Consider the following 112,266-nt stretch of genomic DNA (forward strand, 5'->3'; position numbering starts at 1 on the left):
GTATACCTTTCCAAACACCCAAAACGAAGCGGCCCCCGGCTCTGTACAGGCAGAGACAGGGGCCGCTTTTGACACAAAAACCCCCGGCCTTCTCGCTGGGAGAAAGCCGGGGGCGTTCTGGATGCGGGGACAGACTTAGTAGGTGATGCCCTGGGCCAGCATGGCGGCAGCCACCTTCAGGAAGCCGGCGCAGTTGGCGCCCACCATCAGGTTGCCCTCCTGGCCCACTTCCTTGGAAGCGTCGTAGCTGGCGTGGAAGATGCCCTCCATGATGCCCTTCAGCTTGGCGTCCACTTCCTCAAAGGACCAGCTCAGACGCTCGCTGTTCTGGCTCATCTCCAGACCGGAGGTGGTCACGCCGCCGGCGTTGGTGGCCTTGGCGGGTCCGTACAGCACGCCGTTGGACAGATAGACCTCGATGGCCTCGGGGGTGCTGGGCATATTGGCGCCCTCGCACACCACGGTGCAGCCGTTCTTCACCAGGATCTCAGCGGATGCCTTGTTGATCTCGTTCTGGGTGGCGCAGGGCAGCGCGATGTCGCAGGGGGTCTCCCAGATGCGGGTGCAGTCGGCCACATAGGTGGCGCCGGGGTGGGTCTCGGCGTACTCCTTGATGCGGCCGCGGCGGACCTCCTTCAGATCCTTGACGTAAGCCAGGTCGATGCCGTTGGGGTCGTAGACGTAGCCGTTGGAGTCGCTCATGGTGACCACCTTGCCGCCCAGCTGGGTGGCCTTTTCGCAGGCGTAGATGGCCACGTTGCCCGAGCCGGAGATGACCACCGTCTTGCCGGCAAAGCTGTCGTTGCGCATGCACTTGAGGGCCTCGGCGGTGAAGTAGCACAGGCCGTAGCCGGTGGCCTCGGTGCGCACCAGGCTGCCGCCGAAGGTCAGGCCCTTGCCGGTGATCATGCCGCCCTGGAAGCTGTTGGTCAGGCGCTTGTACTGGCCGAACATATAGCCGACCTCGCGGCCGCCTACGCCGATGTCGCCGGCGGGGCAGTCGGTGAACTGGCCGATGTGGCGGTACAGCTCGGTCATGAAGCTCTGGCAGAACCGCATGACTTCCATATCGCTCTTGCCCTTGGGGTCAAAGTCGGAACCGCCCTTGCCGCCGCCCATGGGCAGGGTGGTCAGGCTGTTCTTGAAGATCTGCTCAAAGCCCAGGAATTTCAGGATGCTCTGGTTGACCGAGGGATGGAACCGCAGGCCGCCCTTGTAGGGGCCGATGGCGCTGTTGAACTGCACGCGGTAACCGCGGTTGACCTGCACCTTGCCCTGGTCGTCCACCCAGGGCACACGGAAGGTGATGATCCGCTCGGGCTCCACCAGCCGCTCAATCAGGCCGGCCTTCTCGTATTCGGGGTGCTTTTCCACCAGGGGCTGGATGCTCTCCAGCACCTCGATGACCGCCTGCAAAAACTCAGGCTCGTGGGCGTTGCGCTGTGCCAGGCCCTCATAGACCCGCTTCAGGTATTCATTCGTCAGCATTGCATTTGCTCTCCTTTCCCAGATGCAGGGCATACAAAACGCAGCTCCTGTGCACTTGACAGAAGCTGCCCTGTGCACGTCCTTGTGCGTTGCATCCCCGATTCTTACACCAGACTTTGCGTGAAAGCTGGCCGTTCCCTCTTGCAAGGTACTTTATTATTATAAAGCATTTGGAAAAAGTTTTCAATAGAAAATCTGCCTCCCGGATTAAAAAAACAGAATAAAATGCAAAAGCACTTCACAAAAGCAAAAATGGAACCCAAAAAGAAAAGTCTGCTTCACAATGTAAAGCAGACTGGAGCGTGTCGCGAAAGCGACACGCTCCAGGGGGAACCCATTTCTGCCCGCAGCCGCGGGTCAGAAATTCCTTCCCCCTGGTATCCCCCTGGGGACAAAATTTAGCGCTGAACCGCGCACTCGCCGCAAAGCGGCTCGCACACTCTCAGCGCTAAATTTCCCTGTATGTGTCCTGTCCATCCGCACATGTCGGCTGGACAGGACTTTTTTGGCAGTCTGACAGCTTCTTCACAATGTAAAGAAGACGGGAAGTTGGAAAGCCGGCGCGGTCACAGGGGCTTGACGGCCCGCACGGCGATGAAACAGGGGATGCCCATTTCATGCAGGCGGCCGGCGCCGTTGGTGTCCTCGTAGAGGGCGGCAAGGCAGAAGCCCGCGGCCAGCTGGCCGCCCAGCTGCTCCTCCATGGTGTGGGAGAACTGGACGCCGCCGTCGTTTTCCTGCAGCTCACGCATCTGGTCGGGGTTTTTCAGGGGATTGAAGGGGAGGCTGTTGACCACCCGCTCCTCGGCCTCGTCCACCGTGTAGCCGAAACCGTTGTCGTAGCCCCCCAGCAGCGCCCCGCCGGGCTTGAGCACCCGGTAGCACTCCCGGAAAATGGGCTCCACCTTCTCCACATAGCAGTTGGAGACGGGATGGAAGATCAGATCGAAGCTGTCATCCGGAAAGGGGAGGGGCTTTGTCATATCGGCCCGCACGATTTGGACCGCATAGCCCTCCCGCCGGGCCACCATCCGCTCGCTTTCCAGCTGCTTTTCGGAGTAGTCCAGTACGGTGCACTCGGCCCCCAGCGCCGTCAGAATGGGGATCTGCTGGCCTCCGCCGCTGGCAAGGCCCAGCACCTTTTTGCCCCGCAGGTCGCCGAACCAGTCGTGAGGGACCGGTTTGGTGGGGGTCAAAAGCAGGTCCCAACGGCCTTCCAGCGCGTCGGCGAACTGCTGGTGGGTGATGGGGATGCCCCATTCCCAGCCGGTCTCCACCCAGCGGTCAACAGCCCGGGCGTTTATGCTTTGGTAGTCCATAGGGACCCTCCTTTCCGTGAGGCGGCTTTACTTGAGCAGGCTTTCCACTGCGTCGGCGGCGCCTTCCAGGACCTGGCCGCCGTAGGCCTCGATCCGGCCTGCGTCCGCCAGCTGGGCCAGCTGGGGATCGATGGGCATTTTGGACAGGACCTTCAGGCCATGCTTGGCGGCGATCTCATCCACATGGCTGTCCCCGAACAGGGAGATGTGTTTGCCGCAGTCGGGGCAGACCAGGTAGCTCATGTTTTCCACGATGCCCAGAATGGGAATGTTCATCATCTGGGCCATGTTGACCGCCTTGGCCACGATCATGCTGACCAGTTCCTGGGGGCTGGCCACCACGATGATGCCGTCCACCGGCAGGCTCTGGAAAACGGTCAGGGGCACGTCGCCGGTGCCCGGGGGCATATCCACAAAGAGGAAATCGACGTCCTTCCAGACCACGTCGGTCCAGAACTGCTTGACCGCCCCGGCAATGACCGGGCCGCGCCAGACCACAGGGTCTTCCTCGTTCTCGACCAGCAGGTTGATGCTCATGACGTCGATGCCCATCCGGCTCTGGATGGGCCAGCAGCCCTGGCTGTCGGCCATGGCCCGGCCATGGATGCCAAACAGCTTGGGGATGGACGGGCCGGTGATGTCGGCGTCCAGGATACCGCAGCGGTAGCCGCGGCGGCGCATGGCGCAGGCCAGCAGGGCACTGGTCATGCTCTTGCCGACGCCGCCCTTGCCGGACACCACGCCGATGACCTTTTTGACGCTGCTGTTGGGGTTGGGCGCCTCATGCTGGGGCGCCTGCTGCCGGGAAGGGCAGTCCGCCCCGCAGCTGGAACAATCATGGGTGCATTCTTGGCTCATTCTCTCATGCGCCCGCAGATGGTGGGCGCTACCTCCTGTTCAATTTGGTATGATGGCTTGCCACATTATAATAGCACAAACCCGGGCGAGATACAAGGCGGGGCATACCCGGGCCGGAGCGGGCATACGTTATCGGGAAGGAGGGATGCGCCGTGCGGCAGAGTTATCTCAAAAATGCGGCCCTGCTGACCGTGTCCGACGTGGCCTTGCGGCTGGCGGGCATGGGGCTGCGGATCTATCTGGCCAACGCCCTGGGAGGCGAGGGGATGGGGCTGTACCAGCTGGTGCTGGCGGTCTATTCGCTGTTCGTCACCCTGGCTACGTCGGGCGTGTCGGTGGCCTCCACCCGGCTGATGGCCGAGGAGCTGGCCTGCAGCCGCCCCCGGGCCCGCGGGATGCTGGCCCGGCTGTGCGGTGTGGCCCTGGCGCTGGGACTGGCGGCCATGGCGGGGCAGTGGTGCCTGGCCGGCCCGGCGGCCCGGTGGTGGCTGGGGGATGTGCGCGGGGCCCGGGCCCTGCGTGCGGCCGCCCTGGGGATGCCCTTTATGGCGGTGGCGTCGGTGCTGCGCGGCTTTTTTATCGCCCGTGGGCAGGTAGGACCCAACGTCGCCAGCCAGCTGGCCGAACAGGCGTTCCGCATCGGGGTGATGGTGGCCGCCCTGGAGGCCACCGAAGGGCTGGACGTGGGGACCCGGTGCGCGGTGGTGCTGGGGGCCACGGCGGCAGGGGAGGCCCTGTCGGCCGCCCTGATGGCCGTATTCTGCCGGCGCGCCGCCCCGGAAGCCTTTGGCCATGACCGGGCGCAGCCTCCACAGGCCGCAGCCCGCCGCATCTGGGAGATCCTCTGGCCGGTGGAGGGAGGCCGGTGCCTGGCCAGCGCCCTGCACACCGCCGAGAATATGCTGGTGCCCGCCTGCCTGGCGGTCTACCTGGGACAGCGCAGCACAGCCCTGGCCCAGTACGGCACCCTGAAAGGGATGGCCCTGCCGCTGGTCAACTTCCCCTTTGGGCTGCTGGGCAGCCTGGGGGTGTTGCTGATGCCCGAGATCACCCGGGCCCATATCCGGGCAAACCGGTCCCGCCTGACAAGCCTGCTGCGGAGGATGCTGCGTCTGACCGTCTATTTTTCGGCCTTTGTGGGGATGGTGTTCTGGGTGTGGGGACAGCCTTTGGGCCTTGTGCTGTACGGCAGCCGGGAGGCGGGGGCCTATTTGGAGATCCTGGCCCCGGCCCTGCCCCTGCTCTACCTGGAAAGCATGGTGGACAACGCCATGAAGGGGATCGGGGAGCAGCGGGCGGCTTTCCGGTACAGCGTGTGGGACTCGATGCTGCGGATCGGGGCGGTGGTCCTGCTGCTGCCCCGGCAGGGGATGCGGGGGTTCCTGCTGGTGATCCTGCTGTCCAGCCTGTTCACCTGCGCGGCCAACACCCGGCGGCTGCTGGCTGCGGCGGGCATCCGGGTGGACCTGGCCCGCTGGCTGGCAGGGCCTCTTGGGGCGGCGGCCGCCGCCGGGGCCGCGGGCTGGGGGCTGCGCCGGGCGCTGGCCCCCCTTCTGTCCGCCGGGCAGGGGATGCAGCTGCTGGCTTTGGCCCTGGGCGGGGCGGGCATGGGGGCGGTGTGTCTGGCCGCCGGCTGGCCCTTCGGACTGGGGGCCGAGATACGGGCGGCCTGCCGCGGCGGAAGAAACGCTAAAAGTCAATAGAAATTTGCATAAGTCAAGAAAAAACGGCAATCAGCACAAATAAAAAGCACCATTATTGGGCGATTTCACAACAAAACAACATGGCAAGCCAGCCGGATGGGGTCAAGCCCATTCGGCTGGCTTGCTTTATGCGCCGTCAAGCGGACAGGAGCTCTTTCTCAAAGAGCATGGCCGCCGATTTCCACCCCAGCAGCTTGCGGGGGTAGTTGTTCACCCACCTCTCTGCCGCTCTCACCTCCTCCGGCTTTACGGTGTCAAAGCTGGTGCCCTTGGGGAAAAACCGTCTAATCAGTCTGTTCATGTTCTCATTGGACCCCCGCTCAAAGGCGCTGTATGGGTGGCAGAAAAACACAATGGTCCGCTTGCCCTTGCGCCGGTGGGCGGCCTCGATGCCCTCGAAGTCTTGAAACTCACAGCCATTGTCCACCGTGATGCTCTTGAACAGCTTATAGAACAGCTTGCCAAAACGGCGCTCCAGGCTGTTGATGGCCTTGACTACGCTGGCCGCCGTGTGGTCCTCCAGCAGCATCACAATGCCCATACGGGTCCGGCGCTCGGTGAGGACCAGGAGGGCCTTTTTGGAGCCCTTGCACCCCATGATACTGTCCATTTCCCAATGCCCAAAACTGCCCCGGCCCTTGACCTCCTGGGGGCGGTTTTCAATGCTCTTGCCGTTGGAGCTCCGGGCGGCCTGCCGCTTGCTCTTGGCGGCGTAGTGGCGGCGGCCCTTGTTGTGCAGGTGCTCCGGGGTGAGGTGGAGGAACACATCCCCACGGTAGATGTAATTATAGAGCGTGTTCTCACATATCACGGTGTCATAGACTTCCCCGTTGTTTCGGATTTCCGCAAGGGCGGCTCCGGGGGCAAAGCCCTGGACCATGACCAGCTCCTCCAGCCGCCGGGCCAGGGCGTGGTCCTTGCCAATCTTGAGGTCCCGGCCCTTGTCCTTGAGAAAGTCCTTGTATTTCCGCTCCGCCACCTCCGGGCAGTAAACCTCAATAAACTCATATTCGGAGGTCTGCTGGACACAGAGGCCCCGGTTGATTTCATAGTAGATGGACCGCTCACATTTGCCCAGAGCGCTGGCAATGGCGGCCTTGGTAAATCCTTTTTTGAGCATCCGCTCCAGGGTCAAGCGTTGGTCCCAGGTGAAATGCTTGGCGTCCTTGTGGTTCATGCTGCACCTCCAGAAATAAGAAAAGCGGGGCGTTTCCGCCCCGCTCCGATCTGCCGTTTATGCCGCCGTGTACTGCTCCAGCAGCTTGACCGTTTCCTCATCCGTCAAGATGTCCCCCAGCTTGCAGTCAAGGGCAAGACAGAGTTTCAAGAGCGTGGCCAGCTTGGCTCCGTTGAGGTCCTTGGCCCCCTGCTCATAGCATTGGAGCGTCCGCACATTTAGGCCGGTAGCGCTGGCCAGTTGGGATTGAGAGAGCCCGGCGTCCAGGCGGGCATTTTGCAGTTTGCTGTTTTTCTTGGTGTCCATCACGCTCACCTCCGTTGTGCCCTCATTATACTACTTTAGTTGTATAGTGTCAAGAAAAAATTTGAGGCCCGGATTGTTCCGGGCCCCTGTTTATTCATCGGCCTTGTGTTGCCTCAGCCGGTCTGCCAGCTCCGCAAGGATGGCCACATCCCGCTCATCCAGGCCGGTCACATTCACAGTGTTCAAGGGCTCCACGCCCAGCAGGTAGTCCGTGGACACAGAGAACAGCCGGGCCAGGTCCACCAGGGATGCCGGGGACGGTGTAGAAAGTCCCTGCTCCCAGGAGTTGACGCCGTTCCTGGTTATACTCAGCCGCCGGGCAAGGTCTGCTTGGGTCCAGCCCCGTGCCTGCCGGAGTTCTTTTATTCGTTCTGCTATCACCAGCATCACCTCCACAATGTAAATTATAGTGTGCTCGTTTGACTTGTCATTGTCACTTTAGGCTCCAATACTTGACACAGTGGCGGTGAAACCGTACAATGGAAGTGCAAAGGAGGCGGTGCCATTGTTCACGGAGGATGAAAAGCGTTTCCTTGATGCGCTTGAGGCCGCCCTGGTGGCGGCCAGAAAGAGCCCGGCGGTGAATATCACCCGCATGGCAGACAAGGCGCTTTCCGTGCGTTCTCGACACGGCTATTTAGGTAAAATCAAGTTGCAGGGCCGGAAAACATGGATGCAGTACATGACCAGCCTTTACAACGCAGAGGTGGCGGAAAACCGCCCACTTGAGGAATACATCCAGCTCCTCAAGTATTGGGTGCGGGCCGCTTGAACAGGAGGGCATTGAGATGTTTGGCAGAAAGAAAAAGGACCTCCCGGCGGGGGCCCGCATGATGCACTATGAGGGCTTGCGGGGCTTTTCCCAGGACGGCCCCTGTTTCATGGAGCGGACGGAGGCGGGGCTGGTGTTCCGGCAGACAAACGGCCCGGCGGCCACCCTCCCGCTGGAAAAGGTGACAGGCCTGGAGATGATGCCGGAGCGCAATTTCATGGCCCGGTATCACGGCACGACGGCCACCACGGCCTATGGCAAGGCGGTCAAGTGGTTTGCCGTGTTCCACTACACCACCCAGGAGGGGGAGCGGATGCTGGCGCTCTGGTACACAGAGCCCAAAACCGGCAGCGTCCTCCGGGAGCTGGCCGCCCAGATCGGAGCGGCCACCCAGGACTACACCCTGTAAAAGAGCATAAAAAAAGAGCCGGAGAGGTGTGACCCTCTCCGGCTCTCTTGCGTCATTCGGTCTTTTTCTGGTCAAGCTGGGCAATGGCCTCTTTCAGTTTATCAAAGCCAAACATTGCGGCATAGGCCACGAAAAAGCCCAGGACCACAGCGCCCACCACCGTGTACCAGACAATGGCCACGCCCTTGATTTCACAGTAGGCGAAAAAGGCCGCCAGGGTGAGGGCCATGGCGATGAGCACCGCCAGGATGTTGGTGGGCAGCTTGTCCCAGGTGAGCTTTTTGAGCACCTGCACCACAATGTTGGTGACAATCACCAGGACGCCCACGATGCTGAGAATAACGGACCAGTCAAAAATGCTTTCCATGATTTTATCCTCCCTTTTCTATGTTACCCCACCAGGGTGAGGTCCTTGCTGTTGACGGCGGCAGTCACCACGCCATTCTGGCCGATGACCACCCGGTCACCGTCCACCTGGATGACGGTGTAGGTGTTGGTGTAGACGAAAGAGGCCAGGCCGCCGCCGGTGTAGGTCTTGGCCCCCTTGTTGACCTTGACCTTGGAGCCCACGGTGATGCCGCCCTCCACCTGGATGTCAGCGGCGTCCACCCAGCCGTAGACGGTGGAGCCGCCGCCGGGCACCTTGATGAGGTGGTAGGGGTGCTTGGCGTTCCCGGCCATGGCGGTGACCTTGGCCTTGCCAGGCTTGCAGGCGGAGCCGTTGAGGGCGTTGGAGCTCACATAATGCTTGTTGCCGGTAAAGGTCACAGTGTCGCCCACACAGGCCCCCACGGTGCCCTCAGAGGGCTTGCTGGGCTGGGTGGTGCCCTGGGACCCGCCGCCGGTAGAGGCCCCGGTGTAGTCCACATAGGGCAGCTTGCCGTGCTTGGTCCATCGGCGGGTATTGTAGCCCGCCTTGGAGCCGATGTTGCCCACGGCGGTGATTTGCACCTTGTTCTCCCACTTGGGGCTGCACTCCACCGCCAGGCCGTCCCCGATGTAGATGCCGATGTGCCCGGACATCCAGACGGCCTCACCGATGACCATATCATCCCAGCCGGTGGTGCTCACCCCGGTGCATTTGGTAATCATGGTATCAGCGCCGATGTCCGGCACCCCGTTGATGGCGTAGCCCGCCCCGCCGTAGGTCCGGGAGGCGTCCCCGTCCCAGCCCCAGAGGATGCCCTTGATGAGGCACACGCAGTCAAAGCCGAAAACGGGCGGGCTCTGGTTGGCCGCCGCCTTAATCATGGCGGTGCGGGTGGCGTTCTTGTTGTAGGAGTGGTTGTTGCAGTAGCGGCTCACATTGGAGCCGGTGAGGGGGGCCCCAAAGCACCCCATCACATACAAGGTCTTGTAGTTCTTGGCGATGTCCACGGCCTTGTCCACAAAGGCCTTGGCGGTCATTTTACTCATTGAAAACGCTCCTTTACTCAGTCTTTCAGCACGATTTCCGCCACACGGACAGCGACATCCGCCCCGTACTTGTCCGCAAACTGCTTGAGAAACCGCTGGGCATATTTGGCCCGGTTTTCGTTTTTGGCTTTCCAGAAATAGAAACCGCCCCAGGCCCCGTTGGTCAAAAGGGAGGCCCCGGCCAGGCCTGCCAGGGCCGTGACATCAAAGCCCAGGTAGTTGGTGACGATGGTGGCCACGCAAAGCAGGACAGAAATAGTCACATGGGCCCAGAGCAGCTTTTTTGAGGTGTCTATTTTTCATGCCCTCCTCTCCAGTCCCGCCAGAGGATTTCCACCATGCCCAGCAGGGCAAGGAAAAACAGCCGCATGGCGGGCCTCAATAAATGGCCTTGACGCCTTGCTCGGTCAAAAAATCCTTTTGGGCATGTTTGACTTTGCGGGCGTATTCAAGGGCGGCGTGCATGTCCCCGTTGCAATGTGCATCCGGGATGCGCTGGACGGCCACGGCGGTGGCCTCAGCCAGCGCCAGGGCCGCCCTGGTGTTCTGTATCAGCAGGACCTCATTTTTCTCACGGGCGGCCTCCCGCTTATCTCGGATTTCCTCCCGCTTGGCCATTTTGCGCTGGAGTATCCAGAGCCCCAGGGAGGTGATGGCCGTGGGGATGCCCAGCAAAGTGAGCAGGCCGCCCAAAGAAAGTTCAATAACCATGTAGGCTTTCTCCTTTACAAAATGGAAAAGGGGCTGTTTTGCAACAGCCCCTTTTCGCTTGGTTTGGAGGACTTAGACCTCCACCTCCAGAGCCACCAGGATTTCCTCCACCTGGCTCTTGATGAGGCTGGGCACCTGCTCAATAGTCTTGAGCCCCTTAACGATGAGGGTAGCGTACACAACGGCCATACATTCCACCTCCTTTCTCAACAGGATATATAGCAATAACTCACGGAGCTTACACATGGCTGTTCTCCGCAAGCAAAGCCTCCACATCATCCCGGAGCTGAGCCGGGACATCATCCAGGGTCTTGAGGCCCTTTTTGATTAGATCGGCATAGACCTTTGCCATGTCTTACACACCTCCCAAAATCAGCTCATAGACTTCACAGAGCGCAAGCTGGGTGTCAGTCAGCTGAGTTTCCGCCGCTGTCACCTTTTGCCGCAGCTCCTCATTTTCTTGGGTCAGCTCCTCAATGGATTTCTGCCGGTTGTGCAGGTCCTTGAGGCTCACCTTGTTCACTTTCACGCCCATTACTGAAAAGCACCTCCGATGTTAGTGATGTAGCCGCCGGTGTTGCTGCTCCCCCGGCTCACGGTCAACTTAAAGTTAAACGCAAAGCCGTTGGTGGCGGTCTTGTTGGTGAAAATGTGGTTGTTGCCGTTCTTAATGTCGGCGGTGGCGTCCTCCCAGACCGGCTCATCATCCAGGGCGTTGTTGGTCACCAGGACCTCCAGGTCTGCATCACCGGGGATGGAGCCCAGGATGTTGAGCACCATGACGGTGATGGTGTCATCGGCGTCAATGGGCTCTGCCATCGTGATGGAGGCCTCATAGACCGCCTTGGTAAAGGTCACGGTGTAGGGGGTGCTGTCCGCCTTGCCGTCATTGGCCACCACCTTGATGGTGTGGGCACCGTTGAGGACTTTCTGCCAGTTGGCGGCGGTGACACACTGGACCGTGTTGCTCTGCCCCAGGGTGGCGGTGTAGGTCCGCTTGAGCACATTGTCCAGGTATTCTTTCACCGTCACGGTGTCGCTGTCAGCGTCCGTCACCGTGTAGGTCAGGTCAAAGCCGTCCTCCTTGGTCCCCAGATCGGTGCCGGAGGTCGTGGAGCTGGTGATGACCGGGATGGCGTTGTTGTCCACCGTCCGGGTTTCGCTGGTCACATAGGTGCTGGTGGCGTTGTAGCTGTCATAGGAGCGTACACGGTAGGCCACAGTGTTCCACCCGGCGGTGATGGTGTCGGTGTAGGCCAGGGCGGAGCCCTTATAGATTTGTGTCCAGGAGCCGCCGTCCACCTGCCGCTCCAGTTCATAGCCGCTGAGGTTGCCGTCACTGTCAGAGGCCGCCGTCCAGGAGATGGCCAGGTTACTGCCGCCACGGACAACAGCGGGGACGGTCAGACTGCCGGGAGCGCCGGGGGCCCGGTTGTTGGTCACCGTCACCGTGCTGCTGGTTTTCCAGCCGCTCTCAAGTCCGGCGGCGTCATAGGCCTTGACCCGGTAGGCCACGGTGTTGGTGCCAAAGGCCACGGAGTTGGTGGTGCTGGTGGCGGTGCCCTGATAGATTTGGGACCAGGAGCCGCCGTCCGTCTGGCGCTCGACAATGTAGCCCTCAAGGTTGCCCTCTGCATCCGTGGAGGTGCCCCAGCTCACGGTGATGGTGCTGCCGCCGTCAATACTGCTGGGGACGGAGATGCTGGCGGGCGTAGAGGGGGCGGTGTTCTGAAACACAGAGCCGTCATCGCTCACATAGAGGGAGGAGGGGAGAGTGAAAGCGGGGCGGGACCCGTAGGAGTCGTTGCAGCTGCCGCCGTTGACATCGCCATCGGAGCCCAGCACCCAGGCGACGCCGGCGTTGCCCGTGCTCGGGGAGCGGGTCCATTGGGTGGTGGCGCTCCCGTTGCGGTAGGCAATCCGCAGGGTGGACGCAATGGGCAGGGCGGAGCCCTCCGTGTTGGCATAGGTGTGGGATTGCCCCAGCTCAGTGAGGGACAGGGCAAAGATGGCCCGCTCCAGGGTGCCCACCGTCCAGTTGCCGTTGCCGGGGGTGTAGCGGATTTTGGTGGTGCCGATGAGGGAGCGGATGTCGGCGTCCAGCATGTTTTTGTAGGTGCTGTTAAACCAGCTATCCAGGTCGCTGCTGGCGTAGGCGTTCACATTGCCGCTGTCCCACACTCGGTCATCATAGGTGTCCTTGCGGACCACCAGCGTCCTCCCGGCCCCGTTGAGGCCGCTTTCATAGTCGTGCTTGGCAGCATAGAAGTCCACCAGCGTGCCGTTTTCTTTCAGCTTGATAATGCTGCCGGTGGACTTGTTGCCCAGGGTAGTTGTGGCCATTAGATTTCCTCCTTTAGAATGTTTTGCACACGGTCCCGCACCTGCTGGCGCAGGGACCAGGTGTTGCCGTGAGCGGCGTGGGCGTTCCAGGCCTGCCAGCTTTGCAGGATTTTCTCACGGGTCACAAGGCCCGCCGGATAGTCCTGCTCCCACCGGCGGAGCTTGGAGCGCATACGCTTGATACTGCTGTGCCGCAGCTTGCGGATGACCTTGCCCTCCTCGGTCAGATAGGTGTGAAAGCCCAGAAAATCAATCCCGTTACGGATGGGGAAAATCTGGGTTTTCTCATTGAGCTCCAGCCCCAGGCTGGCCATAAAGGCCCGGATTTCCTTGAGGCAGAATTGCAAATAGTCCTTGTCTGGGTGGATGAGGAAAAAGTCATCCATGTACCTGCCATACCAGCGGATGCGGAGCTTTTCCTTGACGAAGTGGTCAAACTCATCCAGGAACAGCATGGCAAAAAGCTGGCTGGTCTGGTAGCCCAGCGGCAGGCCGTCCGTGCTGTCTATGTAGGTACACAGCAGGTCAAAAACGATGGGCTCAAGGTCCAGCTTTTTGAGCTTTTCCTTGAGCTTGTCGTGGTCGATGGACGCAAAGAAATGCCGCACATCTGCCTTGAGGACCCAGCCCTCCGCCGTGCGGTATTTGTTCCAGTATTCCGTGAAAAATCCACGCAGCCGGTCCAGACCGAAGTGGAGCCCTTTGCCTTTCTGCGATGCGTAGTTATCCAGAATGAAACTGTTGGTGATGCGCTCATAGATGAGGTTGTCCACCAATGCGTGCTGGACCACTTTGTCAACAAAGGCCGGGGCCTGCACCAATCTCTTTTTGGGCTCGTAGACATAGAACACACGGAACAGTCCGGGCCGGTAGATTTTGGTTTGCAGGATGTAGACAAGGTTGACGATGTTGGCCAGCAGGTGGACCTCATAGTTGGCGGTGGCGGCCCTGGAGCGCTTGCCCCGTCTGGCCGCCAGGTAGGCTTTGTAGAGCACCGAAAAGGTGCATATCTCAGAGAATTTCAGCACGGGTCTTTGCACCCCTGTAAACATGCGGGCGGCCCCCTGTCATCCCGGCGGCGGGCCTCCCTCTCCTTGTGCGCCGTGTAGGTGCCGCAGGGACAGGACCAGCAGCACCCCGCCGCCTCGGTGTGCGGTGGGGTGCATCAGCGCAATGTATTTGCCTTGGTGTCAAGGCTGGATGTGACCTCCTTTGATGTGATGGATGGCGCTGCTTTCGGCTTTGGGCCTACTCGGTCGGACCTTACCATCAGAGCGGGGCGGGACCCGTTGGAGTTGTTGCAGTTGTTGTTGTTGATATTGCCATTGGAGTTCAGCCTCCAGGCGTTGTTGGTGTTGTTCGTGTTCGGGGAGGTAGAGGTAAATAAACAGGTCACACCCAAATACACGGCCTTGGTGGCCGTTGTATCCGTTTACTGAGGCCGCAGGGCCTCCGCAATTTGCAGGGCCATTTGCCCCATCTTGGCAAGCTCCTGGGCCGCCTTGGCCTCCCGGAGGGCGGCGGCACGGTTGCCGTCTGATTTCCTCCAGTTGAAAGCCTTTTGACGGACCGGGCGCACCAGCTCCGCCCAATAGTGGCATTGGTCGCCGGTGATGTACTTGCGGCCATAGCTGAGGTTGATGAGCTGCTCCATGGTCTGGCACTCGATGAGCACGCCGTCCAGGTCCTTGAGCCGCTCCTCATACTCGGTTTCAAAATAGCGGCCATTGGCGGCCTCACAGCCCTTGAGGATGCGGACGGCGCAGTCCTGGAGCTCGGCGCACAGGTGGAAAGTTTGGCTTTTGGGAAAGTGAGGCTTTCCGTCATCTTTCACCTTGTCATAGAGGAGCTTTTCCACAAGCTGGTCACCCACCATGATGTAGGCCTTGACCGGCTTGTATTCTGCCTCTTTCTGCTTGACCCGCTGGATGGTGTAGTCCAGCAGATCGGAGGCAAGAGGGATGATGTCATAGCTTGGCATTAAAACTCAATCCTCGCATAGGTTTCATTCCAGACGCCGGTGACCACCACGCCGGTGAGGGTCCCAAAGGTCACCTCAAAGCTGTTGCCGGTGACATTGGTGCCATATTTCAGCTCCAGCACGGAGAGGCGGCTGTCCAGGCCGCTGAGGTCCACACGGATGTCCGGGTGGGAGGTTTCATCGGTGTTGTGGTCATCCACGGCGTCCGTGATGTCCTGCCGGATGTCCGGGTGGCTGGCCGGGTCCGTGTTGTGTTCGGCAATGGCCTCCTCCAGGTCCTCCGGGCTCACCGTGTCCAGGGACGGGGTGATGGTAAACTCCAGCACGGAGCTGTCCACCACAACAATGTGCATGAGCATGGTGAGCCGCCCGTCCACGCCGGTGGAGATGGCCACCTTTTCCGTGTCCGGGGTGTTGCAGATGGCAATGAGGGTGCCGTCCTCATCAAAGAGGCCCATTTCACGGACAATGAAGTTGCCCACACTGTCATCAATGATGATTTTCACATCCATCATGTTGGGGACAGAGGCGTTTTGCTCGGCGGACACGATGGGCCCCCGCCACAGCTCCCTCACAAGCTCCGTCTGTTCCGTGCTGGGCAGGTAGTAGCTGCCCCCGCCGTCACCGGCGGCGGCCTGGGTGATTTTCAGCTTGGTCCCCGCCAAAATGCAGTTGGTGATGAGGGTGGACCCCGCCGTGGTTATCCTGGTGCCGTACTTTCTTTCCTGGTCAGGCATTTCCGCTTTCCTCCTGTTCGTATGGATAAATTTCAAGGGTTGCACGATACTCCAGAGGCCCGGCTCCGATGACGCCGCCGGTGCTCTCCAGCTCATTGGTCAGCAGGGGCCACAGGTCCATGTGCAGGGAGCGCTCCGTGTAGGCCCCCAGCCGGACGCCGCCGGTAGACTGCAAAAGGGCGGTCATCAAAATGTGGATGTTCTCCGGGCGGACCGTCAGCAGCATGTCAAGGATTTCCCCCGCCAGCCGGTCCGCCTCCGGCAGGACCGTGTAGTCGAGCTGGATGTCCAGGGTGTAGTCCTGGAGAGAAACAGAGTGGCCGTCCGGGCCGCACAGGCCCGCCAGCCAGTTTTTCAGCCAGCGCAGGGTGTAGGGCAATTCCAAATTCCACTTGGCCTTGATGCGGGCCTTGCGGGCCTCCAGGGTGTCCGTGTCCTTTGGAAAGAGCCGCAGCTCTTGCTCCCACACGGCCACGCCGTCCTCATCGGCGTCCTCAAGGAATTGATTGGCCAGCACCAGGGCCATGGCATCCCAGGCCAGGGAGATTTCCGGCTCATTAGCTCCGTTGATGGTCTGAAACTCCAGCACCTCCCGGAGCACCGGGGGGAGATAGTCTAAAAGGCGTCTATCCATCGGTGACCTCCCCTCTGGCCGGGATGCTGTCCGGGCCCAGGGCCAGGTTGCTCTCCTGGCCGTTGATTTTGGTGCCGCCGATGTCTGTCACCATGTTGGAGCACTCGGAGAGGATGCGGCTTTCAATCTGCGAAATGCGGACGGTCAAAAAATCGGAGCTGGCCCAATCCTGGGACAGCTCCACAAAATAGGCGTCAATGACGGCCTCCACATAGCTTTTGACGGCCTCCCAATCCCACCCGGAGGCATAGGTCAGGTGGAGCTCAATGTCCACCTCCTCCGGCGTCACGCCGGTCACATGGACCACATGGCCGATGGGGGCCAGCCCCAGGCCCTCCCCGGCGTTCTGCTCCGGGTCAATGGCGGTCTGGATTTCCTCCAGCAGCGTGGGCGTGGGGGCTTTGTAGTCGGAGGCCATGATGACCAGCTTGACCGTGCCGCCCACCGTGAGCTTTTTCTCTTTGGCCGCCGTGTAGACAGCCGTGAGCCAGGCGGCCACCGTGCCGCTCACCGTGGAGATGGTGCTGGTGTACCAGGTGTCAACGGCCTCATCCGGGATGAGGCTGGCCGGGGCTATATCGCCATTCCAGACAGGGTGGATTTTGAGGTCCCCCACGCCGTTCATGGCCAGCACCTTTTCCCGGTAGTCTGCCTGGTTGCCGCCAAAGGCCTGGGATTGAAAGCTATCCAGCACACGTTGGCGGAAAGCCTCCGTTTCCTCCTCATCATCGCCAGGGATGAGGAGCTCCACCAGTTCTGCACGGGTGAGCCCCTGCACATATTCCACCGGGATGAGGGTGCCGCCGTAGTTATTGGCCGCCGCTCCGGGGGTTTCACAGGTGACCTGGTGGCTGAGGCCGGTTTCCGTGTCCTCCTCCGGGTCCATGCGGGCGGTGACCACAAAGTTGAGGTCCTCGCAGGAGAAACGGGTCCCCACCGGGACCTCAATGTTAAACTCCGCCCGATAGACGGCGGGGCTGGCCGGGTAGGGGTCCATGTTGCGGTCATGGGCCCGCTTGATGAGGTATTCACGGGGAGCCGTGGCAATGTAGGTGGCCTGGAAAACAAAGTCCGCCGCAATGTAGAGCTGGGCCAGCTCCGCCATGGACGGGGCCACGCCGTTCATCACCATGGAGCCCTCACGCTTGTCCACCGGGGAGGTCACCCTGGAGAGCGCCCTGGCCAGCAGCGCCTCATAGGTCATGTTCTCAAACATTCAGATGTCAACCTCCTTTTCGGCGCTCACATCGCCATAGATTGTGTGGACGGTAAACCGGGCCGTGACCCAATTTCTGCCCGTTTCAAATTCCCAGCCGTCCAGGGAGGTGATGCGGTCATCCTGGAGCAGGGCCTCCGTGATGCGCCGCTTTATCTCGCTCATGGCGTAGTCTTTGGGCTTGCCTATCAGATCGGACAGCTCGGAGCCGTAGTTGCGGGAATAAATGGGGAAAGCGTAGCGCTCCACATTCAGAATGAGGTAAACGGCCTGGAGGACGGCATCCCGCTCATCCGTCATGCCTCTCACCCGGTTGCGGTCAATGTTCAGCTTGTGGGTGTAGCTGGGCTGGGTTTCCACCGCAAAGGTGATGAGGTCCAGATCATCGCCGGTGGTCGGTAGTGTGGCCATTATGTCCTCGCCTCCCATCTGCCCAGGACAATGTACTGCTGCCCCCCATCGCACCGTATCAGGATGACTTTCTCACCCATCTGGAGGGCGTTGTGGACTTTCCACTTTTTCTTGCCCTGGTATCGGTGCTTGTGGGGGGCAAAGGCGGCGTCCCCGGCCCCGCCGCTGGTTTCCTCGGTTTCGTGATACTCCGGCAAGGTGGTCATCTCCACGGTGTAATCCCTCACGGCGTCCGTGAGGATGAGCTGGGCCTCGGTCAATATCTTCTTTTGGTCAACGGTGATTTCAAGCGGAGAGGTGGAGGTCACATAGCCATAGCCCCCGCTCATGGGAGCGCCTGCCTGGACGGCCTCCACGGCGGCCTGCTTGACCAGTTTGACCAGTTGGTTAATATCAAGTGACAAAAGTACCACCTCGCATGTTTAGGTCCATCAAATGCTGCTCATTGTTGAAAGAGTGCTTGACCTGCTCCACCATGAGATAGCTGGACACATTGATGTCACCCAGCCCCAGCATGACCACCAGCAGGGTCCCGGCCCTCACCCGGATGTCCCCCAGCACATCCCGCAGCTTGAGCGTGCGGGTTTTGGTGTTGTAGAGGTCCAGCAGGGCGTCTGCCATGGCCTTGGCGTTGGTGGTGCTGTCCAGCTTTTCATAGTATTGCAGGACGCCCCATTGGTTGATGTTGGAGCTGTCCTGGGCCACAAAAATCTCCCTCGCCCCGGTGTCCTTGTTCTCATAGGAGAGCTTGATTTTGTCATAGGTCTGGGAGGCGATGGAGCTTTTATAGTCAAAGTCCCCAGCCGTGTCCTCATCTATGAGCAGGCCCAGTTTCATGCTGCCAATGTTTTTGAGGGTCAGCTTGCCCACATCGTCATACAGCACATACATCTGAGAGGTGGCCTTGAGGGTTTCGTCCAATGCGGTCTGGATGATGTCAAAGAGGGTCTGGTTGTCCTCCACCCGGCTCCCGATGGTGTAGCCGGTGTCCTCCAGGTCCCCCACATTGAGCTGGAAGTCCTCCGCAATCATGCGTATCACATCGGCGGCGGTCTTGTTGGTGTAGACATAGGTGTCCTTGTTCTTGAGGTAGTAGAGCTGGTCATAAACGGTGATTTGGATGATTTCATCCGTGCTGCCCTTGCGGGATTTCTCAAACACAAAGCCATAAAAGACGGGGGTGCCGTCCACGGAAAAACGGCACGGGTCCCCCTCTTGGAAACTCAGGCCGGGGGTCTTGACCACCTCCGCCGTGAGCTTGCCGGGCTGTCCTTGGCGTTCCCACTCAATGCTCACATTCTCCACCACGGGGGGCAGCATGATGGTCCCCTGGTGCTGTATCAGCAGCTCATAGGTCATGGGAGAGTGAGCACCTGCCCCGGATAGATGAGGTTGGGATTGCTGATTTTATCCGTGTTTGCGTTGAAAATTTTGTTGTAGTCGGCCCCGTTGCCGTAATATTTGGCGGCGATGGCCCAGAGGCTGTCACCGGCCTTGACGGTGTAGGTCTTGGCCGTGGGGGCCGTGCTGGCGTCCCGTTCCTTTTCCACCGTCACGGTGGGGGTGGTGCTCTCATCCTTGGGCTCCTCCACGGTCACCGTCTTGGTGCCGTAGTCCCGCCATTGCTTGAGGTTGACATCCACGGCCACATCCAGGCCCTTTTTGCCGTCCTCGGTGATGTTGTAGTCCTCCACACTCACCTTGATGCTGGTGTCAAAAAGCATCCCCCCGGAGGGGGCCACCCGCACCAGCATGAATTGGGTGGTTTCCTTGTTGGTTTTCATGCGCTCCAGCAGCCCCAGGTAGTAGTCCGGGGACCGGGTGCCGGTGAGCATGGGCAGGTCAAAGGGGACGGTGAGCTCCGTGAGGCCAGGGGCCCGCAGGAAATTGACCTCCCCCTCATTCAATAGGACCAGGGTTTTGTTTTTCCCCTTGATTTTCACCTGGAGCTTTTCCGGGGTGGGCCAAAGGGCCCCGCCCAGATAGCAGGTGTAGCTCATCTCAAAGCCCTCCTTTTTTTTTCCATTGGAAAAAACTCCGTGTTTCTTGCGGCGGGTAGTATTTACGCATGGACACCCTCCGCCGCCGTCAGCAGGGCCTCTGTAAAGCCGTCTGTGAGGGTGGAGATAACGCCGTCCAGATCGGCACCGCCCTCAATGCGGTTGGTCATGCCGGTCATATCAATGCGGACCTCCGCCGTGGTGAAACGGTTGATGGCGTCCCGCTCCGCAATGTCCCGCAAATACTCCAGCTCCTCCGTGGAGGTGCTGAGGGCGTCGGCGGCGGCCCCGGTGTTGGCGGCGGTCTGCCCGGTGTTGCCCAAAAGGTCATCCATGGCAAAGTCACCATATCCGCCGGTGCCCAGGCCGCTTGCTCCGTAGTCCGTAGCAGCGCCCAGGTCCATATCAAACAGGCCGCCCACGGCGTCAGAGATGCCGCTGGCCACGCCGTCACCCCAGTTGGCTCCAGCGTTGAAAGCGTCCCCCACCCAGCCGTCCTGCCAGGTGTCAAAGGTGCTCATGCCCTCATTGAAAGCGTCCCCGATGCTCACAAAGTCCTGGATGTTGCCGGAGGCCTCCGCCGCCTTGGCGGCGTAGTCGCTGGCCGCATTGGTGATGCCGGAATAGTCAAACTCCACAAAGGGCAACTTGTTCAGCGCCTCACAGATACCGGCCACCACGGTGAGCGCCGTGGAGAGCAGGTTGTAAAACCAGGCCTGCACGCCGGAGATGACATTGCTGAACGCAATGCCGATGTTTTGAGCACAGGCCCCCAGGGCGTTCCAGATGCCCAGGGCAATGTTGGCGATGGTCAAGCCCAGGTTGACAAAGAATTGCACCACCACATTGATGCCGCCGCAGATGACGCCAAAGCCGCTGTTGGCGATGCCGGTAAACTTGGCGATGGCCGAACAGGCGGCGTAGATGGCCGCCACAAGGGCGATGACCAGCACCACAATCCAGGTGATGGGACAGGCCAGCAGGGCCGCATTGAGCCCGTACTGAGCCGCAGTCTGGGCAAAGGTGGCCCCGGTGCTCATCATCAATGCCGCCGCTTTTACACCCTCGGCCAGCGCCATGGCGGCGTTGATGCCATTGGTGATGAGGGCCACGGCATTGTAGGCGATAAAGGCGGCCACCAGGCCGTAGACGATGGGGCTTATCCAGCTCCAGTTGTCCACCACAAAGGCGGCTCCGTTGATGAGGAGGTCCAGCACGCCGGTGGCCACCGTGGCCAGCATGGCCAGCCCATTGATGGTCCCGTTGATGACCGTGTTAAACTGAGCGCTGTTTGCCACCTGGTTGAGCCGTGTGAGCACAGGGTCAAAGGCCGCCAGGGCCGTGTTTTGCATCTTGGTGGCAATCTGGCCCCAGGTTAGGGGCATACTTTCAAACTTGGCATTGATTTCATCCGCAGAGGCAAACATGGCGTTTTTGACCACCTCAGCGGTGATGAGGCCCTGCTCCGCATATTGCTTGATGGAGCCCTCCGCAATGCCCATGTAGCTCTCAATGGCACGGGCAATGCCGGGGGCGTTCTCCAGGATGGAGTTGAGCTCCTCGCCCCGGAGGGCACCGGCGGCCATGGCCTGGGTGAGCTGGAGCATGGCGGCGGCCTGGCCCTCCGCCGTAGCGCCGCCAATGACAAAGCTCTTATTGATGAGCTCCATAAAGCCGATGAGCTCATCATTGCTTTCAAAAGCCCGGCCAGCGTTTGCGCCCATGCTGGCAATGGCGGAGGCGGTGTCCAGGTAGGCCGCCCTGGAGCGCTGGGCAGATGCCATGATTTTCTGCTCCAGCTTATCCACAGAGCCCCCGTCATCCACAAGGAAACTGAGGCGGGCCGTGGTGCTGGTCAGCTTATCAGACAGCCCCAGGAGCGCTTTTGCGCCCGCTCCGGCGGCCAGCGTGGCCACAATGCCTTTGACCTTGCCCAGCAGCCCATCCGCAGCGCTCGTGCCGTTGCGGAGGCCCTTGTTGAGCACTTCCTCCTGTTGAGCCGCCCGGCGGTAGCCCTCCGCCATGTCATCAACCTCACGGTTGGCCTCCACAAGCGCAGCTCTGGCCGCCTGGATTTGAGCCGTGTCCACAGCCCGCCCGGAGGCACGCTGGACCTGCTCAAAGGCATTGAGGGTGGTGTTGAGCGCCGTGTTGATTTTTCTGAGCACACCGCTGATGCCGTCATTTAGGACCATCTGGGACCTGATTGTTGCCACGGTTTCACCCCCTTTTTAAGAATTAGGCCCCCGCCATACAGCGGGGGCCCCGGTTCACTTCCGTTTTGATTTGCCTTTTCTCATCTTGCTTTTCAGTTCTGCCTCCCGTTTCTTTTCGTCCTCGCCCCGCACCTGGATGGATGCGATGACAAAGGCCCGCTCCTTGACAGGCAGGTCTAAAAACTTGGACGGCTCCCAGCCAAACTTTTGCAGGCAAAAATGGGCAAAATTGGCCTCCGGGTCACCGTCCAAAATTAGTTTTTTGCCTCGGCCACCACGTCATCATCGGTCTTGAAACCGTTGACCTGGAAAACCTCCGTGACATAATCGTCAAACTCGCCGCCGATGAGCAGCTTGCCAATCAGCTCCTCCGGCTTGGCCACGCCCCAATCATTCTGGAGCGCCGCATTGTTGAGGTCCGGGAACACGGTGCAGCGGGCGGCCACCTTGGCCTGGAAAGTGTAGGTGTCAAGCTGCTGGGTGTACTGGCCCTTTTTGCCGGGCACGGGGACCTGGCGGATGCAGCCGGAGCGGATGCGGGCATACTCATCGGCAGAGATGCAGCAGATTTCCCACTCCATGGGCTTGCCGTCCTCCCCCTTGATACGGGGGGAGGCGGCATATTTGTGGTTCTCAATCTGCTCAACATTGGCACGCATGAAAGCGGACAGGTTACTCATGGATGATTTCCTCCTTTTGTGTTATGCGGCCTTACATGTAGGCCGGGTTGGTGTACTGTTCGGGACGGGTAAAGCTGTCACAATAGCCCTCAATAGACTGCTCGACAAAATCACCCTCTGCATTGAACATGGACAGCAGCACATCACCGTCCAGGATGCAGTTGTTGTAAATCTTGGTGCTCCGGCCCACAGTGGTGGCGGGGTCATCATTGGAGGTCTGGATGTCAAAGGTGGGCATCACGCCGGTCTTGATGAAGTTCTCCACCACCAGGTCAAAAATCTCCGTGCATTTGTAGATGGTCATGGAGAAAGACAAGGCAACGGTCTGAGCCTTGTGGCCCACCACCACGCTGCCCAGCTTGTAGACCTCGGCGGTGTTGACAGAGGCCGTGCCCTCAAACTCCTTGGCCATAAGCATGGAGTAGCGGGTGCCGTCCAGGGTGACAAAACACTCCGCAAAATTGGCGCTCACAGCGTCCTGGGTGTTCATAATCGGTCCAGGCATTTCTCATTCCCTCCTTTACTGGATGATAACGCTCATGTAGAGCTGGGCCATGGCGTTGACCACGTTGAGCCCATTGACCACGCAGAGGACGGCCTTTTTGCTGTCACCCTGCTCACAGGTCACAATCTCCGGGTCAAAATTCTCCACGGCACGGATGTCATCAAGCTGCTGGATGAGCTTGGTGATGTCCCCCCAGAGGGAGGCACGGCCAGAGGCGTCATTGGGCACGGTGCCCAGATACTTTTGGCCGAACAGCACCGCCGCGTCATTGGCAATCTGGTCACACACCCGGATGGTCTGGTTGCTCTGGAAAATTTCCCCCTTGGTGTCGGACAGGGTGAGCAGGGTGTTGATGTCCTCAAGCACTCTGGTGTCCCCGTTGACGTTGTGGAAGATAAACTTGCCAGCCTTGAGGGCCGCCTCCAGCTCTGCCTGGGTGTAGTCCGTGTCAATGGTCAGCTCCCCGTCATACTTGAAGTTGGTGAGGGATTTATTGACCGCACAGCCCGCCTGGGCACCAGCCACCCAATACACCAGGGAGTGGGTGGGCACATCGGCAATGGTGGAGTGGGTCACAGTGTTCCACACGCCAATGATGCCCTCATAGTCCGCCGTGGACGGCTGCCAGGCCACAAGCTGGAATTTGCTGCCCACCTCATCACGGACCCGGCTGCAAAACTGCTGGTAAAGCCGCACGGTGGTGGCATCAGACGCAGGGCAGCACAGGGCGTTGTAGGCATAGGGCTCAATCTTGTCCAAAAAGGCCTGGTGAGCCTCGCCGTTGATGGTGGTGGCATCCGCCCCGTTGGTCAGAGGCATCCCGGCAGATGCGGACAGGGTGGCCTCCGTCTTGAAGTCCACCCAATCATTGCTCACCAGGGCCTCAGCATCCTCAACGGTCTGGGTGTCAACGGCCACGCCGTCAACATAGGTGGTCACGTCCCACAGGTCCGGCTCATCCACGTTGGCAGCCACCACAATGGTGATGTCGTTGCCTCTCACGCCGCCATACTTAGCCGTGGCCAGGGTGTTGGATGCCTTGACGGCTCCAGAGCCCAGGCGGTAGCAGTAGACGGTGATGGCGTGGGTGAAAATCTCCCGCAGGGGGAGCATCTTGGGGTGGTCATAGCCATAGCCAAAAATGGTTTTGCTGTTTTTCTGAAACTCCCCGGAGGTGACAGGGAAAACCGTGCCCTCCGGGCCCCAGCTCAGCTCAAAAGGCGCTGCCGCATAGCCTCTGTCAGAGAGGGCCGCAGACGCCCTGGGCACACTGGAAAAATTGACATAGTAACCGGGCAGGACCTTGTTTTGGACCTGCCAGGTGCCGCCGCCCAGCGCCATATTAGTTCACCTTTCCTTTCATGTACTTCTCAATCAGCCCGTCCACCTCATTCAAGGTGTAGGCCTTGCCGTCCTCCAGCAGAGCCCGGATGAGGTCCCGCCGGTTGGCATATCGCTTGGAGGCCACAAGCTGCTCCTTTTTGTAGGTAGCGGCCTCGGTGACCTTTTCGGCGTTTGTGGTCTTGGCTTGCGCCATGCTTATCCCTCCATTTCAATATCAAGGGTTTCCATGAGGACCGGCTCCTGGGGGATGTAGGCGTGGTGGTCATAGCTCACCAGCACATGCAGGACGCCCTCCTCAATGGTCCATTCGCAGTTGGTGCAATGGATGAGGTCCCCCTCCGGGGTGGTGATGTCCCGCAGGAGCATGGTGAGCTGATCTGCCACCTCGCAGCACTCCGCCACCCCCACCTTGGGGTAGTAGATGACATCCAGGGTAGGGGTGCGGAGAAACCGCTCTCCCACCTGTTTGCTCTGCCCGGCGGAGGGCATGACCACATTGAGGTCCCCAGGGTTGAGGCCCTGCTTGACATTCCCGCCGTGTACCTGCACAGCAGGAAAAGCGGCGTGCAGCGCAAGGCTCACGCCGTCATAAATACTGCTAAAACTGATTTCAGACATTGAAAGCCTCCCTCAGCAGCGCCTCCAGCTTTTTCTCAATCACGCTGGGGGCCACCCGCTCCAGGTCCCGCTCAGATAGGGTCAGGAAATATTGACCCGCCACCCAGCCGCCTCCGCCAGCCGTGCGGTGCCCAAACTCCACATAACTTGCATAGTGGACCGGGTTGATGACCTCAATGTAAAAGGTCCGCCCCCGTTTGAACACCGGCAGGGCGTTGGCGTAGGCCGTGGGGTCCACCTTGCCGCCGCCGGAGGCCTCCGCCTCCGTTTTTGCGGTCCAGCCCCGGCGCAGGGTGCCGCCCTTTTTCCCGCTGCTCCGTGGGTATTGCCCCACGGGTGTGCGGGGGATGACCAGGGCCAGCAGCCGGGCCGCCAGCTCTTTGGACACGTCCTCACAGAATTTGTCCAGGTCCATGTCCTGGAGCTTTTGCAGGTTGTCCCGGAGCCGCTGGAGCTGCTTATAATCAACATTGCCCCAGCGCATTAGGCCCACTCCTTGAAAAGCTCCAGGGGGACCTCCTGGTGGCAGGTGTAAACGGCAGGTTTGCCGCTCCGCTCATAGTCACGGGTGACGCCGTTCTGGGTCACCGTGATTTTAGAGCCCTCCGGGATGTCCACGGACGGGTCAATGTAGAGCGTCACCGTCTGGGCCACCAGGGCCGCCTCCTCGGTGGGTTCGGTGCTCTTGACGGTCTGGTGGGAAATGCGGCAGGGTAGGCCGGAGGCCGTCACTTTCTCCACCGGCTCCGTGCGGCCATTGGCAGGGTTGAGCACACCCTGCCGCACGGTGATGGTGGCCAGGCCGGTCCAGAGGCTCTGGATGGCCTTTTTGTAGGCGGCGGGGACTACCATCTCAGCCTCCGAAAAGCCGCCAGGGTGCTCTCTGCCGGGTGCATGAGCTGGGCCAGCATGGCGTCAAAGCGGCTTTCCGCATTGCTTGCACCATCGCTGGCCCCGGCAAAGGTCACGGAGATGTCCCCCTCCGTGATACTCTTGGCGGGGGCGTTGAAGTCAAAGCCCTCCAGCCCGTCAAGCCCTCCGGCGGCTTTCTTATCAAACAGGAAATGACCGGCCACCATGTCCACAAGGGTGTAAAAAAGAGGAGGCGGGAGCTTTCGGTGGTTGATGTTCGCCAAAAGCTCCGCCTCACACTTGCGGATGGTGTATTTAAGGCCGGTTTCGTCATCGTCCGTGACAGTGTAGCCCAGCATGGCCAGCCGGTCCACCACGGCCTCATACACGCCCTCCATGTCCTTAGCCTCTGGAGAGGATGCGGGCAATGGGGATGGCCTTGTGGGCGATGTAGGAACGGTCGTTTTCCTCCTCCTCGCCGGAGTGGACCAGGCACCAGTTGGCACCGTTGGCCAGCTCTGCATCCGTGGGGGAGAGAGTGGTCTGGCTTTTCTTTTCGTAGGAGATGCCAAAGGGAGAGAACACCTTGCGCTGGCGGGTGTAGAGGGTGTCCACACCGCCGTCCGTCTTGGGGTCACGGGCCATTTCATAGGGGACCTTGGCACCGATGTCCTCAAAGCTGATAGCGCCCTCGCCCAGCACATAGGTGGTGTAGCGGGTGCCGGGGACCACATAGCTGTCCGCCGCAGGGGTGCCCTCGCCAAAGTAGGGGGTGACCTCCGCCTGGTTGATCTGGCCGTCAGTAGCGCCGGAGGCCTTGACCTGGAGCGCCCCCTCATCGGTGGAGGCGGCGGGGAAATAGCCCTCCTCGGCGGGCATCCCGTCATCCACCACAACGGTCTTGCCGTTCCAGGTGTAGAGGGTCAGGTCACGGGTCACACCGTCCTTGTCGGTGTACTTGAGGGCGGTGAGCAGGTTGAGGTTTTCCAGGTTGGTGGCGGGGACAGAGTGCATGAACACAAGAGAAAACTTCTTCTTGCGGTCACCGCAGGCCTGGGCGGTGGCGCTGTTCATGGTGGTGGCCTCCATGTTGCCCGCCACCTCATAGGTGTGCTTGGTCACAAACTCAGCGCTCTGGCCGCTGGTCATGGCAAAGACGCCCTTGAGGATGGCCAGGATGGTGTCCTGGTCAATGTCCTGCCAATACTCGGAAACCTGCTGGGCTACATTGTCCATCCAGTCAATGCCGCCGGTGATGTCAAAGGAAAAGTCCTTTTCAGTCCAGGCCTTGGCACGGCCAATGACCACCACGCCCTGCTCAAAGGTCTTGGTGGAGGTGGCGGTGATGTCGGTCTGGCCGTCATAGTTGACGGCATCGCCGTCCAGCAGGCCCCGCATGGCGATGCGGGCATAGCCGGTGCCGCCCTGGGTGCTGAACACATCCCGGATGTCGGGGTTGCCCGCCAGCGCTCTGGACTTCCGCATTTCATTGAGGCGGGTGCGGGGGATGCGGTCCACCGCATACTTGAAAGCCTGGGGATTGAAAGACTTGGCGTCAAACTTGGTGTTAGGCATAGTTCAATCTTCCTTTCTGCAAATTAGTTGGTGTTGGGCTTGCGCTTGCGGCCCCTGGGGGCCTCTTTGGTGCCGGTGGTATCATCACCCTCCGGCTCATCCTCCGGGCCGTCCTGGGCCGCCCCCGTGCCCGCAGGGGCCAGACGGTCCATGACTTCCTGGACAATGGCCTCCGCAAGCTCCTGGGTCAGCCGGATGGCCAGCTCTTTGGCCAGGGCGTCCGTCAGCTCTTTCACGGAGGAGATGTTGTCCGCAATGTACTGCACCACGGCCTCCTGGGTGCGGGGCAGGGATGCGGCGGGCTTGCCGGTCAGCTTGGCCGCCAGATTTCTCAAGGCGTCCTCAAAAGACACGGCTTTGGCAGGGGTTGTGATGTTTCGCATGTTGTCACCTCATTCCAGCTTGGCGTCCGGGTTTTCGGCCAGGAAAGCCGCCAGCTCGGAATAGGACATCTCAGAGGGCTTTTTCCCCTCGCCGGGTTTCCGCCCGGTGTCGGGGTCGCCGGGTTTCCAGCCGGTCAGCTTGGCCCCGGTGCTCCCAAAGAGAAAGTCCGTGTTGGCGTCCTTTTTCATGGCCTCGATTTTGGCGGCCAGGGTGATGCTCTCATTGTTCACCTTGGCCACCACCTTGCCGTCCTCAATCTTGGCGTCCTTGAGGTAGTCGGCCAGGAGAGCCCGGACAGCGGTGTTGTTCTTGGCTCCGGCGGCGGTGAGTTCGGCGTCCACGGCGGCAGTCAGCCGGATAGTGGCCAGCTCTTTCTCATAAGCGGCCTTGTCCGCCTTGTTCTGCTGCTCCAGTTCGCCAATCTTGCGGGTCAGCTCCTCGTTGTCGCCAGCGGACTTTTTCAGCTCCTCAAGCTGCTTGGCGTGTCCCTTGGCGGCCTCCTCAAGCTGGCCCACCTGGGCCTCCAGCTCCTTGACACGGGTGTTTTTGGCGTTGAAGTCCGCACGGGCAACAAAGTCCTTGCCAATCGCCTGGCAGGCGGCGGCGTCCATGTCCTCCGTGTAGGCATCGCCAATGATTTCCTTGAGCCATAAAAGTTTCATGTTGCGTTACCTCCTGTTATCTGCTTTCCTTGTGTCCGGCCAGTCCCGGTATGGCAGCGCCCCTGTTGGTTTCCGCCGGGGCCCGGCGGTATTTGGGTATGAAAAAAGCACCGTGCTTTTCAGCACGATGCTTTTATCATCGGGTCAGTAAAGGATGTCTGGGTCAATATCCAGCCCATCCAAATTGGTCCAGATAGAGGGGAGGGTGTCCTTGCCCCCCTCCAGAGCCGTGAGCAGGTCCTCTTTGGTGTAGCCGTCCGGGGGGCCGTAGGAGGTCCCGTTGGCGTCCAGATACACCAGGCCGGGGCCCGGCTCATCCCCCACAAAGCGGCCTCCAAAGGCCTGCTCATAGGCGGTGACGGCCTCCTGGAGCTCCTGGTTGGTTGTCACATCGGAATACTTAATCATGGCGTTGTCACCCCTTTCAGCAGTTTCTCAAACTCCGCCAAAGCGGTGGGAAAGTATTTCTGCATCAAAGCGTAGCGGTCAGCATCGAATTGAGCGGCAAACATGTGGGCAAAGGCCTCTTTCTCCAGCATCCCGGAGTAGGTCCAGTAGCGTGTGTTCCAATGGCCGTATGTGCCAGCGCACTTGTTGCGGGACATTCCGCCGAACAGATCGGAGATTGCATTGGGCAGCGCCCCACGGAGCTCCTGAGAGATGATTGCATAGGCATCCGTCTTTCTCTTTGTGCCGTGGGCTTTCATGGTAGCCCTGACATAGGCCTCAAAGTCCTTTTTCAAGGCGTCGCCAAAGTCTGGCGTCTGCATGGATGTGTAGCCGCTCCCGGCGCACGACATAAAATCAATATAATGGCCGTGTTCATGGAAAAAGGTTGTTGCTGGGCCTCTGGGGTCCGTCATGTCGTTGGCAAAATTCATTTTAACCTTTTGGATGCGGCTGTCAAAATGCGGCGTGCCGGAGAAAGCCCCGTCCGCCACGGAGCCGGGCTGGACATAGCGCTCAAAGGCGGCCTGGGCCGTCTGATTGCCGGACGCATAGTGTTGCTCCAGGGCGTCCGTGTAGCCGCTGGGAGATGCGGGCAAGCCCTGCACAACACTCTGGAAATGCGTGGTTGCCTTTGCGGCCATTGTACCACTCCCGGAGGCCACCTGTAAACCAGGAGTAGGTCCCTGCACAAAGCTCTGCCGCCATTGGGCAAAGGTGGTGTTTGCCGGGACCTTTGTGGTGGTGCCGTCCGGGTTGCGGGTCCAGCGCTCCCCCAGGCCCTCCATGTCCTCAAAGTAGGGGGCGGTGCAGCAGCGGCACCAGGGATGGAACGGCGGAGCGGTGAGCCCCACCTGGTAGTCCGACATCTTGAACACCTTGCCGTCCAGCGCCGAACACAGGCCGCAGGTGTCCCGGTCAAAAGAGGCCACAATCCTGTATTTCTCTACGCCCAGGGCGTTGAAACAGTCCTTTTGAGCGGCGCTGGAGAAATAGGCGCTTTCCGTCATCACCAGGCGGCCCGCCTTGGAGCGGGACACCTCAAACTGCTTGGAGATGGCGGAGATGGCCCGGTCTGGAGCCTCTCCCCGTATAATCATCTGGGTGAGCTGGGTGTTGACGCTGTTCACAAGGCTCTGCTTGTTGGTCCAGCAGCGGTCCCGGAAAGTCTGGCCGTCCGTGGTCCATGGCCGGGAGAGGACCTTGGTGATGGTCCCCTCATTGATGGCCTGCATGGTCCAGCCCACGCCCAGGCCCTTTTGGACCTCATAGGCCGTGTGGTAGTAGCTCCCGGCGTAGGATTGCCGGGCGGCCCGGTCTATGTAGTCAAGCTGGTTGGAATAGAGGAGCTCCGCCTGCTGCTGGAGCTGGATTTTGAGGGCATCCAGCCGGGAGATGTGGACCCTGGCGCTGGCGTTCTCCAGCTCTTTCATCCAGGCCCCGGTGAGGGCGTTTTCCTCGCCATGCTTGATGTAGTCCTCAACCGTCCAGCGAAACTCCGCCAGCTCACCACTGTTGAGCAGCCGCTTGGCGTCTGCCAGAGTGATGTCATTGTTGGCGGCAAAGCGCCTGTACCATACGGACATCTGGCGCTCAATCTCAGCCTCAGCGGCCCGGAATTGAGCATCCAGATTTTCCACATAGGAGTATGACTGGTCCAGCAGGGCGTCCTCCATGTTTTTCATGCGCTGGGCCCAATAGTCCGCATTGCGCTGGAGGTTATTCCTGGGCATTGCCGTCACCGCCGTCCTGGCCGGTCACGGGGTTGCCGGAGCCGTCCCCGCCGTTCTGCCGGTTTTTCATAAAGGCGGCCTGGTAGGGGTCGGCCATGGCCTCCTCCTTTTCGTCCTTGATGCGCTGGAGCTCCTGCTCCGGGTCGCTCACCCAGGGGTGCATTTTCACAATGGTTTCATCAGAGAGGATGCCCACGGAGTTCTTGCAGTTGTTGATGACCTCAGTTTCATTGATGAGGACATCCCGGTCAAAGATGACCTTGACCTCCGTGCCCTCAAAATTCCCCCGTCCCGTGTTGGCCAGGTGTTGGTTGACAAACCAGAGCAGCTCCTCCATGGAGGCTTGAAACTCCATTTCAATGCCGTTGGCGTCCAGGTCAATATCAGAGTACATGCTCTGTATATTCATCTGGTTGGGGTTGCCGCTCATGCGGTCATCCTTGGCGTCATAGCCCCTGGCGTTCTCAATGATGGCATCCTTGAGCAGGGAGAGCAGGACCTTGTAGTTTTCGGCGTTGACCTCAATCTGGAGGGTGTCCACGCCGCCCTCAGAGCCCTCATAGGAGCGGACCTTGATGATGCCGTAGGTGGCCAGGTTGGCCCGGAGCCGCCCCAGGTCCTCCCCGTCATAGTTCTTGATGACCAGGATGGTGGAGTGGATGTCCTCCTCCATCTGGTTGGCAAAGTTGGAGATGATGTTGTTGTAGGCGTCTTGCAGGCATTTCACCCTGGACAGGAGAGGGATTTCATGGTGGGAGCTCTTAAAGCACACCAGGGGGATGCGCTCCCAATTATAGCTGGTTTCCTTGCCCGTCTGGGGGTCCGTGGTGGTGATGTAGGGCCCGGACCGGGCAAAATCGTCCGGCTCAAGGGTCCCGTCATCCCGGCGGACAAAACAGTCCACGCCGCCGCCGTGCATGACCTCCACCTTGACCACATCCTTGGTCTGTTCGGTTTCATCGTACTCCAGCACCACATAGACATGGACGGCGGCATCCAGGATGGTGTGGTCTGCATCCGCCCAGAACGGCAGGACCTCATCCGCCGGAAAGCGCTGGAAAGCCAGCTCCCCGTTTTGGTCATAATAGGGGTACACCCAGCTCTTGCCGCCTATCCAGGCCCCCTCACCAATGTTGTGCATGGTCCGGCGGAAACGGGAGCCGAACACAGTAGAGAGGGCCGCCGCATAGGCTTTGTTTTCGGTGTCAAAGGAAAAGGGCCGCCCAAAGGAATAATTGGTTTTCTGGTCCACCATTTTGGAGTAGATGTTGTTGACCAGCCGGTTGTTGGGCAGATGCTCCAGCACAATGGGCTTGCCGTCATCATCCAGTGCCAGGCGCTTGCGGCGGAGCACGGCTTGGTCCCCGTCATAGTAGGCCTCACCCTCAAGCTGCCGTTTTCGCTCTTTGGAGCCCAGCCAGGCCGTGATTTCAAGCTCCAAAAAGCGCTTGTCCGTCATGCCCCGGCGGAAATTGGTGGCCGTTCTGGCCACGCAATCATCCCGCAAATTAAGCACCACCACCGTGCATCACCTCCAGACAAGCCGCCTGATGCCAGGCGGCATAAATTTTGGGCCCCTGTATGGCAATCCAGTCCACAATCTCCTCACAGGACGCCCAGGCCTCGACATTGGCGGAGTTTACCGTCAATCCGCTCTCATGTAAAAACGCATGGACAATTTCATGGCGCATACATTTGCGCTTGTAGGCATCCAGGTTGGCCAGTGCCATGGGCTCCCGGCGGTCATCATCCGTGTAGTCCTTTACAACAATGCGCCGGATAGAGCTGTCACAGTAGCCGTCACACTTAGTCAATGCCTTGTCCTGCTCAGGGAGCTTATATTCACATTCATATACGGCCCCCAAAATGTTTACCTGCATAAAAGTACACCTCAAAAGCTGAAAATCTCGGGCGCAAAGACCTTGTGGACAAAATAGCGCACATCATCCATGGCATGGTCATTCTCCTTGATAGGCCGGTCCATGGGAGCCTTTTCGTCCCAGCGGTAAAGCCCAAACTCCCGGATGCAGTCCGTACAGCAGGAGCAGATGAAGATGTCCCCGCTCTGGAGCCTGGTGGCCACATCCCGGATGCCCGCCAACACAGAGTTGGAGGCCTTTTCAGCATAAAAGCGCCCGTGCCGCCGGATGGCCTCAATAAAGCTGGCCGCTGAGGGGTCAACGATGACCGCCCGGATGGGCAGATCACCAGCCAGCTTTTCCAGCTCTGCATAATATTCCTCATCGGTGAGCTGGCGGCCCACCTTGCGGCTGTTGTAGTAATACTCCCGGATGCGATACCATTTCCCGCTTGCCCGGCCCCAGAGCCCCATGCTGGTGGGATTTGCGGTGCCGTAGTCGATAGAAATGTAATAGCGGTCATAGGGCCGTGGAACATCCGGCACCACATGAAAGTCCTTGTTGAACATGGTATAAATCAGCCCCTCCGCCACCACCCAGAGGCCCCGGATGAAGCGGTCATAAAACACGCCGGAGTAAAGGCTCTCATACCTGGCCTTGACGGCGGCGGAGAGGCTGAGGTTGTCATCCATGGTGAAATGGAGGTGCAGCATGTTCCGCTTGGCGGCCTCCAGCACCCAGGTGAGATAAAACCAATGGGAGGGTCCCTCTGGGTTGCAATTAAACCAGAGCTTTGAGCCATCCACGGAGCAGCGGGCACAGGCCTGCTCCACAAAGGAGCGGGGCATGAGGGCCACCTCATCCAGCAGAACGCCCGCCAGGGTGATGCCCTGGATGAGAGAGGCGCTGCTTTCATCCCGCCCGCCGAACAGGTAAAAGTTGTTGCTCCGCCCGGCGGCGGTCACCACAATCTTGTTTTCCGTGCGGTACTCCCGGAAAGAAAACACCCCGGCCAGCCAGTTGGGCAGGTTGGAGGTCACATTGCGCCGCAAGCTCTCAATGGTCTTGCCGCACAGTGCAAAGTTTTGGCCTTGAAAGCGGCTCATGGCCCACATGATAAAGCCCACGGTCATGGCCACGGTCTTGCCAGATCGGATGGAGCCGTCACAGATGATGCCGTCATAGCCCTCAAAGCCCGGCCTATTCCACCAGGTCATGGCCAGATTTTGCCGGGGGCTCAATTTCTGGTATCTCATCCGTGTCTATCTCCTCTCTGGTGCTCTGGTCAATGACCTCAAAGATGTTGTTTTCCTGGGGGATGCCATTGGTGCGGGCCTCATCGGCGGTGTACTTGTCCACCAATATGCCCAGAGCGGTGGCCAGTTGTGGCAGGGTGGAGCAGTCCATCTTTACCGGGTCATCCATGGCATCAATCAGCCGGTCCAGCAGTCCACACACCTTGTCTTTTTGGCGGCTCATATGCTCCAAAACTGCCACCGTATTCTCTGCTTTTTTAAGGCGGCATTTTTCGGCAGTTTCTTTGTCCGCCAGCACGATGGCTTTAACCGTGTTTCGGGTCACACCATGAAGCCTTGCCACTGCGCTGTAATTCTCAAGCTGCACATAGTCAGCTATGATTTTCTTGCGCTGCCGGTCAGTGATTTTGGCCACAAAATCACCCGCCCCTCGCAAGCATCATGTGATAGGCAGGAGAAAAGCGGTGCTCCTCCGTGTGGCATTTATGGCACAGGCAAAGCCCATTGCTCACATCAGTGCGGCCTTGCGGCCATTCTGCCCACCCAATGATGTGGTGAGCCTCCAGGTCTTTTTCTGCACCGCAAAAGGCGCAGCGGCCCGGTGCAATCACGGCTCTTTTCCATGCCGTCACCCGGTGGTCATTCCGTTCAAACGGATAGACGGCCCCCCCACTCAAAATTGCCTTGTAGACTTTAGGCGGCAACAGCGCCCTCAAAATCAGCGTGGCCGCCTTTTTTCTGTAAATGTTGTAATCTCCAATCAGAACGGCCAGCGCATTGACCGCCATTTCTTTCTTTTCCAAAAGGCTCACCACCCCAAAACATAATAAAAAGCCGCTTTTCTATGAGAAAAGCAGCCAAAAAGACATAGTGAATGGCGGCGGGGGTCTGGTGCCTGCTCCGTCACCCCGCCGCCACCCTACAAAGGAGGTAAAACCATGATGAGGCTATACCCGCTATGTCAGTGTAACATAAGAACACCGGACAAAACGGACAACTTGCTTTAGTTCCGTTCCAGATACCGTTGCACAGCTTTTCTGCATCCGTCCTCGGTATTCCCCCCGCCGATGCAGGCGGCCACCTGCCGCCAGGGGAGTCCATTGATAAACCGATAGGTGAAAATCTGCCGGAGGAGGCTGTCATCAATGCTGGAGATGTAGCGCTCCAGGCGGCTCCGCTCATAGAGGCATTGCTGGTGCTTGGCCTCAATAATGCCTCTCAGATCGGCAATCTCCGCCGCATACTCACCCACCTTGTCCTTGACGCCGGGAGTGTGAGGCATCCCGGTGAGGACCTGGGAGCCCGGCAGGGCCTTGACCTCCAGCTCTTGGAGGCGGCGCTTGTCCATCTCAATCTCCCGGTTGAGGTAGTAAAGCTGGGACAGTTCTTTTAGGGTCATGTGCTCAGTCCTCCGTTTTCTCTCCGGTCCACACCGGCTGGCAGTTGCCCTCACCCATCATGCACACCTTGGCGCACACCTTGCACGGGTCACCACCGGCCATGACAAAGTGCAGGTCCTTGATGGCCTTGTCCACCGTGCGCCGCAGGTCGGCCAGCTCCTCCAGGTCCTCCCGTGCGTAGGAATGGGCCTCAAGGCTGGTGATGTTCGCCGCCTGGTCCTCAATCTGCCGCTCCAGGGCCTCCATTTTCTGCCGGTCCACCTCATGCTGGATGGTCAGCCGGGCGTTTTCCCGGATGAGCTCATCACAATACACCTGGTCACCGTTCAAAATCACAGTTGGGTTATTCATGCCACACTCTCCTTTACCTTGCGTATTCTGGCCTTGAGGGCCCGCATGACAGCCTCATGGGTGTCTGCCCGGTCCCGTATGGTGGCCATGACATCCTCATCCTCACAGCCCTGCACAATGAGATAATGCACAAACACCTTTTCGTAGGGGGAGCCCTGCCGGTACAGGCGGCAGTTGCCCTGGTCGTTCAGCTCGAAACTCCAGTTTAAGCCATACCATACCACATGGCGGCCACCGGCCTGGAGGTTGAGCCCGTAGGCGCAAGAGGCCGGATGCACCAGCAACACATCCACCTCTCCGGCGTTCCAGGCCTCCTCATCCTCCACGCCCTTATACACCCGGACCCGCAGCTTGTCCGCCCGGCCCCGGTTGTACTTCTCCAGGCGCTCCAGGATGCGGTCCTTGTCGTGCTGGTAGCCGTAGAATGTGAGGCAATGCTCCCCATTGAGTTGCTCCAGCAGCTCCGTGTAGGCCTCCAGCTTGCAGTCATGCACCGGGACCACCTTGCCGTCATTGCCATACACGGCCCCATTGCAGAATTGCAGCAGCTTGCCCACCAGGACCCCGGCGGTGCCCGCCGTGATGATGTCCTCATCCACCTCCAGCAGCAGGTCCCGCTCAAACTGGTCATAGGCCTTTTTGGCCTTGGGGTCCAGCATGACGGGGATTTCATGCTGGATGAAGTCCGGCAGTTGCAGGTAGTCCTCCGCTTTCATGGAGATGCAGATGTCGGAGATGGCACCCAGCACGGCGCTCTCCGCTCCGTCCTTGGCCTTGTAGGAAAAAATCTGGGTCCGGCTCCGCTGGTCCGGGTCAAAGTATCTCTCCCGGTAGGCGGAAAGCGTGGGCCCCAGACGGGCCCCGCCGTCCAGGAGGTACACCTGGGCCCATAAGTCAATCAGCCCCTTGGAGGACGGTGTGCCGGTCAGCAGCACCACTTTCTTAATAAACCGGCGGATGCGCTTGGCCGCCTTAAACCGCTTGCTCTGGGGGTTTTTGAAACTGGTGCTTTCATCGAAAACCACCATGTCAAACGGCCAGGCCTGCTGGTAGTAGTCCACCAGCCACTCAAAATTTTCACGGTTGATGACATAGACATCCGCCGGAGTGTTGAGGGCCTTGATGCGCTTGCTGGCGCTCCCCAGAACGGTGGACACCCGGAGATGCTGGAGGTGGTCCCACTTAGCTGCCTCCTTGCTCCAGGTGGCCTCCGCCACCTTTTTGGGGGCCACCACCAGGACCTTGGCCACCTGCCAGCGGAAATATTTGAGGATATTGACCGCAGACAGGGTGATGACCGTTTTGCCCAGCCCTGGCCGGAGAAACAGCCCCACCGTGGGGTCCTCCACCACCCGCTGGATGCAGTAGGCCTGGTAGTCATGCGGTATGTACTGCATCACCAAAAACCTCCCTCAGAAACTCTTTCACGGCGTCCATCCCATAAAGCACCCGGACATCCGCCCCCCGTTTCTCCAGCTCACTCCTCTGCCATTTCTGCATCTTGGCCAGCCTCCCAATCTCTGTTTTCAGCTCAACATAGACAGTCTTGCCGGTGGGTGTTATGACGATGCGGTCAGGGACGCCCGGATTTCCGGGAGAAACAAACTTATAGCACAGGCCGCCGTGCTCTTTCACCTTGCGGACAAGGTAACTCTCAATACTGCTTTCCCTCAATTTCCTCAGCCTCCTTTGCTTTGTGCAATATGCTATTTGAGGCGGTCACCCTTGGAACATTCACCCTATATATTGCGTAAACAGAGGATTTAGAGGGTTTATATATTCTCTAATTTCTCTAAATTCTCTATTTTCGTATTTAATAGAAATTAAATGTTCCAATGTTCCACCCTCTAAAAAATCCAGTGTTTACAAGGGTTTAGCCCGGAACATTTGCCGGAACATTGCCCGGAACATGTTCCGACTGGCAATTTGCATAAATGTTCCACTGTTCCGGCCAATGTTCCACCCCAATGTTCCGGGGTTATAGAGCTCTCCGGCGGAGAAAGCCCCGCTGTTTGCCGCAGTAGCCAAAGCGCATGGAGCCTTTGCTTTTCTCCCAATTCGGGCAAGCCTCAATGATGCTGTTGATTTCCGCCGTGTCGGAGTAGCGGATGTCCCGCTGCTTGCCGTCCAGGGCCTCACACCAGACCTCCAGGGCACACACCCGGTCACGGTCCACCAGCTTGACATCACCCTGCACGGCCCCGGCCCAGAACATGCGGCGGCGGTCCAGCGGCCAGCTGGGCCAGTCCTCCGGCACCTGGCGCTCCAGAAAGTCCGTGATTATGCCCTCCCGAGTGCTCACCTCACGGTGCTCCTCCTGCTTGGCCTTGGCGGCCTCCTCCAGATCGCCTTTGAGGAAAAGGGCCTCTCCGGTCCTCCAGCGGACCACGGCCTCCGCCCACAGCTGGTCAATCTCTCCCGGCAGATCAGCCCACACATTCTTTGTGACAGGGCTCAGGCCCACATCCACGGGCCAGAAACGGCGGTTGCCGGTCCTGTCCTGGAGATAGGCGCTCACATTCGTGGTGCCGAAAAAGACACAGCAGCGGGGCAGCTCCTTGACATGGCGGCCATAAGCGGCCCGGAAACGGTCAGCCCGTAGGGAGAGAAACTGCTTGATGCGGGCAATGTCTGTGCGCCGGAAAGCGTCCAGCTCCGCAATCTCCACCAGCCAGACGCCCTGGAGCAGCTCAGAGGCCTCCTTGCCCTCAAAGGTGCGGATGCTGTCATTGAACCAGCCCCGGCTCATCTTATCCAACAGGGTGCTTTTGCCCAGGCCTTGCGCCCCAGACAGGATGAGCATGGTGTCATACTTGGTGCCCGGGACCATGGCACGGGCCACGGCGGCGGTGAATGACTTGCGGGTGACGGCTCGGGTGTAGGGGCTGTCAGCGGCTCCCAGGTAGTCCACAAAGAGCGTGTCCAGGCGGGGCGTCCCGTCCCAGACAAGGCCCTTGAGATAGTCCTGGATGTCGTTGAAAGCATGGGCGGTGGAGTGCAGGGAGAGGGCCCCGTCAATCTTGCCGTTGCCGGTGATGTGGTGGTAGCGCTCCATGTACCAGTAGAGGCCCTGGTTGTCGTTGTCATCCCAAAAGCGGCGCTCTGTGCGGTTGTCCCACGGCAGGGGCCCCAGGACCTCACCACGGCCAGCAAATTGGTTGAGTGCAAACTTGCCTTTTAGGAGTGGGTCATGCTCCAGGATAATCCACACATTGTCAATGGTGGCCTTGGGGAGCCCCGTCTGGGTGTTCACAGCCAGCTTGGCCATCCAGTTGGCGGGGTCCTCCTCGTTGGTGGGCTCCACGCCCTCAAAGTCCCGGATGGCCTCCTGGTAGCGCTCCTGGCTCATCAGGGCGGCCACATCGGCGTCCTGGACCGCCAGCTCACACATAGCCTTGTAGGACGGCAGGCGGTTTGTGGGGGTCCCTGGCTGGGCCTCATCGTCCTTGTCCCCAAAGCGGTGGAGGCGTACCATGTCAAAGGCATTGACCAGCCGCCCGCTGCACGGGTCGGTGGCGTGGTGGCTGTAAAGGAATTTGCCGTTGTCGTAGATCACAGCGCCGCCGGTGGTGGAGCCGCCCAGGTAGGTGTAGCGGCCAGGCATATTGTCCACGGCCTCATACATGCCGGGGATGAGCTCATCCATGGCCCGGTAGATGTCATAGGTGCGGCAGAAAGCGCCCACCACGCCGGTCTTGGCCTCCGGGTCACCTTGCTTGACGGCCAGCTTGGGGAGGCTCAGAGCGCCCGGCACCTGGGGCCAGGTGGTGCAGTCCTGCCAGTCGGCATACTGGGCCAGCAGGCCGTTGACGGAGAGGAGCGGCTTGTCCTGCCAGCGGTAGACATACTGGCTATCAGAGCAGCAGGACGGCCAATACATGAGCCGGGACACCTCAAAGGTTGTGGGGTCCATAAGCTCCAGGCCTATGTATTCCGCCATCTTCCGGGCGGCGGGCTCATACTCATCCGCCGTCATGGTCCGGTCAGTAGGCAGCAGAACACGCAAGCGGGGCGCTGCCGGGCTGTGCTTTCTGGTGCTGTAAATGCAATAGCCACACCCCAGAGCATCCACCCGGCGCAGGACATCCTCCGTGCCACCGGAGGGGATGTTGTCCAGGTCCAGGGTAATGACATCACGCCCGGTCACATTGTTGGCCTTGCGCCGGGGCCCGGACAGTGTGCCGGCCATAAAGCCGCCCACATCCTTGAGGTCATCCTGCTGGGCCTTTTTCATATTCAGATATTCAGCCAGGGTTTCCGTGCCTCTGGCCGGGGTCTGGAGCCTGGCCCAAAGCTCAGAGATGAGCATGGTTTGCTGTTGCCAGGTCATGGCCCGCCGGTTACTTCCGGCTGATATTGTTATTTTGCGGTCATATTGCATGGGCGGGCACCTCTTACTCTGGGTTTTTCTGTTCTTGGGTTATTCGTTCCAGCCAGCGCCGGAGCTTTTCCGCCTCCACGGCGGTGGTGTTATATCCGCCCATAGCGACATCCAGGACCTTGAGGCACAAGCGGACATCCCCCAGCTCCTCATGCAGATGCTCTGCCGCCTGGGCGTGGGTCACCGGCGTGGGGTTTTCACCCCGGAGCTTTCTGGCCATTTTGAGAGAGGCCTGGGTCAGTTCTGCCAGCTCCTCAGCGCATTGCTCCAGCACGGCGGGCAGGCCGATGGCCTCAATGACCTGGAGCACCCCTCTGGTGCTTTCGGTGTCAGCAGCTTTCATCTGAAACACCTCCCGGTCTTTTTGTCCTTGATTTCAATACGGGCCAGCAGCTCAAAGCCGCTTTCCGCTATGATGAATTTGAGCACCTTGATGAGAAAATTGACCTTTCCCTCCAGGGCGGCGTCCTCCTGCATGATGGGCCGCAGGGCGTTGTAGGCGGTGGGGTCAGAGTAGCCCTCACCGTTTTCCCAGGGTTTAGGGGTCATTGTTCAGCACCTCCTCTTGCCATTTTTCCAGGTCAATGCCCTTTTCCTTGAGTTTGTAGCGCTCGGGGTAAAGGTCATCCATTTCATAAAACTCACGCATCCGGCGGTGTTCCTTGGCCATCGCCAGATAGAAGTCATGGAGGCGCTTTTCCCTCCATCCATAGCACTGGTACAGGGTCCAGATGACCATGGTGTCCAGGTCAAGGGAAAAGCGCTTGTCCGCCTCCAGACATTGTTGGTTGATTTCGTGCATCATGGCGCTCTCCATGGTTGGGGTCATAATGTCCCGGCCCAGATCAGAGAGCTTGATGTTGATGCTGGGGTCCTTGGGCACCTGGACGCCCTGCTTTTGTAGCTTGCGCCGCTCCCGCCTATTCATGGCGGGCCTCACGGCGGCACTGGAGGAAATGCTCAGTGGGCTCCCAATCCTCCATTACAAAGACAGTTTCCTCCGGCCCCAGGCCGTGGAGGTCACACACAAAGTCACCCTCACCCAGATACATGCAATGGTCACACATGTTGGGGTCACAGGTCTTGGGCAGCGGGCGGCGGCGTTTCTTGTTCTTGTCCATGGTCAAAGCCTCCTATCTCTTTTCGATTTCCTCAAACACAATGCGCTCCGGGAGTATGTTGTGGCATATATACACGCTACTAAAAGGAGGATTGAGTGAGGGTTTCTGTTCGGCGTAGTCCTTGAAATAGGCTACACGGCGGTTTAAGTACATGATTTCAAAGGGGTTGTCCCGAAACATCTCAAAGCGTTCTTGGCTTTCAAAGAGGCCCACCACGCCCACCAGCATGGCAAAAGGCTTGTCAATCTGGAAAAGCCGCTGGAGCACAGGGCCCTTTATGGAATAGGGTGGGTTGCTTATGATGTAGTCACATCGGGGGGGGGTCTATACTGAAAAAGTCCCCGCCTGTTTCAATGTGGGTGTGGACCACCGACACGCCGCAGGCAGCATAGCGCTGGAGCATCTTGACAAAGTTGCTTTCCGCAGTATCAAAGGGGCACCACACCACGCAGGGCATTTTGAGATATTTGAGAATGGGCTTGATGGCATATTCCGGGGTGTAAAACTCATCGTTTTGAGATGAGGCCACCTGGTCCATTTTCATGGTGTCTACACCTCCTTGGTGGCAATCTCGCCAGCACATGCCGCATAACCGGCCAGGTCCACAAAGCTGTCCGCTTTGTTTCCGGTGGCAATCCGGGCCACTTTGAGCAGCCCCATCATGGCGGCCACATCCTTGGCAGTGATGTGGTTGACGGCCATGACCCTGGCCAGCTCCGGGTGAGCTGCCCGCAGGTAGACACCCCACAGCAGGCCGATGGTTTCAAAGTTATTTTCCGGGGTGCCATAGTCCTGCTCACGCTCTCCGCAGACGCAGACCCGGGCAGCCTCCAGGATTTCAGCTCTTTTCATGGGGCACCTCCAGATCATCAAATACAACGGGGATGAGCTCCTGCATCCGGTGGAGCAGCGGGATGGCCACCTCTCTCATCTGGGGATGAGCTGCCGGAGCCGTGCGGAGCTTGAAGAAATGCCGCCATTCCCGCAGGTTGGCGGTCATCACCACCTCTGTCTTGAGGCTGTTGGGCAGCACAGACCGGGCCTCCTGGGGCGTGCAGCCAAAGGTGAGCATATCAAAATAGGCATCCTCAGCGCAGCGGCAGGCGTCCCTCCAGATGTCCCATCTTGGCGTCCCCTCCACCAAAAAGATGGGCTTGATGATGGTGATTTCCCCGCCAAAGCCGTCCTTGGAGTAGTTGCAGTAGCGGGTGCTCTCCTGGCAGTAGGATGCCAGACGGTGCCGGACCAGCTCATGGGACACGCCCCGGTCACAGATAAACTTGACGGTGATGTCATAGTGCTCCAGCACGGCCTCATGGCCCCGCTTGATGATGCCAGCCACAAAGGTGGCGGCGCTGGTGTCGGTGATTTTGTCCTCGGACTTATAGCACACCCGGCCACACAGCTCAATGTGCTTGAGGATGGTTTTGCCGTCCAGGGGCGTGAGGATTTCAAAACTGGGAGAGATGATTTTCATGTTGATGCCTCCTTAAAATATCCGGCCATTTAGTCAAAAACTGGATGTATGGCCGGTAGTCGTTGACCGTTTGGCAAGAGGCCCAGAGGGCCCGGTTGGATGTCCAGCGTTGGAGATGTTGGCACAGCTTAAAATGGAAAATCTGCTCCGGTGTGTATCTATCCCACACATCGGGGAGGAGCCGCCCCCTGGCGTCTACAAATTTCTGCTTGTCGTAGATCATCACATAGGGGCAGTAGCCCAATATGCGGAGCTTGTAGATGCGGAGCAGGTCCTCCTCATGGCTTGACCAATAATTGGTCAGAACATAGACGCCGATTTTCCGGGCTGGGAAAAGGCCGCTTGAGGCCACCTTTGAAAACTGGGGGAAAAGGTCCTCTTTGGGGTCGTCCCATGCAAAGTGATAATCTTTGACCCGAACATGGCGCAGCTCCTCAATGACCTCATCCGTCATAAATCGGACATCCATGCCCCCGCCAAACTCCACCTCTGCTTTGGATGCCGCCAGTTGTCGTATCAGGTCTATGCGGTCATCTTTGCAGGCCAGGAGGTTTTGGTCCAATAGGTAAATCTGCTTTTGCCCGGTCCAAAATTCGCTCAGGTCAGCCGTTTTGATTGACCTGCACCCATCCTTTTCAGGGGTGATGCAAAAGCCGTGGTTTGCTCTTGGGCACCCTCTGGTGAGCCATCCCAAAGCAAATTTGAATTGAGGATAAAGGGAGTAGTCCGGGGTGGTGTGTTCGATTTCATAAGGGAGCTTGTTTTTGAGGTCTATGCCTGAGCCTCCAATGTGTACGGTGTCGGCGTTGGTGATAGCAGGCAGCACACTTTCCGTGAAAACCTTTGAAGCGTAAACAATGGAATAGCGGCCATCACCGGGGTCCCACCATTCAACGGTATCTCCACGGCTCTTGTGCCAGGCGGAAAGTTTCATCAAAGGCAGGTTGGGGAAATTGTGGCTGTCCACATCAAAAAGTCCTATTCTCATGTGGGCCTCCCGGCCCCGCCTCCGCTGAGTGGCGGCGGGGGCTAAAAAATAATTTAGATAGTGCTGTATGAGAGGGTTTTTCCGCCGGAAAAAACGGCGGTCAATCGGCCCGGAAACCATGCCGGGCAAGGTAGCGCTCAGCCTGCTGCTCCTGGGTGAAATGGCGGCTCTTGCGGCGCTCACGGTCCCGCCCATAGACAACGGTGGAGCCAATGCCCTTAACCACCCAGTAGTCCTTGTTGTTCTTGCGGACATAGTTGAAATAGACGGCCTCGCCTTTGTTGTTTACCATGTGCATGGTCCTGGCCTCCTTTATCAGTCTTTGGTGAAGTAATAGCCCACCCAGCCAGCGGCTTTGAGGGGCAGATCAGGTGCCCAGGGCACCGGCTCCCCCATGATGGAGCAGACGGTGGAGAGCATGGTGTCATCATCTGCAAAGGGGGCCACATCAATGACCACCTCATCATGCACATGGAACACCACAGGGAGCTTGGCGGCCTCCAGCCGGTCAATGGATGCGGCCAGACAGTCACGGGCGATGGCCTGCACGCAGTTCTCCACCAGCTTTCCGCCGTAGGTTTCAATGCGTTTCCAGCGCTTGGTTTTCTGGTCCATACCCATGTAGGAGATGGAGGGTCGCCCCCATTCGTTCTGGCCAATGCTGGGATTGATGTAGTAGAGCTTGCGCCCGGATGGGAGCAGGATGGTGAGGCAGTCAGTGCCGTTGTCATAGTCGTACTCACGGGCCAGCAGCAGGCCATTGACGCCCACGCTGCCGCCCTCTGTGATGACCTGGACGGCGGCGCTGTCCATGGAATACCAGAGGTCACGGATGCGCTTGTTGGCCTCTCTCCAGCGGCTCACGATGTCCGGCAGCTCCTCCTCAGTGAGCCCCATGTCCAGGGCTCCCATGGTGATGAGGGCCCCGGTGCTGCCCTGGTAGCCCAGGGCCAGCTCAGCCACCTTGCCCTTTTGCCGGAGTGCATACTCTGGGTTGCCCTTTTTGATGAGCTCCAGGGGCACGCCGAACATCTGAGAGGCAGAGGCCTCATAGATTTTGCCGTGGGTGCGGAACACCTCAAGCCGCCATTGCTCACCGGCCAGCCAGGAAATGACACGGGCCTCAATGGCCGAAAAGTCAGCATCAATGAGGACATGCCCCTCCGGGGCCACAAAGGCCGTGCGGATGAGCTGGCTGAGGGTGTCAGGCACGCTGCCATAGATGAGCCGCAGAGCGTCCAGCTTGCGGCTCTTGACCAGTTCCCGGGCAAGGTCCAGCGGCTCCGTGTAGGTCCTGGGCAGGTTTTGCACCTGCACCAGCCGCCCGGCCCAGCGCCCCGTCCGGTTGGCCCCATAGAATTGGAGCAGCCCCCGGACCCGGCCATCCTCGCAGACGGCGGCCTCTATGGCGTCATACTTTTTGGTGGAGGTCTTGCCCAGCTCTTGCCGGATTTCCAACATGCGGCTCACCTGGGCGCTGTTATTGTCACGGCCCAGCAGGCGGGCCACGGTGTCCTTTCTCAGATCGGCCAGCTCCTCACCAATCTCCTCCTGGAGCCATGCGGAGAGCTGGGCCACGCTGTTGGGGTTGGACAGACCGGAGAGCCGCACGGCCTCCGCTGTGAGGGTTTGGCGCACGGTGTCACCCAGATACAGGGCCCCGGTGACCAGTTCCAGGTCAACGGCCACGCCCCGGGCGTTGATGATGAGGTCGGTTTCCCATTGTTTCTGCACCCAGTCCGGGGGCATGAACGCTGAGAGCCGCCGCTCAATCTCCATTTCCGTGACCACATCCTGCTTGCAATACTCTTTGAAAAGCTCCCATTTGGCGGGGTCGTGCTGGGGCAGGTTGCGGGTCCTCTGGCCGTTGGCCTTTGTGGGCTTGCATGGTATGCAGAAATAGCGGATGAGGGCCTTGCCGGTGTTGAGCTTCTGCTTGTCCTGGGGGAGCCCCAGGGCCTTGCCGGTGGCGTCCAGGCCCGCTGTATAGCCGCAGTAGAGGCCGTGGAACATGGTGCAGCGCCATTGACTGGGGGGCAGGGTGCCCAGATACTTTGAGAGGCAGCCCCACTCAAAGGGGGCGTTGTAAGCGTGCTTGATGTACTCCGGGCTGGTGATGGCCTGGACCAGCCACGGGGGGAGCCTCTCCCCCCGTGCCAGGTCGATGATTTGAACAGGCGCACCATCCAGGCTGAAAGCAAAGAGCAGGATTTCAAAGTCCGGGCTCTGGATGTATTTCTGGGCACCGGCCTTTGCCAGCGGCACGCTGGAATAGGTTTCAAGGTCAATGCTGAGATGGTGCATGAGTGGGCCTCCTTACATGGGCTGTCCGGTGATGGGGTTGATGCCGTTGCCGCTGTTCCAGGGCGGAGTGTTGGCAGGCATGGGGGCGGCACCGTAGTTGGGAGCGGGGGCACCGTAGTTGGGAGCGGGGGCACCGTAGTTAGGAGCCGGAGCGGCGGGGGCTGCTCCAATGCCCGCAAAGTCAGAGGCGGCAGAGGCCTGGCCGCTCAGAGGCTCCCCGTCACGGGTCTTGAGGACATTGCCCAGGCCGCAGCCGATGCCCTTGTTGCCGCTGTTGGAGTAGCCGAAAAAGCGGATGGTCACACGGCCATACATGCCGCTGTAAATGTCGGAGGGGGCCAGCTCACAGTTGATGTTGTCGATGCCCACCACCTGGGGCTTGTTCTTGGTGCTGGCGGTGATGACCCAGTGGCCTTTGCACTCATCGCCAAAGGGGACGCCGGACTGGCGCACGCCGTCACCGTCGTGGATGGGCACCTTGAGCACCGGGGGCCGGGCCCCGTTCCAGGTCTTGGTCAAAGCCTCCTGAGCGGCGGCGTTGATGGCGGCGTCAATGTCTGCCTTGGTGGCCGTGTCGGTCTTGGGGATGAGCAGGGTGACGGAAAACTTGGGCTCACCGCCCTGCTGGGAGGCCCTGGGGGTGGTCAGGTTGCAGTAGGAGAGGCGCACCTCGCCGGTCAGCACTTTCATGGGGTCATTCTGATACATAATCCTTGATCTCCTTTTCTTAATTCATTGGGTGTTTCGTATCGTTCCAGATGGTTTGGATTTTCAACCAGCGCCCATGCAGGGCCTTTGCAGATTTGACCCTTGCCGCCAGGCGCTTGTTGTTCTTGGTTATCTCCGCCAGCTGCTTTTTAGAGCAGTAGCTCTTGAGGTAGTCGGTGGCCTTGTAGCCGTCCACATAATCCTTTGAGGCCAGTTTCCAGGCTTGCTTGCTCTCCTCCACAGCACTCTCCAGATGGGCGGTTAGCCGTTCAATGGCAGCCTCATTGGTCCATGTATCTGAGAGGATGAGCTTGATGAGTTTGCGGAGGTTGGTGACTGGCAGGTCCAGCAGCCGGTCAAGGTAGATGTCCGCCCGAAAGTCACCAGATCGGACGGTGATGAGCTTGTCCGGGTCCGTGAACATGGGGCAGCTTTCGCAACGGTCCCGGTCAGGGATGGCGGAAAGGTAGCTCCTGGGCTCCGCCACCTTGTAGCTCACCGCCCTCTTGCAGCAGGGGGCCACCGGGAAAACCGGGTCACGGTCCTTTAGGTCAATAGGGGTAAATGGGTGGAGCCCTGGCCTGGCATGGGCGCAGGTGTTGTATTTAGGCATCCGCTTTCACCCCGGCAAAATCAGAGGCGGCGGGGGCGTAGGCCTCCCGCTTGTCAGAGGCCGGGGCAAGTGTGGGCTTGCCCAGAGGCTTTGTCACAAAGCCGCCAATTTTTTCCGCAAATTCAGCCTTGCCCATGAGTTTCTCCAGCTCAGAGAGCGTCTTGGGCTTGCGGTCATAGACCAGGGCCTCATCATACCCAGCGGCAATGACGGCCTGGATGGCGGCGTCCTGGTCGGTAAAGGTCCGATTGCTCCGGCCCGCCACCAGTTTCCAGCCGGGGATTTCCTTGCCAGCCAGCAGGGCCTCCGTGGCGTAGGCCTCCAGGTCTTTGTACCATTGGACCAGCTGAGCCCCACGCTCCAGCAGATCGCCAATCTCGGCATCCGTGAGCAGCGGGTGGACCTCCTCGCCAGTGACGGCTCCGGTGTGGGAGTGTTCCTGGGGGACCAGGGCATCCGCCGGGATGCTCCCGGCGGGCACACAGTCCTTGAAGTCCTCCAGGGCGGTGTTGACCTTGGCACGGGCCCGGCACTGGGCCTTGCCACGGCAAAAGCGGCAATGGTCACCGGGGACAAACTCACCCAGGCCGGAAAAGGCCCGCTGGGCAATGGGCTTGATGCTCTCGCCCCAGGCCCTCAGCTCCTCCACGGTGATTTCATCCGTTGTGTAGCTGTCCAGCCGGGGTTGGTCAATGGTCATTCGGACCCGCTTGATGGTGTCACCGAACACGGCGGCATAGCGCCGGAGAGCCCCCAGGGCGTAAAGTTTCATTTGCGGGTTTCCCACGGCAGAAACCGGGACGCCCTTGCCGTGCTTGTAGTCGGTGATGCTCAGCAGATCGCCGCCGATGATGCAGCAGTCACAGGTGCCAAAGCCCTCCGGCACATAGTCCGAAAAGTCCACTCGGACCTCCACGGCCACGGTGGGGGCGCTGTCATAGTCCATGACCTGCTCCGTGATGTGCTCCAGGTAGAGGTCCGTGGTCTTGTCCATCTCCGGGTCATAGAGGGGGTTTTTCTTGAGCTTATTGAGCCGGGTGTTGTAGGTCCGGGTGCTCATGGGGGTGCATTTCTTGAGGACCTTGAGCTCACCAATGGCGTGGGCCAGGCGGCCCTCTTCTGCATATTCGCTGGTGTTCTCCGGCAGCCCCTCCTCAAAGCGGGGGGCCGCCGTACACTTGAGCCAGCGGGAGGCGGAGGAGGCCGAAAGCAAAGCGTGTTTCTCAGGAGGCATGGGGCACCTCCTTAAATCTGAGCGCCCAGGGCTCGGAGCTCCGTGGCGAAAGCGCCATACTGCTCCGGCTTGAGCTGGGTGACGGCCTGCACGCCATAGCGGCCCAGGAGCTCCAAAAGCTGCTGCATCTTCCCGGCGTCAACCAGGGAGGCACCGGCCCGGGAGATTTGGTCCAGGGTATAGGTGGGGGCTCCCGCAACAGGCACAGCAGGTGCCGGGGTGTTACCAGGGGCGGCAGATGTCGGGCCAGCAGTCGGCGCATTGGTCACAGGCGTGGGAGAGGGGCTGGGGGCCACCATAGGGGCCGCCGTAGTGGGCGCAGGTCCCGGGGTAGGGTTTACCGGCGCAGGGCTCACAGGAGCCGCCACAGGGGACGCAGGGGCGGGCGTAGTGGGATAGGCGGAAACAGGCAGCGGCTCATCCGGGATGAGCAGCGCCGGGTCCGGGCCAGAGGCGATGGCCTCAGCCAGTTTCAAGATAGAGGCGGCCAGATCGGGAGCCTCAACGGTGATTTTCATTTCCATCATGGATGTCATCCTCCTTTGTGTTTTCTTGGCAATCACATTTCTCTCCGGGGTCCAGGTTGGCCCCACAATAGGGACAGGTCCAGTAATACGGCATGGCTCATTCCTCCAAAATGCTTGTCCAGTAGTCAAAGCGGTCCATGACCTTGCTGGAGTGCTCCGTGTGGTATGTACCGGAGGCCCACAGCTTTTGAGCACCGGAGGGGCCGCAGTTGTAGGCCATGATGGCCATTTCCGGGTCCCCGTAGGCGGTGAGGTAGTCAGAGAGGAACAGGACACCGGCCTCAATGTTCCCGGCTGGCGTCATGGGGTCAATTCCTTGCTCCAGGAGCCACCCATGATTGACCTTGTTGATTTGCATGAGGCCGTAGTCATTGGTGCTGCTGGTGGCGTCCGGGTCAAAGCGGCTCTCGACATCGGCCACGGCCAGCGCCAGAGCATAGGGGACGCCGTACTCCTCACAACAGGCCTGCATGGTCACCTGGAGGTCAGGGTCCAGGAGGTTGCCGCCTGTCACTATGTCATCCCGCCAGAGGGCCTCCTCCGTGGAGGGGGCCGCACTGGGCTCAGCGGTGGGCTCAGGCGTGTTGATGCTTTCCAGGACCGGCTCCGGGAGAGTGAGGGCCGCTTTGTCGGCGGCTCTCACCCCCATGCAGTAACCGGCGGCGAAAATAGCGGCGCACACAAGCGCCAGGATGATGACCGGGCCATAATTGCGGCGGCGCTTGCGCTTGGCGGTCCTCCGGGTTGTTTCATGGGCGGACATGGAGCTCACCCCTTAGTTGGCGATGCGGCGGAAAAGCTCCTCCGCCAGCTCACGGGTGCTGTACTGCTCCAGGGGGTTGGTGTCCTCAGCCTCCACGGTGAGGGAGGAGGGAATGAGGAAAGCGGGGCGGGACCCGACGGAGTAGTTGCAGTAGCTGTCGTAGATGTTGCCATCGGAGTTCAGCCCCATCACCCACTTGTCATCCTCATTGACTTCCGGGGTACTCCAGGGGGTGACGGACCACTCAAAGCTCTCCGGCAGGGGGATGATGTCATGGTACTTGCGGAGCTCATCCAGAGTGAGCGGGGCCACCTTGCACTCACAAGTGCCATACTCTTTGGAGCCGTTGAGAGCGGTGAGGTCCACAGTGCGGGTGATGATCTCATCGGGGTTGCCATCCGTGAGGCTCCGCAGATAGGGGCCATTGAGATGGGACCGGAGAGAGCTGGCGGCAAAGTTGTTGGAGCTGCCAAAGGCGTGGGTCATCTGGTCCAGGTGCAGCATGAGGGTGCCGTCCTTGCGGTGCTCCAGCACCAGGCAGGGCTCTCCGTGGTAGTCCACGGCCTTACCGGGGGCGATGTTCAAAATAGCGGTTTTCATTGGTATGTCCTCCTTACTGGTCGGTTTCGTCCTCATCATCGTCCCCGGAGATGTCAATGAGGCTTTCCGCCTGGACGATGATTTCAGAAACAATCTGGCGGATGGGCAAGCCGGTCTTAAAGCGGAGCCGCCGGACAACTTTCTCCGCCTCCGGGGTGAGCCGGACGGTGCCGATGCACTCATCAGTGCGGGTCTGGGTCCTCAAAATAATGGGTTTCATGTTGTGCCTCCTTTGATTTGTGAAAAGCGGTGACAGGTATGGCCTCAGCGGCTCTGCTTTCCCCTCCGCTCAAGTTCCTGTTGCATCCTGAGCTGGGCAAGGGTAGCATCATACTGCAATCGCTGGTCCGGGAGGCGGACCCCAGAACGGCCCCGGCGCAGTTCCGTGTAGAGCGTGGACAGCGGCACATCAAGGGCCTCCGCCATGTCTTTGACCGTTTTGCCTTGCTCCCAAAGCTCCTGGAGCGTTTGCCGGGCCTGGAGCGTTGCGAAAGCGTAGCTCGCCATTGATTTCACCTCTTTTCTGGCATAAAAAAAATTAGCTTGCTGGGTGCCATGTATTTCTACATGGACCCTGCAAACTAATCTTAGTGGTTGCCCCGCGGCGGAAGAAACGCTGAAAGTTCTGGACACAGCCGGGAAAACTGAGTATAATATAAGATGTTTATCTGCGGGGGACGGTCTGGCCGGCGGCCCGCAGACAGCAATAAACGGCGCTGAGCCGCCGGAGAATAAGAGGACGTATCTTGAAAAAGGAAACCAAACGCAAGGGGTCGATCTTGCTGCGGCGGGCGCTGCTGTTCTTGATCGATCTTTTGATCGTATGCTTCAGTTTTTATCTCGGGCTGCTGCTGCGCGCCGACGGTGCGCCGGACGTGGATATCTGGTGGCCCCACAACCTGGCTCTGCTGTACGAGAACCTGCCCTGGATCGCGGCGCTGTATATGCTGTCCTTCGCGGCGGGGGGCCTGTACTCCATCCTGTGGAAGTATGCCGGCGAACGGGATCTGATCCGCCTGTGCGTGATGGTGGCGGTGCCCACGGTGGCGGTGTATTTTGTCAACCGCCTGTTCGTCCATGGCGTGCTGTTCAACTCGGCCAACTGCATCGCGGCGGTGTTCATCCTGCTGTTCGTGGGCGGGCTGCGGCTGGCCTGGCGGCTGTTTTTGGACCATCCTCTTGGGGCGGCCCTGCGGGGCGTGCCCACCAACGACCCCAACCGTCCCATGCTGATCGTGGGCGCGGGGGAGGCCGGCGCCTGGGCCATCAACGTGTGCAAATCCAACAAGACCTATGGCCGCCCGGTGGTGGTGGCGGACGACGCCCCCGAAAAGCTGAACAAGACCATCCACGGGGTGCCGGTCAAGGGCACTCTGGAGGATATCCCCGAGCTGTGCACCCGCTACAACATCTATGGCATCATCATCGCCATCCCCACGCTGCGGGGCAGCCGTCTGAACCACGTCATCGACCTGTGCATCTCCACCCACTGCAAGGTGCAGGTCCTCAGCGACCCCCAGTCGGTGGGCACGGGCAGCGCCCCCCAGCAGGCATTCCGTGAGCTGAACACCGCCGATTTCCTCTCCCGGGACGAAGTCACCCTGGACACCGAGAAGATCAGCGGCTACCTGAAGGACAAGGTGGTGCTGGTGACGGGGGGCGGCGGCAGCATCGGCAGCGAACTGTGCCGCCAGGTGATGCGCTTCGGCCCGGCCCGGCTGCTGATCTTTGACATCTATGAAAACTGCGCCTATGAGCTGCAGATGGAATTGCAGCGCAAGTACGGCCGCCAGGCCCCCATCGAGGTGCTGATCGGCTCGATCCGGGACAAAGAGCGGCTGGACGAGGTGTTTGAGACCTACCACCCCCAGGTGGTGTTCCATGCGGCGGCCCACAAGCATGTGCCGCTGATGGAAGTCAGCCCCGCCGAGGCGGTGAAAAACAACGTCATGGGCACCAAGAACCTGCTGACCAGCGCCAGTGAGCATCATGTGGAGCGGCTGGTGCAGCTGTCCACCGACAAGGCGGTCAACCCCACCAGCGTCATGGGCTGCACCAAGCGCATCTGCGAAATGCTGATCCAGACCTTTGCCCAGCACACCGAGATGAAATGCGTGGCGGTCCGCTTTGGCAATGTGCTGGGCAGCCACGGCAGCGTGATCCCGCTGTTTGAAGCCCAGATCAAGCAGGGCGGCCCGGTGACTCTGACCGACGAGAACATCGAGCGCTATTTCATGACCATCCCCGAGGCGGCCCAGCTGGTGCTGCAGGCCGGAGCCCTGGCCGAGAGCGGCAGCATCTATGTGCTGGATATGGGCAAGCCGGTCAAGATCATCGACCTGGCCCGGCAGCTGATCCGCTTTTACGGCTATGAGCCGGGGGTCAACATGGAGATCAAGGTGGTGGGCCTGCGCCCCGGCGAAAAGCTGTATGAGGAGCTGATGATGGACGAGGAGCAGGACAAGATGCGCCGCACCGAGCACAACAAGATCTTTGTGGCGCCTCCCCGGGACATCAAGCTGGACGTGTTTTACCAGCAGCTGCAGGATCTGTTCCAGGCTGCCGAACACAACGATGAAAAGGTCGTGCAGCAGCTGCAGAAGATGATCCCCACCTTTACGCCGGTGCGGGAACAACTGAAAAAATAAAGACGAGAGGGATGTCGATTTATGATGGACAAGAAACCGTTCCTGACCGAGGCGCAGGCCCAGCAGATCCTGCAGGACGTGCCCACACCCTTCCACATTTACGATGAAAAGGGCATCCGGGAGAACGCCCGCCGCATCAACGAGGCGTTCAGCTGGAACAAGGGCTTCAGGGAATACTTTGCGGTCAAGGCCCTGCCCAACCCCTATATCCTGCAGATCCTGCGGGAGGAGGGCTGCGGGGTGGACTGCTCCTCCTTCACCGAGCTGATGCTCAGCGAGGCGGTGGGCTTTGCGGGGGAGGAGATCATGTTCTCCTCCAACCAGACCCCCAGCGAGGATATGAAGAAGGCCGCCCAGCTGGGGGCCTACATCAACCTGGACGACGCCACCATGGTGGATTTCCTGGACCGCGTGGCCGGCGTGCCCGAGACGGTGTTCTGCCGCTACAATCCCGGCGGGACCTTCAGCCTGGGCGAGAGCGAGGAGGGCTTCCAGGTGATGGACCGGCCCGGCGAGGCCAAGTACGGCATGACCGAGGAGCAGATGGCGGACAGCTTCCGCCGTCTGAAGGCCAAGGGCGCCCGGACGTTCGGCATCCACGCGTTCCTGGCTTCCAACACCATCTCGGATGAGTATTATCCCCAGCTGGCGGCCATCCTGTTCCGGCTGGCGGTGCGCCTGTCCAAAGCGGCAGACGTCCATATCAAGTATATCAACCTGTCGGGAGGCGTGGGCATCCCCTACCGTCCCGGCCAGCCCGAAAACAACATCTACGCCATTGGCGAAGGGGTGCGCCGCCAGTTCGAGGAGATCCTGGTGCCGGCGGGCATGGGGGATGTGGCCATCTTCACCGAGATGGGCCGGTTCATGACCGGGCCTTACGGCGCCCTGGTGTCCACCGCCATCCACGAAAAGCACATCTACAAGGAGTACATCGGTCTGGACGCCTGCGCGGCCAACCTGATGCGCCCGGCCATGTACGGGGCCTACCACCACATCACGGTGCTGGGCAAGGAGGACGCCCCCTGCGACCACACATACGACGTGGTGGGCGGCCTGTGCGAGAACAACGACAAATTTGCGGTAGACCGGATGCTGCCCCGGATCGACATCGGGGACCTCATCTACATCCACGATACCGGCGCCCACGGCTCGGCCATGGGCTACAACTACAACGGCAAGCTGCGCAGCGCCGAGGTGCTGCTGTGCACCGACGGCGAACACCGCCTGATCCGCCGGGCCGAGACCCCCCAGGACTACTTTGCCACTCTGGATTTCACCCCCTTCTACAAGGAGATGTTCCCCGGCGAGGACGAAAAGAAGTAACCTGGGTTTATCGGAAAAGCCCTCCGGCTGCCCGGTCGTTGGGACCCGGCAGGTACACCATCAGGCAACGAGGCGAGAGAGATGTTTTTTGGTTTTCAGCTGACCTGCGGCATGATGCTGCTCTATTATGGCTACACGGTGATGAAAAATCCCCGGGTCTGGGGCGACCAGGGGCGCAACGCCATCAAGCCCGAAAACTTTGCCGAATATGCCCGGCAGAACGGCCTGTTCTTTATGAAAGCGGGGTTCGTCATCTGCATTGTGGGCGCCCTGGACGCCCTGGGCTGGCTGGACGGGCTGCTGTATGTGCTGCTGTATGTCTTTGGGCTGGCCTTTGCCTTTGTGCCCCTGAGCCGCTGGTGCAAGGAGCATGAGGGCCACGCCTGGCCCTGGCGCCATGTGGAGAGCGAGAAAAAGCGGATCCGCCGCCTGCGCAAAGAGCAGGAAGAACAGCAGGCCGGAGAGGATCCGGAAGGCCCTTCCCAAACAGAACAAGCATAACAAGATAAGGCCCTCTCCCACACGGGAAAGGGCCTTCAGACTATCAAAAAAGTCCCGTCCAGCCGACATGTGCGGATGGACGGGACACATACAGGGAAATTTAACGCTGAGAGTGTGCGAGCCGCCTTGCGGCGAGTGCGCGGTTCAGCGTTAAATTTTGTCCCCAGGGACTGCGAAGCTGAGGTGCGTCCTGCGGACGAAACAGCCGAAGCGGAGCAGGGGCAGCGGTCTGCCTTTTGCAAGCCCGCTGCGACGGGCGCAGCAAAAGCAGGGAACCGCAACCACCAGGGGGAAGGAATTTCTGCCGCGCGGCTGCGCGCAGAAATGGGGTCCCCCTAAAGCGTGCCGCTTTTGCGACACGCTCAAAGCCCTCTCCCACACGGGAAAGGGCCTTTTTGTTTGCTGACGCAGGAGCGCGGGCGGCTCAGAAGTTTTCCTGGGGACGGTATTGCAGCGCCTCCAGCAGGGCGTTCACCTCGATCTGTTCGGTGCCGGCCAGGTCGGCGATGGTGCGGGCCACCCGCAGGATGCGGTCGTGGCTGCGGGCGGACAGCCCCAGCCGGTCGAAAGACTTCTTCAGCAGCTGGTCGGCGTCGGGCTCCATCTGGCATACCTCGCGCACCTGGCTGGCGGACAGGCGGGCGTTGCAGGGAACGTTCTGGTAGCCCAGGGCTTCGAACCGCTTGGCCTGGATCTGGCGGGCGGCCAGGACCTGCTGGCGCATCTCGGCGCTGCTTGTCCGCTGGCCCGTGCTATGAAGCTCGCTGTAAGAGATGGGGGCCATCTGGACGTACAGATCGATGCGGTCCAGCAGGGGACCCGACACACGGCTGCGGTACTGCTGCACCGCGCGCGCAGAACAGGTGCAGGGCCGGGTGGGATGGCCGTAGTAGCCGCACCTGCAGGGATTCATGGCGGCCACCAGCTGGAAGTGGCTGGGATAGGTGGCGCTGCCCGCCGCCCGGCTGATGGTGATCTGCCCGTCTTCGAGGGGCTGACGCAGCACTTCCAGGCTTTCCCGGGGAAATTCGGGCAGCTCGTCCAAAAACAGTACGCCCGCGTTGGCCAGGCTGCACTCACCCGGACGGAACTGGCTGCCGCCTCCGGCCAGGGCTGCCGGGCTGGCCGAGTGGTGGGGACTGCGGAAAGGCCGGGTGGTGATCAGGCCGCTGCCCCGGGGCAGAAGGCCCGCCACCGAATAGATCTTGGCCGTCTCGACCGACTCCTCCCGGGTGAGGGGCGGCAGGATGCCGGGCAGGCGTTTGGCCAGCATCGATTTGCCGGTGCCGGGCGCGCCGATCATCAGGACATTGTGGCCCCCGGCGGCGGCCACCACCATGGCCCGGCGGGCCATATCCTGTCCCAGCACATCGGCAAAGTCGGGGCAGGCGTCCGGGCCGCTGTCCGGCACAAAGGGGATGGCCTCGGTGGGCAGGATGGTCGTCTCGCCTTCCAGCGCCTCCACCACCTGGCTGACCGTCTGAGCGGGGTAAACGCACATTCCGGTGCTGCCGCAGGCCTCGGCGGCCTCCGCGGCATTGTCGGCGGGCAGATAGAGGGCCTGCACCCCGGCTTCGGCGGCGGCCAGGGCCATGGGCAGCACCCCGGCCACGGGCCGCAGGGAACCGTCCAGGGCCACCTCCCCCAAAAAGGCGGTGCCGGGGGAGGGGACACGGATCTGGCGTGAAGCGGCCAGCACCGCCAGAAGCAGGGGCAGGTCATAGACGGGACCGGTCTTGCGGACATCGGCGGGGGCCAGGTTGACCGTCACCCGGCCTGCGGGCCAGCGATAATGCAGGTTGCGCGCGGCTGCCCGCACCCGGTCGGCGCTCTCCCGCACCGCCGAGTCGGGCAGTCCCACGATGGCAAAGGCGTCCATCCCCAGACAGACGTCCGCCTCCACCACCACCTTGAATCCTTGCAGGCCGTTCAGGCCAAAACTTTGCAATACAGCGTACATGGGTGCCCCTTTCTGCCGGTCAGTCCGGCTGTTTGGAATGGTCGAGGGCGTCGAACTGCCCCAGGATCTGGGGATCTTTCAGTTTGATGACCTTGCCGGTGAGGTAATGCAGGGTGTTTTCTTTGGGAATATCCAGAAAGCTGATCCGCACGGCGCACAGCGCCTGGGTGCGGGCGCCGGCACGCTGGTTGGCTTTGCGGTTGCCGTATTTGATGTCCCCCAGTACGGGCCGGCCCAGGTAGGCCAGGTGGGCCCGGATCTGATGGGTGCGCCCGGTGACCAGGCCGATCCGGCACAGAGCGTACGGCCCGGCGGTGCGCAGCACGTCCACGTCGGTGACGATCTGCTTGCGGCGGCCTGCCTGGTCGGGGTGGGCGTGTATGCTGACCTTGTTGGCTTTTTCGTCGTGCTCCCACCAGGCCGTGAAGCGGCCCCGGGGCGGGATGCCCACCGTGATGGTGTAATACTCCTTCTTCAGCCGGTCGGTGCGTATGATCTCGTTCATGTCGCGCAGGGCGGCATAATTTTTGGCCGCGATCACCAGGCCCTCGGTGCCGCGGTCCAGCCGGTTGCACAGGGCGGGGGCAAAGCGGTTTTCCCCGCCGGGGAGGTATTCCCCCTTGCCGGCCAGATACTGGGTGAAGGCGTCCACCAGGTTGGCGTCCCCGGTGCGGTCGCTGTGGCACAGCAGATGGGCGGGCTTGTAGAGGACGGCGATGTTTTCGTCCTCGTACACCACCTGCACGCTGGGCTGGCGTGTCCTGGGAGGTTTGGCGGGGCGGGGAACCGCCGTCCCGGACGGGAAAAACTCGTCGTTGATGTACAGCTGCACCAGATCCCCGGCGGCCAGCCGGTCCTCGGGGGCGGCCCGTTTGCCGTTGACCTTGATCCGCTTGTTGCGGAAGCTCTTGTACAGCAGGCTGGTGGGCAGCCCCACCGTCACGCTCTGGACGAAGCGGGACAGCCGCACCCCCGCGTCGTTGGATGTTGCGGTAAATTCTTTCATGGGCATTCTCCTCATTGATTTAAGTCCATGATAAACGATTTTCGCCCCTGCGTCAACGGGCAGAGCAGATCTGGGACGCCAAAATGTTGCAGCATCCGACCGAAAGCGCTTTCGGGAGGAGGCTTTCAGGAAAATTTGCCCGGAGGGCTTGAGTTTTTGCACAAAGAAAAGTATCCTTATAGTACAGGACGGTTGAGAGAACCGATCGAACGGGCGCGCTGCGCAGGCAGCCGCCTGAGGAAGGAGCAGGAGAAATTATGGCTGGCAAAAAACAAATCCATGCAGGGCACCGCCAGCGGATGCATGACCGTGTGAGCCAATATGGGCTGGAGAGTCTGGCCGAACATGAGGTGCTGGAATATCTGCTGTACTTTACCAACGCCCAACGGAACACCAACCCCATCGCCCATGCGCTGCTGGAGCAGTTCGGAGATCTGGCAGGGGTGCTGGAGGCGACCGAGGCGGAGCTATGCCAGGTGGAAGGGGTCGGCCCCGCCAGCGCCAGGCTGCTGCATCTGCTTCCCCAGGTCTGCACGTGCTACAACCGCAGCCGGACCAACGACCGCCGCAAGCTGCAGACGGTGGAACAGATGGGCAGCTACATGATGAACCGTTTCCGCGGCCTGAACAAGGAACGGGTGCTGCTGGTCTGCCTGGACAAGAACCGCCGCATCACCAATACCTCCTGGCTCAACGCCGGCAAGGACGATCAGGTGGACCTGCCCGTACAGGAGGCCATCGCGCAGGCGGTGCGGATGCGGGCCTGCAACGTCCTCATCTGCCACAACCATCCCAACGGCAACGTGCTGCCTTCCCGGCAGGACATCGAGGCCACCGCAGAGCTGGCCCGGGGAATGTACCTGGTGGGGGTGCGGCTGCTGGATCACATCATCGTCACCGAGAATGAGTTCATCTCCCTGCGCCAGCGCAACGAAATGTCCGACCCCGGCGGGATCAAGCTGGATCTGTTCGCCCCCCGGGAAGTATAACGTCTGCCCGGGCCGAAAACGCCGGCCCGCTGGTTTTGCGCGCCCTGCCGCTGCCCGCCTTTGACAGGCTGGCCGGCAGGTTTTCTTTTAAAAGCCACTGTACATAATAAAACAAATGTGGTATAATCTGAGACGATTACACAACTATTGATTGTTAAAACCGGGTAAAAGCACCCTGAGGGAGGGATGCGTTATGGAAGAAAGATCATTCAAACTGGTGTCGCCCTATCAGCCCACCGGCGACCAGCCCGAGGCCATCCAGCAGCTGGTGGCGGGGGTGCAGCGGGGGGACCGCTGCCAGACCCTGCTGGGCGTCACCGGCAGCGGCAAGACCTTTACCATGGCCAACGTCATTGCCCAGTGCAACCGGCCTACCCTGGTGCTGGCCCACAACAAGACGCTGGCCGCCCAGCTGTGCACCGAGTTCCGGGCCTTTTTTCCTGAGAATGCGGTGGAGTATTTCGTATCCTACTACGATTACTACCAGCCCGAGGCTTATATCCCCAGCACCGACACCTATATTGAAAAGGACAGCGCCATCAACGATGAGATCGACCGCCTGCGCCACTCGGCGACGGCGGCTTTGTCTGAGCGGCGGGATGTGATCATCGTGGCGTCGGTGTCCTGCATCTACTCCCTGGGCGACCCCATCGACTACCGCAGCATGGTCATCAGCCTGCGGCCGGGCATGGAGATGAGCCGGGAGGAGCTGTGCCGCCGTCTGGTGAACCTGCAATATGAGCGCAACGACGTGAACTTTGTGCGAAACAAGTTCCGTGTGCGGGGAGACACGGTGGACATCTACCTGGCTTATATGAGCGAGCTGGCCATCAAGGTGGAGTTTTTCGGGGACGAGATCGACCGCATCACCGAGTTCAACCCCGTCACCGGCGCCCGGCAGAACGTCGTCAAGCATGTGGCCATCTTCCCGGCCAGCCACTATATCGTCAGCGCCGAGAAGAAGGCCGCCGCCATCGAAAAGATCCGGGCCGAATGCGACAGCCAGGTCAGGCAGTTCACCGCCCAGGGCAAGCTGATCGAGGCCCAGCGGATCGCCCAGCGCACCAGCTACGACATCGAGATGCTCAACGAGGTGGGGGTGTGCAAGGGGATCGAGAACTATTCGGCGGTGCTGTCGGGGCGCGCTCCGGGCAGTATGCCCACCACCCTGCTGGATTATTTCCCCAAGGATTTTTTGCTGTTCGTGGACGAGAGCCACGTCACCCTGCCCCAGGTGCGGGCCATGTACGGCGGGGACTATGCCCGCAAAAAGACCCTGGTGGAGTACGGCTTCCGGCTGCCCTCCGCCTTTGACAACCGCCCCCTCAAGTTCGAGGAGGTGGAGAGCAAGCTGAACCAGATGATCTTCGTCTCGGCCACCCCCGGACCGTATGAGCAGGCCCACAGCACCCAGGTGGCCCAGCAGGTGATCCGGCCCACCGGCCTGCTGGACCCGCCCATCTCGGTGCGTCCGGTGGAGGGCCAGGTGACCGACCTGCTGGGGGAGATCAACGCCCGCACCGCCCGGGGCGAGCGGGTGCTGGTGACCACCCTGACCAAAAAGATGGCCGAGGATCTGACCGATTACCTGACCGACCAGGGGGTCAAGGTGAAATATATGCACCATGAGGTGGACACCTTCGAGCGGATGGAGCTGATCCGGGACCTGCGGCTGGGCACCATCGACGTCATCGTGGGCATCAACCTGCTGCGGGAGGGCCTGGACCTGCCCGAGGTCAGCCTGGTGGCCATCCTGGATGCAGACAAGGAGGGCTTCCTGCGCAGCGAGACCAGCCTGATCCAGACCATCGGCCGGGCGGCCCGCAACGCCGACGGCCTGGTGATCATGTACGCCGATACCGTCACCGACAGCATGGAGCGGGCCATCACCGAGACCGAGCGCCGCCGCGCCATCCAGATGGCCTACAACGAGGCCCACGGCATCGTGCCCCGGACCATCGTCAAGGAGATCCGGGACTCCATCGAGATCAGCGACAAGGCCGAGAATGCCAAAGCCGGCACCCGCCGCATGGGCAAGAAGGAGCGGGAGGCCGCCATCGAGCGTCTGACCCGCGAGATGAAGGAGGCTGCAAAGCTGCTGGAATTCGAGCACGCGGCCTTCCTGCGGGACCAGATCGACCGGCTGCGCCGGGGCGAGAATCCCACCGTGGACTCGGACGCCGAGGCCGAGCGCCGCGCAAACCATGCACAGACACAGAGAAAGGGACGAAAACATTTTGGCAAACGATAAGATCGTCATCAAGGGCGCCCGGGAGCACAACCTGAAAAACGTCAGCCTCACCCTTCCCCGGGAAAAGTTCATCGTTATGACCGGGCTGTCGGGGTCGGGCAAGTCCAGTCTGGCGTTCGACACCATCTATGCCGACGGCCAGCGCCGCTATGTGGAGAGCCTGTCCAGCTACGCCCGGATGTTCCTGGGCCGGATGGACAAGCCCGATGTGGACGAGATCACCGGCCTGTCGCCGGCCATCTCCATCGACCAGAAGACCACCAGCCACAACCCCCGCTCCACCGTGGGCACCGTCACCGAGATCTACGATTACCTGCGCCTGCTGTACGCCCGCATCGGCGTGCCCCACTGCCCGGTCTGCGGCAGGGTGATCAGCCAGCAGAGCGTGGATGAAATGGTGGACGCGGTGCTCAAGCTGGAGGAGGGCACCCGCTTCCAGGTGCTGGCCCCGGTGGTGCGCCAGCGCAAGGGCACCCAGCAGAAAGAGCTGGAGGCTGCCCGGCGGGCCGGCTATACCCGCGTCAAAGTGGATGGGAACCTCTACGATCTGGACGAGGAGATCACCCTGGAAAAGAACATCAAGCACACCGTGGAGGTGGTGGTGGACCGGCTGGTGATCCGCAAGGGGGTGCGCAGCCGCCTGGCCGACAGCCTGGAAACCGCCCTGAGCCTGACCGGCGGGGTGGCCGAGGTGGAGGTGATCGGGGGCGAGACCATGACCTTCAGCCAGAATTTCGCCTGCCCCGAACACGGCGTGTCCATCAGCGAACTGACCCCGCGGCTGTTCTCCTTCAACAATCCCCAGGGCGCCTGCGATACCTGCACCGGCCTCGGCATTTTTATGAAGGTGGACGAGGACCGCATCATCCCCAACCGCAGTCTGTCCATCCGGCAGGGGGCCATCAAGGCCAGCGGCTGGTACTATGCCGAGGGCTCGGTGAGCGAGATGTACTACAAGGCCCTGGGCAAGCGGTACGGCTTCACCCTGGATACCCCCATCCGGGACTTCAGCACCGAGGCCCTGAACGCCCTGCTGTACGGCACCAACGGTGAAAAGCTGGAGCTGCACCGCACCAACGAGTTTGGCAGCGGCAAATATATGGCGGCCTTTGAAGGGATCGTGGAGAATCTGGAGCGCCGCTTCCGGGACACCGGCAGCGAGTGGATGAAAGAGGAGATCGCCGGGGTGATGTCGGGGGTCAAATGCCCCGCCTGCCAGGGGCAGCGGCTCAAGCCGGTGGTGCTGGCCGTGACGGTGGGGGACATCAACATCAGCCAGTTCTGCGAAATGTCCATCCGGGAGGAGCTGGCCTTCATCCGGGCCAACGAGGACAAGCTGACCGAAAAGCAGCGCCAGATCGGCGGGCAGATCCTGAAGGAGATCCGCACCCGTCTGGAGTTTTTGCAGAGCGTGGGGCTGGATTACCTGACCCTGGCCCGCTCGGCGGGCACCCTGTCGGGCGGCGAGAGCCAGCGCATCCGGCTGACCACCCAGATCGGCAGCGCCCTGTCGGGGGTGCTGTATGTGCTGGATGAGCCCAGCATCGGCCTGCACCAGCGGGACAACGACAAGCTGATCGATACCCTCAAGCATCTGCGGGATCTGGGCAACACAGTGATCGTGGTGGAGCACGACGAGGACACCATCCGGGCCGCCGACTACATCGTGGACGTGGGTCCGGGGGCAGGCGTACACGGGGGTGAGATTGTGGCCGCCGGCAAGGTCAAGGATATCTGCAAGGCCAAGCGCAGCGTCACGGGGGACTACCTTTCGGGGCGCAAGCGGATCCCGGTGCCCGCATCCCGCCGCACCGGCAGCGGGCACGTCCTGCGGGTGAACGGCGCCCGGGAGAACAATCTGCAGGACATCACGGTGGATTTCCCGCTGGGCACCTTCACCTGTGTCACCGGCATCTCGGGCTCGGGCAAGTCCAGCCTGGTGAATGAGATCCTCTACAAGACCCTGGCCGGTGAGCTGAACGGCGCCCGCACCCGTCCCGGCAAGAGCGACGGCGTGGACGGGCTGGACTATGTGGACAAGGTGATCGGCATCGACCAGCAGCCCATCGGACGGACGCCCCGTTCCAACCCGGCTACCTACACCGGGGTGTTCAACGACATACGGGCGGTGTTTGCCCAGACCCAGGACGCCAAGATGCGGGGATATGGGCCGGGACGGTTCAGTTTCAACGTCAAGGGCGGCCGGTGCGAGGCCTGCGAGGGCAACGGCATTTTGCAGATCGAGATGCATTTTCTGCCCGACGTCTATGTTCCCTGCGAGGTATGCAAGGGGGCCCGCTACAACCGGGAGACCCTGGAGGTCAAGTACAAGGAAAAGACCATTGCCGACGTGCTGAACATGACGGTGGAGGAAGCCGTGGTCTTTTTTGCCAACCAGCCCAAGATCGCCCGCAAATTGCAGACTTTGCTGGATGTGGGCCTGGGCTATGTCACCCTGGGCCAGAGCGCCACCACCCTGTCGGGCGGCGAAGCCCAGCGGGTCAAGCTGGCCAATGAGCTGGCCCGCCGCTCCACCGGCAAGACGGTGTATATCCTGGACGAGCCCACCACCGGGCTCCACATCGCCGACGTGCACCGGCTGATCGAAGTGCTGCAAAAGCTGGTGGACGCGGGCAATACGGTGATCGTCATCGAGCACAACCTGGACCTGATCAAATGCGCCGACTATATCATCGACCTGGGCCCCGAGGGGGGCGCGGCCGGCGGCAGGATCGTGGCCACAGGCACCCCTGAACAGGTGGCCGCCGTGCCGGACAGCTTTACCGGGCAGTACCTGCGCCCCCTGCTGGAGCGGGACCGGGAAGCCCGGGCCGGCGGACCGGAAGAAATTTGAAAAAAGCTGTTGACAAACCACCGGCTTCTGAGTATAATATTGTTCGTCGCCCCGGTTCGGACGGGCCGGGGCAGATATCCGGGTGTAGCGCAGTTTTGGTAGCGCGCTTGAATGGGGTTCAAGAGGCCGTGAGTTCGATTCTCGCCACTCGGACCAGAAGCCGGGCTGTATTTCGCAGGAAATACAGCCCGGCTTTTTCGTTGTGGAAAAGGAGGGAACGGGTATGGATTGGTTTTGGGCGCTGCGGGTCCGGCTGGGGCTGGACCCGGCGGTCAACAAGGGGATCGAAGGGGAGGACGCGGTGGCCGGGAAGCTGGCCGAGAAAGGCTGGTTCCGGGTCAAGGGGCTGTGCCTGCGCAACCTCTATCTGCCCGCGGGGCAGGAGGGGACCGCCGAGATCGACCTGGTCTATCTGACCCGCCGGGGGATCTATGTGATCGAAAGCAAGAATTACAGCGGCTGGATCTTTGGCCGGGAGGAAGAAGCGGAGTGGGTGCTGTCGGTGTATGCCGGCAGGGACTGGCTGGGCCGCATCAAGACCGAAAAACATCCCTTTTACAATCCGCTGTGGCAGAACCGGGGGCACATCCGTGCCCTGGAAGCGCTGACCGGCCCCGACGTGCCCCTTTGGTCGGTGGTGGTGTTCCCGGGCCGGTGCCATCTGGCCGATGTGGAGTGGGACAGCGAAGATACCCAGGTCTGCCTGCTGGAACAGCTGCCCCGCGCCCTGCGCCGGATGGGGCGGCGGACCCTCAGCCGGGGGCAGGTGCGGCGCCTGTACGAGCAGCTGCAGCCCTACACCCGGGCCAGCTGGGGGGAGAAAAAGGCCCACATCCGGCAGGTGCGCCGGCTCGAAAAGGCCCGGACCCGGGACGGCGGCCCGGGGCGCTGCCCCTGGTGCGGCGGGGCGCTGGTGCTGCGAACGGCCCGCCGGGGCAGCCAGGCCGGCCGGCAGTTCTACGGCTGCATCCATTATCCGGACTGCACCTATACACAGGAACTTTGAATATATGTCCCGTCCAGCTGACATGTGCGGATGGACAGGACACATACAGGGAAATTTGGCGCTGAGAGTGTGCGAGCCGCTTTGCGGCGAGTGCATGGTTCAGCGCCAAATTTTGTCCCCAGGGGGATATTAGGGGGAAGGGATTTCTGACCCGCGACTGCGGGCAGAAATGGGTTCCCCCTAAAGCGTGTCGCTTTTGCGACACGCTGGCTCCTGCCCTTTGGGGCGGGCGCTTTTGGCTGTAAGGCTGTCAACCCCCCGGAGCGCAGAAATAAAAGGTAAAAAATTGTAAAGTATACACAAATTTAAAGGTAATACTATGGGGTAATTGCGAAAATATGGTGAAAGTTTGCCCTCAAACTATTTACAAAAAGGTAACAGACGCGCTAAAATAGAGACACAATCGTTGATCGGAAGGGAAGATGGCAAACGTGCAAACACAGAACCGATGGCGCCGCCGCATGGCCGCGCTGATGCTGACCGTGATGCTGCTGGTGCCCTGTATGCCCCGGGCCCTGGCAGCCGATCTGAGCGTAGACGCAGGGTTTTATCTCAAGCAGAGCCGCAGCGGCACCTGCACCCTGACCGCCGCCGCCATGATGCTGCGCCGCCGCGCCTATCTGGACGGCCTGGTCGACTGGGTGGACGTGACCGAAAACAGCGTCCGGCCGCAAGCCTGGGCCAATGGTCTTTCCCACAGTTTTACATACAAGGCCATGAAGGTGCGCTATGCCACCCTGCCCGCCGATCAGGGCGCCAAGACCCAGGCCCTCATCGACCTGCTGGCGGCCCATCCCGAAGGCATCGTTCTGTATGACCGCAGCCAGCCCCACGCCATCCTTCTGACCGATTACACCAACGGTGTGTTCTATTGCTCCGACCCGGCGGGCAACATCACGGCCGGGCGGGTACCCATCGACAGCGCCAGCGTGTCCATTGCGGGTTCCTCCTGCTACTGGTACATCGCTGAGGACCAGAACGCCGCCTCCGCCGCAGCCCAGAGCACCGAGCTGCAGCTGGTGGGGGTGACCTATCCCGTCAACGTCCACACCGGTTCGGGCCTGAGCCTGAACGGCGCCGTGTCGGCCTCCAGCGGCAGCACCCTCACCGAGGTGGCGGTGCTGATCGAGGACGCCGCCGGCAACACCGTCATGAGCGCTTCCGCCAGCCTGACCGGCGCGGAATCCAGCTGGTCTTTGCAGCAGGTAGACGATCAGATCCGGTTCGGCACCCTGCCCGCCGGCAGCTACACCTATCTGATCATCGCGGAGGACGCCGCAGGGGACAGCCTGTGTTTTGCCAGCAGTTTTACCGTTTCAGACGGCCCGACCGCCGACGGCTGCTACTGGTCGGTGCAGGACCCCGAGGGGGCCATGCTGCAGCAGGAAGCCCCTGCCGCACAGGAGCCCGCAGCGGAAAGCTCGCTGGGCAGCCAGGTGGCCGCCTTCCTTGAGGGTCTGGGCAGCCTTTTCTGAGAGCCAAACAAACCATGAAGCGGCCCCGGCGCTGTCTGACTACGCCGGGGCCTCTTTTTCTTCCATCATTCCTCCCGGATGACGGTGCCGGGGAAGTAATGGGCCAGGATCTCCTGCCAGCTGCTGCCCTGCTGGGCCATGGCTCTGGCGCCCCATTGGCTCATGCCCACCCCGTGGCCGTAGCCCCGCGTGGTAATGGAAAAGTCATTCCCCTGCAGCTGGATGGAAAAGCAGGCGCTGCGCAGCCCCAGAGCGGCCCGCAGCCGGGTGCCCTCCACCATCTGCCCGCAGACCGGCAGGGAGGCCACATAGCCCGACGGGGTGTAGCTGGCCGCGCCGAACCAGGCGGAGGGGTCGATGCCGGCGGTCTGGATGCCCAGAGCCGACGCCAGGGCCGCGCTGACCTGCTGGGCCGACAGCTGCACCGTCACCTCATAGCCGTCGGCCTGCCGGTCGGAGCTGCTGTCCACTGCGGTCAGGTAGGGCAGGGGAGCGTCCCAGACGTTCTCGCTGGCCTCGGTCTGGCCGTTGGAGATGGCAAAGTAACTGGCCCCCGCCGGGGCTCCGTCGTAGTACAGCACCGCCCCTGCCACCTGGTCGATGAGGGCGGACAGGCGGGCGTAGTTTTCGGCGTAGGCGGTGCCCCAGTAGCTGCGCAGCACCGGGTCGGTCAGACAGCCCTGCCGCCGGGCAGGGTCTACCGTCAACCAGGGGCCTTCGGCATCGGCCCGGTGGTCCCGGCAGTAGAGGATGTAGCTGTGGCTGGCCACGGCCTGGGCTTTCAGGGCCTCGTCGGGCCAGCTGACGGGCATCTCGGAGGCCACCGCCCCGATCAGATAATCCCGCATGGAGAGGGTGAGATCCTGGCCGCTGTCCTGGTCCCGGAGCAGCACCTGCTGATCCGTGCCGCCGGACGGGGCCAGCCCTCCGAGGCTGCCCGGTTCCAGGGAGGAAGCCTGCGCCTGGGAGGAGGCCGGGGAAACGGGGGCGGCAGTGCCCAGCAGCCTGCGGGCCAGCAGATAGCCTGCCAGGGGCAGGGCGCTGCCCAGCGCCAGCAGGAGGGCGAATAAAAGAGCGATGGCTTTTTTCATGCCGAAACAGCCTCCTTTGGGGGTAAGGGATGGTCAGAAACAGGATACCACCGCCCCGGCGCAAGAAAGGACGAAACCCGCCCTGCGCCCGGAAAGGAAATATGAGGAGAGTGTGAATAAAGTCGGAACTTTTGCTCTGCATGGCGGGTTCGGACGGTTTTGACTTGAATTTACTTAACAAAAGCGATATTATAGGACCATCTACCACATTTTCGGAAAGAAGATCTGGTATACTGTTACAGAGGAGTTTGGAATCGAAAGACCGCGGGCCGGGGGCCTGCCGGGAACTTTGGAAGGGAAGGGATATGCCATGATGAACACCAATGTGGGAAACCATGACCACGAGGCCATGAAAGGGCTCTGTGAGGAGTACCTGGCCAATAACTACATCGACCCCGAGACCAGTGAGCGGCTGGGGGTCAAACGGGGATTGCGCAACCCGGATGGCACCGGTGTGCTGGCCGGCCTGACCAACGTCTGTGACGTTGTGGGTTACCGCAAGGACCAGGAGGGGCACATCATCCCCATCCCCGGTCGGCTGATCTACCGCGGGGTGAACATCAATGAGATCGTGGACGAAGCCTACCGCAACGACCGCTTCGTCTTTGAAGAAGTGATCTGGCTGCTGCTGTTCGGCAGCCTGCCCACCAAGGCGCAGCTGGACTCGTTCTGCAACATCCTGGCCGAGCACCGGGCCCTGCCCGACGGCTTCATGGACACCATGAACGCCCCCTCGCCCAACATCATGAACAAGATGCAGCGCTGTGTGCTGGGCATGTACTCCTACGACGAGAACCCGGAGGACCTGAGCCTGGAGAACCTGCTGCACCAGAGCATCACCCTGATCGGCTGTATGCCCACCATGATGGTCAACGCCTACCAGATGAAGCGCCGGTTCTACGACAAGCAGAGTATGTTCTTCCATCTGCCCCAGCCCGGCCACTGCACCGCAGAGCACATCCTGAGCACCTACCGCCCGGACCAGAAGTTTACCCATGAGGAAGCCAAGCTTCTGGACACCTGCCTGCTGCTGCACGCAGACCACGGCGGCGGCAACTGTTCCACTTTCTCTACCCGCGTGGTATCCTCTTCCGGGTCGGACACCTATTCCGCCATCGCGGCGGGCATCGGCGCCCTCAAAGGCCCCAAGCACGGCGGCGCCAACCTGCAGGTCAACCGGCAGCTGAAGGATATCCTGGCCCACGTGGAGGACCCCGACGACGATGAGGAAGTGCGGGAATACCTGCGCCGCATCCTGCGCAAGCAGGCCGGGGACGGCAGCGGCCTGATCTACGGCATGGGCCACGCGGTGTACACCATCAGCGACCCCCGTGAGGTGATCCTGAAAGAGCGCGCCCGCCACCTGGCCTATGAGAAGGGCTTTGAAAAAGAGTACAATATGCTGTGCAGCGTCGAGCGGCTGGCCCCCGCCATCTTTGCGGAGGAAAAGGGCAGCTCCAAGCCTGTGTGCGCCAACGTGGACCTGTTCAGCGGCCTGATCTACCAGATGCTGGGCATCTCGGAGGACCTGTACACCCCGCTGTTCGCCATCGCCCGTCTGCCGGGCTGGTGCGCCCACCGCATTGAGGAAGTCATCTTCGCCAACCGGATCATCCGCCCGGCTTACAAGTACCTGGGCGTCCGGCAGCGCTATAAGCCCCTGGAGGAGCGGTAAGCCATGCAGAAACGTGTCGTCGGCTGTCTGGCGGCGGGGGCAGCGCTGGGCGCGGCCCGCTTTGCCGACCTGGCCCTGTGGACCGACCGTGACACCGGCCTTGTGACCGCGGGCTGGGTGGGATGGCGGTATCTGGCCCTGTTCGCATTTGTGGCGGCGGTGCTGCTGGTGTCCTGGCGGGGCAGCTGGCAGGCCGGGCCTGTGGTCCGGCCCGGGGGCCGGGTGCCGGCCGGGGCGCTGGATGTGTCCGCCGCCCTTGCCGCCCTTTGTATGCTGGAACAGGCGGTCGGGAGCTTTGTCCAGGCCGAAGGAGGCGCCAGCCTCGTCCGCGGGGCGCTGGCCGTGGTGTGCGCCCTCTGGCTGGCTGCCCTGGACTGGTACTGGCTGACAAACCGCAGGGAAAGCCCCGCCGCCCCGCCGCCCTGGATGGCCTGGCTGGGTGTGGCGGGCAGCCTGGTGTTCGTGTGGGATATCCTGCGCAGCTTTATGACCAACGGCTCGAGCTGGCACCGGGTGGCACAGACGGCGGCGGTGTGGCAGCAGCTGGCTGCTTTGCTGCTGCTGTCCGCTTTGCTCCGGGCCGTCTGCCTGCCCGGAGAGCCCAACCCCCGGGCGGTGGGGCGCTATGGGCTGCTGGCGTTTGGGCTGTGCCTGTGCTGGCAGCTGCCCCAGTGCATCCTGCTGCCGGGCGGCCCCGGAGACTGGGCCCTGTGCGCTTTGGGGCTGCTGGGAGGGCTGTGCGCCGTGCTCTGCGCGGGGCCGGGACTGGAAAAACGGGGCAGCCACGCGGCTGACTGAATCAACAAAAATACCAAAAAAACTTGAACAAAATCAGCCAGAATCTATAAAAACAAAAATCCGCTCGTTATTTCTTTGTCGGACACTTGCAGGTTTCGCAATTTTGTTCTATAATAAAGACACCGTGAAATTTATCCGGATTCCAAGGGTAAAAATTTTAGGAGGTACTATACAATGGCTGTAAGAGTTGCTATCAATGGTTTTGGCCGCATTGGCCGTCTGGCTTTCCGTCAGATGTTCGACGCTGAGGGCTACGAGGTCGTCGCGATCAACGACCTGACCAGCCCCAAGATGCTGGCCCACCTGCTGAAGTACGACACCGCTCAGGGCTCCTTCTGCGGCAAGATCGGCGAGAACAAGCACACCGTTTCTTCCACCGAGGACTCCATCGTCGTTGATGGCAAGGAGATCAAGATCTACGCCATTAAGGACGCAAAGGACTGCCCCTGGGGCGAGCTGAACGTTGACGTCGTGCTGGAGTGCACCGGCTTCTACACCAGCAAGGAGAAGAGCATGGCTCACATCGCTGCCGGCGCCAAGAAGGTCGTCATCTCCGCTCCTGCCGGCAACGACCTGAAGACCATCGTCTACTCGGTCAACGAGAAGACCCTGACCAAGGAAGATCAGGTCATCTCCGCTGCTTCCTGCACCACCAACTGCCTGGCTCCCATGGCTGATACCCTGAACAAGACCTATCCCGTCGTCTCCGGCATCATGACCACCGTGCATGCTTACACCGGCGACCAGATGATCCTGGACGGCCCCCAGCGCAAGGGCGACCTGCGCCGCGCTCGTGCCGGCGCTCAGAACATCGTGCCCAACAGCACCGGCGCTGCCAAGGCCATCGGCCTGGTCATCCCCGAGCTGAACGGCAAGCTGATCGGCTCTGCCCAGCGTGTGCCCGTTCCCACCGGCTCCACCACCATCCTGGTGGCTGTCGTCAAGGGCAAGGACGTCACCAAGGAGTCCATCAATGCCGCTATGAAGGCTGCCGCTTCTGAGTCCTTCGGCTACAACGAGGATCAGATCGTTTCTTCCGATGTCATCGGCATGCGTTACGGCTCTCTGTTCGACGCTACCCAGACCATGGTCGCCAAGATCGACGATGACACCTATCAGGTTCAGGTCGTGTCCTGGTACGACAACGAGAACAGCTACACCTCTCAGATGGTCCGTACCATCAAGTACTTCGCTGAGAACTGCTAAGTACGGAGGGTACTCCAAAGACCTAATCAGGGCCGCAGCCTTTCGGGGCTGCGGCCCTTTTTGGTCGGCGCACTGGACAAGCGGCCTGCAAAAGTGGTTTAATAGGATTGTATCCAACAAGATGCCCAGAGGGAGGCGAGCCGTTATGTCTGATATCACCCGGGAGAGCGGGCGGGGCAGTTTCCGCCTGCTGTATCCGCCCGATGTGCCGGCGCGGGGGGCGCCTTTGCCCGACGCGGGCTTTTTCCACACCCTGCAGATCGACCAGATGGTGTCGGTGCGCAGAGAGAGCTGGCGCGGCCTGCCCGACCTGCGGCTGGAACAGTTTTACGCCACCGACCCGGCGGTGCTGGCCTGGCGGCTGGACGTGGTGGCCGATTTGGTGGACAGCGAAGCCCTGCGCAGCCTGCTGCAGGATGCGCTGCCCATGCTGCGGGACGCCGCCGAGATGCGCAAGGTGCTGAACAGTTCCTCCTCCACGGTGGAGAGCAGCCTGGCCTCGGTGCGGTATCTGGAGATCTATCTGGAGCTGGTGGAGCTGTTCCACGCCCGGCTGGCGGCGGCGCAGATCCACAGCGACGGTTTTGCGGCCCTGCGAAACGAGGTGGAGGCCCGGCGCAGCAGCCGGGATTACCAGACCCTGAGCCGCCAGCTGGAGCAGACCCAGTACCAGATCGGCCACGTCAAGAGCATCGCACTGGGGGTCAACCTGGACGGTACCCTGCGGGTGACCGATGTGGGGGTGCTGTCCATCAACACCGAAAAATACCGCCAGGGCAGCGTGCTGGACAAGCTGCTGGGCCGGGACAAGGCCGGCCCCATGGTGTGCATCTCGGGCTTTGCCAACCTGGCCAAGACCGCCCGGGAGGAGGAAAAACACGCCCTGGACCAGGCGGTCTGCCGGGCGCTGGACACTGCCTTTGCAAAGACCATCCGGAGCTGGGAGCCGGTGATCGACCAGTATTTCCGGGACGAGACCGCTTTCTTCATCGGGCTGCTGGACGATTTCCGGTTTCTGTCGGCGGCGGTCAGCTTTTTGCTGCAGCTCCGGGCGCTGGGGTGCCCCTTGTGCCGCCCGGAGATCCGCCCCATGGAGGAAAAGGCCCTGCGGCTGAAGGGTGTCTGCAACCCCATGCTGGCCCTGCGCACCGAGGGCCAGGGCCCGGTGGTGTCCAACGATTTCGGCTACGACGAGAAGGGCCGTTTCTATCTGGTCACAGGACCCAACCACGGAGGCAAGTCCATCTTCTGCTACTCGGTGGGGATGGCCCAGGCCCTGTTCCAGCTGGGGCTGCTGGTGCCGGCCCGGGAGGCCGTCATGAGCCCGGTGCACTGCATCTATACCCATTTCCCCACGTCGGATGAGGACAACTACGGCAAGGGCCGGCTGGAGAGCGAATGCGCCCGGATGAGTCAGATCCTGCGGCAGCTGCAGGGGGATGACCTGCTGCTGATGGACGAGAGTTTCAGCTCCACCAGCCTGCTGGAAGGCAGCTACATCGCGGGAGAAGTGCTGTCGGCCATCGCGGTGCTGGGCTGCGGCGGGGTGTATGTCACCCATATCCATGAGCTGACCCAGCAGGTGGACCGGTTCAACGCCGTGCCGGGGCGCACCGGCTGCATCGACAACCTGGTGGCTCAGATGGAAAACGTAGCCGACGGCACCCGCAGCTACCGGGTGCTCCGCACCACCCCCGACGGCCTGAGCTATGCCAAGGACATTGCGCGCAAATACGGCCTGAGCCAGGAGGAGATCCTGGCAGAACACGGCATCCGCCTGCCGGACTGACGGGACATAAAATGGACCCCATCCATGCACTGCACGGATGGGGTTTGCGTTTTTGGGTCAGAATTGGGCGGGGTAGAGGCCCTGCCGGGTGAGGGCGGCCAGGGCGGCCACCACACCGGGCTTATCTTCCCGGTAGGTGACGCCGTACCACTTGTCGGCGCTGTGCAGTACCTTGAGCTGGGCCTTGTCCTCCGCGATCAGCTGGGAGATGACGGAGGGCAGGAAGTATTCGCATTTGAGGGGGTTTTGGGGCAGTTCTTCGGCCAGGAAGCGGGAGAAGCGGGCCTCGGCCTCGGCCAGGAAGCTGGCCCCCAGCCCCCACAGCCCCATGCTGACGGTGGTGGAGCCGGGCAGGGTGACCCAGCTGTCCCCGTCGGCGTACTGGATCAGACCGTCCCGCTGGACGATCCTGGTGCGCTCGGTGGCGCTTTGCAGCATACCGTCGGGGCCCACCTGGCACACCCCCCGGGAGACGCTGCCGTTTTCGGTGACGGTGTTTTGCAGCTGGTAGCCCACCATGCAGTACTGGTAACGGGCGCCGTCGGTATGGGTGGACAGGTGATCGTAGACGGCCTGGAAGGCCTGGGGCCCGTAGTAGTCATCCGAGTTGATGACCGCAAAGGGACCTTCGATCAGGCTGCGGGCGCTGAGCACTGCCTGTCCGGTGCCAAAGGGCTTGGTCCGCCCGGCCGGGACGGTATAGGGGGCGGGCAGGTCCTCCAGGGCCTGGAAAGCGTAGCCCACCTCCATCAGGTGGGACAGCCGGTCCCCGATGGCGGCGCGGAAGTCGGCTTCGTTTTCTTTGCGGATGATGAAGATGACCTTCTCAAAGCCGGCGCGCCGGGCGTCGTAGATGGAATAATCGATGATCAGCTGCCCGGCGGGGCCCACCGGGTCCAGCTGTTTCATGCCGCCGTAGCGGCTGCCCATGCCGGCAGCCAGCACGACCAAAACGGGTTTTTGCATCATGGTACCTCCTTTGTGTGGCGCTGTCTCCATTATAGCCCCGCAGGGCGGCCGCTGGCAAGACCCGCCGGCCCAAAATCCGGGGCGGCGGCGCTTTTTTGACAGTCTGGATACTTTTGCCCGGCCGGCAGGGGAATGTTTGGCAGGGGGCGGGCAAAGAACTTCTTGCTTTGCGCCTTTGAATTGTATATAATAGAGGTATCCACGGGGAGACCCGATGATGACAAAACTCACTTCAGGCAAAATAAGATTTGAGAGGAGTTTAGAACAATGGGTTTAGGTAAGAAGACGATCGACGACGAGAATTACTGCGGCAAGAAGGTGCTTGTCCGCTGCGACTTCAACGTCCCGATGAAAGATGGTGTCATCACCAACGAGAACCGCATCAACGCGGCCCTGCCCACCATCCAGAAGCTGATCAACGACGGCGCAAAGGTGATCCTGTGCAGCCACCTGGGCAAGCCCAAGAACGGCCCCGAGGCCAAGTTCAGCCTGGCGCCTGTGGCCAAGGCCCTGAGCGCAAAGCTGGGCAAGGACGTTGTCTTTGCCGACGATGACAACGTGGTGGGCGACAACGCCAAGGCCGCTGTGGCTGCCATGAACAACGGCGACGTGGTGCTGCTGCAGAACACCCGCTTCCGCAAGGAAGAGACCAAGAACGTGCCCGCATTCTCGGAGGAGCTGGCCAGCCTGGCCGACGCCTATGTGGACGACGCCTTTGGCAGCTGCCATCGCGCACACTGCTCCACCGCCGGCGTCACCGACTACATCAAGGATACCGCTGTGGGCTACCTGATGGAGAAGGAGATCCGCTACCTGGGCAACGCGGTCAACGATCCCGTCCGTCCCTTCACCGCCATCCTGGGCGGCGCCAAGGTGGCCGACAAGCTGAACGTCATCTCCAACCTGCTGGAGAAGGTGGATACCCTGATCATCGGCGGCGGCATGGCCTATACCTTCATCAAGGCTCAGGGCTACGAGATCGGCAAGAGCCTGTGCGATGACAGCAAGATCGACTACTGCAAGGAAATGATGGAGAAGGCCAAGGCCAAGGGCGTCAAGCTGCTGCTGCCCGTGGATACCGCCTGCGTCAAGGACTTCCCCGATCCCATCGACGCTCCGGTCGAGACCGTTGTCTATCCCATCGACAAGATGCCCGCCGACATGGAGGGCTGCGACATCGGCCCCGAGACCATGAAGCTGTTTGCCGACGCGGTCAAGGCATCCAAGACCGTGGTCTGGAACGGCCCCATGGGCGTGTTCGAGAACCCCACCCTGGCTGCCGGCACCCTGGCTGTGGCCAAGGCTATGGCTGAGAGCGACGCTACCACCGTCATCGGCGGCGGCGACAGCGCTGCAGCGGTGCAGCAGATGGGCCTGGGCGACAAGATGACCCACATCTCCACCGGCGGCGGCGCTTCTCTGGAGTACCTGGAGGGCAAGGAGCTGCCCGGCATCGCGGTCATCCAGAACGCATAAGGACAGTCGCTTTTTCACAACCGTATGTGATGGGTGCGGCGGCGATGCGCCGCCGCGCCCTTTTGTTTGCAGCAGGTTGCGAGGACCTGCCAGGGAAAAGATAAGGAGAGACCAAGATGGATAAAGCAAAGCGCAAGGCCGTCATTGCCGGCAACTGGAAAATGAACAAGACCGCCACCGAGGCTGCCGCCCTCATCGACGAGCTGATCCCCGCCGTCAAGGACGCATCCTGCGAAGTGGTCATCTGCACCCCCTACACCGACCTGGTCACCGCTGTGGCCAAGACCAAGGGCACCAACATCCATGTGGGCGCCGAGAACGTCCACTTTGAGAAGTCGGGCGCCTACACCGGCGAGATCAGCGCCGATATGCTGGTGGATCTGGGCGTGGAGTACGTCATCGTGGGCCACTCGGAACGCCGCCAGTATTTTGCCGAGACCGACCAGACCGTCAACAAGCGCGCTCTGGCTGCTCTGAACGCCGGCCTCAAGACCATCATCTGCGTGGGCGAGAGCCTGCAGCAGCGGGAAGAGGGCGTGACCGAGGAGCTGGTCCGGATGCAGACCAAGATCGCCCTGCGGGACGTCACCGCCCAGCAGATGGTCAACGTCATCATCGCCTATGAGCCTGTGTGGGCCATCGGCACCGGCAAGACCGCCACGGCCGACCAGGCCCAGGAAGTGTGCGCCCAGATCCGCAAGGTGATCGGCGAGCTGTACGGCGAGGAAGTGGCCGAAGCTACCACCGTCCAGTACGGCGGCAGCATGAACGCCAAGAACTGCGAGGAGCTGGTGGGCAAGAAGGACGTGGACGGCGGCCTGATCGGCGGCGCCTCCCTCAAGGCAGCCGACTTTGCGGTGATCGTCAACGCCGCTTCCAAGGGCTGAGAACGGCCCTTGGCTGCACCAAATAAACCAAGGAGTTAAAAATCATATGGCAAAGAAACCCATGATGCTGTGCATCCTTGACGGCTTCGGCTGGGTGCCGGACCAGACGTATGGCAACGCCATCGTCGCCGCCAAGACCCCCTATATCGACCATCTGTTCGCGACCTGCCCCCACGTCACCATTGGCGCATCGGGCATGAGCGTGGGCCTGCCCGACGGCCAGATGGGCAACTCGGAAGTCGGCCACACCAACATCGGTGCGGGCCGCATCGTCTACCAGCAGCTGACCCTGATCACCAAGTCCATCCAGGACGGCGAGATGCAGAAAAATGAGGTGCTGGTGCGCAACATGAAGGCCGCCATCGACCATGGCAAGGCCATCCACTTTATGGGCCTGATGGGCACCGGCGGCGTCCACAGCCACGAGGACCACCTGTTCGGCCTGCTGGATATGGCCAAGGCCCTGGGGGCCAAGGACGTGTATGTCCACGCCATCATGGACGGCCGTGACACCGACCCCCACGACGGCGAGCACTTCCTGCAGAGCGTCCAGAACAAGCTGGATGCGCTGGGCATCGGCACCATCGCGTCGGTCAGCGGCCGCTATTACGCCATGGACCGCGACAAGAACTGGGACCGTGAGGAGAAGGCCTATGCCGCCTTTGTCTACGGCGAGGGCGACCACGCCGCCGACTGGAAGGAATGCATCCAGCGCAGCTACGCCAACGGCGTTACCGACGAGTTCGTGGTGCCCTGCGTCACCTGCGAGGGCGGCCGCGTGGCCGAGGGCGATACGGTGGTGTTCATCAACTTCCGCCCCGACCGCGCCCGCGAGATGACCCGCATCTTTGTGGACGATGACTTTGACGGGTTCGAGCGCCGGTACGGCCGCTTCCACGTCAACTACGTCTGCATGACCGAGTACGACGCCACCATGCCCAACTGCGAGGTGGCCTATCCTCCCGTGGACCTCCACAACGTCATGGGCGAGTATATCGCAAACCTGGGCATGACCCAGCTGCGCATTGCCGAGACCGAGAAGTACGCCCATGTCACCTTCTTCTTCAACGGCGGCCGCGAGGAGCCCTTTGAGGGCGAGGACCGCTGCGTCATCCCCAGCCCCAAGGTGGCCACCTACGACCTCAAGCCTGAGATGAGCGCCCCCGAGGTGGCAGAGGAGTGCGTCAAGCGGATCGAGAGCGGCAAGTATGACGTGATCATCCTGAACTTTGCCAACTGCGACATGGTGGGCCACACCGGCGTCTTTGATGCCGCCGTCAAGGCCGTGGAGGCCGTGGACCAGTGCGCCGGCAAGGTGATCGACGCAGTGCTGGCCGCAGGCGGCAAGGTGATCCTGACCGCCGACCACGGCAACGCCGACAAGATGAAGAACGAGGATGGCACCCCCTTCACCGCCCACACCACCAACCCCGTGCCCTGCGTGGTCATCGGCGCAGGCAATGACTTCCAGCTGCGGGAAGGCGGCGTGCTGAGCGACCTGGTGCCCACCATGTTCGAGCTGATGGGCATTCCCCAGCCCAAAGAGATGAGCGGCAAGAGCCTGATCGTCCACGCATAAGGCCCGGCCCGTTCGAGCACACAACAAACAAGGCCCCGCAGGCGGCGTCGAAGGACGCGGTCTGCGGGGCCTTTTGCAGGGTGAGGGATACTTTTATTTGAGGAGGCCGTGGATATCACGAATACTTATAAAAGCCTTCCCCCGCGATGACGCCCAGTTTGCCTTTGTCGAGGTACTCCTCTTTCAAAAGTTTGGCCAATCTAGCGTGCATACAGGTGGGGTCGGTGTGGGTGTCCCGGTGGTTCATTACCACATGGATGATACCTGTAATACAAATATACACAGAAAGAATGGAAAGTCAAGGGCGGGTCAGAGGGCAAAGGTCCGTCTGTCAGCTGGTCCGGACGGCACGCCGGCCCCGGTGGTGCAACACCGCCGGCAGCGGTCTGAAAAACCGACGTCGGGCGGTAAAAAGAAACAGAAAAAATTGGAACTTCCTCTTGCATTCCGGCCGGTTTTTTGGTATACTATATCAGCCGCTTGGCGTGGGCGCCTGAAACGGCCCCGATACGGGCCTGCCTTGACGGCCAGCGAGTACAGAGAAAAGGATGAAAAATATGTACGCAATCATCGTTACCGGCGGTAAGCAGTACCGCGTGGAGCAGGGCGACATCGTCTACATCGAGAAGCTGGACGCTGAAGCTGACTCCGAAGTGAAGTTTGATCAGGTCCTCGCTGTGGGCGAGGAGGGCTCGGTCAAGGTGGGCGCTCCCGTCGTGGAGGGCGCCAGCGTTTCTGCCAAGGTCATCAAGAATGGCAAGGGCAAGAAGCTGAACATCATCACCTATCGTCCCAAGAAGCACAGTGCTCGCCGTATGGGCCATCGTCAGCCCTACACCAAGGTTGAGATCACTGCGATCAACGGCTAAGGAGGAAGTTTACAATGGCACACAAGAAAGGCGTAGGCAGCACCAAGAACGGCCGCGACTCCATGGCCCAGCGTCTGGGCGTGAAGCGTGCCGATGGGCAGAAGGTCCTGGCTGGCAACATCCTGGTCCGTCAGCGTGGCACTCACATCCATCCGGGTGAGAACGTTGGCAAGGGCAGCGATGACACCCTGTTCGCTCTGGTGGACGGCACCGTCCGTTTTGAGCGGGTGGGCAAGACCGGCAAGAAGTGCAGCGTCAAGCAGTAACTTCGCGCGGGCCTGAGAAACTGCAGATCAAAGAGCCGGACCAGGTTTCGTGGCCCGGCTCTTTTGCTTGTGTCCCCACATCCCTGCCCATGCAGAGAAAAGGAGAAAACTATGGCAGTACAGACGAATTTTATTGATATCGCCACCATCTGGCTCCACGCGGGCAAGGGCGGCGACGGGGCGGTCAGCTTCCACCGGGAAAAGTTTGTGGCGGCGGGCGGCCCGGACGGCGGCGACGGCGGCCGGGGCGGTGACATCCTCTTTGTGGTGGATGACAACCTTTCCACCCTGATGGATTTCCGCTACAAGCGCAAATATGTGGCCCAGGCGGGCGGCAATGGCCGCGGCAGCAACTGCCATGGCGCCAACGCCCCCGACCTGGTCATCAAGGTGCCCATGGGCACCGTCATCAAGGACGCAGCCAGCGGCCTTGTCATTGCGGACCTGTCCGACCACCAGCCGGTGGTGGTGGCCAAGGGGGGCCGGGGCGGCTTTGGCAATGCGCATTTTGCCACCCCCACCCGCCAGGTGCCCAAGTTTGCCAAGCCCGGCCTGCCCGGCGAGGAGCTGCAGGTGACGCTGGAACTGAAATTGATCGCCGACGTGGGCCTGATCGGTTTCCCCAATGTGGGCAAATCGACCCTGATCTCCACCATCAGCGCGGCCCGGCCCAAGATCGCCAACTACCATTTTACCACACTGGTGCCCACCCTGGGTGTGGTGTCGGTGGGGGAGGGGGCCAGCTTTGTCTGCGCCGACATCCCCGGCCTGATCGAGGGCGCCAGCGAGGGCGTGGGCCTGGGCCACGACTTTCTGCGCCACGTGGAGCGCTGCCGCCTGCTGCTCCATGTGGTGGATGTGTCGGGCAGTGAGTGCCGCGACCCCGCCGATGACTTTGAAAAGATCAACCAGGAACTGGCCCGCTTCAGCCCGGCGCTGGCGGCCCGGCCCCAGATCGTGGTGGGCAACAAGTGCGATCTGGCCACCCAGGAACAGATCGACGCCTTCCGCCAGTATGTTGAGGCCAAGGGCCTGACCTTTGTGCCCATCTCGGCGGCCACCATGCAGGGGGTCAAGGCTCTGCCCGGCCTGGTGTACAACCGGCTGAAGGACATCCCCCCGGTGCCGGTGTTCGCGCCCGAATACAAAAAGCCGGAGGCCAAAGCCGACGGCCGGTCCTTCACCATCACCCGGCTGGAGGCCCACCGCTGGTCCATCGACGCCCCCTGGCTGGAGCGCATCCTGGCCGGCAGCAACGTGGACGACTATGAGAGCCTGCAGTTCTTCCAGCGGCAGCTGGGTGAGAGCGGCATCCTGGACGCCCTGGTGGAAAAGGGCGTAGAGGAGGAAGATACCATCCTCATCGGCGATTACCAGTTCGACTATATCTTCTAAGGAGGGCGCAGTATGGAAAAGATGCCCGCCCAAAAGATCGACCTGCGGGAGATCAGCCCCCTGGCTCTGGCCTTTGTGGGGGACAGCGTGCTGGAGCTGCTGGTGCGCCAGCGCCTGGTGGAATACCACCGGATGGCCCCCGGCCGCCTGAACGCCGAAAAGGTCAAGTATGTGTCCGCCCGGGCCCAGTTTCGGGAGGAGCAGCTGCTGGAGCCGCTGTTCACCGCCGAGGAGATGGATGTGTTCAAGCGGGGGCGCAACGCCAGCCGCACCGCCGTCTCCAAGCACGCCACCCCCGAGGAATACCGCGCCTCCACCGGCTTTGAGTGCCTGTTGGGCTGGCTGTACCTGCGGGGGGATACCGCCCGCATCGGCCAGCTGTTTGAGGCCATGTGGGACGGCTACGACCCCGCAGAATGACAAAAAAGCAGGCCAGGCCGGATGTATGCGTCTGCACATATCCGGCCTGGCCGCTCTCAGCTTTGCAGGATCAGAGGAAGGAAAAGAACGTTTCGCCCTCTTTGGGGGACGAGTCAGCGGCAGTTTTTGCTGCTGGTCTTGGTGCTCTTGGCGTTCTTCGCGCCCTCGTCATCTGCGCCCTTGGTGTACTGGTTGGGATGCTTGTGCTCGTTGGATGCGGCGTTGATGGTGCGGCTGTTGCCGGCCGTGCGGGTGTTGTTCTGGCTGCCGGACTGGGTCTTGCAGTTGTTGCTGCGATTTTCCATGGTGTGATTGCTCCTTTCGGATGTTGGATCGGGATGAGGTCGCTTGCCTGCAGGGGCTTTTGCCCCCGCTGGTGATAGTTTGGCCGAAAGGGGCGGCAATATTCAAAGACTTTTGACAGTGAAAAGGTGGTATCCTGTGCCAACAGAATATTTTGAAGCCAGGGAGCGGGCCCTGCTGGGAGAACGCTATGACCGGCTGTACGCTCCGCCGGGCGCAGAGCCTGCCCGGGGCGTGACCGTCTCGGCGCTGCGGATGAGCCCCGAGGCTTTCCGGGCCGGGGCAGACTTTGGACTGGAGGCGTCCCCTTTCTGTGCCGCGGGCTTTGTGGTGACCGAGCCGGGCTTTAAGCCGGGGCGCCATCCCTGGCACCACGCGGGGGTGTTCTACTCCCAGGAACCCTCGGCCTCGGCGGCGGCCCCTCTGCTGGGGGTGCGGCCGGGGATGCGGGTGCTGGACCTGTGCGCCGCGCCCGGCGGCAAGACCAGCCAGCTGGCGTCCGCTCTGGCGGGGCAGGGGCTGCTGGTGGCCAACGAGTATGTGGCAGCCCGGGCCGAGATCCTGAAAAGCAACCTCGAGCGGATGGGGGTATCCAACGCCGTGGTGCTCAACGAGAGCCCCGAGCGGATCGCCGCCGCCCTGCCCGCCTTTTTTGACCGCATCCTGGTGGATGCGCCCTGCTCGGGGGAGGGGATGTTCCGCAAGGAGCCTGCCGCCCTGGCCCAGCACTCGGAGGCCCTGGTGGCCCAGTGCGCGGCCCTGGGGGCGTCCATCCTGGACAGCGCCGCGGAGGCCCTGGCCCCCGGCGGAGAGATCCTTTACGCCACCTGTACCTTTGCCCCGCAGGAGGATGAGGGCCAGGTGGCGGCCTTTCTGGCGCGGCATCCGGAATTTGTCCTGGCCGACGTGATGGAGCGGGCTTTCGCGCCCTTTGGCAGTCCCGGCGAGGCCAACCGCACCGGCGGCCTGCCGCTGGATGTGTCGCTGGTCCGCCGGATCTGGCCCTGCCAGGGGGGCGAGGGACATTTTATGGCGCGTCTGGTCAAGGCGGGGCCCCCGCCCGACATCGACCGCGCCGCCCAGGAATCCCTCTGGCTGGCGCGGATGCAGCGTCCCGCCGCCGAAAAGAAAAAGCCTGCCCGGCCCGCCCGGGACCGCAGGGGGGCCGAGGCCGCCGCGCCCGCCCAGGTGCTGGAGGCATGGCGCGCCTTTGCACAGGAGACGTTCCCCGCCCTGGCGGACCGGCCCGCCGTGGCACTGGGAGAGAATGTGCTTCTGCCTCCCGCCTGCCCGCCCCTGGGGCTGCACATCCTGCGGGCCGGGGTGCTGGCGGGCGAGGTGCACAAGGGAAGGTTTGTGCCGGGGCATCACCTGTTCACCGCCTTTGGGGCGTTTTGCGCCAACATCGAGGCCCTGGACATGGCGGACCCCCGCTGCGCAGCCTACCTGTCCGGCCAGGAGATCCCGGCCGGCACCGCCCGGGAGGGCTGGTGCTGCGTCACGGTGGACGGCTGTCCCCTGGGGGGCGGCAAGGCGTCGGGGGGCAGGGTGAAGAACCACTACCCCAAAGCCCTGCGGCTGCTGGGCTGAGCCAATTTTCTCTTGAAGACACAGCCCAGTTGTGCTAAAATAAATAAGACACTGCAACATGACATTTTGTACCATGTAGATGTTTTAAATCGCTAGGAGGCTTACCCCATGTCAGGACATAGCAAATGGAACAACATCAAGCGCAAGAAGGAAAAGACCGACGGCGCAAGGGCCAAGGTCTTTACCAAGATCGGCCGCGAGATCAGCGTCGCGGTCCGGAACGGCGGCCCTGACCCGGCCTCCAACGGCAAGCTGGCCGACCTGATCAGCAAGGCCAAGCGGATGAACGTGCCCAACGACAACATCCAGCGGATCATCAAGAAGGCCGAGGGCGGCGACAAGACCGAGTACGAGGCCATCAACTACGAGGGCTACGGCCCCGGCGGCGTGGCCGTCATGGTGGAGACCCTGACCGACAACCGCAACCGCACCGCTGCGGACCTGCGCCACTATTTTGATAAAAACGGCGGCAACCTGGGCACACTGGGCTGTGTGGGCTTTATGTTCACCCAGAAGGGCGTCATCGACATCTCCCTGGAGGACAAGGACGCCGACGAGGCCATGATGGATGCCCTGGACGCCGGCGCCGAGGACTTTGATGCCGGGGAAGACGCCGCCGAGATCACCACCGATCCCGACAGCTTCTCGGCGGTGTGCAACGCGCTGGAGGCCAAGGGCTATGAGTTCATCTCGGCCGACCTGGCCATGGTGCCCATGACCACCACCCGCCTGACCGACCCCGACCAGCTCAAGCAGATGGGCAAGCTGCTGGATGCGCTGGAGGAGGACGACGACGTGCAGAACGTCTGGCACAGCCTGGAGAACGAGGAAGACCTGCCGGAATAACGCCCGGCGCCAAAAAAGCAAAACAGGGAGCCGGGCCGTGGCTTTGGCCCGGCTCTTTCTGCTTTTGGAAGGTCCCATGGAAGGGGGATGAACGATGGACGACGCGCACAAGATCCTTTGCCCGTACTGCCGGGCCGAGCTGGAGGAGGGAGCGGCCGGCTGTCCCCACTGCAAGCGCAGTTTTGCGGGGCGCAACCCGGCCGGAGCCCTGCCGGTGGGCACCCTGCTGGCGGGACGGTATACCGTGGGGGAGATGCTGAGCCTGGACGGAGAGGGCATCCTCTACCGGGGTGTGGAGAACCGGGGCCGCTTCCGGGTGACCATCAAGGAATATTTTCCCATCACCCTGTCGGCGGAGCGGGGCAGCGACTGGCAGCTGCGCCCCAAGCCCGGCAGCGAAGTGCTGCTCAAGACCACCCGGATGGATTTTGCGGACCTGTACCGCTCGATCCAGCGGATCACCCCCGCCACCGGCCTGGAAGCGGTGCTGGATGTGGTGGAGGCCAACAACACCGTCTATGCGGTGCTGGAAAATCCCGGCGGCATCCCTCTGGACCAGTGGCTGGACAAGCAGAAAAAGAACGTCACTCCCGAGGCCGCCTGCGTCATGCTGCAGCCGGTGTTCAACGGGGTGGCGGCCATGCACCAGGTGGGGCTGGTGCACCGGGGCATCTGCCCGGAAAACATCCGGGTGCTGGACAACGGCCGGGCCCGGCTGACCGGCTACGCCACCATCGGCCTGCGGACCGCGGGCAGCGGCCTCCACGGCCAGCTGTACGAGGGCTACTCCGCCCCCGAGCAGTATTCGGCGGTGGAGTTTGAGGGGCGGTACACCGATGTGTACAGCCTTTCGGCGGTGTTCTACCGGATGGTCTGCGGCCAGAGCCCTGTGCCGGCGGCTCAGCGGCTGGTGACCGACTCCAACCTGGGGGCCCGCACCGTCAACCCGGCGGTGCCCGCCTATGTGTCCGAGGCGCTGGACCTGGGCCTTCAGCTGGAGCCCGCGAGGCGGATCCAGACGGTGCCCCAGCTGGGACGGGCCCTTTCCTCGCCCCAGGCCGCCGAGGAGGAGGCGCGCACCCTCCATGCGGCGGGCCGCCGGCTGCAGCGGGAGAAAAAGCCCGCCCTGAGCCTGACCGCCATCCTCACCGGCATCCTGATCCTGCTGGCGGTGCTGACCCTGCTGACCCTGTGGGGCCTGCTGGGCCGGGTGGGACAGCCGGAGGAACCCCCTGCTTCCTCCCAGGCGTCCAGCGCCCCCAGCGCCGTCACCGTCAACTATGTGCCGGATTTTGTGGGGATGACCTATTCCCAGATCCAGACCAACCGCCAGTATGCGGGCATCTACCTGTTCTATGTCACCGAGGAGTACAGCGACAGCGCCCCCGTGGGCACCGTGCTGACCCAGGAGCCCGCCGCAGGCACCGCCATCACCGAGGGGGAGAACCCCACCATCCGGCTGGTGATCAGCAAGGGGCCCCAGATGGTGGAAATGCCCAATACCATCGGCTTTACCCAGGAGGGCGCCATCCATGAGCTGGAGAGCCGGGGGCTGGTGCCCAGCTGCTTCATGGTGGTGAACGACGGCTCTTATGCCTCGGGCTGCGTGGTGGCCTGCAGCGTGGAGCCGGGCACCATGGTGGAGGCCGGAAGCACCATCGTGGTGTATATCGCCGCCGACCGGGACGTGCAGATCACCACCACCCCCGAGACGGCAGACCCCGCCGGCCAGGGGGAGAGCCAGGACGGCGATCCGGAACAGACCCCGGCGGAGTGAGCCGGAACAAAAAACGATCCAAACAGAAACGGGAGCCCTTGCAACGGGGCTCCCGTTTCCGTGTTTAGGATAGGAAAGAGAATGGCGTAAGAAAAATTAGAGGTTGGTGTAGCCCATCAGGTACTGGTCCACCTGGGCGGCACAGTCCCTGCCTTCCCGCAGGCCCCACACCACCAGACTCTGGCCCCGGCGCATATCGCCGCAGGTGAATACCCGGTCCACGTTGGTTTGGAAGCGATGGTCGGCGGCACAGCCCCGGGCGTTCCGTTCCACTCCGAAAGCCTGGGCTACATAGTCCTCGCACCCCACAAAGCCCGCCGCGATCAGGGCCAGCTGGCAGGGATAAGTGAACTCCTCCCCGGTGGGGACCATAACGGTGCGTCCGGTGTCGGGGTCCTGCCGGGGCTCCAGCCGGGCCACCACCGCGCCGGTCAGCTGGCCGGCCTCGTCCTTCAAAAATTCCTTGACGGTGGTCTGGTAGGCCCGTGGATCTTTGCCAAAGCGGGCGATGCACTCCACCTGGCCGTAGTCCACCTTGCGTACCCGGGGCCATTCGGGCCAGGGGTTGGAAGGGGTGCGCTGGGCAGGCGGTTCGGGCATCATCTCAAGGGCCAGCAGATCGGTGCAGCCCTGGCGCAGCGCGGTGCCCTGGCAGTCGTTGCCGGTGTCGCCGCCGCCGATCACCAGTACGTTTTTGCCCGCGGCGGAGATGGCCCGGCCGTCGGCCAGGTCCGAATCCAGCAAGCTGCGGGTGACGCTGGTCAGATAGTCCACCGCGAAAAAGACCCCGGCGGCATCGCGGCCCGGAACGTCCAGATCCCGGGGCTTTTTGGCCCCGCAGCACAGCACCACCGCGTCGTAGTGGGCCAGCACCTCGGCGGCGTCCACCGTGCGGCCCACGTCCATGCCGGTGAGGAACTCCACTCCCTCCTCCTGCATGATCCGGACCCGGCGCTCGACGACCGATTTATCCAGCTTCATGTTGGGGATACCGTACATCAGAAGGCCGCCGGGGCGGTCCTCCCGCTCGTAAATAGTGACGGTATGCCCCCGCTTGTTGAGGTATTCGGCCACCGAGAGCCCCGCGGGGCCCGAGCCGATGACCGCCACGCTCTTGCCGGTGCGGGTGGGAGGCGGGCAGGCCGGCATCCAGCCCTTGGCATAGCCCCGCTCGATGATGGCGTGTTCGTTCTCCCGCACCGAGACGGCGCTGCCGGTGACGTCCCCGCAGGTGCAGGCGGCCTCGCACAGGGCGGGGCAGACCCGGCTGGTGAACTCGGGGAAGCGGTTGGTGGCCAGCAGGCGGCGGAGGGCCAGCTCCCACTTGCCCCGGTAGACCAGCTCGTTCCACTCGGGGATGAGGTTGTTGAGCGGGCAGCCCGAGGCTGCCCCGCCGATGGTCATGCCTGCCTGGCAAAAGGGCACGCCGCAGTCCATGCAGCGGGCCGCCTGGGTCTGCTGCTCCTCCCGGGGCAGCCAGACGTGGAATTCATTGAAATGCTCCAGCCGCGCAAGGGGTTCCAGTTCGGCGCTGGTCTTGCGCTGGTAATCCATAAAACCTGTCGTTTTACCCATGATATCCTCCCTTACCTGCTTTTCTGCTGGGCGTAGAATGCCTCGATCTGCGCCTGCTCTCCGTCAAGGCCGCGCTCCTCCATCGAGGCGATGACCCGCAGCATCCGGTCGTAGTCGTAAGGCAGGACCTTTTTGAATTTGGGCAGGAATGCGCCGAAGCTGTCCAGGATCTCCTTGCCCCGGGGGCTGCCGGTGGCCTCCACGTGCTCCCGGATCAGCTCCTTGAGGGTGGCCACGTCGTGTTTGTGCTCCACCGGCTCCAGGCTGACAGTCTCCTTGTTGACCCGCTGGTAGAAGTCCCAGTTCTCATCCAGCACATAGGCGATGCCGCCGGTCATGCCGGCCGCAAAGTTTTTGCCGGTCTGGCCCAGCACCACCACCGTGCCGCCGGTCATGTACTCGCAGCCGTGGTCGCCCACGCCCTCCACCACGGCGGTGACGCCGGAGTTGCGGACGCAGAACCGCTCGCCGGCCACACCCGAAATAAAGGCTTTGCCGCCGGTGGCGCCATAGAAGGCCACATTGCCGGTGATGATGTTCTCCTCGGGCCTGTAGCAGATGCCCTGGGGCGGGCGCACCACGATCTTGCCTCCCGACATCCCCTTGCCCATGTAGTCGTTGCAGTCGCCGGTGAGGCAGAGGGTCAGACCCTTGGGGATGAAGGCCCCGAAGCTCTGGCCGCCCGCGCCGGCGCAGTGGACGGTGAAGGTGTCGTCGGGAAGGGTATTGCCGTACCGGCGGGTGATCTCGCTGCCAAAGATGGCTCCGAAAGCCCGGTCGGTGTTGGATACCTGGACGCTGACCGACTGGGGGTTCTTGCTGCCCAGCTTGAACTTTTTCATCAGCACCCGCATATCCAGGGTCTTTTCGAGGTGGAAGTCATAGGTGTCCTCGGGCTGGTAGTGGACGTTCAGGTCGCGGATGGCGGGGTTGTGCAGGATGGCGTCCAGATCCAGCTTGGCGGCACGGCCGGCGCAGGGCTTGACGTGCAGCAGGTCGGTGCGGCCCACCAGTTCGTCCATGGTGCGCACCCCCAGCTGGGCCATGTATTCCCGCAGCTCGGTGGCCACAAAGGTCAGGTAATGGATGATGTATTCCGGTTTGCCCATAAAGTGCTTGCGCAGCTCGGGGTTCTGGGTGCAGATGCCCATGGGGCAGGTGTCCAGGTTGCACACCCGCATCATGACGCAGCCCTCGGCCATCAGCAGGCTGGTGCCAAAGCCGAACTCCTCTGCGCCCAGCATACAGCTGATGGCCACATCCCGGCCGCTGAGCAGTTTGGAGTCGCTCTCCAGCCGTACCCGGGTGCGCAGCCCGTTGAGGATCAGGGTCTGATGGGTCTCGGCGATGCCCAGTTCCCAGGGAAGGCCGGCATTTTTGATGGAGGTGCGGGGGGCCGCGCCGGTGCCGCCGTCGTAGCCCGACACCAGGATGACCTGCGCGCCGCCCTTGGCCACACCGGCGGCGATGGTGCCCACCCCCGCCTCGCTGACCAGCTTGACGTTGATGCGTGCATCCCGGTTGGCATTTTTCAGGTCGTAGATCAGTTCGGCCAGGTCCTCGATGGAATAGATGTCGTGGTGGGGCGGGGGAGAGATCAGGCCCACGCCGGTGGTGCTGTGGCGGGTCCTGGCGATCCAGGGATAGACCTTGCTGCCGGGCAGCTGGCCTCCCTCGCCGGGCTTGGCGCCCTGGGCCAGTTTGATCTGGATCTCCTCGGCGGACACCAGATACTGGCTGGTGACGCCGAACCGGGCCGAGGCCACCTGCTTGATCTTGGAGTTGCTGGCGCTGTGGTAGCGCTCCTCCGGCTCGCCGCCCTCGCCGGTGTTGCTGCGGGCGCCGATCTGGTTGAAGGCCAGAGCGATGGTCTCGTGGGCCTCGCTGCTCAGGGCGCCGTAGCTCATGGCCGCCCCCTTGAACCGCTTGAGGATGGACGAGACCGGCTCCACCTCCTCCAGGGGAATGCCTCCGTTGGACGGATAGCTGAAATCCAGCAGGCTGCGCAGGTGCATCCCGTTTTCGCCCATGTTGTCCACCGCCTGGGTGAACTGCTTGAAGGCACCGTAGTCGTTTTCAAAGCAGGCCTTGCGGAACAGGTAGATGGTCTGGGGGGTGAACAGATGGTCCTCTTTGCCGCTGCGGAACTTGTGTTCCCCGCTGCTGGCCAGCTGCATATTGATGTCCAGGCCCAGCGGGTCGAAGGCGGCGCTGTGCCGGGCCTCCACGTCAGCCTGGATATCATCCAGGCCGATGCCTCCCACCCGGCTGACCGTGCCGGTGAAGTACTTGTCGATGACCTCTTTGGAGATGCCCACAGCCTCAAAGATCTGGCTGCCCTGGTAGCTCTGGATGGTGGAAATGCCCATCTTGGAGGCGATCTTGACGATGCCGTTGAGGACGGCGGTGTTGTAGTCGTCCACGGCGGCATAGAAATCTTTGTCCAGCAGCCCGTCGCCGATCAGCTGGCCGATGGCCTCGTGGGCCAGGTAGGGGTTGACGGCGCAGGCGCCATAGCCCAGCAGGGCTGCGAAGTGGTGGACTTCCCGGGGCTCGGCGCTCTCCAGGATGAGGGCCAGAGCGGTGCTCTTTTTGGTGCGGATCAGGTACTGGGACACCGCCGACACCGCCAGCAGGCTGGGGATGGCCACATGGTATTCATCGATATCCCGGTCGGACAGGATGATGATGCTGGCCCCTTCTTTATAGGCCCGGTCCACTTCCAGAAAGACCCGGTCGATGGCCTTTTCCAGGCTGGTGTTCTTGTAGTAGTTGATGGACACAGTGGCCACCTTGAAGCCGGGCACGTTCATGTGGCGGATCTTGAGCAGGTCGGTCTCGGTCAGGATGGGGTTGTGCACCTTGAGCACCTTGCAGTTTTCGGGCTGGTCCTCCAGCAGGTTGCCGTGGGCGCCGATGTAGACGCTGGTGGAGGTGACCACCTTTTCCCGGATGGCGTCGATGGGAGGATTGGTCACCTGGGCAAACATCTGCTTGAAATAGCTGAACAGGGGCGGATGCTGGGTGCTCAGCACCGCCAGGGGGGTATCGGTGCCCATGGCGCCGCTGGGTTCGGAGCCCTGCCGGGCCATTTGCAGCAGGATCACGTTGATCTGCTCATAGCTGTAGCCAAAGGCCTTCTCCAGGCGTGTCAGTTCGTCGGCGGTGTAAGAGGGGACCTTGCAGTTGGGGATCTTGAGATCCTGCAGCTGGACCAGGTTGCGGTCCAGCCACTCGCCGTAGGGTTCCCGGCTGGCGTAGTATTCCTTCAGCTTTTCGTCGTCCACCACCTCGCCCTTGACGGTGTCCACCAGCAGCATCTTGCCGGGGCGCAGTCGGTCCTTGACCAGGATGTTGTCGGGGGCGCAGTCCAGCACGCCCACCTCGGAGGACAGGATCATCCGGCCGTCCCGGGTGATGTAGTAACGGCTGGGACGCAGGCCGTTGCGGTCCAGCACCGCACCCACCACGTCGCCGTCCGAGAACAGGATGGCCGCAGGGCCGTCCCAGGGTTCCAGCATGGTGGCGTAATACTGGTAGAAGTCCCGTTTTTTCTGGCTGATGTTCTTGTTGTTCTCCCAGGGCTCGGGAATGGTGATCATCACCGCCAGGGGCAGATCCATGCCGTTCATCACCATGAACTCAAGGGTGTTGTCCAGCATGGCGGAATCCGACCCGGCGGTGTTGACGATGGGCAGGATCTTATTCATGTCGTCCTGCATGATGCGGGAGGAGATGGATTCCTCCCGGGCCAGCATGGCGTCGGTGTTGCCCTTGATGGTGTTGATCTCGCCGTTGTGCAGGATGAACCGGTTGGGGTGGGCGCGCATCCAGCTGGGGGTGGTGTTGGTGGAAAAGCGGCTGTGCACCATGCCGATGGCCGACTCGTAATCCTCGTCCTGCAGATCGGTATAGAAGCGGCGCAGTTCGCCCACCAGGAACATCCCCTTGTAGACGATGGTGCGGCTGGACAGGCTGGCTACATAGGTGCCGTTGCTGGCCTGCTCGAATACCCGCCGGACGATGTACAGCCGGCGGTCAAAGTCGATGCCCTTGGACACCTTGGCGGGCTTTTTGATGAAGCACTGCCAGATGGCGGGCATACAGTCCCGCGCCTTCTGGCCCACTACCTCGGGGGCCACCGGCACCTGGCGCCAGGCGAGGAACTCCAGCCCCTCCTTGCGGGTGACCAGCTCGAACAGCTTCATGGCGCGGGCCCGCAGGTGCTCGTCCTGGGGGAAGAAAAACATCCCTACGCCGTATTCCCGCTCGGCGCCGATGGTGATGTTCAGCCCCTCGGCCACCTTGGAGAAGAATTTGTGGCTGATCTGCAGCAGGATGCCCACGCCGTCGCCGGTCTTGCCTTCGGCGTCCTTGCCGGCCCGGTGTTCCAGATGCTCCACGATGGTCAGCGCGTCGCTGACGGTCTGGTGTGATTTGCGCCCCTGGATGTCCACCACTGCGCCGATGCCGCAGGCATCGTGCTCGAACTGGGGGTCATACAGGCCAGCGGGCGCTGTGCGTTCGGTAAATCGATCCATTTCCTTTCCCATCCTCTGTCGTAATCTCTGAAAAGGCAGTTGACGGGCCGCGGCCCACTCCGCGTCCCGGCGGGCAAAAAAGAAAAGGCGCCCCTGACGGGCGCAGCTGACCCGTCAGGAACACCTTTGTTCCCGTACTGTTAATTATAATCCGTATTGAATCAAATTCAAGTGACGGATGCAACAAATAATATACCTGAGCCGCACCGGATTTGCGGCAAAACGCACAGGGACAGCCGCTTACAGGCTGTGGTCCAGCAGATAGATCATCAGCCGCTGGGCCATCCTGGCCTCCGGGATGGGAAAAGCAGGGAATACATGGGTCATCCCCTCAAAGACATAGGTGCGGTGGGGCAGGCGTTTCTGGTCCAGGATGCGGTGGAATTTCATGGTGTCAGGGTAGAGGACCTCCCGTGTGCCGGTGATCATGGTGATGGGCGCCACCCGTGCCGGGTCTCCAAACATGGGGCTGACATAGGGGTTGGACAGCTGGCTGTGGCCGCCGGCCCACATTTCGCCCATGATCCGCAGCCGCCAGGGGGAGAGGGAGGGGTCCAGCTTCTCGTAGAGGTCCAGGTCCTCGGGGTCGGTGTGCAGGTCCAGCCAGGGGCAGATCAAAAGCAGCTGGCGGGGCTGAGGGCGGCCCAGATCGCTGAGGTGGTAGGCAAAGCCCAGGGCCAGCCCGCCGCCGGAGGAATCCCCCGCCAGGGTGATCTGCCGGGGACCGTATTGGGCGCACAGACTGTCGTAGAGGGCCAGCAGCTTGGGAAAGGTGTCGGCGTAGCTGTGGTCCGGGATCTTGGGATAGACCGGGAACACCGCCATGGACCCGGTGCCCCGGGCCAGGTTGGCCAGCATCTTGAAGTGGAAGCTGGTAGGCGGGTTCATATAGGCGCCGCCATGGAGATACAGCAGCACCTTCTGGCGGGGCTTATCCTGCCCGCCCCAGAAAAAGGTCTGCATCCCGCAGCTGTTGTCCTCGGTCACGGGGCAGCCCACCAGCTTTTCGGGGTTGGGGAAGGGCTGGGCGTTGACCTGCTGCATCCTGTCGATATAGGCAAGGCAGTGCTGTTTGGTCTTTTCGGTGCAGGGGGTCTGTTTGCTGGTGGCTTTCAGCAGGGCGTGCAGGCCATGGCTCTGCAAAGAAGGGGAGAGGGTATAGGTGCGCAGCATGATAGCTCCTTTCCGGCATAGAACAGCCGCTGACTGCCTGCCGCCGCCCATGCGCCGGCAGATACGGTATACTTGTAATACAAGTATAGCCTGAACGACAGGAAAGTCAAGGAGAGGGAAGGGAAAAACAAATTCTGTGAAGTTGAATAGAATAGCGTCGTCACCCTTTAAATTTGACCGCATCAGCTACAATGCTTCTGGTTAAGGTGACGGGTAATCATGTTGCTGCTATCCGTACAAATATTAAACTGATAAATATTGCTTACCACACTCCCTGCATTATTCCTAATTCATTTTCAGTAAAGCTCGAAGTCCTTGCAGTGCCAATTTCATGTTTTTGCGAGGAAACATGAAGAAACAACGAATAAAATATATACAATTTTCTCTGATTGTCTGCAATAATTTTTGCCTTTGCTTTGAATTGATTGCTGAAAAATTAGAAAAATAATCCAATGCAAATACAAATTTTTTGTATCGAATATAATTCTTTCTCATGGATGGAATTTCTTCTATTTTATCCATAGCTATAATATATTTCAGCTTGTTGTTTTCATCGAACAGCGCACTCCATGTATTTGTTGCACTTTTTGGGTTTGCAACATAATGGTAAATGCAAAAGGGGACAACCTTTATGTTTTTTTCTTCATTGGATTTTGATAATCTGTATAATATCTGACAATTAAAATGCATATCTTCACAGTATGATAAATTTTCGTCAAAGCGAATATTGTCGAGCAAAGTACGGCGATAAAATTTGTTACAAACACTTCCCAAAACTCGATTATCAAGCATTATAAGCTTTTCCGCATGCTTTATTGTTATTTTACCATTCCGCCTTAAATGCATGGATGTCGACTGTGTTTCTGTTCGCTTGGTAATTACTGTTCTGTAATAGCCAGCAATCACCATTTCTATGCATTGATTCTGAAATTCATTCTGTATTCTGTTTAGAGAATTTTCTTCCAAGTAGTCATCAGAATCGCAAAATCCAATTATTTCTTTTGTGGCATATTTTAAACCGGTATTTCTAGCCGAAGAAACTCCGTGACCAACTGAATACACTAAAATGATACGTCTGTCGTTTGTTAATTCTTTACACACTTCAACTGAAGCGTCTGAAGAATGGTCGTTGACAAGAATTATCTGTATATCGTCAATATCTTGCTGCAATATACTTTTGATACAACGCTGAATCGTTTTCTCTGCATTATAGAATGGTATGATAATACTTATACCCATGATTTGACCTTTCCAGAAATACTTTGAAAAAGTTTATGCCAACGGAAGATGATCTTTAGGATGAAAAACATCTACTATTTCGATGTCTCCTATAGTGCTTTTTGTGGCAATTCTAAAATACCATAATCAAAAGTGTTTGAAATGCAAGAAAAAGCATAGAAAGATTTTATTATAGGAGGTACAAGGAAGTGATAGAATGAAGATCCATTGTTATGAAATAACAGATGCAGAATGGGCCATCAAAGAACCCGTGCTGCCCAAACATCATATGGGACGCCCCCAAAAGAATCTTCGCGCTCACTTTAACGGGGTTCTATGGATTGCCCGCAGCGGAGCTCGTTGGGAAGACCTTCCGGCAAGGTATGGGCTACATCAGACCGTATACAGCTGCTTTTGCCGCTGGTGTGATGACGGTACGCTGGAACGAATCTTTCACGCACTTGGTGCAAATGCAGAACTCGAAGAGCTGAATATTGATTCCACAACCAGCAAAGTATCTGTGACCTAAGGAAACGATTATGCAGGACGCCTGTATTGATCAGATCTATGAAAAAAGAACGCGAAGATTCATGCTCTGGTCAATCAGAAGGGCATATCTATCTGATTGTCAATGCTTGGATTGTGACCAAGCTATCCTTCTTTTGCAGCAGTCCGGAAAAATCAAAGACAGCAGCATTTTGGGGGACAAGGCATATGTGACAAAGAGCATTCGATTTTCCTTTTGCATAGCTTCTCAAGAGCAGCTATGCCCTTAGAAGAACCATGAATTGTATTTTCTTCTTCATAAAAAAATCCGAACCCTTCTCCTATTGGAAAAAGATTCGGATTTTCTGATTTGGTGGACCCGGAGGGATTCGAACCCTTGACCTCTCGGATGCGAACCGAACGCTCTCCCAACTGAGCTACGGGCCCATATCGATGCGGGGCGCGGCGACGCCCTGCGGCCTCCTTACTATACCGCGTTTCGGCGGAATTGTCAAGGGATTTTTGTGGGGATCGCAAACGGGGCGTCCTCCAGGCCGGGGATGTTTCTCAGTTCCACCACCAGCTGCAGCCAGAGGGCCTGGGCCTTGTACAGGTCTTCCTCGGGGCTGGGGGAGTGGAGGACCGGGCGGACCTGGTCGAGGGCAGGGCGGGGCATGGCCAGGGTGGCCACCGTGCCGCGGCCCTTGGGACGGCGGGACAGCTCCAGCTGCCAGCCGGACAGGCGGCAATATTCCTGGCAGAGCAGCAGGCCGGTGCGGGTGCCGCCCAGGAAATGGGCGCGGTTGGCGTCCATGGAGGCATAGTTGTTGTTGTCCGGCAGGCCGCAGCCTGTGTCGGTCAGGGTAAGGGTCGCGCCTCCATGACCGTCGGGGTGCAGCACAAGGGCGACCGTCCCCCCCTCCGGCGCACAGGCCCGCAGGGCATTGGACAGCAAATGAAGGCAGATCTGGCTCAAAAAGCGGCGGTCGGCCTGGATGTACAGCGGACTCTGGGAGCCGCAGTCCAGGGTGAGACGGATGTGCATGCGCTCCTTGAGGGACTGGCTGACCGAGCAGAGCACCCGGACAAAGGCGCACAGATCCAGCGTCTCCCACTGGGGCTGCTCGCCCCCCTGGATGCACCGCAGCAGGGCGGTGGTGTTGTTCAGGGTGCGGTCCAGGCGGCTGGAAGCGGCCTGCATATCCCGCAGGCAGGCCTCGAGCTGGTCGGAGACGGGGGTTTGTTTGTCCTGGATCAGATGGGCCAGGCGGCGCTGGGACAGCTCGATCATATCCAGAGAGCGCTGCCACTCGCCTTCGATGGTGCGAAGAGGCAGCTTTTCCAGCAGGGCGTCCCGGGAAGAGCCGGGGCCATTCTCATACAGGCAGGATCTCTCGTTGTTCACTTTGCAGATCTCCTTCTGGTGACGGCTCTGCCGACTGGAGCAGCAGGTCGGTCTTGATGGCATACAGTAGGGTGCCGGCGGTGAACTTTCCACGGCGGGGCGGCTGACGCTCCTTAAAGGCCCGCCAGGAGGGCAGGTCTTTCTTGTCCAGGGCAGAGATGACGCGGCGGATACCGCTGTCCACGGCCTTGACCGAGACGTTGTGCCGCTCGCTGACCTGCTGCAGGATATCCTTGCGGATGGCCAGCTTCTCCCGGCTTTTCAGCAGCAGGCTGACCGTCTCCAGCAGGTACTCGCAGCCGGAAGTGGACGGCTCGACGCCCCATTCGGTGAACATACGGATCAGGGAGGCCGAGGAGATGGAGCTCTGCTGCATCCGCTCAGGGGCCGCATCCAGCAGCAGGTTGCGCAGCATGGGCAGGTCGGGCGCCTGTACGCCTGCCCGGGCCAGCAGCTGCAGGCACTGGCTGTCAGGCAGGGCGGCCTGCTGGCTGTCCAGGCTCCGGGGCGTGATGAGCAGGATCTGGGGCCGGTGCGCCAGGGGCAGTTCCATCACCTGGCGGTACAGCTGGTCGGCGTCCATGTCGCTCAGGGCGGTGTCCAAGATCAGGGCGTGGTAGGGCGGGCCGCTTTGCAGCGCCTGCATCACCTGCTGGCCGGTGGTGTATGCGTCAAAGAGGAACAGGTCCTCTTGGCTGGCAAAATAGCCGCGGCAGACACGCAGAAACTGCCCGTCGTAGCTTGCCGCCGCTACCCGCAGGATATACCGGTCGCTCTTTTCACTCACTGCAAACGCCATCCTTCCCATCCAACTGCTGTATTATGGGGTAAAAATCCGCAATAACGTCCCGCCAAATCTCTGGCTGGACTGCATTTTCATACAGATACCGCAAAACAGGGTAGCAGGACTGGGGTGGCGCATCCAAAACCAGACTGTCGCAGCAGGCCGCCGCACCGGTACGGGACAAGGTCAGCCGGCAGGGACCGCTTGTGCCTGCAGGGGCCAGCGCATAGGTCAAATGATAAGGCAGCTGCAGCTTCTCGATCGCAGAAAATTCCCTGGTCAATGGTGCATATGCTTTCATGATACAGATTCTCCTCCTGCATAGATCCGTTTGTAACTTGCCCCACGGTGATGGACCATATCGAGGCTATGCTTTTATTTTAATGAAGCCCCGGCCTGTATGCAACGAGAAAAATGCGTCAAAATGCGTCAGCGGGCGTCGCAAGCGCGGCAGGAAGAAAGCTGTTTTTATAAGGATACCGCGAAACGCCCCGTTCTGCAAGCCTTTTTTGGCGAAAAAGAGTGACAAATGGGCGGCATTCACAGAATGTTTGCTTTTTGGTTACAGAGAAAGTAGAAATTTCGTGTAAAATAAAATGAACCGATTGCGTCTTGTAAAAAAATACGATATAATTTATTATGTTTGCGGACGGGACTCTCTGTTCGCTATCTAACAATGGGTGGGGCGGGCGCCCCATCATGGCATTCCCTAGCAGGAGGATCAAAACTTGAGAGTTGGTCTTGATATAGGCAGCACGACCATCAAATGCGCCGTGCTGGATGAACAGGAGAAGCTGCTGTATTCGACCTACGAGCGTCATTACAGCCACATCCTGGAAAAGGCGCAGGAACTGCTGCGCCGCATCGATAAAGAGTACCTCCATGGCGGCAAAGCGCTGCTCAGCATTTCCGGCTCGGCCGGCATGGGCCTGGCGGACAGCTGCGGCGTGCCCTTTGTGCAGGAGGTGTTTTCCACCCGGGTGGCAGTCAAGCGGTTTGTGCCCCAGACCGACTGCGTCATCGAGCTGGGCGGCGAGGACGCCAAGATCCTGTTCCTCACCGGCGGCACCGAGGTGCGGATGAACGGCAGCTGTGCCGGCGGCACCGGCGCCTTCATCGACCAGATGGCCACCCTGCTGAAGATGAGCGCCGACGAGATGAACCGGGCTGCAGAGGGGGCTCAGCGCACCTACACCATCGCTTCCCGCTGCGGCGTGTTCGCCAAGAGCGACGTGCAGCCCCTCATCAACCAGGGCGCCCGCGCCGAGGACATCGCCGCCAGCATCTACAAGGCCGTGGTCAGCCAGACCATTGCGGGCCTGGCCCAGGGCCGGCCCATCCAGGGCAACATCCTGTATCTGGGCGGCCCCCTGACCTTCAGCTCGGTGCTCCGCCAGAGCTTTGACGAGGCGCTGGGGGTCATTGGCATCTGCCCCGAGAACAGCCTGCTGTATGTGGCGCTGGGCGCGGCCCTCTATGCCGACAAGGCCTTCAATCTGTCGGAGGTGGCCTCGGCCCTGGACCGCTACGCCGCCACCGCTACCTACGCCAGCGAGCCGCCCCTCTTTGCCAGCAAGGAGGAGTACGAGGCCTTCCATGCGCGGCATATGTCCCACAGCGTGCCCTATATGCCCTTTGGGGCCCAGTGCGGCCCGGTGCATATCGGCATCGATTCGGGTTCGACCACCGTCAAGCTGGTGGTGGTGGACGAGCAGAGCCGCATCCTCTACACCAACTACCAGCCCAACCTGGGCAACCCGCTGCCCCTCATCCAGGAGCAGCTGCTCAAGATCTACCATGAACACCCGGGCCTCCAGGTGGCCAGCGTGACCACCACCGGCTACGGCGAGGACCTGGTCAAAAACGCATTCCGCTGCGACTATGGCCTGGTGGAAACGGTGGCCCATTTCACCGCCGCCAAATACTTCATGCCCGACGTGGATTTCATCATCGACATCGGCGGCCAGGACATGAAGTGCTTCAAGATCGAGGATGGGGCCATCAGCAACATCTTCCTCAACGAGGCCTGTTCTTCGGGCTGCGGCAGCTTTTTGCAGACCTTCGCCCAGGCTCTGGGCTACGATGTCAAGGAGTTTGCCGCTCTGGGCCTGTTTGCAGACCGTCCGGTGGACCTGGGCAGCCGCTGCACCGTCTTTATGAACAGCTCGGTCAAGCAGGCCCAGAAGGACGGCGCCAGCATCGAGAACATCAGCGCGGGCCTGTCCATCAGCGTGGTCAAGAACGCCCTGTATAAGGTCATCCGCGCTTCCAGCCCCGAGGAGCTGGGCCGCAAGATCGTGGTGCAGGGCGGCACCTTCTACAATGAGGCGGTGCTGCGCGCCTTTGAAAAGGAGATGGGGGTGGAGGTCATCCGCCCCGACATTGCCGGCCTGATGGGCGCCTATGGCGCGGCCCTGTTCGGGCTGCGGCGCAGCCACAAGGCGGGACAGACGCGTTCCTCCATGATGAGCCAGGAGGAGCTGGAGAACTTCACCCAGAAGGTGGTCAGCGTCAAGTGCGGCGCCTGCGGCAACCACTGCCAGCTGACCGTCAACACCTTCGCCGATAGCCGCAAGTACATCTCGGGCAACCGGTGCGACAAACCCGTCACCGGCAAGGGCGAGGACAACTCCCTCAACCTCTACGCCTACAAGCAGGAACTGCTGGCTTCCTATAAGCCGGTGCCCGGCAAGCGCGGCTCCATCGGCATCCCCCTGTGCCTCAACTTCTATGAGCTCCTGCCTTTCTGGCACGCATTCTGGACCCGGCTCGGCTTTGCGGTCCATGTCAGCCCGGTGTCCAGCCGGGGCCTGTACCTGGCAGGCCAGGCCACCATCCCCAGCGACACCGCCTGCTTCCCGGCCAAGCTCAGCCACGGGCACATCAAGGCCCTGTCGGCCATGCAGCTGGACGCCATCTTCTACCCCTGCCTGACCTACAACATCGACGAGGGCCTGGGGGACAACCATTACAACTGCCCGGTGGTGGCTTACTACCCCGAGGTGCTGGAGGGCAACTGCCCCGAGCTGGAGGGCAGGAAGTTCATCAGCGATTACATCGGCATCCACCGCCCCAAGGACTTTGTCCACAAGATGGCCAAAGAGATCCTGCCCAAATACTTTGGCGGCATCTCCCAGAAGGAAGTGCAGGAGGCCGCCGACGCGGCCTACGCCGAGTACGCCGCCCATATGGCCAAGATCCGTGCCAGGGGCGGGCAGATCATCGACGAGGCCCGCCGCCAGGGCAAGCGGATCATCGTGCTGGCCGGCCGGCCCTACCATGTGGACCCGGAGGTCAACCACGGCATCGACCGTCTGATCGTCCGGCACGGGGCCGCGGTGATCACCGAGGACAGCATCTCGGACCGCGTGCAGAAGTTCCCCACCAGCGTGCTGAACCAGTGGACCTACCACAGCCGCCTGTATGCGGCGGCCAAATACTGCACCACCCAGCCCGATATGGACCTGGTGCAGCTGGTCAGCTTCGGCTGCGGCGTGGACGCCATCACCACCGACGAGACCCGCGAGATCCTGCAGGAGGGCGGCAAGCTGTACACCCAGCTGAAGATCGACGAGATCACCAACCTGGGCGCGGTGAACATCCGCCTGCGCAGCCTGTTTGCGGCTTTGGAGGAGCGGGACGAGGTGGCCCGGGAGAAAAAACAGGAGCAGGCCGCCGCGCCTGCCCAGCCCGCCGCCGTCCGCTGACCAGATAGGAGGTTACCGTGGAATACAATTATCCCAAATTCACCAAGGAGATGAAGCAGACCCACACCATCCTCATCCCCAACATGGCGGTGACCCAGTTCCGTCTGCTGAAATACGCCCTGGAGCACGAGGGCTACCGGTGTGAGATCCTGGGCAACTGCGGCAGTGCCGTGGCCCAGCTGGGTCTGAAGTATGTGCACAACGATACCTGCTATCCGGCGCTGCTGGTCATCGGCCAGTTCATCGACGCGCTGAACAGCGGCAAATACGATCTGGACCACACCGCTCTGCTGATCACCCAGACCGGCGGCGGGTGCCGTGCTTCCAACTACATCCATCTGCTGCGCAAGGCCCTGGTCAAGGCGGGCTACCCTCAGATCCCGGTGGCCAGTTTGAACTTCTCGGGCCTGGAAAAGGACAGCGGCTTCCAGATGACGGTGCCCCTGCTGCGGCAGGCGGTGGCCAGCATCTTCTATGGGGATATGCTGTGCGCCCTGCGCAACCAGGTGGCGCCCTATGAGGATACCCCCGGCGCGGCCGACCGCCTGGTGGATACCTGGATCAGTCGTCTGGGCCGGGCCCTGCTGGCCGACAAGGGCTATACCGCCCGGGAAATGAAGCACACCTTCCCCCTCATCGCACGGGAGTTTGCCACCATCCCGGTCACCCGGGTGCCCAAGGTCAAGGTGGGCGTGGTCGGGGAGATCTACGTCAAATACAGCCCCCTGGGCAACAACGACCTGCAGAAATTCCTGGAGTCGGAGGGATGTGAAGTCAACTTCCCCGGCCTGATGGGCTTTGTGCAGTACTGCGCCTTCAACATGGGGGAGGACCACGTCCTCTACGGCGGCGGCAGCGTCAAGAAGTTCGGCGTGGACCGTCTGCTGGACTGGCTGGACGGCATCGAGCGCTCGATGCTCAAGGCCATTTCCGGCGCGGGCTTCTATGCCCCCGGCCCCTTCAAGGAGCTGATCGAAAAGCCCAAGGGGGTCATCTCGCTGGGCGCCAAGATGGGGGAGGGCTGGCTGCTGACCGCCGAGATGATCGAGCTGGTGCAGGGCGGCTATCCCAACATCGTCTGTGCCCAGCCCTTTGGCTGCCTGCCCAACCACATCGTGGGCAAGGGGATGGTCAACAAGATCCGGGCGCTGTACCCCATCGCCAACATCACCCCCATCGATTACGACCCCAGCGCCACCAAGGTCAACCAGGAGAACCGCATCAAGCTGATGCTGGCGGTGGCCAAGGAGCGGCTGGAAAACCCCGCCCCTGTGGATGCAAAGCCCCTCACCGCCGAAGAACTGGCGGGCGGCGCGCCCACCATCGGCCGGCACGGTGTCTGAGACGCAGTCCTGGGCCGTTCCATAAGAATACCGCTGTGCCGGGCCAGACCCGCGCAGGAAGTCCGAAAGGGCCTGCTCTCTGCAAAGACAGAGGGCAGGCCCTGTTTTGTTCTGCCGGGACGCAAAAAAGGGCGGCGCAGCCCGAAAGCTGCGCCGCCCTGCGGCGGTTCTGGGTTCAAACGGCCATGCGCTTAGCGCTTGACCTGGAAAGCGCCCATGCCGGGATACACGGCGGAAGCGCCCAGCTCCTCCTCGATGCGGAGCAGCTGGTTGTACTTGGCAACACGCTCGGTACGGCTGGGAGCACCGGTCTTGATCTGGCAGGTGTTCAGAGCCACAGCCAGGTCGGCAATGGTGGTGTCCTCGGTCTCGCCGGAGCGGTGAGAGGTGACAGCGGCATAGCCGGCCTTGTGAGCCATCTTGATGGCCTCCAGGGTCTCGGAGACGGAGCCGATCTGGTTCAGCTTGATCAGGATCGCGTTGCCGCAGCCCATGCTGATGCCCTTGGCCAGACGCTTGGTGTTGGTGACGAACAGGTCGTCGCCCACCAGCTGGACCTTGTCGCCCAGCTCGCGGGTCAGCTCCTGCCAGCCCTCCCAGTCCTCTTCATCCAGGCCGTCCTCGATGGAGATGATGGGGTACTTCTCGACCAGGCTCTTCCAGTGAGCGATCAGCTCGCTGGAGGTGTACTCGGTGCCGGCCTTGGGCAGCTTGTAGTGGCCCTTGCCCTTGACGGGGTCCTTCCACTCGGAGGAAGCGGCATCCAGAGCGATCATGAAGTCGGCGCCGGGCTTGTAGCCGGCCTTCTCCACAGCGGCCAGGATGGTCTCGATGGTCTCCTCATCGCTGGACAGGTTGGGGGCAAAGCCGCCCTCGTCGCCCACGGAAGTGGCCAGGCCCTTGCTCTTCAGGATGGACTGCAGGTTATGGAAGACCTCAGCGCACATACGCAGAGCCTCCTTGAAGGAGGTAGCGCCCACAGGCATGATCATGAACTCCTGGGTGTCGACGGTGTTGGTAGCGTGTGCGCCGCCGTTCAGAATGTTCATCATGGGGACGGGCAGGCGGTTGCCGTTGACGCCGCCCAGGAAGCGGTACAGGGGCAGGCCCAGGGAAGCGGCGGCAGCGCGGCAGACTGCGATGGACACAGCCAGGATGGCGTTGGCGCCCAGGTTGGACTTGTCTTCGGTGCCGTCGGCCGCGAGCATCGCAGCGTCCACAGCGTAGATGTCGGAGGCGTCCATGCCGACGATGGCGTCAGCGATGACGGTGTTGACATTCTCCACAGCCTTGGTCACGCCCTTGCCCAGGTAGCGGCTCTTGTCGCCGTCACGCAGCTCGAGGGCCTCGAACTCGCCGGTGGAAGCGCCGCTGGGGCTGCAGCCGCGGGCGACGGTGCCGTCAGCCAGGGTGACCTCAGCCTCAACAGTGGGGTTGCCGCGAGAGTCCAGAATCTCACGACCGACGACCTGTTCAATTTCCAGATAATTCATGATCGAATACCTCCTGATTTCTCATTATCCTGCGCAGGGCCCGGCGGAGGGCCGTGCCCCTTGGCGGGCAGGCAGCCCTGGGGGCTGCGCCTGCCTGATGCGCGCCTGATTATCTTTATTCTACCACACACCGGCCCAAGGCTCAAGAGTGAAACGGGAAGTTTCGTTCGTTATTATTCTAACGATACGCGCCGGCTCACAGCTGCCCCTGCAAGTGCCGGGCCAGATACAGGCCGGTGGCGCTCTGGGGACAGGCTGCCACCCGCTCCGGGGCGCCGGCGGCCACCAGCCGTCCGCCGGCCTGGCCGCCGCCGGGACCCATGTCCACCATATAGTCGGCGTTGGCCATCATGTCCAGGTCGTGCTCGATCACCACCACCGTGGCCCCTGCCTGCAAAAGACCCTCAAACACTCCGATCAGGGTGCGTATGTCCAGCGGGTGCAGGCCGATGGTGGGCTCGTCGAACACAAACAGGGCGTCGTCCTGGGGGCGTCCCATCTCAAAGGCGATCTTGAGCCGCTGGGCCTCCCCGCCCGAGAGGGCAGGGGTGCCTTCGCCCAGGGTCAGGTAACCCAGTCCCAGCTGACTGAGCAGGTCCAGCTTTTCCTCCACCTTTTTCACCCCGCGGAACAGCTCCCGGGCCTGGTCCACCGTGCAGGCCATCAGCTGGGGCAGGCTGACGGTGCGGCCGTCCCTGGCGGTGTAACGGATGGCATCGGCCTCTCTGGCGTAGCGCAGTCCCCCGCAGTCGGGGCAGGTGACCGCCACATCGGGAAGGAACTGGATGTCCATGGTGATCTGCCCGGTGCCGTCGCAGCCGGGACAGCGCAGGGAACCGGTGTTGTAGGAGAAATCCCCGGCCTTGCGTCGGGCGGCTTTGGCCTCGGGCAGGGCCGCAAACAGCCGCCGCAGATCGTCCAGCACCCCGCTGTAAGTGGCCACCGTGGAGCGGACGTTGGCCCCGATGGGGGCCGCGTCGATCATGTTGACCCGGCGGATGCCCTCGGCCTGCAGGGCTTTGACATGGCCCGGCAGGGGCTGTCCGGCGATCCGGGCCTGCAAGGCGGGCACCAGGCTCTCCAGTACCAGGGTGGTCTTGCCCGAGCCGGATACCCCGGTCACCACCGTCAGGCGGCCTTTGGGCAGCCGGAGGCTCAGGGGATGGACGGTATGCAGGGGACCGGTCTCCAGGGTGATGGCGCCTTTGGCAAACAGCGCCTCGCCCTGGACGCGCTGCCGGGCCCGGATCACCTGGCCCCCCGCCAGGAAAGGTCCGATCAGGCTGTCGGGGTCTTGGGCGGCGTCCTGCACCGTGCCGGCGGATACTACACGGCCCCCGTACTCCCCGGCGCCCCGGCCCATCTCCACCAGCCAGTCGGCGGCCCGCAGCACCTGGGTGTCATGCTCCACCAGAACGACGGTGTTGCCGTGGCTTGTCAGGTCCCGGATGACCCCCAGCAGGCCCTCCACATTGGCGGGATGCAGCCCGATGGAAGGCTCGTCCAGCACATACAGCACGCCGGTGCTCTGGCTGCGTACCGCCCGGGCCAGCTGTACCCGCTGCCGCTCTCCGGTGGAAAGGGTGCTGCCGGCCCGGTCCAGGGCCAGATAGCCCAGGCCCAGGTCCAGCAGGCGGCGGGCAGTGTTTTGGAACTGGGATGCGATGCTGGCGGCCATCTCCTGCATGGGAGGGGGCATCTCCCCGGGCACGGCGGCCACCCAGCCGGTCAGTGCGTCCAGCGTCATGGCCGAGGCCTCGGGCAGAGAAATGCCCCGCAGCAGGGTGGAGCGGGCCCGGGCGCACAGCCGGGTCCCGGCGCAGTCGGGGCAGGGGGACTGTTTGAGGAACTTTTCCACCCGCTTCATCCCCTTGTCGTCCTTTACCTTGGACAGAGCGTTTTCCACCGTATACACCGCGTTGTAGTAGGTGAAGTCCAGCTCGGCGGCCTGGTTGGAACTCTTGGCCTTGTAGAGGATGTGCTTTTTGACGGCGGGGCCGTGGTAGACGATCTCCTTTTCCCGGCTTGTCAGATCCCGGAAAGGCACGTCGGTGCGCACCCCCATCTCCCGGCAGACGTCCACCATCAGGGACCACATCAGGCTGTTCCAGGGGGCCACGGCGCCCTGGTCGATGGTCAGGCTGTCGTCGGGCACCAGGGTGCTCTCATCCACAGCGCGCACCACGCCGGTGCCCCCGCAGGTGCGGCAGGCCCCGTCGCTGTTGAAGGAAAAGCTCTCGGCGCTGGGCGGGTCGAACACCGCGCCGCAGACCGGGCAGGTCAGCCTGCGGTCCAGCGCCACGTCGGGACTGGGGGGCAGGTGATGGCCGTTGGGGCACAGGTGGCTGCCCAGCCGGGAATACATCAGCCGCAGGCTGTTCAGCAGCTCGCTCATGGTGCCGAAGGTGGAGCGCACCCCCGGCACGGCGGGGCGCTGGTGCAAAGCCAGGGCCGCCGGGATGTTGGAAATGCTGTCGATGCGGGCGGCGGCCGCCTGGGTCATCCGGCGGCGGGTGTAGGCCGACAGGGCGTCCAGATACCGCCGGGAGCCCTCGGCGTACAGCACGCCCAGGGCCAGGCTGGATTTGCCCGATCCCGATACCCCTGCCACTGCGGTGACCTTGCCCAGCGGAATGTCGATGTCGATGTTCTTCAGGTTGTGCACCCGGGCGCCCCGCACCTGGATGGCAGTGGGGCCGTGTTGGTTTTGCATGGAAAAACGCCTCCTTCATCAAAAAGCAAAACGCCCCGTCCGGCCGGCAGGGGCAGGCGGACGGGACGTGCGGGTCAGTCTGCAAAAATGCAGTAGATCACGGAATATGGATAAGGGCCTGTCGCAAGGACGCGCCCGTTGGAGATGACGGTGATGGAGTCCCCCTGGACCTCCAGGACGTAGAGATGCTCGGCGGAAGGGTGAAGGACACAGAGCAAAAGGGCACAGGCCACAAGGCAGATGAGGACAACGGTGAGGATACGGCTGCGCCGTTTTGTGGGATCCATGGGAAAACCTCCTTCCAGATGCAGACCGTGTGCCATTACCTGTATTATAGGGGAACGGGCCGGAAAAGTAAAGAGCGGGCACGCGCAAAAAAGCCCCGCCTTTCCGCTGCGGGAAAGACGGGGCGTGATAAAAAGGCAAACAGGGTCAACGGTTCACTTTCTTGTCCGCGGCCAGGTAGGGATCCATGCTGCTGCGGCCCGCCGACTTGCGGTTGTCCAGGCTGGCGGCGATGAAGGCCTTGAACAGGGGATGGGCCCGGTTGGGACGGCTCTTGAACTCGGGGTGGAACTGTGCGCCCAGGTGGAAGGGACGGCCGGGCAGCTCCACCGTCTCCACCAGACGGCCGTCGGGGCTGGTGCCCGAGATGACCAGGCCGGCGGCCTCCATCTCGGCGCGGAAGTCGTTGTTGAACTCGTAGCGGTGGCGGTGACGCTCCCAGATCAGGTCCTGGCCGTAGCACTGAGCCATCTTGGTGCCGGGGGCCACCTTGCAGGGATACTTGCCCAGGCGCATGGTGCCGCCCTTGGGGATGTTGCCCTGCTGGTCGGCCATCAGAGCGATGACGTTGTGAGCGCCGTCGGGGGTGAACTCGCTGGAGTTGGCGTCGGCATAGCCCAGCACGCCCCGTGCGAACTCGATGACCATGATCTGCATCCCCAGGCAGATGCCAAAATAGGGGATCTCGTGCTCCCGAGCCCAGCGGGCGGCGGCCACCATCCCTTCGATGCCGCGGTCGCCAAAGCCGCCGGGCACGATGATGCCGTCCACATCGCAGAAGGCGGCGGCGCAGTCGGCGTCCGAGCGCAGCTCCTCGCTGTCCACCCACTTGATCTCCACCTGGCTGTCGTTCTCAAAGCCGGCGTGGTACAGGCTCTCCATCACCGACAGGTAAGCGTCGTGCAGCTTGACGTACTTGCCCACCAGAGCGATGGTGCAGGTGCGGGACCGGGAGGCGATGCGGGCCACCACGTCCTTCCACTCGGCCAGGTCGGCGGCGGGAACGTCCAGATGGAGCTTGTCCACCACCACGTCATCCAGCCCGTTGGAGTGCAGCATCAGGGGGCACTGGTAGAGGCTGGGCATGGTCAGGTTCTCGATGACGCACTCGGGCTTGACGTTGCAGAAGGTGCTGATCTTGCGGCGGATGTCGCTGCCCACGCTGCCGTCTGCCCGCAGGATGATGATGTCGGGGCTGATGCCCATGCCCTGCAGCTCCTTGACCGAGTGCTGGGCGGGCTTGGATTTGTACTCGTTGGAACCCGAGATATAGGGCACCAGCACCACATGGATGTAGCAGCAGTTGTCGTGGCCCTGCTCGATGCCCACCTGGCGGATGGCCTCCAGGAAGGGCTGGCTCTCGATGTCGCCGGTGGTGCCGCCGATCTCGGTGATGACCACGTCGGCCTCGGTGGAGGAGGCCAGATTGTAGATGTAGCTCTTGATCTCGTTGGTGATGTGGGGGATGATCTGGACGGTCTGGCCCAGATATGCGCCCTGGCGCTCCTTGTTCAGCACGTTCCAGTAGACCTTGCCGGTGGTCAGGTTGGAATATTTGTTCAGGTTCTCATCGATGAAGCGCTCATAGTGCCCCAGGTCCAGGTCGGTCTCGGTGCCGTCGTCGGTGACGAAGACCTCGCCGTGCTGCAAAGGGCTCATGGTGCCGGGGTCCACGTTGACATAGGGGTCCAGCTTCTGGCTGGCCACCTTCAGCCCGCGGCACTTGAGCAGCCGGCCCAGCGAGGCCGCCGTGATCCCCTTGCCCAGGCCGGAGACTACGCCGCCAGTCACAAAGATGTATTTCGTCGCCATATTCGGTTCCTCCATCTGCCCCGGTCCGGGGCGCCTTTGAAAAGCCGCCCGGGGGTCCTGCCCGGCCAAAGCGGCCATACATACGAAAAGCGCCGGGTGACCCCCGCACGCTTTTCGCCAAGAATCATACAGCTTCTATTATACACCATCCAGGCCGTCGGAATCAAGTGCATCTATGATATCCTGGGCAACATCCCCCCGGCTGCGGCGGGTGTCCATGGCCTGCTTTTCGATCAGGCGGTGGGCTTCGGCCTCGGTCATCTGTTTGTACTGGATCAAAAGGCACTTGGCCCGGCTGATCAGGCGCAGCTGGGCCAGCTTTGCCTGGATGCGGTCGTTCTCCTGCCGCAGCCGCTGCAGCCGGTGGTTGCTGGCGGCCGCCATATGGACCGCCTGCAGAAACAGCGCCGCCGAAAAGGGCTTGCCCACCACCAGCACCCCTTCCTGGTTCATCCGGGGCATCAGCTGGTCGATGGCGGCGGCTTTGGCCAGCAGGATGACCCCGGCGTCGGTCTGGTCTGCCGCGGCGGCGCACAGCTCGTGCCCGAACTCGTCCGGCAGGGGGGCGTTTACGATCACCAGCTCAAAGTCGCCCTCCAGCATCCGGCGCCTGGCTTCGGTGCCGCTGGGGACGATGACGGGCCGGACATAGCCCAGTTCGGTCAGGCGGGCGGACAGGTACTCATTGGAGCTTGCCCCCGCGCTGACGATCATCGCTCGTGCCATGATACCCTCCTTTCTCCCGCGCCGGGGTCAGATGGCACAGAAATACCGGGCCCGTTCAAATTCGGCGGGATCGGCGGCCTGGCGCAGCTCATCGCAGCGCCGCAGCTGTTCGGCAAAATAGCGCTGGGCCAGCCCCTCGGGCAGATACTTGGCCAGGAAGGGACTCTGGCGCGCGGCGTCCACCGCCTCCTCCAGGGTGGCGGGCAGGACCTCCAGCCCCAGGCCGGCGGCCTCGGGGGGCTCCAGCTCGAACAGATTGCGGTTGACAGGGCCGCACAGCTGCATCCGGTTCTCGATGCCGTCCAGACCGGCGGCCAGGACCAGCCCGAAGGCCAGATAGGGGTTGCAGGCAGGGTCGGGGCTGCGCAGCTCCATCCGGCAGTTGTCCCCCTGCACCGCCGGGATGCGCACCAGCTGGCTGCGGTTCTGCCGGCTCCAGCTGACGTAGCGGGGGGCCTCGTCGCAGCCAAAGCGCAGGTAGCTGTTGGGCAGGGGATTGGTAAAGGCGGTCAGCTCCCGGCTGTGGGCCAGCACGCCGGCCATAAAGCTGCCGGGGATGCTGTCGGGGGCGATGTCCCCTTCAAAGAGGTTTTTGCCGTCCATATACAGGGAGATGTTGACGTGCAGGCCGCTGCCCGCCTGACCGGCCAGGGGCTTGGGCATAAAGCTGGCGTACAGCCCGTTGCGCCCCGCGACGGCCCGTGTGATCTGCTTGAACATCATGACGTTGTCAGCCGTTTTGAGGGGGCTGGCATAGTGGAAATCGATCTCGTTCTGGCCGCTGCCGCTCTCATGATGGCTGTGCTGGGGGGCCAGGCCCATCTGCTCCATGGTCAGGCAGATGTCACGGCGTAGGTTCTCGGCGGCGTCCAGGGGGTACACGTCAAAGTAGCCCCCCTGGTCGATGGGGATGCGGGTGGGGCGGCCCCGGTCGTCGGTCTCGAAAAGGTAGAACTCGCACTCGGCCCCCACGTTGCAGGTCAGGCCCAGGTGCTTGAAGCGGCGGGCCATCCCCCGCAGAAAACCGCGGCAGTTGCCCCCGAAGGGCCGCCCGTCCGGCTTCTGGATGTCGCAGAAGAACTGCATCACCCTCCCCTCGGCGGGGCGCCAGGGCAGGATGGCCAGGGTGCTCAGATCGGGCCGGAGCACCAGGTCGCTCTCCTCCACATGCATAAAACCGGGCACCGAACTGCCGTCGAAGCAGACCCCTTCCTCCAGGGCTTTGGGCAGGTCGCTGGCCAGCACGGCGATGTTTTTCTGGGTGCCGAAGATATCCGTAAAGGCAAAGCGGACGAATTTGACGTTGTTGTCCTCCACAAAATCGAGGACGTCCTGCTGTGTGGTGTAATGCATAGGCAGTCTCCCTAGGGCGTCTTGGTCGCGCCTTCAAAAAATGCCCGAAGGCCCGCCCCTCGCCCGCGAGGGGAAAGGGCGGGCCTCCAGGCCGGTGTAAGAAATAGGAAAAGGGAAATGGCACAGGAACCGGGCTGCGGTGCAGCCGGGAACAGGCAGCGGCTTACCCTTCGACGTAGTAGAGCATCTGGCTGTAACTGGGCAGCGGCCAGTATTCTTCGCCGCAAATGGTCTCGGCATTGTCGGCGGCGGCGCGCAGCACATCCATGGCGGGCAGGACGCTGTCGTGGAAGGCGTTGGCCTTCTTGGTCATGTCGGTCAGGGACTGGGCGGTGCGCTCGGCAGCGGCCAGATGGGCGACGGCGTCGCTCATGGCGTCGGCGTCTTTGGACAGCTGCTCCAGGGTGGAAGTCTCGCTGCGGGTGCTCAGGCTCTGGCTGACCGCACGCTTGGCGTTGATGGTGGCGGCCAGCTGGCCCATATAGGCGTTGATGGCGGGCAGCAGCTGCTTGCGGGCCATCTCCAGCATGGTCAGCGCCTCGATGTTGATGATCTTGGCGTAGTGCTCCATCTCCACCTCGTAGCGGCTGAACATCTCGGTGCGGGTCATCACCCCGAACTCCTCCATCAGCTGGATGTTCTTGGGGGCGATCAGCGCGGGCAGGGCTGCGGGGGTGTACTTCTTGTTGGGCAGGCCGCGGCGCTCAGCCTCGATCTCCCACTCGGCCGAATAGCCGTCCCCGTTGAAGATGACCCGGCGGTGATCCCGGATGGTCCGCTTGACCAGGGCGATGACGGCGCTGGTGAAGTCCTCGGCGCCCTCCAGCTCGTCGGCGTAGCCCTTCAGCTCCTTGGCCACGGCGGTGTTCAGGATGGTGTTGGCGTCGCTCAGATTCTCATGGGAACCGGGCATACGGAACTCGAACTTGTTGCCGGTGAAGGCGAAGGGGGAGGTGCGGTTGCGGTCGGTGGTGTCCTTGCTGAACTTGGGCAGCACGTCCACGCCCAGGTCCATCTTCATCCGCATAGGGCCGGCGTAGGGGGAATCGGAGGCGATGGCGTCGATGACGGCCTCCAGCTCCTCGCCCACAAAGATGGAGATGATGGCGGGAGGTGCCTCGTTGGCGCCCAGACGGTGGTCGTTGCCGGGTGTGGCCACCGAGGTCCGCAGCAGGTCGGCGTATTCATCCACCGCCTTGATCACCGCCGCCAGGAACACCAGGAACTGCAGGTTTTCCATGGGGGTGTCGCCGGGGTCCAGCAGGTTCTCTTTGCTGGTGCTCATGGACCAGTTGTTGTGCTTGCCGCTGCCGTTCACCCCTTCAAAGGGCTTTTCGTGCAGCAGGCAGACCAGGCCGTACTTGGGGGCCAGCTTCTGCATCATCTCCATGGTCAGCAGGTTGTGGTCGATGGCCACGTTGGAGGTGTCGAAGATGGGGGCCAGCTCGTGCTGGCAGGGGGCCACCTCATTGTGCTTGGTCTTGGCGGGGACGCCCAGCTCCCACAGCACATCGTCCAGCTCCTTCATAAAGGCGGACACCCGGGGACGGATGGTGCCGAAGTAGTGCTCCTCCAGCTCCTGGCCCTTGGCTGCGGGGGCGCCAAACAGGGTGCGGCCGGTCAGGATCAGGTCCTGGCGCTTCTCATAGTCCTCTTTGGGGATGAGGAAATACTCCTGCTCGGGGCCCACGGTGGTGGAAACGTAATCGGTGTCCTTGCCGAACAGCTTGAGGATGCGCCGTGCCTGGACGGACAGGGCCTTCATCGAGCGCAGCAGAGGGGTCTTTTTGTCCAGGGCCTCGCCGGTGTAGCTGACAAAGGCGGTGGGGATGCACAGCACGTCATCCTTGACGAAGGCATAGCTGGTGGGGTCCCATGCGGTGTAGCCCCGGGCCTCACAGGTGGCGCGCAGGCCGCCGGAGGGGAAGGAGGAGGCGTCGGGCTCGCCCCGGACCAGCTCCTTGCCGCTGAATTCCATGATGGCGGTGCCGTCCCCCACCGGGCTGACAAAGCCGTCGTGCTTTTCGCTGGTGATGCCGGTCAGCGGCTGGAACCAGTGGGTGTAGTGGGTGGCGCCCAGCTCCATGGCCCAGCGCTTCATGACGCTGGCCACTACGTTGGCCACTTCGATGTCCAGAGGGGCGCCCTTGTGCAGGGTGTCCTTCAGGCTCTTATAGGTAGCACTGGGCAGACGCTCCTTCATCACATGCTCGTTGAAGACCTTGCTGCCGTAGATTTCCATAACGTTGGCTGCCATAAATCCTACTCCTTACTCAACATTGTCCATTCTTGTGCATCTCACCGCCCCCGGGCAGGGACGGGGCCGCAAACACAAAAGGCGCTGCGAGTCGGAGGTGACTCACAGCGCCGTTGCTGCTTATGTATGCATTATACCGGCTGGATGTCCAAAAAACAATAGACAAAACTGACGATTTTGGCTGTGGAAAGCTGCGGGATTTTCAGCCAAACGCTTTGAATCGCCGGTCCTTGGGGCAAGAGTGTGACTTTTGCGGGCCTCAGCGCCTGCGGCGGCGGGGCCGGGCATAGGCGCTGTAAAAGCCGAAGGCGGTGCCGCACACCCCGCCTACGATGTGCATGAAGTTGGCCACGTTGTCCTGTAC

At 61.4% G+C, this 112,266-nt stretch carries 115 protein-coding genes and 2 tRNA genes (1 of these 117 only partly in view); 29 read left to right on the top strand and 88 right to left on the bottom strand.

The window, feature by feature from the left end; translation table 11 throughout:
• Positions 1-135: 135 nt before the first annotated feature.
• The 3 genes from gdhA to B5G12_RS00015 form a co-directional block, all read right to left on the bottom strand.
• Positions 136-1,488: an NADP-specific glutamate dehydrogenase gene (gdhA, locus tag B5G12_RS00005; RefSeq protein WP_087322594.1), complete on the bottom strand. Its 1,353-nt coding sequence runs from the start codon at positions 1,486-1,488 to the stop codon at positions 136-138.
• A gap of 566 nt (positions 1,489-2,054) precedes the next feature.
• Complete coding sequence (locus tag B5G12_RS00010) at positions 2,055-2,807, bottom strand: class I SAM-dependent methyltransferase (RefSeq protein ID WP_087322596.1); 753 nt, start codon at positions 2,805-2,807, stop codon at positions 2,055-2,057.
• 27 nt (positions 2,808-2,834) lie between these two features.
• On the bottom strand, positions 2,835-3,665 hold the full coding sequence (locus B5G12_RS00015) for an Mrp/NBP35 family ATP-binding protein (protein WP_087322599.1): 831 nt from the start codon (positions 3,663-3,665) through the stop codon (positions 2,835-2,837).
• 152 nt (positions 3,666-3,817) lie between these two features.
• Between B5G12_RS00015 and B5G12_RS00020 the strand changes: the two genes are divergently transcribed.
• Positions 3,818-5,368, top strand: a complete 1,551-nt coding sequence (locus B5G12_RS00020; RefSeq protein ID WP_087322602.1) for an oligosaccharide flippase family protein — start codon at positions 3,818-3,820, stop codon at positions 5,366-5,368.
• Between the two features lie 136 nt (positions 5,369-5,504).
• Here the strand turns inward: B5G12_RS00020 and B5G12_RS00025 are convergent, their stop codons facing one another.
• The 3 genes from B5G12_RS00025 to B5G12_RS00035 form a co-directional block, all read right to left on the bottom strand.
• Positions 5,505-6,545, bottom strand: coding sequence for an IS30 family transposase (locus tag B5G12_RS00025; protein WP_087322606.1), 1,041 nt, complete (start codon positions 6,543-6,545; stop codon positions 5,505-5,507).
• A 57-nt stretch (positions 6,546-6,602) separates the two neighbouring features.
• Positions 6,603-6,851, bottom strand: coding sequence for a helix-turn-helix domain-containing protein (locus B5G12_RS00030; protein ID WP_087322609.1), 249 nt, complete (start codon positions 6,849-6,851; stop codon positions 6,603-6,605).
• Between the two features lie 90 nt (positions 6,852-6,941).
• Positions 6,942-7,232 carry a helix-turn-helix domain-containing protein gene (locus tag B5G12_RS00035; RefSeq protein ID WP_079700423.1) on the bottom strand — a complete coding sequence of 97 codons (291 nt, stop codon included), beginning with the start codon at positions 7,230-7,232 and terminating at the stop codon, positions 6,942-6,944.
• Between the two features lie 124 nt (positions 7,233-7,356).
• Here B5G12_RS00035 and B5G12_RS00040 point away from each other — a divergent pair, with 124 nt between their 5' ends.
• On the top strand, positions 7,357-7,623 hold the full coding sequence (locus tag B5G12_RS00040; protein WP_079699094.1) for a hypothetical protein: 267 nt from the start codon (positions 7,357-7,359) through the stop codon (positions 7,621-7,623).
• Between the two features lie 16 nt (positions 7,624-7,639).
• Entirely contained in the window at positions 7,640-8,032 is a 393-nt protein-coding gene (locus B5G12_RS00045; RefSeq protein WP_087322611.1) for a hypothetical protein, read from the top strand.
• A gap of 52 nt (positions 8,033-8,084) precedes the next feature.
• Here the strand turns inward: B5G12_RS00045 and B5G12_RS00050 are convergent, their stop codons facing one another.
• The 60 genes from B5G12_RS00050 to B5G12_RS00345 form a co-directional block, all read right to left on the bottom strand.
• Positions 8,085-8,399, bottom strand: a complete 315-nt coding sequence (locus B5G12_RS00050; protein WP_079699096.1) for a hypothetical protein — start codon at positions 8,397-8,399, stop codon at positions 8,085-8,087.
• Positions 8,400-8,422: 23 nt separating this feature from the next.
• Entirely contained in the window at positions 8,423-9,448 is a 1,026-nt protein-coding gene (locus B5G12_RS14735) for a hypothetical protein (protein ID WP_204245639.1), read from the bottom strand.
• Between the two features lie 17 nt (positions 9,449-9,465).
• A complete protein-coding gene (locus tag B5G12_RS00060) occupies positions 9,466-9,711 on the bottom strand; it encodes a hypothetical protein (RefSeq protein ID WP_079699098.1) in 246 nt (81 codons plus the stop codon).
• Between the two features lie 115 nt (positions 9,712-9,826).
• Positions 9,827-10,159, bottom strand: coding sequence for a serine/threonine protein kinase (locus tag B5G12_RS00065; protein ID WP_087322614.1), 333 nt, complete (start codon positions 10,157-10,159; stop codon positions 9,827-9,829).
• Positions 10,160-10,231: 72 nt separating this feature from the next.
• The gene (locus B5G12_RS15040; RefSeq protein WP_343214642.1) at positions 10,232-10,348 is read right to left on the bottom strand and encodes a CD1375 family protein; all 117 of its coding nucleotides are present in this window, start codon (positions 10,346-10,348) and stop codon (positions 10,232-10,234) included.
• 49 nt (positions 10,349-10,397) lie between these two features.
• Entirely contained in the window at positions 10,398-10,511 is a 114-nt protein-coding gene (locus tag B5G12_RS15045) for a CD1375 family protein (protein WP_275532632.1), read from the bottom strand.
• A 3-nt stretch (positions 10,512-10,514) separates the two neighbouring features.
• The gene (locus B5G12_RS00070) at positions 10,515-10,694 is read right to left on the bottom strand and encodes a hypothetical protein (protein WP_087322617.1); all 180 of its coding nucleotides are present in this window, start codon (positions 10,692-10,694) and stop codon (positions 10,515-10,517) included.
• Positions 10,694-12,502, bottom strand: a complete 1,809-nt coding sequence (locus B5G12_RS00075; RefSeq protein ID WP_087322620.1) for a DUF6273 domain-containing protein — start codon at positions 12,500-12,502, stop codon at positions 10,694-10,696. Before B5G12_RS00075 ends, B5G12_RS00070 begins: the two co-directional genes overlap by 1 nt.
• Positions 12,502-13,530 (bottom strand): reverse transcriptase/maturase family protein, encoded by a 1,029-nt coding sequence (locus tag B5G12_RS00080; protein ID WP_242955872.1) that lies wholly within the window; start codon positions 13,528-13,530, stop codon positions 12,502-12,504. The genes B5G12_RS00075 and B5G12_RS00080 overlap by 1 nt, the downstream gene beginning before the upstream one ends.
• 404 nt (positions 13,531-13,934) lie before the next feature.
• Positions 13,935-14,483, bottom strand: coding sequence for a four helix bundle protein (locus B5G12_RS00090; protein ID WP_079699103.1), 549 nt, complete (start codon positions 14,481-14,483; stop codon positions 13,935-13,937).
• On the bottom strand, positions 14,483-15,220 hold the full coding sequence (locus tag B5G12_RS00095; RefSeq protein WP_158098265.1) for a phage tail-collar fiber domain-containing protein: 738 nt from the start codon (positions 15,218-15,220) through the stop codon (positions 14,483-14,485). Before B5G12_RS00095 ends, B5G12_RS00090 begins: the two co-directional genes overlap by 1 nt.
• Positions 15,213-15,854 (bottom strand): putative phage tail protein, encoded by a 642-nt coding sequence (locus B5G12_RS00100; RefSeq protein WP_087322633.1) that lies wholly within the window; start codon positions 15,852-15,854, stop codon positions 15,213-15,215. Before B5G12_RS00100 ends, B5G12_RS00095 begins: the two co-directional genes overlap by 8 nt.
• Positions 15,847-17,070: a baseplate J/gp47 family protein gene (locus B5G12_RS00105; protein ID WP_087322636.1), complete on the bottom strand. Its 1,224-nt coding sequence runs from the start codon at positions 17,068-17,070 to the stop codon at positions 15,847-15,849. The genes B5G12_RS00100 and B5G12_RS00105 overlap by 8 nt, the downstream gene beginning before the upstream one ends.
• Positions 17,071-17,481, bottom strand: a complete 411-nt coding sequence (locus tag B5G12_RS00110) for a DUF2634 domain-containing protein (protein WP_087322638.1) — start codon at positions 17,479-17,481, stop codon at positions 17,071-17,073. It abuts the gene before it with no gap.
• Positions 17,481-17,885: a DUF2577 domain-containing protein gene (locus tag B5G12_RS00115; protein ID WP_242955873.1), complete on the bottom strand. Its 405-nt coding sequence runs from the start codon at positions 17,883-17,885 to the stop codon at positions 17,481-17,483. Before B5G12_RS00115 ends, B5G12_RS00110 begins: the two co-directional genes overlap by 1 nt.
• Positions 17,875-18,840 (bottom strand): XkdQ/YqbQ family protein, encoded by a 966-nt coding sequence (locus B5G12_RS00120; protein ID WP_087322640.1) that lies wholly within the window; start codon positions 18,838-18,840, stop codon positions 17,875-17,877. The genes B5G12_RS00115 and B5G12_RS00120 overlap by 11 nt, the downstream gene beginning before the upstream one ends.
• The gene (locus B5G12_RS00125; protein ID WP_087322643.1) at positions 18,837-19,481 is read right to left on the bottom strand and encodes a LysM peptidoglycan-binding domain-containing protein; all 645 of its coding nucleotides are present in this window, start codon (positions 19,479-19,481) and stop codon (positions 18,837-18,839) included. Before B5G12_RS00125 ends, B5G12_RS00120 begins: the two co-directional genes overlap by 4 nt.
• Positions 19,482-19,543: 62 nt before the next feature.
• Positions 19,544-21,697, bottom strand: coding sequence for a tape measure protein (locus B5G12_RS00130; RefSeq protein ID WP_144064068.1), 2,154 nt, complete (start codon positions 21,695-21,697; stop codon positions 19,544-19,546).
• A gap of 54 nt (positions 21,698-21,751) precedes the next feature.
• Positions 21,752-21,949: a hypothetical protein gene (locus tag B5G12_RS00135; protein ID WP_087322648.1), complete on the bottom strand. Its 198-nt coding sequence runs from the start codon at positions 21,947-21,949 to the stop codon at positions 21,752-21,754.
• Between the two features lie 2 nt (positions 21,950-21,951).
• The gene (locus B5G12_RS00140) at positions 21,952-22,377 is read right to left on the bottom strand and encodes a phage tail assembly chaperone (protein ID WP_087322652.1); all 426 of its coding nucleotides are present in this window, start codon (positions 22,375-22,377) and stop codon (positions 21,952-21,954) included.
• 31 nt (positions 22,378-22,408) lie between these two features.
• Positions 22,409-22,882 (bottom strand): phage tail tube protein, encoded by a 474-nt coding sequence (locus B5G12_RS00145; protein WP_087322655.1) that lies wholly within the window; start codon positions 22,880-22,882, stop codon positions 22,409-22,411.
• A gap of 15 nt (positions 22,883-22,897) precedes the next feature.
• On the bottom strand, positions 22,898-24,223 hold the full coding sequence (locus B5G12_RS00150; RefSeq protein WP_087322658.1) for a phage tail sheath family protein: 1,326 nt from the start codon (positions 24,221-24,223) through the stop codon (positions 22,898-22,900).
• 1 nt (position 24,224) lies between these two features.
• Entirely contained in the window at positions 24,225-24,419 is a 195-nt protein-coding gene (locus B5G12_RS00155; protein ID WP_087322661.1) for a hypothetical protein, read from the bottom strand.
• A 2-nt stretch (positions 24,420-24,421) separates the two neighbouring features.
• Entirely contained in the window at positions 24,422-24,844 is a 423-nt protein-coding gene (locus B5G12_RS00160) for a phage tail terminator family protein (protein ID WP_087322664.1), read from the bottom strand.
• Positions 24,837-25,328 (bottom strand): HK97 gp10 family phage protein, encoded by a 492-nt coding sequence (locus tag B5G12_RS00165; protein ID WP_087322667.1) that lies wholly within the window; start codon positions 25,326-25,328, stop codon positions 24,837-24,839. Before B5G12_RS00165 ends, B5G12_RS00160 begins: the two co-directional genes overlap by 8 nt.
• Positions 25,328-25,696, bottom strand: coding sequence for a hypothetical protein (locus B5G12_RS00170; RefSeq protein WP_079699118.1), 369 nt, complete (start codon positions 25,694-25,696; stop codon positions 25,328-25,330). The genes B5G12_RS00165 and B5G12_RS00170 overlap by 1 nt, the downstream gene beginning before the upstream one ends.
• A complete protein-coding gene (locus tag B5G12_RS00175) occupies positions 25,690-26,094 on the bottom strand; it encodes a hypothetical protein (protein ID WP_087322669.1) in 405 nt (134 codons plus the stop codon). The genes B5G12_RS00170 and B5G12_RS00175 overlap by 7 nt, the downstream gene beginning before the upstream one ends.
• A gap of 4 nt (positions 26,095-26,098) precedes the next feature.
• Complete coding sequence (locus tag B5G12_RS00180) at positions 26,099-27,271, bottom strand: phage coat protein (protein WP_087322672.1); 1,173 nt, start codon at positions 27,269-27,271, stop codon at positions 26,099-26,101.
• Positions 27,272-27,294: 23 nt separating this feature from the next.
• Entirely contained in the window at positions 27,295-27,654 is a 360-nt protein-coding gene (locus tag B5G12_RS00185; protein WP_087322675.1) for a hypothetical protein, read from the bottom strand.
• A gap of 9 nt (positions 27,655-27,663) precedes the next feature.
• Positions 27,664-28,317 (bottom strand): phage scaffolding protein, encoded by a 654-nt coding sequence (locus B5G12_RS00190; RefSeq protein WP_079699122.1) that lies wholly within the window; start codon positions 28,315-28,317, stop codon positions 27,664-27,666.
• A 144-nt stretch (positions 28,318-28,461) separates the two neighbouring features.
• Positions 28,462-28,725, bottom strand: a complete 264-nt coding sequence (locus B5G12_RS00195; protein ID WP_087322678.1) for a hypothetical protein — start codon at positions 28,723-28,725, stop codon at positions 28,462-28,464.
• Positions 28,722-30,497 carry a minor capsid protein gene (locus tag B5G12_RS00200; protein ID WP_087322681.1) on the bottom strand — a complete coding sequence of 592 codons (1,776 nt, stop codon included), beginning with the start codon at positions 30,495-30,497 and terminating at the stop codon, positions 28,722-28,724. The genes B5G12_RS00195 and B5G12_RS00200 overlap by 4 nt, the downstream gene beginning before the upstream one ends.
• Positions 30,484-32,019 (bottom strand): phage portal protein, encoded by a 1,536-nt coding sequence (locus B5G12_RS00205; RefSeq protein WP_242955874.1) that lies wholly within the window; start codon positions 32,017-32,019, stop codon positions 30,484-30,486. Before B5G12_RS00205 ends, B5G12_RS00200 begins: the two co-directional genes overlap by 14 nt.
• Positions 32,006-32,377, bottom strand: coding sequence for a hypothetical protein (locus B5G12_RS00210; protein WP_087322683.1), 372 nt, complete (start codon positions 32,375-32,377; stop codon positions 32,006-32,008). Before B5G12_RS00210 ends, B5G12_RS00205 begins: the two co-directional genes overlap by 14 nt.
• Before the next feature lie 11 nt (positions 32,378-32,388).
• Complete coding sequence (locus tag B5G12_RS00215; protein ID WP_087322686.1) at positions 32,389-33,612, bottom strand: PBSX family phage terminase large subunit; 1,224 nt, start codon at positions 33,610-33,612, stop codon at positions 32,389-32,391.
• The gene (locus B5G12_RS00220; protein WP_144064069.1) at positions 33,557-34,027 is read right to left on the bottom strand and encodes a helix-turn-helix domain-containing protein; all 471 of its coding nucleotides are present in this window, start codon (positions 34,025-34,027) and stop codon (positions 33,557-33,559) included. Before B5G12_RS00220 ends, B5G12_RS00215 begins: the two co-directional genes overlap by 56 nt.
• Positions 34,028-34,031: 4 nt before the next feature.
• On the bottom strand, positions 34,032-34,415 hold the full coding sequence (locus tag B5G12_RS00225; protein WP_144064070.1) for an HNH endonuclease signature motif containing protein: 384 nt from the start codon (positions 34,413-34,415) through the stop codon (positions 34,032-34,034).
• A 200-nt stretch (positions 34,416-34,615) separates the two neighbouring features.
• Entirely contained in the window at positions 34,616-35,011 is a 396-nt protein-coding gene (locus tag B5G12_RS00230; protein ID WP_079699127.1) for a hypothetical protein, read from the bottom strand.
• 4 nt (positions 35,012-35,015) lie between these two features.
• On the bottom strand, positions 35,016-35,363 hold the full coding sequence (locus tag B5G12_RS00235) for a hypothetical protein (RefSeq protein WP_087322697.1): 348 nt from the start codon (positions 35,361-35,363) through the stop codon (positions 35,016-35,018).
• The gene (locus B5G12_RS00240; protein ID WP_087322700.1) at positions 35,360-36,760 is read right to left on the bottom strand and encodes an SNF2-related protein; all 1,401 of its coding nucleotides are present in this window, start codon (positions 36,758-36,760) and stop codon (positions 35,360-35,362) included. The genes B5G12_RS00235 and B5G12_RS00240 overlap by 4 nt, the downstream gene beginning before the upstream one ends.
• Positions 36,741-37,037, bottom strand: coding sequence for a VRR-NUC domain-containing protein (locus B5G12_RS00245; RefSeq protein WP_087322703.1), 297 nt, complete (start codon positions 37,035-37,037; stop codon positions 36,741-36,743). The genes B5G12_RS00240 and B5G12_RS00245 overlap by 20 nt, the downstream gene beginning before the upstream one ends.
• Positions 37,038-37,341: 304 nt before the next feature.
• Positions 37,342-39,744 (bottom strand): virulence-associated E family protein, encoded by a 2,403-nt coding sequence (locus tag B5G12_RS00250; protein ID WP_087322706.1) that lies wholly within the window; start codon positions 39,742-39,744, stop codon positions 37,342-37,344.
• Positions 39,745-39,757: 13 nt separating this feature from the next.
• Positions 39,758-40,087 carry a nucleoside triphosphate pyrophosphohydrolase family protein gene (locus tag B5G12_RS00255; RefSeq protein ID WP_087322709.1) on the bottom strand — a complete coding sequence of 110 codons (330 nt, stop codon included), beginning with the start codon at positions 40,085-40,087 and terminating at the stop codon, positions 39,758-39,760.
• Entirely contained in the window at positions 40,084-40,293 is a 210-nt protein-coding gene (locus B5G12_RS00260) for a hypothetical protein (RefSeq protein ID WP_087322712.1), read from the bottom strand. The genes B5G12_RS00255 and B5G12_RS00260 overlap by 4 nt, the downstream gene beginning before the upstream one ends.
• Complete coding sequence (locus B5G12_RS00265; protein WP_144064071.1) at positions 40,283-40,672, bottom strand: hypothetical protein; 390 nt, start codon at positions 40,670-40,672, stop codon at positions 40,283-40,285. Before B5G12_RS00265 ends, B5G12_RS00260 begins: the two co-directional genes overlap by 11 nt.
• Complete coding sequence (locus B5G12_RS00270) at positions 40,665-40,865, bottom strand: hypothetical protein (protein ID WP_144064072.1); 201 nt, start codon at positions 40,863-40,865, stop codon at positions 40,665-40,667. The genes B5G12_RS00265 and B5G12_RS00270 overlap by 8 nt, the downstream gene beginning before the upstream one ends.
• Before the next feature lie 307 nt (positions 40,866-41,172).
• A complete protein-coding gene (locus B5G12_RS00280) occupies positions 41,173-41,409 on the bottom strand; it encodes a hypothetical protein (protein WP_079699136.1) in 237 nt (78 codons plus the stop codon).
• A 5-nt stretch (positions 41,410-41,414) separates the two neighbouring features.
• Entirely contained in the window at positions 41,415-41,717 is a 303-nt protein-coding gene (locus tag B5G12_RS00285; RefSeq protein WP_087322723.1) for a DUF6378 domain-containing protein, read from the bottom strand.
• Positions 41,704-42,342 carry an FAD-dependent thymidylate synthase gene (gene thyX, locus B5G12_RS00290; RefSeq protein ID WP_087322726.1) on the bottom strand — a complete coding sequence of 213 codons (639 nt, stop codon included), beginning with the start codon at positions 42,340-42,342 and terminating at the stop codon, positions 41,704-41,706. The genes B5G12_RS00285 and thyX overlap by 14 nt, the downstream gene beginning before the upstream one ends.
• Complete coding sequence (locus B5G12_RS00295; RefSeq protein WP_242955875.1) at positions 42,317-43,330, bottom strand: radical SAM protein; 1,014 nt, start codon at positions 43,328-43,330, stop codon at positions 42,317-42,319. The genes thyX and B5G12_RS00295 overlap by 26 nt, the downstream gene beginning before the upstream one ends.
• Before the next feature lie 100 nt (positions 43,331-43,430).
• Positions 43,431-43,628 (bottom strand): hypothetical protein, encoded by a 198-nt coding sequence (locus B5G12_RS00300; RefSeq protein WP_087322730.1) that lies wholly within the window; start codon positions 43,626-43,628, stop codon positions 43,431-43,433.
• Positions 43,629-43,645: 17 nt separating this feature from the next.
• On the bottom strand, positions 43,646-45,634 hold the full coding sequence (locus tag B5G12_RS00305) for a DNA polymerase (protein WP_087322733.1): 1,989 nt from the start codon (positions 45,632-45,634) through the stop codon (positions 43,646-43,648).
• A gap of 12 nt (positions 45,635-45,646) precedes the next feature.
• A complete protein-coding gene (locus tag B5G12_RS00310; protein WP_242955876.1) occupies positions 45,647-46,342 on the bottom strand; it encodes a DUF2815 family protein in 696 nt (231 codons plus the stop codon).
• Positions 46,343-46,361: 19 nt separating this feature from the next.
• Positions 46,362-46,955, bottom strand: a complete 594-nt coding sequence (locus B5G12_RS00315; RefSeq protein WP_087322739.1) for a hypothetical protein — start codon at positions 46,953-46,955, stop codon at positions 46,362-46,364.
• Positions 46,948-48,189, bottom strand: coding sequence for a DUF2800 domain-containing protein (locus B5G12_RS00320; protein WP_087322742.1), 1,242 nt, complete (start codon positions 48,187-48,189; stop codon positions 46,948-46,950). The genes B5G12_RS00315 and B5G12_RS00320 overlap by 8 nt, the downstream gene beginning before the upstream one ends.
• Positions 48,190-48,200: 11 nt before the next feature.
• Complete coding sequence (locus B5G12_RS00325; RefSeq protein ID WP_087322744.1) at positions 48,201-48,716, bottom strand: hypothetical protein; 516 nt, start codon at positions 48,714-48,716, stop codon at positions 48,201-48,203.
• Positions 48,717-48,813: 97 nt separating this feature from the next.
• Entirely contained in the window at positions 48,814-49,479 is a 666-nt protein-coding gene (locus B5G12_RS00330; RefSeq protein ID WP_087322747.1) for a lytic transglycosylase domain-containing protein, read from the bottom strand.
• A gap of 12 nt (positions 49,480-49,491) precedes the next feature.
• Positions 49,492-50,079, bottom strand: a complete 588-nt coding sequence (locus tag B5G12_RS00335) for a hypothetical protein (protein ID WP_087322749.1) — start codon at positions 50,077-50,079, stop codon at positions 49,492-49,494.
• A gap of 13 nt (positions 50,080-50,092) precedes the next feature.
• The gene (locus B5G12_RS00340) at positions 50,093-50,299 is read right to left on the bottom strand and encodes a hypothetical protein (RefSeq protein ID WP_087322751.1); all 207 of its coding nucleotides are present in this window, start codon (positions 50,297-50,299) and stop codon (positions 50,093-50,095) included.
• 44 nt (positions 50,300-50,343) lie between these two features.
• Positions 50,344-50,586, bottom strand: coding sequence for a helix-turn-helix domain-containing protein (locus B5G12_RS00345; RefSeq protein ID WP_087322756.1), 243 nt, complete (start codon positions 50,584-50,586; stop codon positions 50,344-50,346).
• A 239-nt stretch (positions 50,587-50,825) separates the two neighbouring features.
• On the opposite strand from B5G12_RS00345, the gene B5G12_RS00350 reads away from it, so the two are divergent.
• The 3 genes from B5G12_RS00350 to B5G12_RS00360 all read left to right on the top strand — a co-directional run bounded on the left by B5G12_RS00350 (position 50,826) and on the right by B5G12_RS00360 (position 54,554).
• On the top strand, positions 50,826-52,727 hold the full coding sequence (locus B5G12_RS00350; RefSeq protein ID WP_087227946.1) for a polysaccharide biosynthesis protein: 1,902 nt from the start codon (positions 50,826-50,828) through the stop codon (positions 52,725-52,727).
• A 24-nt stretch (positions 52,728-52,751) separates the two neighbouring features.
• Positions 52,752-54,053 (top strand): diaminopimelate decarboxylase family protein, encoded by a 1,302-nt coding sequence (locus B5G12_RS00355; RefSeq protein ID WP_087228163.1) that lies wholly within the window; start codon positions 52,752-52,754, stop codon positions 54,051-54,053.
• A gap of 81 nt (positions 54,054-54,134) precedes the next feature.
• Entirely contained in the window at positions 54,135-54,554 is a 420-nt protein-coding gene (locus B5G12_RS00360) for a hypothetical protein (protein ID WP_087322759.1), read from the top strand.
• A gap of 424 nt (positions 54,555-54,978) precedes the next feature.
• Here the strand turns inward: B5G12_RS00360 and B5G12_RS00365 are convergent, their stop codons facing one another.
• Both B5G12_RS00365 and B5G12_RS00370 read right to left on the bottom strand, forming a co-directional pair.
• Positions 54,979-56,514: a YifB family Mg chelatase-like AAA ATPase gene (locus B5G12_RS00365; protein ID WP_087322760.1), complete on the bottom strand. Its 1,536-nt coding sequence runs from the start codon at positions 56,512-56,514 to the stop codon at positions 54,979-54,981.
• Positions 56,515-56,533: 19 nt separating this feature from the next.
• Positions 56,534-57,520, bottom strand: coding sequence for an RluA family pseudouridine synthase (locus B5G12_RS00370; RefSeq protein ID WP_087322765.1), 987 nt, complete (start codon positions 57,518-57,520; stop codon positions 56,534-56,536).
• Between the two features lie 257 nt (positions 57,521-57,777).
• Here B5G12_RS00370 and B5G12_RS00375 point away from each other — a divergent pair, with 257 nt between their 5' ends.
• The 6 genes from B5G12_RS00375 to B5G12_RS00400 all read left to right on the top strand — a co-directional run bounded on the left by B5G12_RS00375 (position 57,778) and on the right by B5G12_RS00400 (position 66,095).
• Positions 57,778-58,509, top strand: a complete 732-nt coding sequence (locus B5G12_RS00375) for a JAB domain-containing protein (protein ID WP_087227950.1) — start codon at positions 57,778-57,780, stop codon at positions 58,507-58,509.
• A 193-nt stretch (positions 58,510-58,702) separates the two neighbouring features.
• A complete protein-coding gene (uvrB, locus tag B5G12_RS00380; protein ID WP_087322768.1) occupies positions 58,703-60,760 on the top strand; it encodes an excinuclease ABC subunit UvrB in 2,058 nt (685 codons plus the stop codon).
• Positions 60,714-63,614 (top strand): excinuclease ABC subunit UvrA, encoded by a 2,901-nt coding sequence (uvrA, locus tag B5G12_RS00385; RefSeq protein WP_522731420.1) that lies wholly within the window; start codon positions 60,714-60,716, stop codon positions 63,612-63,614. The genes uvrB and uvrA overlap by 47 nt, the downstream gene beginning before the upstream one ends.
• Positions 63,615-63,692: 78 nt before the next feature.
• A tRNA-Pro gene (locus tag B5G12_RS00390) sits at positions 63,693-63,770 on the top strand.
• Between the two features lie 67 nt (positions 63,771-63,837).
• Positions 63,838-64,620 (top strand): NERD domain-containing protein, encoded by a 783-nt coding sequence (locus B5G12_RS14865; protein WP_087322772.1) that lies wholly within the window; start codon positions 63,838-63,840, stop codon positions 64,618-64,620.
• Positions 64,621-65,042: 422 nt separating this feature from the next.
• Positions 65,043-66,095, top strand: coding sequence for a hypothetical protein (locus tag B5G12_RS00400; RefSeq protein ID WP_087322775.1), 1,053 nt, complete (start codon positions 65,043-65,045; stop codon positions 66,093-66,095).
• Between the two features lie 65 nt (positions 66,096-66,160).
• Here the strand turns inward: B5G12_RS00400 and B5G12_RS00405 are convergent, their stop codons facing one another.
• Positions 66,161-67,186, bottom strand: coding sequence for a SpoIID/LytB domain-containing protein (locus tag B5G12_RS00405; protein WP_087322778.1), 1,026 nt, complete (start codon positions 67,184-67,186; stop codon positions 66,161-66,163).
• A 313-nt stretch (positions 67,187-67,499) separates the two neighbouring features.
• Here B5G12_RS00405 and B5G12_RS00410 point away from each other — a divergent pair, with 313 nt between their 5' ends.
• The 4 genes from B5G12_RS00410 (at position 67,500) to B5G12_RS00425 (ending at position 72,654) form a co-directional block, all read left to right on the top strand.
• Positions 67,500-68,861 carry a citrate synthase gene (locus B5G12_RS00410; RefSeq protein ID WP_087323518.1) on the top strand — a complete coding sequence of 454 codons (1,362 nt, stop codon included), beginning with the start codon at positions 67,500-67,502 and terminating at the stop codon, positions 68,859-68,861.
• A 3-nt stretch (positions 68,862-68,864) separates the two neighbouring features.
• Complete coding sequence (locus tag B5G12_RS00415; RefSeq protein ID WP_087227956.1) at positions 68,865-69,659, top strand: hypothetical protein; 795 nt, start codon at positions 68,865-68,867, stop codon at positions 69,657-69,659.
• Between the two features lie 174 nt (positions 69,660-69,833).
• Positions 69,834-70,865 (top strand): type I glyceraldehyde-3-phosphate dehydrogenase, encoded by a 1,032-nt coding sequence (gene gap, locus B5G12_RS00420; RefSeq protein WP_087227957.1) that lies wholly within the window; start codon positions 69,834-69,836, stop codon positions 70,863-70,865.
• A gap of 145 nt (positions 70,866-71,010) precedes the next feature.
• The gene (locus B5G12_RS00425; protein ID WP_158099656.1) at positions 71,011-72,654 is read left to right on the top strand and encodes a MutS-related protein; all 1,644 of its coding nucleotides are present in this window, start codon (positions 71,011-71,013) and stop codon (positions 72,652-72,654) included.
• A gap of 57 nt (positions 72,655-72,711) precedes the next feature.
• Here B5G12_RS00425 and B5G12_RS00430 read toward each other — a convergent pair whose 3' ends face one another.
• Positions 72,712-73,620 (bottom strand): nucleotidyltransferase family protein, encoded by a 909-nt coding sequence (locus B5G12_RS00430; RefSeq protein WP_087322784.1) that lies wholly within the window; start codon positions 73,618-73,620, stop codon positions 72,712-72,714.
• Between the two features lie 270 nt (positions 73,621-73,890).
• On the opposite strand from B5G12_RS00430, the gene B5G12_RS00435 reads away from it, so the two are divergent.
• From B5G12_RS00435 to gpmI, 3 genes are all read left to right on the top strand, one after another.
• Positions 73,891-75,099 carry a phosphoglycerate kinase gene (locus B5G12_RS00435; protein WP_087322787.1) on the top strand — a complete coding sequence of 403 codons (1,209 nt, stop codon included), beginning with the start codon at positions 73,891-73,893 and terminating at the stop codon, positions 75,097-75,099.
• Positions 75,100-75,215: 116 nt separating this feature from the next.
• A complete protein-coding gene (gene tpiA / locus B5G12_RS00440) occupies positions 75,216-75,986 on the top strand; it encodes a triose-phosphate isomerase (RefSeq protein WP_087322790.1) in 771 nt (256 codons plus the stop codon).
• 46 nt (positions 75,987-76,032) lie between these two features.
• Positions 76,033-77,565 (top strand): 2,3-bisphosphoglycerate-independent phosphoglycerate mutase, encoded by a 1,533-nt coding sequence (gene gpmI, locus B5G12_RS00445; protein ID WP_087322795.1) that lies wholly within the window; start codon positions 76,033-76,035, stop codon positions 77,563-77,565.
• Positions 77,566-77,680: 115 nt separating this feature from the next.
• On the opposite strand, the gene B5G12_RS14560 is transcribed toward gpmI, so the two are convergent.
• Positions 77,681-77,818: a hypothetical protein gene (locus B5G12_RS14560; RefSeq protein ID WP_158099657.1), complete on the bottom strand. Its 138-nt coding sequence runs from the start codon at positions 77,816-77,818 to the stop codon at positions 77,681-77,683.
• 304 nt (positions 77,819-78,122) lie between these two features.
• Here B5G12_RS14560 and rplU point away from each other — a divergent pair, with 304 nt between their 5' ends.
• The 4 genes from rplU to B5G12_RS00465 all read left to right on the top strand — a co-directional run bounded on the left by rplU (position 78,123) and on the right by B5G12_RS00465 (position 80,515).
• Positions 78,123-78,434, top strand: a complete 312-nt coding sequence (gene rplU, locus B5G12_RS00450; protein WP_164474852.1) for a 50S ribosomal protein L21 — start codon at positions 78,123-78,125, stop codon at positions 78,432-78,434.
• A 14-nt stretch (positions 78,435-78,448) separates the two neighbouring features.
• Complete coding sequence (rpmA, locus tag B5G12_RS00455; protein WP_087227964.1) at positions 78,449-78,700, top strand: 50S ribosomal protein L27; 252 nt, start codon at positions 78,449-78,451, stop codon at positions 78,698-78,700.
• A gap of 111 nt (positions 78,701-78,811) precedes the next feature.
• Positions 78,812-80,095: a GTPase ObgE gene (gene obgE, locus B5G12_RS00460; protein WP_087227965.1), complete on the top strand. Its 1,284-nt coding sequence runs from the start codon at positions 78,812-78,814 to the stop codon at positions 80,093-80,095.
• Between the two features lie 12 nt (positions 80,096-80,107).
• Positions 80,108-80,515 (top strand): Mini-ribonuclease 3, encoded by a 408-nt coding sequence (locus tag B5G12_RS00465; protein WP_242955877.1) that lies wholly within the window; start codon positions 80,108-80,110, stop codon positions 80,513-80,515.
• A gap of 113 nt (positions 80,516-80,628) precedes the next feature.
• On the opposite strand, the gene B5G12_RS00470 is transcribed toward B5G12_RS00465, so the two are convergent.
• Positions 80,629-80,820: a hypothetical protein gene (locus B5G12_RS00470; RefSeq protein ID WP_087227966.1), complete on the bottom strand. Its 192-nt coding sequence runs from the start codon at positions 80,818-80,820 to the stop codon at positions 80,629-80,631.
• A gap of 136 nt (positions 80,821-80,956) precedes the next feature.
• Here B5G12_RS00470 and B5G12_RS00475 point away from each other — a divergent pair, with 136 nt between their 5' ends.
• From B5G12_RS00475 to B5G12_RS00485, 3 genes are all read left to right on the top strand, one after another.
• Positions 80,957-82,408, top strand: a complete 1,452-nt coding sequence (locus B5G12_RS00475) for an RsmB/NOP family class I SAM-dependent RNA methyltransferase (protein ID WP_087322797.1) — start codon at positions 80,957-80,959, stop codon at positions 82,406-82,408.
• A 108-nt stretch (positions 82,409-82,516) separates the two neighbouring features.
• Positions 82,517-83,254 carry a YebC/PmpR family DNA-binding transcriptional regulator gene (locus B5G12_RS00480; protein WP_087227968.1) on the top strand — a complete coding sequence of 246 codons (738 nt, stop codon included), beginning with the start codon at positions 82,517-82,519 and terminating at the stop codon, positions 83,252-83,254.
• A gap of 94 nt (positions 83,255-83,348) precedes the next feature.
• Positions 83,349-85,031: a PASTA domain-containing protein gene (locus B5G12_RS00485; RefSeq protein ID WP_087322799.1), complete on the top strand. Its 1,683-nt coding sequence runs from the start codon at positions 83,349-83,351 to the stop codon at positions 85,029-85,031.
• A 96-nt stretch (positions 85,032-85,127) separates the two neighbouring features.
• Here the strand turns inward: B5G12_RS00485 and B5G12_RS00490 are convergent, their stop codons facing one another.
• From B5G12_RS00490 to B5G12_RS00505, 4 genes are all read right to left on the bottom strand, one after another.
• A complete protein-coding gene (locus B5G12_RS00490) occupies positions 85,128-86,606 on the bottom strand; it encodes a glutamate synthase subunit beta (protein ID WP_087322801.1) in 1,479 nt (492 codons plus the stop codon).
• Positions 86,607-86,617: 11 nt separating this feature from the next.
• Positions 86,618-91,147: a glutamate synthase large subunit gene (gene gltB / locus B5G12_RS00495; protein ID WP_087322804.1), complete on the bottom strand. Its 4,530-nt coding sequence runs from the start codon at positions 91,145-91,147 to the stop codon at positions 86,618-86,620.
• Positions 91,148-91,387: 240 nt separating this feature from the next.
• Positions 91,388-92,320 (bottom strand): alpha/beta hydrolase, encoded by a 933-nt coding sequence (locus B5G12_RS00500; protein WP_158099658.1) that lies wholly within the window; start codon positions 92,318-92,320, stop codon positions 91,388-91,390.
• 285 nt (positions 92,321-92,605) lie between these two features.
• Entirely contained in the window at positions 92,606-93,559 is a 954-nt protein-coding gene (locus B5G12_RS00505) for a glycosyltransferase family 2 protein (protein WP_087322809.1), read from the bottom strand.
• Positions 93,560-93,755: 196 nt separating this feature from the next.
• On the opposite strand from B5G12_RS00505, the gene B5G12_RS00510 reads away from it, so the two are divergent.
• Positions 93,756-94,067 (top strand): transposase, encoded by a 312-nt coding sequence (locus B5G12_RS00510; RefSeq protein ID WP_087322812.1) that lies wholly within the window; start codon positions 93,756-93,758, stop codon positions 94,065-94,067.
• 328 nt (positions 94,068-94,395) lie between these two features.
• Here the strand turns inward: B5G12_RS00510 and B5G12_RS00520 are convergent.
• From B5G12_RS00520 to B5G12_RS00535, 4 genes are all read right to left on the bottom strand, one after another.
• A tRNA-Ala gene (locus tag B5G12_RS00520) sits at positions 94,396-94,471 on the bottom strand.
• Between the two features lie 64 nt (positions 94,472-94,535).
• Positions 94,536-95,429 (bottom strand): sensor histidine kinase, encoded by an 894-nt coding sequence (locus B5G12_RS00525; protein ID WP_158099659.1) that lies wholly within the window; start codon positions 95,427-95,429, stop codon positions 94,536-94,538.
• Complete coding sequence (locus B5G12_RS00530; RefSeq protein ID WP_158099660.1) at positions 95,401-96,216, bottom strand: sporulation initiation factor Spo0A C-terminal domain-containing protein; 816 nt, start codon at positions 96,214-96,216, stop codon at positions 95,401-95,403. Before B5G12_RS00530 ends, B5G12_RS00525 begins: the two co-directional genes overlap by 29 nt.
• Complete coding sequence (locus B5G12_RS00535) at positions 96,209-96,514, bottom strand: hypothetical protein (RefSeq protein WP_242955878.1); 306 nt, start codon at positions 96,512-96,514, stop codon at positions 96,209-96,211. The genes B5G12_RS00530 and B5G12_RS00535 overlap by 8 nt, the downstream gene beginning before the upstream one ends.
• Positions 96,515-96,941: 427 nt before the next feature.
• Between B5G12_RS00535 and B5G12_RS00540 the strand changes: the two genes are divergently transcribed.
• A complete protein-coding gene (locus B5G12_RS00540) occupies positions 96,942-99,920 on the top strand; it encodes an acyl-CoA dehydratase activase (protein WP_087322821.1) in 2,979 nt (992 codons plus the stop codon).
• 17 nt (positions 99,921-99,937) lie between these two features.
• Complete coding sequence (locus tag B5G12_RS15050) at positions 99,938-101,263, top strand: 2-hydroxyacyl-CoA dehydratase (protein ID WP_087227976.1); 1,326 nt, start codon at positions 99,938-99,940, stop codon at positions 101,261-101,263.
• Between the two features lie 191 nt (positions 101,264-101,454).
• On the opposite strand, the gene eno is transcribed toward B5G12_RS15050, so the two are convergent.
• The 8 genes from eno to B5G12_RS00585 all read right to left on the bottom strand — a co-directional run.
• Complete coding sequence (gene eno / locus B5G12_RS00550; RefSeq protein ID WP_087227977.1) at positions 101,455-102,756, bottom strand: phosphopyruvate hydratase; 1,302 nt, start codon at positions 102,754-102,756, stop codon at positions 101,455-101,457.
• A gap of 196 nt (positions 102,757-102,952) precedes the next feature.
• Positions 102,953-105,469 carry an excinuclease ABC subunit UvrA gene (locus tag B5G12_RS00555; RefSeq protein ID WP_087322827.1) on the bottom strand — a complete coding sequence of 839 codons (2,517 nt, stop codon included), beginning with the start codon at positions 105,467-105,469 and terminating at the stop codon, positions 102,953-102,955.
• Between the two features lie 74 nt (positions 105,470-105,543).
• Positions 105,544-105,756, bottom strand: a complete 213-nt coding sequence (locus B5G12_RS00560; protein WP_087322830.1) for a hypothetical protein — start codon at positions 105,754-105,756, stop codon at positions 105,544-105,546.
• A 145-nt stretch (positions 105,757-105,901) separates the two neighbouring features.
• Complete coding sequence (gene pyrG, locus B5G12_RS00565; protein ID WP_087227980.1) at positions 105,902-107,566, bottom strand: CTP synthase; 1,665 nt, start codon at positions 107,564-107,566, stop codon at positions 105,902-105,904.
• 138 nt (positions 107,567-107,704) lie between these two features.
• Positions 107,705-108,292, bottom strand: a complete 588-nt coding sequence (locus B5G12_RS00570; RefSeq protein WP_087322833.1) for an ANTAR domain-containing response regulator — start codon at positions 108,290-108,292, stop codon at positions 107,705-107,707.
• A 27-nt stretch (positions 108,293-108,319) separates the two neighbouring features.
• A complete protein-coding gene (locus B5G12_RS00575) occupies positions 108,320-109,645 on the bottom strand; it encodes a glutamine synthetase family protein (RefSeq protein ID WP_087322838.1) in 1,326 nt (441 codons plus the stop codon).
• A 163-nt stretch (positions 109,646-109,808) separates the two neighbouring features.
• Positions 109,809-111,902: a glutamine synthetase III family protein gene (locus tag B5G12_RS00580; RefSeq protein WP_087322841.1), complete on the bottom strand. Its 2,094-nt coding sequence runs from the start codon at positions 111,900-111,902 to the stop codon at positions 109,809-109,811.
• Positions 111,903-112,161: 259 nt separating this feature from the next.
• Positions 112,162-112,266: the 3' end of a rhomboid family intramembrane serine protease gene (locus B5G12_RS00585; protein ID WP_242955879.1), read on the bottom strand. 444 nt of this gene lie beyond the right edge of the window; only the last 105 of its 549 coding nucleotides appear in the window; its start codon lies beyond the right edge, outside the window — the gene reads right to left on this strand; its stop codon occupies positions 112,162-112,164.

The sequence above is a fragment of the Faecalibacterium sp. An58 genome, from assembly GCF_002161515.1.
GTDB lineage: Bacteria > Bacillota > Clostridia > Oscillospirales > Ruminococcaceae > Faecalibacterium > Faecalibacterium avium.

Bases quoted from the DNA above. Each gene is read 5' to 3' on its own strand.
- B5G12_RS00320 (WP_087322742.1), bottom strand. From the start codon at position 48,189: ATGCCTCCTGAGAAACACGCTTTGCTTTCGGCCTCCTCCGCCTCCCGC.
- B5G12_RS00370 (WP_087322765.1), bottom strand. From the start codon at position 57,520: ATGAAAGAATTTACCGCAACATCCAACGACGCGGGGGTGCGGCTGTCC.
- B5G12_RS00580 (WP_087322841.1), bottom strand. From the start codon at position 111,902: ATGGCAGCCAACGTTATGGAAATCTACGGCAGCAAGGTCTTCAACGAG.
- B5G12_RS00050 (WP_079699096.1), bottom strand. From the start codon at position 8,399: ATGGAAAGCATTTTTGACTGGTCCGTTATTCTCAGCATCGTGGGCGTC.
- B5G12_RS00240 (WP_087322700.1), bottom strand. From the start codon at position 36,760: ATGCAGTACATACCGCATGACTACCAGGCCTACTGCATCCAGCGGGTG.
- B5G12_RS00315 (WP_087322739.1), bottom strand. From the start codon at position 46,955: ATGCCTAAATACAACACCTGCGCCCATGCCAGGCCAGGGCTCCACCCA.
- B5G12_RS00270 (WP_144064072.1), bottom strand. From the start codon at position 40,865: ATGGACAAGAACAAGAAACGCCGCCGCCCGCTGCCCAAGACCTGTGAC.
- B5G12_RS00435 (WP_087322787.1), top strand. From the start codon at position 73,891: ATGGGTTTAGGTAAGAAGACGATCGACGACGAGAATTACTGCGGCAAG.
- B5G12_RS00250 (WP_087322706.1), bottom strand. From the start codon at position 39,744: ATGCAATATGACCGCAAAATAACAATATCAGCCGGAAGTAACCGGCGG.
- B5G12_RS00185 (WP_087322675.1), bottom strand. From the start codon at position 27,654: ATGCGAAACATCACAACCCCTGCCAAAGCCGTGTCTTTTGAGGACGCC.
- B5G12_RS00505 (WP_087322809.1), bottom strand. From the start codon at position 93,559: ATGGGTATAAGTATTATCATACCATTCTATAATGCAGAGAAAACGATT.
- B5G12_RS00510 (WP_087322812.1), top strand. From the start codon at position 93,756: ATGAAGATCCATTGTTATGAAATAACAGATGCAGAATGGGCCATCAAA.
- B5G12_RS00365 (WP_087322760.1), bottom strand. From the start codon at position 56,514: ATGTACGCTGTATTGCAAAGTTTTGGCCTGAACGGCCTGCAAGGATTC.
- B5G12_RS00400 (WP_087322775.1), top strand. From the start codon at position 65,043: ATGGCAAACGTGCAAACACAGAACCGATGGCGCCGCCGCATGGCCGCG.
- gap (WP_087227957.1), top strand. From the start codon at position 69,834: ATGGCTGTAAGAGTTGCTATCAATGGTTTTGGCCGCATTGGCCGTCTG.
- B5G12_RS00415 (WP_087227956.1), top strand. From the start codon at position 68,865: ATGCAGAAACGTGTCGTCGGCTGTCTGGCGGCGGGGGCAGCGCTGGGC.
- B5G12_RS00015 (WP_087322599.1), bottom strand. From the start codon at position 3,665: ATGAGCCAAGAATGCACCCATGATTGTTCCAGCTGCGGGGCGGACTGC.
- pyrG (WP_087227980.1), bottom strand. From the start codon at position 107,566: ATGGCGACGAAATACATCTTTGTGACTGGCGGCGTAGTCTCCGGCCTG.
- B5G12_RS00355 (WP_087228163.1), top strand. From the start codon at position 52,752: ATGGACAAGAAACCGTTCCTGACCGAGGCGCAGGCCCAGCAGATCCTG.
- gltB (WP_087322804.1), bottom strand. From the start codon at position 91,147: ATGGATCGATTTACCGAACGCACAGCGCCCGCTGGCCTGTATGACCCC.
- B5G12_RS00465 (WP_242955877.1), top strand. From the start codon at position 80,108: ATGGAAAAGATGCCCGCCCAAAAGATCGACCTGCGGGAGATCAGCCCC.
- B5G12_RS00175 (WP_087322669.1), bottom strand. From the start codon at position 26,094: ATGGAGGGCGTGTATGAGGCCGTGGTGGACCGGCTGGCCATGCTGGGC.
- B5G12_RS00575 (WP_087322838.1), bottom strand. From the start codon at position 109,645: ATGCATTACACCACACAGCAGGACGTCCTCGATTTTGTGGAGGACAAC.
- thyX (WP_087322726.1), bottom strand. From the start codon at position 42,342: ATGAAAATCATCTCTCCCAGTTTTGAAATCCTCACGCCCCTGGACGGC.
- B5G12_RS00215 (WP_087322686.1), bottom strand. From the start codon at position 33,612: ATGAGATACCAGAAATTGAGCCCCCGGCAAAATCTGGCCATGACCTGG.
- B5G12_RS00305 (WP_087322733.1), bottom strand. From the start codon at position 45,634: ATGCACCATCTCAGCATTGACCTTGAAACCTATTCCAGCGTGCCGCTG.
- rpmA (WP_087227964.1), top strand. From the start codon at position 78,449: ATGGCACACAAGAAAGGCGTAGGCAGCACCAAGAACGGCCGCGACTCC.
- B5G12_RS00265 (WP_144064071.1), bottom strand. From the start codon at position 40,672: ATGAATAGGCGGGAGCGGCGCAAGCTACAAAAGCAGGGCGTCCAGGTG.
- B5G12_RS00210 (WP_087322683.1), bottom strand. From the start codon at position 32,377: ATGCAGGTAAACATTTTGGGGGCCGTATATGAATGTGAATATAAGCTC.
- B5G12_RS00120 (WP_087322640.1), bottom strand. From the start codon at position 18,840: ATGACCTATGAGCTGCTGATACAGCACCAGGGGACCATCATGCTGCCC.
- B5G12_RS00340 (WP_087322751.1), bottom strand. From the start codon at position 50,299: ATGAAACCCATTATTTTGAGGACCCAGACCCGCACTGATGAGTGCATC.
- B5G12_RS00030 (WP_087322609.1), bottom strand. From the start codon at position 6,851: ATGGACACCAAGAAAAACAGCAAACTGCAAAATGCCCGCCTGGACGCC.
- B5G12_RS15040 (WP_343214642.1), bottom strand. From the start codon at position 10,348: ATGGCCGTTGTGTACGCTACCCTCATCGTTAAGGGGCTCAAGACTATT.
- eno (WP_087227977.1), bottom strand. From the start codon at position 102,756: ATGAATTATCTGGAAATTGAACAGGTCGTCGGTCGTGAGATTCTGGAC.
- B5G12_RS00295 (WP_242955875.1), bottom strand. From the start codon at position 43,330: ATGAGAATAGGACTTTTTGATGTGGACAGCCACAATTTCCCCAACCTG.
- B5G12_RS00190 (WP_079699122.1), bottom strand. From the start codon at position 28,317: ATGAAACTTTTATGGCTCAAGGAAATCATTGGCGATGCCTACACGGAG.
- B5G12_RS00075 (WP_087322620.1), bottom strand. From the start codon at position 12,502: ATGGCCACAACTACCCTGGGCAACAAGTCCACCGGCAGCATTATCAAG.
- B5G12_RS00560 (WP_087322830.1), bottom strand. From the start codon at position 105,756: ATGGATCCCACAAAACGGCGCAGCCGTATCCTCACCGTTGTCCTCATC.
- B5G12_RS00480 (WP_087227968.1), top strand. From the start codon at position 82,517: ATGTCAGGACATAGCAAATGGAACAACATCAAGCGCAAGAAGGAAAAG.
- B5G12_RS00285 (WP_087322723.1), bottom strand. From the start codon at position 41,717: ATGAAAAGAGCTGAAATCCTGGAGGCTGCCCGGGTCTGCGTCTGCGGA.
- B5G12_RS14735 (WP_204245639.1), bottom strand. From the start codon at position 9,448: ATGAGTAAAATGACCGCCAAGGCCTTTGTGGACAAGGCCGTGGACATC.
- obgE (WP_087227965.1), top strand. From the start codon at position 78,812: ATGGCAGTACAGACGAATTTTATTGATATCGCCACCATCTGGCTCCAC.
- B5G12_RS00065 (WP_087322614.1), bottom strand. From the start codon at position 10,159: ATGGTTATTGAACTTTCTTTGGGCGGCCTGCTCACTTTGCTGGGCATC.
- B5G12_RS00345 (WP_087322756.1), bottom strand. From the start codon at position 50,586: ATGGCGAGCTACGCTTTCGCAACGCTCCAGGCCCGGCAAACGCTCCAG.
- B5G12_RS00150 (WP_087322658.1), bottom strand. From the start codon at position 24,223: ATGGCGCTGGGCGGCGGCACCTGGCAGGTCCAAAACAAGGTCCTGCCC.
- B5G12_RS00070 (WP_087322617.1), bottom strand. From the start codon at position 10,694: ATGGGCGTGAAAGTGAACAAGGTGAGCCTCAAGGACCTGCACAACCGG.
- B5G12_RS00555 (WP_087322827.1), bottom strand. From the start codon at position 105,469: ATGCAAAACCAACACGGCCCCACTGCCATCCAGGTGCGGGGCGCCCGG.
- B5G12_RS00155 (WP_087322661.1), bottom strand. From the start codon at position 24,419: ATGGCGCAAGCCAAGACCACAAACGCCGAAAAGGTCACCGAGGCCGCT.
- B5G12_RS00375 (WP_087227950.1), top strand. From the start codon at position 57,778: ATGGCTGGCAAAAAACAAATCCATGCAGGGCACCGCCAGCGGATGCAT.
- B5G12_RS00325 (WP_087322744.1), bottom strand. From the start codon at position 48,716: ATGATGGAAATGAAAATCACCGTTGAGGCTCCCGATCTGGCCGCCTCT.
- B5G12_RS00310 (WP_242955876.1), bottom strand. From the start codon at position 46,342: ATGTATCAGAATGACCCCATGAAAGTGCTGACCGGCGAGGTGCGCCTC.
- B5G12_RS00405 (WP_087322778.1), bottom strand. From the start codon at position 67,186: ATGAAAAAAGCCATCGCTCTTTTATTCGCCCTCCTGCTGGCGCTGGGC.
- B5G12_RS00260 (WP_087322712.1), bottom strand. From the start codon at position 40,293: ATGACCCCTAAACCCTGGGAAAACGGTGAGGGCTACTCTGACCCCACC.
- B5G12_RS00500 (WP_158099658.1), bottom strand. From the start codon at position 92,320: ATGCTGCGCACCTATACCCTCTCCCCTTCTTTGCAGAGCCATGGCCTG.
- B5G12_RS00430 (WP_087322784.1), bottom strand. From the start codon at position 73,620: ATGCAAAAACCCGTTTTGGTCGTGCTGGCTGCCGGCATGGGCAGCCGC.
- B5G12_RS00110 (WP_087322638.1), bottom strand. From the start codon at position 17,481: ATGGCCACACTACCGACCACCGGCGATGATCTGGACCTCATCACCTTT.
- B5G12_RS00535 (WP_242955878.1), bottom strand. From the start codon at position 96,514: ATGAAAGCATATGCACCATTGACCAGGGAATTTTCTGCGATCGAGAAG.
- B5G12_RS00165 (WP_087322667.1), bottom strand. From the start codon at position 25,328: ATGCGCTGGGGCAATGTTGATTATAAGCAGCTCCAGCGGCTCCGGGAC.
- B5G12_RS00570 (WP_087322833.1), bottom strand. From the start codon at position 108,292: ATGGCACGAGCGATGATCGTCAGCGCGGGGGCAAGCTCCAATGAGTAC.
- gdhA (WP_087322594.1), bottom strand. From the start codon at position 1,488: ATGCTGACGAATGAATACCTGAAGCGGGTCTATGAGGGCCTGGCACAG.
- B5G12_RS00255 (WP_087322709.1), bottom strand. From the start codon at position 40,087: ATGAAAGCTGCTGACACCGAAAGCACCAGAGGGGTGCTCCAGGTCATT.
- B5G12_RS00145 (WP_087322655.1), bottom strand. From the start codon at position 22,882: ATGCCTGGACCGATTATGAACACCCAGGACGCTGTGAGCGCCAATTTT.
- B5G12_RS00360 (WP_087322759.1), top strand. From the start codon at position 54,135: ATGTTTTTTGGTTTTCAGCTGACCTGCGGCATGATGCTGCTCTATTAT.
- B5G12_RS00095 (WP_158098265.1), bottom strand. From the start codon at position 15,220: ATGCCTGACCAGGAAAGAAAGTACGGCACCAGGATAACCACGGCGGGG.
- uvrB (WP_087322768.1), top strand. From the start codon at position 58,703: ATGGAAGAAAGATCATTCAAACTGGTGTCGCCCTATCAGCCCACCGGC.
- B5G12_RS00010 (WP_087322596.1), bottom strand. From the start codon at position 2,807: ATGGACTACCAAAGCATAAACGCCCGGGCTGTTGACCGCTGGGTGGAG.
- B5G12_RS00300 (WP_087322730.1), bottom strand. From the start codon at position 43,628: ATGCACATGGTAAACAACAAAGGCGAGGCCGTCTATTTCAACTATGTC.
- gpmI (WP_087322795.1), top strand. From the start codon at position 76,033: ATGGCAAAGAAACCCATGATGCTGTGCATCCTTGACGGCTTCGGCTGG.
- B5G12_RS00425 (WP_158099656.1), top strand. From the start codon at position 71,011: ATGTCTGATATCACCCGGGAGAGCGGGCGGGGCAGTTTCCGCCTGCTG.
- B5G12_RS00410 (WP_087323518.1), top strand. From the start codon at position 67,500: ATGAACACCAATGTGGGAAACCATGACCACGAGGCCATGAAAGGGCTC.
- B5G12_RS00170 (WP_079699118.1), bottom strand. From the start codon at position 25,696: ATGGTAGTCCCCGCCGCCTACAAAAAGGCCATCCAGAGCCTCTGGACC.
- B5G12_RS00045 (WP_087322611.1), top strand. From the start codon at position 7,640: ATGTTTGGCAGAAAGAAAAAGGACCTCCCGGCGGGGGCCCGCATGATG.
- B5G12_RS00140 (WP_087322652.1), bottom strand. From the start codon at position 22,377: ATGAGTAACCTGTCCGCTTTCATGCGTGCCAATGTTGAGCAGATTGAG.
- B5G12_RS00160 (WP_087322664.1), bottom strand. From the start codon at position 24,844: ATGTCTGAAATCAGTTTTAGCAGTATTTATGACGGCGTGAGCCTTGCG.
- B5G12_RS14865 (WP_087322772.1), top strand. From the start codon at position 63,838: ATGGATTGGTTTTGGGCGCTGCGGGTCCGGCTGGGGCTGGACCCGGCG.
- B5G12_RS00230 (WP_079699127.1), bottom strand. From the start codon at position 35,011: ATGACCCTAAAAGAACTGTCCCAGCTTTACTACCTCAACCGGGAGATT.
- B5G12_RS00125 (WP_087322643.1), bottom strand. From the start codon at position 19,481: ATGAGCTACACCTGCTATCTGGGCGGGGCCCTTTGGCCCACCCCGGAA.
- B5G12_RS00180 (WP_087322672.1), bottom strand. From the start codon at position 27,271: ATGCCTAACACCAAGTTTGACGCCAAGTCTTTCAATCCCCAGGCTTTC.
- B5G12_RS00280 (WP_079699136.1), bottom strand. From the start codon at position 41,409: ATGAAAATGGACCAGGTGGCCTCATCTCAAAACGATGAGTTTTACACC.
- B5G12_RS00485 (WP_087322799.1), top strand. From the start codon at position 83,349: ATGGACGACGCGCACAAGATCCTTTGCCCGTACTGCCGGGCCGAGCTG.
- B5G12_RS00090 (WP_079699103.1), bottom strand. From the start codon at position 14,483: ATGCCAAGCTATGACATCATCCCTCTTGCCTCCGATCTGCTGGACTAC.
- B5G12_RS00105 (WP_087322636.1), bottom strand. From the start codon at position 17,070: ATGTTTGAGAACATGACCTATGAGGCGCTGCTGGCCAGGGCGCTCTCC.
- B5G12_RS00470 (WP_087227966.1), bottom strand. From the start codon at position 80,820: ATGGAAAATCGCAGCAACAACTGCAAGACCCAGTCCGGCAGCCAGAAC.
- B5G12_RS00200 (WP_087322681.1), bottom strand. From the start codon at position 30,497: ATGCCCAGGAATAACCTCCAGCGCAATGCGGACTATTGGGCCCAGCGC.
- B5G12_RS00490 (WP_087322801.1), bottom strand. From the start codon at position 86,606: ATGGGTAAAACGACAGGTTTTATGGATTACCAGCGCAAGACCAGCGCC.
- B5G12_RS15045 (WP_275532632.1), bottom strand. From the start codon at position 10,511: ATGGCAAAGGTCTATGCCGATCTAATCAAAAAGGGCCTCAAGACCCTG.
- B5G12_RS00330 (WP_087322747.1), bottom strand. From the start codon at position 49,479: ATGTCCGCCCATGAAACAACCCGGAGGACCGCCAAGCGCAAGCGCCGC.
- B5G12_RS00025 (WP_087322606.1), bottom strand. From the start codon at position 6,545: ATGAACCACAAGGACGCCAAGCATTTCACCTGGGACCAACGCTTGACC.
- B5G12_RS00335 (WP_087322749.1), bottom strand. From the start codon at position 50,079: ATGAAAACCGCTATTTTGAACATCGCCCCCGGTAAGGCCGTGGACTAC.
- uvrA (WP_522731420.1), top strand. From the start codon at position 60,714: ATGCACAGACACAGAGAAAGGGACGAAAACATTTTGGCAAACGATAAG.
- tpiA (WP_087322790.1), top strand. From the start codon at position 75,216: ATGGATAAAGCAAAGCGCAAGGCCGTCATTGCCGGCAACTGGAAAATG.
- B5G12_RS00100 (WP_087322633.1), bottom strand. From the start codon at position 15,854: ATGGATAGACGCCTTTTAGACTATCTCCCCCCGGTGCTCCGGGAGGTG.
- B5G12_RS00235 (WP_087322697.1), bottom strand. From the start codon at position 35,363: ATGAATAACCCAACTGTGATTTTGAACGGTGACCAGGTGTATTGTGAT.
- rplU (WP_164474852.1), top strand. From the start codon at position 78,123: ATGTACGCAATCATCGTTACCGGCGGTAAGCAGTACCGCGTGGAGCAG.
- B5G12_RS00195 (WP_087322678.1), bottom strand. From the start codon at position 28,725: ATGATTAAGTATTCCGATGTGACAACCAACCAGGAGCTCCAGGAGGCC.